The sequence below is a fragment of the Streptomyces sp. NPDC045022 genome (genome assembly GCF_056432605.1).
Window position 1 is genome coordinate 1 of sequence record NZ_JBWKIR010000014.1, and the last position, 115,343, is coordinate 115,343.

The 115,343-nt window shown below is 71.7% G+C and carries 97 protein-coding genes and 2 tRNA genes (1 of these 99 running past the window's edge); 56 read left to right on the forward strand and 43 right to left on the reverse strand.

From position 1 onward, the window contains the following. Positions 1–955: alpha/beta fold hydrolase (locus AC07C1_RS24215; protein WP_478942105.1), on the forward strand; the 955-nt coding region annotated here is incomplete at its 5' end. Positions 956–1,033: 78 nt separating this feature from the next. On the opposite strand, the gene AC07C1_RS24220 is transcribed toward AC07C1_RS24215, so the two are convergent. Beyond that, positions 1,034–3,004: an IclR family transcriptional regulator domain-containing protein gene (locus tag AC07C1_RS24220; protein ID WP_478942107.1), complete on the reverse strand. Its 1,971-nt coding sequence runs from the start codon at positions 3,002–3,004 to the stop codon at positions 1,034–1,036. Between the two features lie 74 nt (positions 3,005–3,078). Beyond that, positions 3,079–4,428, reverse strand: a complete 1,350-nt coding sequence (locus tag AC07C1_RS24225; RefSeq protein ID WP_478942109.1) for a M6 family metalloprotease domain-containing protein — start codon at positions 4,426–4,428, stop codon at positions 3,079–3,081. A gap of 277 nt (positions 4,429–4,705) precedes the next feature. Between AC07C1_RS24225 and AC07C1_RS24230 the strand changes: the two genes are divergently transcribed. Continuing rightward, positions 4,706–5,353, forward strand: coding sequence for a TetR/AcrR family transcriptional regulator (locus AC07C1_RS24230; protein WP_478942111.1), 648 nt, complete (start codon positions 4,706–4,708; stop codon positions 5,351–5,353). A gap of 452 nt (positions 5,354–5,805) precedes the next feature. Continuing rightward, the gene (locus AC07C1_RS24235) at positions 5,806–7,347 is read left to right on the forward strand and encodes an MFS transporter (protein ID WP_478942112.1); all 1,542 of its coding nucleotides are present in this window, start codon (positions 5,806–5,808) and stop codon (positions 7,345–7,347) included. Positions 7,348–7,357: 10 nt separating this feature from the next. Here the strand turns inward: AC07C1_RS24235 and AC07C1_RS24240 are convergent, their stop codons facing one another. Further along, on the reverse strand, positions 7,358–7,867 hold the full coding sequence (locus AC07C1_RS24240; RefSeq protein WP_478942114.1) for a MarR family winged helix-turn-helix transcriptional regulator: 510 nt from the start codon (positions 7,865–7,867) through the stop codon (positions 7,358–7,360). 104 nt (positions 7,868–7,971) lie between these two features. Here AC07C1_RS24240 and AC07C1_RS24245 point away from each other — a divergent pair, with 104 nt between their 5' ends. Next, the gene (locus AC07C1_RS24245; RefSeq protein WP_478942116.1) at positions 7,972–8,787 is read left to right on the forward strand and encodes a dioxygenase family protein; all 816 of its coding nucleotides are present in this window, start codon (positions 7,972–7,974) and stop codon (positions 8,785–8,787) included. Between the two features lie 65 nt (positions 8,788–8,852). Here the strand turns inward: AC07C1_RS24245 and AC07C1_RS24250 are convergent, their stop codons facing one another. Next, the gene (locus AC07C1_RS24250; RefSeq protein WP_478942118.1) at positions 8,853–9,380 is read right to left on the reverse strand and encodes an N-acetyltransferase family protein; all 528 of its coding nucleotides are present in this window, start codon (positions 9,378–9,380) and stop codon (positions 8,853–8,855) included. A 192-nt stretch (positions 9,381–9,572) separates the two neighbouring features. Here AC07C1_RS24250 and AC07C1_RS24255 point away from each other — a divergent pair, with 192 nt between their 5' ends. Both AC07C1_RS24255 and AC07C1_RS24260 read left to right on the forward strand, forming a co-directional pair. Beyond that, complete coding sequence (locus tag AC07C1_RS24255) at positions 9,573–10,571, forward strand: sigma-70 family RNA polymerase sigma factor (protein WP_478942120.1); 999 nt, start codon at positions 9,573–9,575, stop codon at positions 10,569–10,571. Positions 10,572–11,240: 669 nt separating this feature from the next. After that, the gene (locus AC07C1_RS24260; RefSeq protein WP_478942394.1) at positions 11,241–11,978 is read left to right on the forward strand and encodes a TetR/AcrR family transcriptional regulator; all 738 of its coding nucleotides are present in this window, start codon (positions 11,241–11,243) and stop codon (positions 11,976–11,978) included. A 413-nt stretch (positions 11,979–12,391) separates the two neighbouring features. Here AC07C1_RS24260 and AC07C1_RS24265 read toward each other — a convergent pair whose 3' ends face one another. Beyond that, positions 12,392–13,369 carry a helix-turn-helix transcriptional regulator gene (locus tag AC07C1_RS24265; RefSeq protein ID WP_478942122.1) on the reverse strand — a complete coding sequence of 326 codons (978 nt, stop codon included), beginning with the start codon at positions 13,367–13,369 and terminating at the stop codon, positions 12,392–12,394. Positions 13,370–13,431: 62 nt separating this feature from the next. On the opposite strand from AC07C1_RS24265, the gene AC07C1_RS24270 reads away from it, so the two are divergent. From AC07C1_RS24270 to AC07C1_RS24290, 5 genes are all read left to right on the forward strand, one after another. Beyond that, on the forward strand, positions 13,432–14,976 hold the full coding sequence (locus AC07C1_RS24270) for an MFS transporter (protein ID WP_478942123.1): 1,545 nt from the start codon (positions 13,432–13,434) through the stop codon (positions 14,974–14,976). A 265-nt stretch (positions 14,977–15,241) separates the two neighbouring features. Beyond that, positions 15,242–16,003, forward strand: coding sequence for a DeoR/GlpR family DNA-binding transcription regulator (locus tag AC07C1_RS24275; RefSeq protein WP_478942125.1), 762 nt, complete (start codon positions 15,242–15,244; stop codon positions 16,001–16,003). Continuing rightward, entirely contained in the window at positions 16,000–16,947 is a 948-nt protein-coding gene (pfkB, locus tag AC07C1_RS24280) for a 1-phosphofructokinase (protein WP_478942126.1), read from the forward strand. The genes AC07C1_RS24275 and pfkB overlap by 4 nt, the downstream gene beginning before the upstream one ends. Before the next feature lie 160 nt (positions 16,948–17,107). After that, a complete protein-coding gene (locus AC07C1_RS24285; protein ID WP_478942128.1) occupies positions 17,108–19,366 on the forward strand; it encodes a PTS fructose transporter subunit IIABC in 2,259 nt (752 codons plus the stop codon). 119 nt (positions 19,367–19,485) lie between these two features. Next, on the forward strand, positions 19,486–19,737 hold the full coding sequence (locus AC07C1_RS24290) for a hypothetical protein (protein ID WP_478942130.1): 252 nt from the start codon (positions 19,486–19,488) through the stop codon (positions 19,735–19,737). Positions 19,738–19,858: 121 nt separating this feature from the next. Here the strand turns inward: AC07C1_RS24290 and AC07C1_RS24295 are convergent, their stop codons facing one another. The 3 genes from AC07C1_RS24295 to AC07C1_RS24305 all read right to left on the reverse strand — a co-directional run bounded on the left by AC07C1_RS24295 (position 19,859) and on the right by AC07C1_RS24305 (position 23,232). Then, positions 19,859–20,605 carry a DUF6227 family protein gene (locus AC07C1_RS24295; RefSeq protein WP_478942132.1) on the reverse strand — a complete coding sequence of 249 codons (747 nt, stop codon included), beginning with the start codon at positions 20,603–20,605 and terminating at the stop codon, positions 19,859–19,861. Between the two features lie 156 nt (positions 20,606–20,761). Further along, positions 20,762–21,973: a L,D-transpeptidase gene (locus AC07C1_RS24300; RefSeq protein ID WP_478942134.1), complete on the reverse strand. Its 1,212-nt coding sequence runs from the start codon at positions 21,971–21,973 to the stop codon at positions 20,762–20,764. A gap of 233 nt (positions 21,974–22,206) precedes the next feature. Beyond that, entirely contained in the window at positions 22,207–23,232 is a 1,026-nt protein-coding gene (locus tag AC07C1_RS24305; protein WP_478942136.1) for a P1 family peptidase, read from the reverse strand. 108 nt (positions 23,233–23,340) lie between these two features. On the opposite strand from AC07C1_RS24305, the gene AC07C1_RS24310 reads away from it, so the two are divergent. After that, on the forward strand, positions 23,341–23,517 hold the full coding sequence (locus tag AC07C1_RS24310; RefSeq protein WP_478942137.1) for a hypothetical protein: 177 nt from the start codon (positions 23,341–23,343) through the stop codon (positions 23,515–23,517). Positions 23,518–23,536: 19 nt separating this feature from the next. Here the strand turns inward: AC07C1_RS24310 and mscL are convergent, their stop codons facing one another. The 6 genes from mscL to AC07C1_RS24340 all read right to left on the reverse strand — a co-directional run bounded on the left by mscL (position 23,537) and on the right by AC07C1_RS24340 (position 29,328). Continuing rightward, a complete protein-coding gene (gene mscL / locus AC07C1_RS24315; protein WP_478942139.1) occupies positions 23,537–24,013 on the reverse strand; it encodes a large conductance mechanosensitive channel protein MscL in 477 nt (158 codons plus the stop codon). Between the two features lie 138 nt (positions 24,014–24,151). Continuing rightward, the gene (locus tag AC07C1_RS24320; RefSeq protein ID WP_478942141.1) at positions 24,152–24,745 is read right to left on the reverse strand and encodes a hypothetical protein; all 594 of its coding nucleotides are present in this window, start codon (positions 24,743–24,745) and stop codon (positions 24,152–24,154) included. 158 nt (positions 24,746–24,903) lie between these two features. Further along, entirely contained in the window at positions 24,904–25,737 is an 834-nt protein-coding gene (locus AC07C1_RS24325; protein WP_478942143.1) for an S-methyl-5'-thioadenosine phosphorylase, read from the reverse strand. 99 nt (positions 25,738–25,836) lie between these two features. After that, positions 25,837–26,169 (reverse strand): FmdB family zinc ribbon protein, encoded by a 333-nt coding sequence (locus tag AC07C1_RS24330; RefSeq protein ID WP_478942145.1) that lies wholly within the window; start codon positions 26,167–26,169, stop codon positions 25,837–25,839. Between the two features lie 67 nt (positions 26,170–26,236). After that, the gene (locus tag AC07C1_RS24335) at positions 26,237–27,532 is read right to left on the reverse strand and encodes an MFS transporter (RefSeq protein WP_478942147.1); all 1,296 of its coding nucleotides are present in this window, start codon (positions 27,530–27,532) and stop codon (positions 26,237–26,239) included. Between the two features lie 269 nt (positions 27,533–27,801). Next, the gene (locus AC07C1_RS24340; RefSeq protein WP_478942396.1) at positions 27,802–29,328 is read right to left on the reverse strand and encodes a potassium/proton antiporter; all 1,527 of its coding nucleotides are present in this window, start codon (positions 29,326–29,328) and stop codon (positions 27,802–27,804) included. A 192-nt stretch (positions 29,329–29,520) separates the two neighbouring features. Here AC07C1_RS24340 and AC07C1_RS24345 point away from each other — a divergent pair, with 192 nt between their 5' ends. Further along, the gene (locus tag AC07C1_RS24345) at positions 29,521–32,340 is read left to right on the forward strand and encodes a penicillin acylase family protein (protein WP_478942149.1); all 2,820 of its coding nucleotides are present in this window, start codon (positions 29,521–29,523) and stop codon (positions 32,338–32,340) included. A 108-nt stretch (positions 32,341–32,448) separates the two neighbouring features. Here the strand turns inward: AC07C1_RS24345 and AC07C1_RS24350 are convergent, their stop codons facing one another. Further along, positions 32,449–33,030 (reverse strand): 5-formyltetrahydrofolate cyclo-ligase, encoded by a 582-nt coding sequence (locus AC07C1_RS24350; RefSeq protein WP_478942151.1) that lies wholly within the window; start codon positions 33,028–33,030, stop codon positions 32,449–32,451. 135 nt (positions 33,031–33,165) lie between these two features. On the opposite strand from AC07C1_RS24350, the gene galU reads away from it, so the two are divergent. From galU to AC07C1_RS24385, 7 genes are all read left to right on the forward strand, one after another. After that, positions 33,166–34,077 carry a UTP--glucose-1-phosphate uridylyltransferase GalU gene (gene galU, locus AC07C1_RS24355; RefSeq protein ID WP_478942153.1) on the forward strand — a complete coding sequence of 304 codons (912 nt, stop codon included), beginning with the start codon at positions 33,166–33,168 and terminating at the stop codon, positions 34,075–34,077. Further along, positions 34,074–35,396 (forward strand): molybdotransferase-like divisome protein Glp, encoded by a 1,323-nt coding sequence (gene glp / locus AC07C1_RS24360; RefSeq protein ID WP_478942155.1) that lies wholly within the window; start codon positions 34,074–34,076, stop codon positions 35,394–35,396. The genes galU and glp overlap by 4 nt, the downstream gene beginning before the upstream one ends. 125 nt (positions 35,397–35,521) lie before the next feature. After that, complete coding sequence (moaC, locus tag AC07C1_RS24365) at positions 35,522–36,034, forward strand: cyclic pyranopterin monophosphate synthase MoaC (protein ID WP_478942157.1); 513 nt, start codon at positions 35,522–35,524, stop codon at positions 36,032–36,034. Beyond that, positions 36,031–36,531 (forward strand): MogA/MoaB family molybdenum cofactor biosynthesis protein, encoded by a 501-nt coding sequence (locus AC07C1_RS24370; protein ID WP_478942159.1) that lies wholly within the window; start codon positions 36,031–36,033, stop codon positions 36,529–36,531. Before moaC ends, AC07C1_RS24370 begins: the two co-directional genes overlap by 4 nt. A 20-nt stretch (positions 36,532–36,551) precedes the next feature. Continuing rightward, on the forward strand, positions 36,552–37,181 hold the full coding sequence (locus tag AC07C1_RS24375; RefSeq protein ID WP_478942161.1) for a GNAT family N-acetyltransferase: 630 nt from the start codon (positions 36,552–36,554) through the stop codon (positions 37,179–37,181). Between the two features lie 185 nt (positions 37,182–37,366). Continuing rightward, positions 37,367–38,599 (forward strand): divisome protein SepX/GlpR, encoded by a 1,233-nt coding sequence (gene sepX, locus AC07C1_RS24380; RefSeq protein ID WP_478942162.1) that lies wholly within the window; start codon positions 37,367–37,369, stop codon positions 38,597–38,599. 93 nt (positions 38,600–38,692) lie between these two features. Further along, a tRNA-Ala gene (locus AC07C1_RS24385) sits at positions 38,693–38,766 on the forward strand. Between the two features lie 49 nt (positions 38,767–38,815). Here the strand turns inward: AC07C1_RS24385 and AC07C1_RS24390 are convergent. After that, a complete protein-coding gene (locus AC07C1_RS24390; RefSeq protein WP_478942164.1) occupies positions 38,816–39,292 on the reverse strand; it encodes a GNAT family N-acetyltransferase in 477 nt (158 codons plus the stop codon). Positions 39,293–39,370: 78 nt separating this feature from the next. Here AC07C1_RS24390 and AC07C1_RS24395 point away from each other — a divergent pair, with 78 nt between their 5' ends. Further along, entirely contained in the window at positions 39,371–40,174 is an 804-nt protein-coding gene (locus AC07C1_RS24395; RefSeq protein ID WP_478942166.1) for an exodeoxyribonuclease III, read from the forward strand. Positions 40,175–40,187: 13 nt separating this feature from the next. Here AC07C1_RS24395 and AC07C1_RS24400 read toward each other — a convergent pair whose 3' ends face one another. Continuing rightward, positions 40,188–40,814 carry a MerR family transcriptional regulator gene (locus AC07C1_RS24400; RefSeq protein ID WP_478942398.1) on the reverse strand — a complete coding sequence of 209 codons (627 nt, stop codon included), beginning with the start codon at positions 40,812–40,814 and terminating at the stop codon, positions 40,188–40,190. A gap of 200 nt (positions 40,815–41,014) precedes the next feature. Here AC07C1_RS24400 and AC07C1_RS24405 point away from each other — a divergent pair, with 200 nt between their 5' ends. From AC07C1_RS24405 to AC07C1_RS24420, 4 genes are all read left to right on the forward strand, one after another. Further along, on the forward strand, positions 41,015–42,640 hold the full coding sequence (locus AC07C1_RS24405; RefSeq protein WP_478942168.1) for a flavin-containing monooxygenase: 1,626 nt from the start codon (positions 41,015–41,017) through the stop codon (positions 42,638–42,640). Next, a complete protein-coding gene (locus AC07C1_RS24410; protein WP_478942170.1) occupies positions 42,637–43,590 on the forward strand; it encodes an alpha/beta fold hydrolase in 954 nt (317 codons plus the stop codon). Before AC07C1_RS24405 ends, AC07C1_RS24410 begins: the two co-directional genes overlap by 4 nt. Next, complete coding sequence (locus AC07C1_RS24415) at positions 43,587–44,471, forward strand: SDR family oxidoreductase (RefSeq protein ID WP_478942172.1); 885 nt, start codon at positions 43,587–43,589, stop codon at positions 44,469–44,471. Before AC07C1_RS24410 ends, AC07C1_RS24415 begins: the two co-directional genes overlap by 4 nt. Positions 44,472–44,565: 94 nt before the next feature. Beyond that, positions 44,566–44,874, forward strand: coding sequence for a hypothetical protein (locus tag AC07C1_RS24420; RefSeq protein WP_478942174.1), 309 nt, complete (start codon positions 44,566–44,568; stop codon positions 44,872–44,874). Between the two features lie 76 nt (positions 44,875–44,950). Here the strand turns inward: AC07C1_RS24420 and AC07C1_RS24425 are convergent, their stop codons facing one another. Continuing rightward, a complete protein-coding gene (locus AC07C1_RS24425) occupies positions 44,951–48,793 on the reverse strand; it encodes a S41 family peptidase (RefSeq protein ID WP_478942176.1) in 3,843 nt (1,280 codons plus the stop codon). A gap of 197 nt (positions 48,794–48,990) precedes the next feature. On the opposite strand from AC07C1_RS24425, the gene AC07C1_RS24430 reads away from it, so the two are divergent. The 6 genes from AC07C1_RS24430 to AC07C1_RS24455 all read left to right on the forward strand — a co-directional run bounded on the left by AC07C1_RS24430 (position 48,991) and on the right by AC07C1_RS24455 (position 54,867). Beyond that, positions 48,991–49,593 carry a TetR/AcrR family transcriptional regulator gene (locus tag AC07C1_RS24430; RefSeq protein ID WP_478942178.1) on the forward strand — a complete coding sequence of 201 codons (603 nt, stop codon included), beginning with the start codon at positions 48,991–48,993 and terminating at the stop codon, positions 49,591–49,593. 168 nt (positions 49,594–49,761) lie between these two features. Beyond that, positions 49,762–51,981 carry an MMPL family transporter gene (locus tag AC07C1_RS24435; protein WP_478942180.1) on the forward strand — a complete coding sequence of 740 codons (2,220 nt, stop codon included), beginning with the start codon at positions 49,762–49,764 and terminating at the stop codon, positions 51,979–51,981. 162 nt (positions 51,982–52,143) lie between these two features. Continuing rightward, positions 52,144–52,659: a YbaK/EbsC family protein gene (locus AC07C1_RS24440; protein ID WP_478942182.1), complete on the forward strand. Its 516-nt coding sequence runs from the start codon at positions 52,144–52,146 to the stop codon at positions 52,657–52,659. Beyond that, a complete protein-coding gene (locus AC07C1_RS24445) occupies positions 52,656–53,501 on the forward strand; it encodes an EamA family transporter (protein WP_478942184.1) in 846 nt (281 codons plus the stop codon). Before AC07C1_RS24440 ends, AC07C1_RS24445 begins: the two co-directional genes overlap by 4 nt. A 95-nt stretch (positions 53,502–53,596) precedes the next feature. After that, positions 53,597–54,487: an NAD(P)-dependent oxidoreductase gene (locus AC07C1_RS24450; RefSeq protein WP_478942186.1), complete on the forward strand. Its 891-nt coding sequence runs from the start codon at positions 53,597–53,599 to the stop codon at positions 54,485–54,487. A 104-nt stretch (positions 54,488–54,591) separates the two neighbouring features. Beyond that, positions 54,592–54,867 (forward strand): DUF1876 domain-containing protein, encoded by a 276-nt coding sequence (locus AC07C1_RS24455; protein WP_478942188.1) that lies wholly within the window; start codon positions 54,592–54,594, stop codon positions 54,865–54,867. A 13-nt stretch (positions 54,868–54,880) separates the two neighbouring features. On the opposite strand, the gene AC07C1_RS24460 is transcribed toward AC07C1_RS24455, so the two are convergent. The 4 genes from AC07C1_RS24460 to AC07C1_RS24475 form a co-directional block, all read right to left on the reverse strand. Beyond that, entirely contained in the window at positions 54,881–56,041 is a 1,161-nt protein-coding gene (locus AC07C1_RS24460; protein ID WP_478942190.1) for a serine hydrolase domain-containing protein, read from the reverse strand. Positions 56,042–56,181: 140 nt separating this feature from the next. Then, positions 56,182–56,946 (reverse strand): energy-coupling factor ABC transporter ATP-binding protein, encoded by a 765-nt coding sequence (locus AC07C1_RS24465; RefSeq protein WP_478942192.1) that lies wholly within the window; start codon positions 56,944–56,946, stop codon positions 56,182–56,184. Then, positions 56,934–57,695, reverse strand: coding sequence for a cobalt ECF transporter T component CbiQ (gene cbiQ / locus AC07C1_RS24470; protein ID WP_478942194.1), 762 nt, complete (start codon positions 57,693–57,695; stop codon positions 56,934–56,936). The genes AC07C1_RS24465 and cbiQ overlap by 13 nt, the downstream gene beginning before the upstream one ends. A 1-nt stretch (position 57,696) precedes the next feature. Further along, positions 57,697–58,749 carry an energy-coupling factor ABC transporter permease gene (locus AC07C1_RS24475; RefSeq protein ID WP_478942196.1) on the reverse strand — a complete coding sequence of 351 codons (1,053 nt, stop codon included), beginning with the start codon at positions 58,747–58,749 and terminating at the stop codon, positions 57,697–57,699. A 148-nt stretch (positions 58,750–58,897) separates the two neighbouring features. Here AC07C1_RS24475 and AC07C1_RS24480 point away from each other — a divergent pair, with 148 nt between their 5' ends. After that, entirely contained in the window at positions 58,898–59,236 is a 339-nt protein-coding gene (locus AC07C1_RS24480; protein WP_478942198.1) for an SsgA family sporulation/cell division regulator, read from the forward strand. On the opposite strand, the gene AC07C1_RS24485 is transcribed toward AC07C1_RS24480, so the two are convergent. From AC07C1_RS24485 to AC07C1_RS24495, 3 genes are all read right to left on the reverse strand, one after another. Beyond that, entirely contained in the window at positions 59,237–60,904 is a 1,668-nt protein-coding gene (locus AC07C1_RS24485) for a penicillin-binding transpeptidase domain-containing protein (protein ID WP_478942200.1), read from the reverse strand. Between the two features lie 87 nt (positions 60,905–60,991). Further along, on the reverse strand, positions 60,992–62,623 hold the full coding sequence (locus tag AC07C1_RS24490; RefSeq protein ID WP_478942201.1) for a penicillin-binding transpeptidase domain-containing protein: 1,632 nt from the start codon (positions 62,621–62,623) through the stop codon (positions 60,992–60,994). 147 nt (positions 62,624–62,770) lie between these two features. Further along, the gene (locus tag AC07C1_RS24495; RefSeq protein WP_478942203.1) at positions 62,771–64,528 is read right to left on the reverse strand and encodes a dolichyl-phosphate-mannose--protein mannosyltransferase; all 1,758 of its coding nucleotides are present in this window, start codon (positions 64,526–64,528) and stop codon (positions 62,771–62,773) included. Between the two features lie 113 nt (positions 64,529–64,641). On the opposite strand from AC07C1_RS24495, the gene rsmI reads away from it, so the two are divergent. From rsmI to AC07C1_RS24545, 10 genes are all read left to right on the forward strand, one after another. Next, a complete protein-coding gene (gene rsmI, locus AC07C1_RS24500; protein WP_478942204.1) occupies positions 64,642–65,490 on the forward strand; it encodes a 16S rRNA (cytidine(1402)-2'-O)-methyltransferase in 849 nt (282 codons plus the stop codon). A 406-nt stretch (positions 65,491–65,896) separates the two neighbouring features. Beyond that, entirely contained in the window at positions 65,897–66,301 is a 405-nt protein-coding gene (locus AC07C1_RS24505) for a hypothetical protein (RefSeq protein ID WP_478942206.1), read from the forward strand. Between the two features lie 47 nt (positions 66,302–66,348). Beyond that, positions 66,349–67,245 carry a TatD family hydrolase gene (locus tag AC07C1_RS24510; protein ID WP_478942207.1) on the forward strand — a complete coding sequence of 299 codons (897 nt, stop codon included), beginning with the start codon at positions 66,349–66,351 and terminating at the stop codon, positions 67,243–67,245. Between the two features lie 170 nt (positions 67,246–67,415). Continuing rightward, positions 67,416–68,918, forward strand: a complete 1,503-nt coding sequence (locus AC07C1_RS24515) for a ubiquitin-like domain-containing protein (RefSeq protein WP_478942209.1) — start codon at positions 67,416–67,418, stop codon at positions 68,916–68,918. Positions 68,919–69,102: 184 nt separating this feature from the next. Beyond that, entirely contained in the window at positions 69,103–69,972 is an 870-nt protein-coding gene (gene rsmA, locus AC07C1_RS24520) for a 16S rRNA (adenine(1518)-N(6)/adenine(1519)-N(6))-dimethyltransferase RsmA (RefSeq protein ID WP_478942211.1), read from the forward strand. Between the two features lie 78 nt (positions 69,973–70,050). After that, positions 70,051–70,944: a 4-(cytidine 5'-diphospho)-2-C-methyl-D-erythritol kinase gene (locus tag AC07C1_RS24525; protein ID WP_478942213.1), complete on the forward strand. Its 894-nt coding sequence runs from the start codon at positions 70,051–70,053 to the stop codon at positions 70,942–70,944. A gap of 166 nt (positions 70,945–71,110) precedes the next feature. Further along, positions 71,111–72,919 carry an ABC-F family ATP-binding cassette domain-containing protein gene (locus AC07C1_RS24530; protein WP_478942215.1) on the forward strand — a complete coding sequence of 603 codons (1,809 nt, stop codon included), beginning with the start codon at positions 71,111–71,113 and terminating at the stop codon, positions 72,917–72,919. A gap of 234 nt (positions 72,920–73,153) precedes the next feature. After that, the gene (locus AC07C1_RS24535) at positions 73,154–74,962 is read left to right on the forward strand and encodes an outer membrane protein assembly factor BamB family protein (RefSeq protein ID WP_478942217.1); all 1,809 of its coding nucleotides are present in this window, start codon (positions 73,154–73,156) and stop codon (positions 74,960–74,962) included. 89 nt (positions 74,963–75,051) lie between these two features. Next, on the forward strand, positions 75,052–76,989 hold the full coding sequence (locus AC07C1_RS24540) for an outer membrane protein assembly factor BamB family protein (RefSeq protein ID WP_478942219.1): 1,938 nt from the start codon (positions 75,052–75,054) through the stop codon (positions 76,987–76,989). A gap of 226 nt (positions 76,990–77,215) precedes the next feature. Then, on the forward strand, positions 77,216–77,908 hold the full coding sequence (locus AC07C1_RS24545) for a helix-turn-helix transcriptional regulator (RefSeq protein WP_478942221.1): 693 nt from the start codon (positions 77,216–77,218) through the stop codon (positions 77,906–77,908). Between the two features lie 102 nt (positions 77,909–78,010). Here AC07C1_RS24545 and AC07C1_RS24550 read toward each other — a convergent pair whose 3' ends face one another. Both AC07C1_RS24550 and AC07C1_RS24555 read right to left on the reverse strand, forming a co-directional pair. Beyond that, positions 78,011–78,349 (reverse strand): hypothetical protein, encoded by a 339-nt coding sequence (locus tag AC07C1_RS24550; protein ID WP_478942223.1) that lies wholly within the window; start codon positions 78,347–78,349, stop codon positions 78,011–78,013. Positions 78,350–78,370: 21 nt separating this feature from the next. Next, positions 78,371–80,062, reverse strand: coding sequence for a sodium:solute symporter family protein (locus AC07C1_RS24555; protein WP_478942224.1), 1,692 nt, complete (start codon positions 80,060–80,062; stop codon positions 78,371–78,373). A gap of 208 nt (positions 80,063–80,270) precedes the next feature. Here AC07C1_RS24555 and galT point away from each other — a divergent pair, with 208 nt between their 5' ends. The 4 genes from galT to AC07C1_RS24575 all read left to right on the forward strand — a co-directional run bounded on the left by galT (position 80,271) and on the right by AC07C1_RS24575 (position 84,214). Beyond that, positions 80,271–81,332, forward strand: coding sequence for a galactose-1-phosphate uridylyltransferase (galT, locus tag AC07C1_RS24560; protein WP_478942226.1), 1,062 nt, complete (start codon positions 80,271–80,273; stop codon positions 81,330–81,332). Beyond that, positions 81,329–82,291, forward strand: a complete 963-nt coding sequence (gene galE, locus AC07C1_RS24565) for a UDP-glucose 4-epimerase GalE (RefSeq protein WP_478942228.1) — start codon at positions 81,329–81,331, stop codon at positions 82,289–82,291. The genes galT and galE overlap by 4 nt, the downstream gene beginning before the upstream one ends. Next, a complete protein-coding gene (gene galK, locus AC07C1_RS24570) occupies positions 82,291–83,445 on the forward strand; it encodes a galactokinase (RefSeq protein WP_478942230.1) in 1,155 nt (384 codons plus the stop codon). The genes galE and galK overlap by 1 nt, the downstream gene beginning before the upstream one ends. Before the next feature lie 154 nt (positions 83,446–83,599). Then, on the forward strand, positions 83,600–84,214 hold the full coding sequence (locus AC07C1_RS24575) for a hypothetical protein (RefSeq protein ID WP_478942232.1): 615 nt from the start codon (positions 83,600–83,602) through the stop codon (positions 84,212–84,214). Positions 84,215–84,643: 429 nt separating this feature from the next. Here the strand turns inward: AC07C1_RS24575 and AC07C1_RS24580 are convergent, their stop codons facing one another. Continuing rightward, positions 84,644–85,099, reverse strand: coding sequence for a GNAT family N-acetyltransferase (locus AC07C1_RS24580; RefSeq protein WP_478942234.1), 456 nt, complete (start codon positions 85,097–85,099; stop codon positions 84,644–84,646). Positions 85,100–85,407: 308 nt separating this feature from the next. Between AC07C1_RS24580 and AC07C1_RS24585 the strand changes: the two genes are divergently transcribed. Beyond that, positions 85,408–86,175 (forward strand): LuxR C-terminal-related transcriptional regulator, encoded by a 768-nt coding sequence (locus AC07C1_RS24585; RefSeq protein WP_478942235.1) that lies wholly within the window; start codon positions 85,408–85,410, stop codon positions 86,173–86,175. Here the strand turns inward: AC07C1_RS24585 and tamR are convergent. Continuing rightward, positions 86,134–86,631, reverse strand: coding sequence for a MarR family transcriptional regulator TamR (tamR, locus tag AC07C1_RS24590; RefSeq protein WP_478942237.1), 498 nt, complete (start codon positions 86,629–86,631; stop codon positions 86,134–86,136). The genes AC07C1_RS24585 and tamR overlap by 42 nt on opposite strands. Positions 86,632–86,720: 89 nt before the next feature. Here tamR and AC07C1_RS24595 point away from each other — a divergent pair, with 89 nt between their 5' ends. Continuing rightward, positions 86,721–87,545 carry a trans-aconitate 2-methyltransferase gene (locus tag AC07C1_RS24595; protein WP_478942238.1) on the forward strand — a complete coding sequence of 275 codons (825 nt, stop codon included), beginning with the start codon at positions 86,721–86,723 and terminating at the stop codon, positions 87,543–87,545. A 28-nt stretch (positions 87,546–87,573) separates the two neighbouring features. Here AC07C1_RS24595 and AC07C1_RS24600 read toward each other — a convergent pair whose 3' ends face one another. After that, a complete protein-coding gene (locus tag AC07C1_RS24600; RefSeq protein WP_356937543.1) occupies positions 87,574–88,251 on the reverse strand; it encodes a TetR/AcrR family transcriptional regulator in 678 nt (225 codons plus the stop codon). Next, positions 88,248–89,255 (reverse strand): acyl-CoA desaturase, encoded by a 1,008-nt coding sequence (locus AC07C1_RS24605; protein ID WP_478942240.1) that lies wholly within the window; start codon positions 89,253–89,255, stop codon positions 88,248–88,250. The genes AC07C1_RS24600 and AC07C1_RS24605 overlap by 4 nt, the downstream gene beginning before the upstream one ends. 305 nt (positions 89,256–89,560) lie before the next feature. On the opposite strand from AC07C1_RS24605, the gene ppc reads away from it, so the two are divergent. Further along, the gene (gene ppc, locus AC07C1_RS24610; RefSeq protein ID WP_478942242.1) at positions 89,561–92,293 is read left to right on the forward strand and encodes a phosphoenolpyruvate carboxylase; all 2,733 of its coding nucleotides are present in this window, start codon (positions 89,561–89,563) and stop codon (positions 92,291–92,293) included. A gap of 70 nt (positions 92,294–92,363) precedes the next feature. Here the strand turns inward: ppc and AC07C1_RS24615 are convergent, their stop codons facing one another. The 7 genes from AC07C1_RS24615 to AC07C1_RS24645 all read right to left on the reverse strand — a co-directional run bounded on the left by AC07C1_RS24615 (position 92,364) and on the right by AC07C1_RS24645 (position 98,016). After that, the gene (locus AC07C1_RS24615) at positions 92,364–93,074 is read right to left on the reverse strand and encodes an LPXTG cell wall anchor domain-containing protein (protein WP_478942244.1); all 711 of its coding nucleotides are present in this window, start codon (positions 93,072–93,074) and stop codon (positions 92,364–92,366) included. Positions 93,075–93,209: 135 nt separating this feature from the next. Beyond that, on the reverse strand, positions 93,210–93,713 hold the full coding sequence (locus AC07C1_RS24620; RefSeq protein ID WP_478942246.1) for a hypothetical protein: 504 nt from the start codon (positions 93,711–93,713) through the stop codon (positions 93,210–93,212). Between the two features lie 51 nt (positions 93,714–93,764). Next, complete coding sequence (gene pth / locus AC07C1_RS24625) at positions 93,765–94,367, reverse strand: aminoacyl-tRNA hydrolase (RefSeq protein ID WP_478942247.1); 603 nt, start codon at positions 94,365–94,367, stop codon at positions 93,765–93,767. 73 nt (positions 94,368–94,440) lie between these two features. Beyond that, complete coding sequence (locus AC07C1_RS24630) at positions 94,441–95,037, reverse strand: 50S ribosomal protein L25/general stress protein Ctc (protein WP_478942249.1); 597 nt, start codon at positions 95,035–95,037, stop codon at positions 94,441–94,443. Positions 95,038–95,246: 209 nt separating this feature from the next. Beyond that, complete coding sequence (locus tag AC07C1_RS24635) at positions 95,247–96,227, reverse strand: ribose-phosphate diphosphokinase (protein WP_478942251.1); 981 nt, start codon at positions 96,225–96,227, stop codon at positions 95,247–95,249. 153 nt (positions 96,228–96,380) lie between these two features. Beyond that, positions 96,381–97,829: a bifunctional UDP-N-acetylglucosamine diphosphorylase/glucosamine-1-phosphate N-acetyltransferase GlmU gene (gene glmU / locus AC07C1_RS24640; RefSeq protein ID WP_478942253.1), complete on the reverse strand. Its 1,449-nt coding sequence runs from the start codon at positions 97,827–97,829 to the stop codon at positions 96,381–96,383. 114 nt (positions 97,830–97,943) lie between these two features. Then, positions 97,944–98,016 (reverse strand) — tRNA-Gln (locus tag AC07C1_RS24645). Positions 98,017–98,210: 194 nt separating this feature from the next. Between AC07C1_RS24645 and AC07C1_RS24650 the strand changes: the two genes are divergently transcribed. Then, the gene (locus AC07C1_RS24650) at positions 98,211–99,524 is read left to right on the forward strand and encodes a sensor histidine kinase (RefSeq protein WP_478942254.1); all 1,314 of its coding nucleotides are present in this window, start codon (positions 98,211–98,213) and stop codon (positions 99,522–99,524) included. Between the two features lie 14 nt (positions 99,525–99,538). On the opposite strand, the gene AC07C1_RS24655 is transcribed toward AC07C1_RS24650, so the two are convergent. Continuing rightward, positions 99,539–100,072 (reverse strand): SUKH-3 domain-containing protein, encoded by a 534-nt coding sequence (locus AC07C1_RS24655; RefSeq protein WP_478942256.1) that lies wholly within the window; start codon positions 100,070–100,072, stop codon positions 99,539–99,541. Positions 100,073–100,129: 57 nt separating this feature from the next. Next, positions 100,130–100,648 (reverse strand): YwqJ-related putative deaminase, encoded by a 519-nt coding sequence (locus AC07C1_RS24660; RefSeq protein ID WP_478942258.1) that lies wholly within the window; start codon positions 100,646–100,648, stop codon positions 100,130–100,132. Between the two features lie 262 nt (positions 100,649–100,910). Here AC07C1_RS24660 and AC07C1_RS24665 point away from each other — a divergent pair, with 262 nt between their 5' ends. The 3 genes from AC07C1_RS24665 (at position 100,911) to AC07C1_RS24675 (ending at position 106,440) form a co-directional block, all read left to right on the forward strand. Beyond that, positions 100,911–101,921 (forward strand): SMI1/KNR4 family protein, encoded by a 1,011-nt coding sequence (locus AC07C1_RS24665; RefSeq protein WP_478942260.1) that lies wholly within the window; start codon positions 100,911–100,913, stop codon positions 101,919–101,921. 10 nt (positions 101,922–101,931) lie between these two features. Then, positions 101,932–105,333 (forward strand): SUKH-4 family immunity protein, encoded by a 3,402-nt coding sequence (locus tag AC07C1_RS24670; RefSeq protein WP_478942262.1) that lies wholly within the window; start codon positions 101,932–101,934, stop codon positions 105,331–105,333. 234 nt (positions 105,334–105,567) lie between these two features. Next, entirely contained in the window at positions 105,568–106,440 is an 873-nt protein-coding gene (locus AC07C1_RS24675) for a cellulose-binding protein (protein ID WP_478942400.1), read from the forward strand. Positions 106,441–106,512: 72 nt separating this feature from the next. Here the strand turns inward: AC07C1_RS24675 and AC07C1_RS24680 are convergent, their stop codons facing one another. The 3 genes from AC07C1_RS24680 to AC07C1_RS24690 all read right to left on the reverse strand — a co-directional run bounded on the left by AC07C1_RS24680 (position 106,513) and on the right by AC07C1_RS24690 (position 110,345). Further along, complete coding sequence (locus AC07C1_RS24680; protein WP_478942264.1) at positions 106,513–108,153, reverse strand: sodium/solute symporter; 1,641 nt, start codon at positions 108,151–108,153, stop codon at positions 106,513–106,515. Beyond that, entirely contained in the window at positions 108,150–108,551 is a 402-nt protein-coding gene (locus AC07C1_RS24685; RefSeq protein WP_478942265.1) for a DUF485 domain-containing protein, read from the reverse strand. The genes AC07C1_RS24680 and AC07C1_RS24685 overlap by 4 nt, the downstream gene beginning before the upstream one ends. A gap of 300 nt (positions 108,552–108,851) precedes the next feature. Beyond that, a complete protein-coding gene (locus tag AC07C1_RS24690) occupies positions 108,852–110,345 on the reverse strand; it encodes an MFS transporter (RefSeq protein ID WP_478942267.1) in 1,494 nt (497 codons plus the stop codon). 408 nt (positions 110,346–110,753) lie between these two features. On the opposite strand from AC07C1_RS24690, the gene AC07C1_RS24695 reads away from it, so the two are divergent. The 3 genes from AC07C1_RS24695 to mfd form a co-directional block, all read left to right on the forward strand. Continuing rightward, entirely contained in the window at positions 110,754–111,542 is a 789-nt protein-coding gene (locus tag AC07C1_RS24695; protein ID WP_478942269.1) for an ABC transporter ATP-binding protein, read from the forward strand. Continuing rightward, positions 111,539–114,121 (forward strand): ABC transporter permease, encoded by a 2,583-nt coding sequence (locus AC07C1_RS24700; RefSeq protein ID WP_478942271.1) that lies wholly within the window; start codon positions 111,539–111,541, stop codon positions 114,119–114,121. Before AC07C1_RS24695 ends, AC07C1_RS24700 begins: the two co-directional genes overlap by 4 nt. 268 nt (positions 114,122–114,389) lie before the next feature. Next, positions 114,390–115,343: the 5' end (the start) of a transcription-repair coupling factor gene (mfd, locus tag AC07C1_RS24705; RefSeq protein ID WP_478942273.1), read on the forward strand. The gene runs 2,580 nt beyond the window's last position; only the first 954 of its 3,534 coding nucleotides appear in the window; its start codon is at positions 114,390–114,392; the stop codon falls past the right edge of the window.

Below are 115,343 nucleotides of genomic sequence, written 5' to 3' on the forward strand. Positions count from 1 at the left end.
GGAGATCCTGTGCGGTCTGTTCGCCGAGATCCTGGGCGTGGAGCGGGTCGGTGTCGACGACAGCTTCTTCGACCTCGGCGGCCACTCCCTCCTCGCCACGATGCTGCTGCGCCGCATCCAGCAGACCCTGGACACCAGGATCGGAGTCCAGGATCTGTTCCGCTCGCCGAGTCCGGCGGCGCTGGCCGAGATGATCGACACCACCTCGGGGTCGGACGACTTCAGCACGCTGTTCCCGATCCGTACCAGCGGTACCCGCGCCCCGATCTTCTGCATTCACCCCTCCGGCGGACTGAGCTGGTCCTATTACGCGGTGAGCAGGGAGCTCGGCGCCGACCACCCTGTGTACGGGCTGCAGGCACGCGGCGTCGGTGAACACGAAGAGCCGGCCGCCACGCTTGAGGAGATGGCCGAGGAGTACATCACCCTGATCCGCTCCGTGCAGGACAGCGGTCCGTACCACCTGCTCGGCTGGTCCTTCGGCGGTCTCGTCGCGCACGCCATGGCCGTACGGCTGCGGCAGCAGGGCGAGAACGTGTCCTTCCTCGGTCTGCTGGACGTCGTACCGCTGCCCCCGGAGCAGGCCGCGGAAGCCAGGTGGCGGCCGACGCGGGAGGAGGCCGCGCGGGCGGTACGACAGGAGACCGGTGGCGGGGCCCACTTCGAGCCCGCGGTCGAGGAGCGCCTCGTCGACGTCTACCTCAACCACGTCCGTCTGATCACCGAATGCGAACCGGGTGTCTTCGACGGAGACGCGACGCTCTTCGACGCCACCGAAAACGTGCTGCAGGGCATCGACAAGGCCCAGGCCTGGGCCCCGTACATCGGCGGAGAAGTGGTCCGTCACCCCCTGGCGTCCGACCACAACGGCGTGTTCCGGCCGGAGCCGGTACGGGCCCTCTGTGAGGTGATCAAGGCGGCCTACGACAGCGAGAGCGGGCACGCCGACCACTGACCACCCCACCGGCGGGGGGCCAGGCTTCCAGCCTGGCCTCTCGCCCGGGGCCCTGTGACGAACAGACCCCGTGGACTCTCACAGGAGGCGTACCGGTGTGAACCGTGAGGCGGTGTGCAGGTCGGCCTGGATTCCGTCGGCGGCCGTGCGCAGTTCGGGGAGCAGGGCGTGCACGCAGTCCTCCACGGTGCGCCGGGCCGCGTGGGTGGCCACGTTCACCGCGGCGACCGCCCGGCCCGTCCGGTCCCGTACCGGTACGGCGATCGACCGCAGCCCGGACTCCAGCTCCGCGTCGGCGAGCGCGTACCCCCGTGTGCGGACCTCGGCGAGCGCCGGGGACGGTGGTTCGGTGGTGTCGGCCAGCAGGACGCGGCCGAGCGCGGTCGCGGTGGCCGGCAGCCGGGCGCCCACGGTGATGTGCACGGTCAGGACCCGGCTCGCGCTCGCCCCCGCCGTGTACTGGATCTCCGTGCCGTCGCCCGTCAGGACCGCCAGCGCCGTCGGCTCGTGCAACCGGTCCGCGAGCGCCCGCAGATGGGGCTCGGCCAGCCGGGGCAGCGTGCTGCGCGACAGCGGCGGGAAACCCAGGTCGAGCACGCGCGGGGTGAGGGTGAAGGTGCGGTCGGGGCGTGCGGCCACCAGGCCCAGGTGCCCGTAGGTGATCAGGGCCCGGCGGGCGGTGGCGCGGGACAGGCCGGTCGCCCGCGCCACCTCGGTCAGGGACAGCGCCGGGCGGCCCTCGCCGAACACGGTCAGCACGGTCAGGCCCCGGGCCAGGGACTCCACGAAGTCCCGGCCCAGTTCGTGCTTGGAGGCGCTGGTCCACGCGGCCAGGCCCGTGGGCGGCGGCCCGGGCTCGGGCGGCGGTGCCGTGCGCAGCTCCGCCTCCATCGCCGCCACCGCCGTACGCAACCGGGAGAGCAGCGTGGTGCGCAGGCCGGCCGCCGAGTGCCGGCTGGTGTGACTGACCACGCTCGCCACGCAGGCGACGCGGCCGGTGTCCGGTTCGCGTACCGGTACGGACACGGCGACCAGACCCGGCTCGATCAGCTGGTCGTCCACCGCCCAGCCGTCCCGCCCGGCCCGGTCGACCCGGCCCGCGAAGTCGTCGGGGGCGGCCGGGGAACGGGGCGATACGGCGGGGAAGGACGCGTCCGCCGGGTCCTGAAGCCGCCGGGGACGCCACCGCTTCCAGTCCGCCCGCGCCCACTCGGCCGCGAACAACGCCCCGGGCGCGGTGCGTTCGGCCGGGAGCAGGTCGCCGATGCGGAAACTCACCGACATCGCCCGGCGGCGGGTGGCCTGGTGGATGAAGCGGATGCCGTCGCCGTCGGCGACCGCGAGCGACACCGACTCGTCCAGCTCGTCGGCGAGGGCGTCGGCGTGCGCGCCGAGCAGCGCGGGCAGGCGCAGGGCGGCCAGGTAGGCGTTGCCCAGCTCCATCACGCGCGGGGTGAGGACGACGTCCCGGCCGTCGAGGCGGACGTGGCCCATGCGGGCCAGGGTCGCGGTGATCCGGTCGACCGTGGACCTGGCCAGCCCGGTGGCCCGCTCCAGCGCGCTCGGGCTCAGTGTGCCGCCCGCCTCGGTCAGCCGCCGCAGCACCCCGACCCCGCGCAGCAGCGGCCCCACCGCCTCGGCGGGCGGTTCACCGATGGCGTCGGAGGTGGGTCCGATGGTGTCGCCGCCCGGACCTGGGGTGTCGGCCCCCGGCGCGGGTGACTCGGCCGTCTGGGCGGCGGGTCTCACGGTCGCGGCCGTCTCGGCGGCCGGTCCTATGGTCGCGGCGGTTTCGGCGGGCGGCTCGGCCGTCTCGGCGGCGGGTCCCACGGTGCCGGCGGTCTGCGCAAGTGGCTCTGCCGTCTCGGCGAGTGTGCCGACCGTCTCGGCAAGTGGCTCGGCGGTCCGCGCAGGTGGCTCTGCCGTCTCGGCCGGTGATTCGGCCGTCTCGGCAAGTGGCTCGGCCGTCTCGGCGCGTGCCTCGACCGCCTCGGCGCGTGGCCCCTTCCCGGCAGGGTCGCCGGGATCATGGGCGGTCTTCGCGGGCATCGGTCTCTCCGGTACGGCATACGGGCTTGCCTACGGTAAACCCGGGCCGGCGCCCGCCCGCCCCGCCGGAACGGCTACCCCCGCGTCACCCGTACCCGATAGTTCCCGTCCCCGTCCGTCCCCGTCACCTGGACCGTGATGGCATGGCGCGGGTCCTTGAAGGTCTCCCCGACGGAGAACGGGGCGTCGGAGAGTTCCGCGTGGACGTTGGGGCTGCGGGTGCAGCCGCCGCTGCCCCGGTGGCTGTCGTAGACCGTGACCGGACCGCGTCCGGTGTCGACCGTGGCGTCGATCTTGTAGATCAGGATGCCAGGACGGCACACCGCCTCGTCGTTGCCGCCCTGTGTGCGCAACTCCAGGGCGTAGGCGCTCCGCGCGTCCACGGGTACGAGGATCAGCTTTCCGCCGCCCGGCTTGTACAGCGGCGTCAGCAGGTACTCCGCGCTGCCCGGCGTCGCCGCGCAGCCGACCTGCCCGCTGTCCAGCCAGCCCAGCTTCCACTTGTGCCAGCCGAGCAGATCGTTGTTGGCGCCCCAGTCCTCGCTCATGATGTCCCAGTGCCCTACGGTGCCCCCGCCCTCCTGCGTGTACAGGTCGGGCAGACCGAAGGTGTGGCCGTTCTCGTGCGGTAGCACCCGGTAGCCGGTGCGGGCGTAGGAGCCGGAGCCGTCGTCCTGGCGGGAGTAGACGAAGGAGGCGTTGGCGATGGGCATGCCGTCGGCGACCGGGGCGTCCTCGTTGCCGGCGAAGGTGACGGACAGCACGGTGTCCAGGGCGGAGGGTCCGGCGTTCGGGGTGACCAGCACGTTCAGCAGGTCGTACGAGCGGAAGTCCACCGTCGGGTCGGCCTCGGCCACGATGTCCTGCACCAGCTGCCGGTAGCCGGGGTCGAAGGGCGCGCCGCGCTCTATGCCGTACGCCCTGAAGCTCTTCGGCATCCGCAACCAGGTCGGGATGGGTGTCTCGGGCCGGTAGTCGAGCCGACCGTACGACGCGTTGCGGAACCACTCCTGGGTCTGCGGGAAGAACTCGCTGAAGCGGTCCATGGCGCTGCCTTTGCCGGGCGCGTCGGAGAAGTCGACCATCAGGGTCAGGGCGTGGACCGTGCCCGTGGAGCGGGAGTAGCCGGGGGGGGTGGGGAGGCCCTCGGTCATCTGCACGTCCAGGCCGCCGTGGAGCAGGCAGGGGGAGAGGGCGGAGGAGCGGATCAGGCCGATGGGCCCGGCGGTGGTGGGCGCCGCCAGATGTCCGGTCCCGGCCGAGGTACTGACCGCGAGGGTCAGCGCGGTCACTGCGGCGAGGGCGGCCACGCGGCGCGGGCATATGCGGTGCGGGCATATGCGGTGCGGGCGTATGCGGTGCGGGCGTATGCGGCGACGTGTGCGGTGCGGGCGTATGCGGCGGCGGGGCGACTGCGGCGGCATGCGTGGACCCTTCGCTCCAGGGCAGCCGCCGGTCTCCGGCTGCACCCTTGCGATCACCCTGAGCCGAAGGGGTGGAGGACGCGCGCTGGGGAAGCCGACCGTGGGAATGCCGGTGCGCAGGGGAGTGAAAGCCGGCGGCTGGTGAGTGTGGCTCAGCTCACACGCCTTCATTTCCGCGGCGGGAAATAACCGGGGACCGCCTCCCCGTTTAGCTCTGTGTCCGAGCGAAACGGGGACCGCTTCCCCGGATCGCCCCCAACGCCTCAAGGAGTACGCCGTGCCGACCGCGACCTCCCCCGCACCGCGCAAGGTGCCCCGGCCCCGTGCCGACGCCGTGCGCAACCGGGAGCGGATCGTCACCGCCGCCCGGGAGATGTTCGTCGAACACGGCCCGGACGTGCCGCTCGACGAGATCGCCCGCCGGGCGGCCGTGGGCAACGCCACGGTGTACCGCAACTTCCCCGACCGCGAGGCCCTCGTCCGCGAGGTCGTCTGCTCCGTCATGGACCGGACGGCCGAGGCGGCCGAAGCGGCCCTCGCCGAGAACGGGAACGCCTTCGCGGCCCTGGAGCGCTTTGTGCACGCCGCCGCGGACGAGCGGATCAGCGCGCTGTGCCCGATGATGTCCGGCACCTTCGACCAGCACCACCCCGACCTGGAAGCCTCCCGGGAGCGTGTCGAGCAGCTCATCGAGAAGGTCATGGGCCGGGCCAAGGCGGCCGGGCAGCTCCGGCCCGATGTCGGCGTCGGTGACCTGCTGATCATCGTGGCCCAGCTGAGCCGGCCCCCGGCCGGTACGGACTGCCTGCGCGGCGACCGGTTCGTCCACCGCCACCTTCAGCTGTTCCTCGACGGCCTCCGGGCCCCCGCCCGCTCCGTCCTGCCGGGTACGGCCGTCACGATCAAGGAGCTGCGCCCGTCCTGAACGACCAGCGACCAACCAGCGACCAACCAACCAGCGACCAACCAGCCGGCGACCGACCGGATCAGCCGGCGACCGACCGGACCACCGACCGACCGGACCACCGACCGACCGGACCACCGACCGACCGGACCACCGACCGACCGGACCACCGAGCGGTCGACCAGCGACCAACGGACCAACCAGCGACCGGCCAGGACAGGCGCGCACTGACCGGCGCGCACTGGCCGATTCAGACTGCCTGACCGATCAGACGCCCTGACCGTCGTCCCGACCACAGATCAAGACTCCGGCCGCTCGGCTGTCCCGCACCGATGAGTCCGGGCCCCGACCACAGTCCACCAACGACACGGCAGCCTCTTCCGGTCGCCGATTGCCTGCCCTGTCAGCTCCAGCCCTTTCAGCTCTGTTTTCTCACCATTTTTCCGTCACGAAGTCCCGGAGTGGGTATCCCCATGTCAGAAACAGCCCTCAAGGCTCCCGGCCTCGCCGCCTCGCGCGGTGACGCCAACCGCTGGAAGGCGCTCGTCTTCATCGCGCTCGCCCAGCTGATGGTCGTCCTGGACGCCACCATCGTGAACATCGCCCTGCCCTCCGCCCAGCAGGACCTCGGCATATCCGAGGGCAACAAGCAGTGGGTCGTCACGGCGTACGCCCTCGCCTTCGGCGGTCTGCTGCTCTTCGGTGGCCGCATCGCCGACCTGTGGGGCCGTAAGCGCGCCTTCGTGCTGGGTCTCGTCGGTTTCGCCGCCGCCTCCGCGCTCGGCGGTGCCGCCACCACCGGCGCGATGATGTTCGGCGCCCGCGCCCTCCAGGGTGCTTTCGGCGCGCTGCTCGCCCCGGCCGCGCTGTCCCTGCTGGCGGTGATGTTCACCGACGCCAAGGAGCGCGCCAAGGCGTTCGGCATCTACGGCGCCATCGCGGGCGGTGGCGGTGCCGTCGGTCTGATCCTGGGCGGTTTCCTCACCGAGTACCTGGACTGGCGCTGGACCTTCTTCGTGAACGTCCCGTTCGCCGTCGTGGCCGCGGCCGGCGCCTACTTCGTCATCCGGGAGCCGGAGGGCGGCCGCAACCGCTCCCCGCTCGACATCCCCGGCGTGGTCCTCTCCACGCTCGGCCTGGTCTCCCTGGTGTACGGCTTCACCCGCGCCGCGTCCGACGGCTGGGGTGACAGCGTGACCGTCTCCATGTTCGTCGCGTCCGCGGTGCTGCTGGTGACGTTCGTGATCGTCGAGGCCCGGGTCAAGGCCCCGCTGCTGCCGCTGCGTGTGGTGACCGACCGCAACCGCGGTGGCATCTACCTCTCCCTCGGCCTCGCGATCATCGGCATGTTCGGCCTGTTCCTCTTCCTGACCTACTACCTCCAGATCGTGAAGGGCTACTCGCCGGTCAAGACCGGCTTCGCGTTCCTGCCGATGGTCGCCGGCATGATCGCCGGCTCCACCCAGATCGGCACCCGGCTGATGACCCGCGTCCCGGCCCGCCTGCTGATGGGCCCGGGCTTCCTGGTCGCCGGTCTCGGCATGCTGCTGCTGACCCAGCTGGAGATCGGCTCCTCGTACGCCGGCCTGCTGCTGCCCGCGATCATGCTGCTCGGTCTCGGCATGGGTACGGCGTTCATGCCGGCGATGTCCCTGGCCACCCAGGGCGTCGAGCCCCGGGACGCCGGTGTCGCCTCCGCGATGGTCAACACCTCGCAGCAGGTCGGCGGCGCGATCGGCACCGCCCTGCTGAACACGATCGCCGCCTCGGCGACCACCTCGTACATCAGGGACCACATCGCCGGCGTCTCCGCCAAGCCGCAGCAGGACCTGGTGAAGCTCCAGGGCATGGTGCACGGATACAGCACCGCGATCTGGTTCGCCGTCGGCATCCTGGGCCTCGCGTCCCTGATCGCCTTCACCTTCGTCAACGCCGGCCGTCCGGGCAGCAGCACCCCGGTGGCCTCCGGCGAGGGCGTCGAGGACGAGCTGCCGATACCGGTGGTGGCCCACTGACGGTGAGCCGTTAGCGGAGCCAGGGCAGGTCCGCACCCGCTTCGTTGGGCTGGAGGCCCTCGGTGACGATCTCCATGATCTCGCCGAGGGCCCTCTGCTGTTCGGGGGTGAGCCGGTCGAACAGCGCCTGCCGTACGGCGTCCACATGGCCGGGCGCGGTGCGCCGCAGCACCTCCACGCCCTCGTCGGTGAGCACCGCGAACTGACCGCGCTTGTCGGAGGGGCAGTCCTCGCGGCGGACCCAGCCGTTCTTCTCCAGCCGGGCGATCGCGTGGGACAGCCGGGAGCGGGTGATCTTCGCCTGCATCGCCAGTTCGGTCATCCGCAACCGGCGGCGCGGCGCCTCGGCGAGGCCGACGAGGAGGCCGTAGTAGATGTGCGGCATGCCCGCGTCACGCTGCAGCTGCCGGTCGAGGTGGTCCTCCAGCAGGGTGGTGGCGTGCAGATAGGCGCGCCAGACGCGCTGTTCCTCGTCGGTGAGCCAGCGGTGCCCCGCGGTGGAGTCCGGTGCCGTAGTCATGCGTTCCACTGTACGAGGCATCTCCTTGAAACTTGAACAAGTCGGACGTACGCTTCGAGCGAGAGCTTGAGAGTTAAAGCATCTGCCGATCAGGAGCCGCGACCATGTCCGCCACTGCCCAGGACGTCACTCAGGGTGCCACCCGGGAGCGCATGCCCGCCCTGTACCTCAGCCATGGCGCCCCGCCGCTCGCCGACGACCCGGTCTGGCCCGGCCAGCTCGCCGCGTGGTCCGCCGGCCTGCCCCGGCCCAAGGCCATCCTCATGGTCTCCGCCCACTGGGAGGAGGCCCCGCTCGCGCTCGGCGCCGTGGAGACCGTCCCGCTCGTCTACGACTTCTGGGGCTTCCCCGAGCACTACTACCGGGTCCAGTACGCCGCCCCCGGCGCCCCCGAGCTGGCCGAGTCGGTCCGCAAGCTGCTGCGCGGCCCCGGCATCCCCGTCCAGGACATCCCCGACCGCGGCCTCGACCACGGCGCCTACGTCCCCCTCGTCGAGATGTTCCCGGCCGCCGACATCCCCGCCCTGCAGATCTCCATGCCCACCCTCGACCCGGTCCGCCTGATGGACATCGGCCGCAGGCTCGCCCCCCTGCGCGACGAGGGCGTGCTGATCGTCGGCTCCGGTTTCTTCACCCACAACCTCGCCGCACTCCGGTACACCGGCGGCGGTGTCCCCAGCTGGTCCTCCGAGTTCGACGACTGGGGCAGGCGGGCCCTTCAGGACCGCGACTGGGACGCGCTGCTCGACTTCCTGGACAAGGCCCCGGCCGGCCGCTACGCCCACCCGCGTACCGAGCACTTCGCCCCGCTCTTCGTGACCATGGGGGCAGCGGAGGCGGGCGGCGAGCTCGACGCGCAGAAGTCGGTGATCGACGGGTTCTGGATGGGAATGGCGAAGCGGTCGGTGCAGTTCGGCTGAGAGCCGGGTGCGCCTGAGGGCCGGGTACGCCTGAGGGCCGGGTACGGCAGCGGACTGGGTGCGACTCAGGGTCGGTGCAGCTCTTTCTCGTACCAGGCGACGTCCCAGTAGCGGCCGAACTTGCGGCCCACCTCGCGGTGGGTGCCGACATACCGGAAGCCGAAGCGGGCGTGCAGCCGCTCGGAGGCCTCGTTGGGCTGGGCGATGCCCGCGTAGGCGCGGTGCACGTCCTCGTCGGCCAGCGCCTTGAAGAGGGTGTCGTAGAGCAGGCCGCCGATCCCGCGCCGGCCCGCGTCCGGGGCGACGTACACCGACGACTCCACGGACGTGGCGTACGCGGGCTTCGGCCGGTAAGGGCTGGATGTGGCGTACCCCAGAATCTCCTGTGACCGCGCGTCCGTGGCAACCATCAGCCGGTGCGGGCCGTCTTCCGGGTGGGAGAGCAGCCAATGGCGGCGCTCTTCCGCAGTGAAGACCGCCGTATCGAATGTGATGGCCGTCTCACGTACGTAGTGGTTGTAGAGGGCCGTGAGGGATTCCAGATCTCCCTCGACTCCGGGCCTGACCTGCACCTCTGTATGTGCCGACGTCATCCTGCCTCCCCGGGTGGCGGACAGGGTACTGCATGATCAGAAAAATCGGGGGGTGGGTTGGGAATTCTGTCCGGATTCCAGTCGTTGTTTCCCACGGATGCAGGGCACTCGAGGAGAGTCCCAGAGACAGTCCCTGGAGTGCCTAGCGTTCGTCAGGACCACCCGCCAGCCCACCATCGCAAGGGAGCACGCATGGCAACCCGCGCCGTCGCCCGTCGTCAGTCCGCCGCCGGCGAGACGGTCGACTCGGCAAGCAGTGTTCGCGCTCATGGCGGCGAGATCGCCGACCGCGACCTGGTCGGCATGTACCTCGACGAGATCGCGCGCACGCCGCTGCTCGACGCCGCAAAGGAGGTCGAGCTGTCCCAGACCATCGAGGCGGGTGTGTTCGCGCAGCAGGTCCTCGACGGGTGCGAGGAGAGCAAGGCGGACGCCACCCGCGAGGAGCTGGAGGCGCTGGTCGCCGAGGGTGAGCGGGCCAAGGACGTCTTCATCCGTTCCAACCTCCGCCTGGTCGTCGCGGTGGCCCGGCGCTATCCGCGCAGCGGCCTGCCCCTGCTCGACCTGATCCAGGAGGGCAACGCCGGCCTGGTGCGCGCCGTCGAGAAGTTCGACTACCGCAAGGGCTTCAAGTTCTCGACGTACGCCACCTGGTGGATCCGCCAGGCCATCACCCGCTCCATCGCCGACCAGTCCCGCACGATCCGGCTGCCCGTCCACCTGGTGGAGGAGCTGGGCCGCATCCGCCGAGTGCAGCGCGAGTTCAACCGCGAGAACGGCCGTGACCCGGAGCCGGCGGAGATCGCCAAGGAGCTGGGCTCGACGCCGGAGCGTGTCATCGACGTCCTGGACTGGGCCCGTGACCCGGTCTCGCTGAACATGGCGGTGGACGACGAGGGCGAGACCCAGTTCGGCGACCTGCTGGAGGACACCTCGGCGGTCTCCCCGGAGCAGTCCGTCCTGACGCTGCTGCGCAGCGAGGAACTGGACGACCTGATCGGCCGCCTGGACCAGCGCACGGCCTCCATCATCAAGATGCGCTACGGCATCGACGACGGCCGCGAGCGCACCCTGACCGAGGTCGGCAAGGAGCACGGCCTGACGCGCGAGCGTATCCGGCAGATCGAGAAGCACGCCCTCCTCGAACTGAAGAAGCTGGCCCGCGACACCGGCTTCGACGCGGCGGCGTAAGAGGTGTAAGGGGTCTGAGGTGTAGAGGTTGGGGTGCAGGGGTGTGGGGCGCAGGAGTCTGCGCGGTGCGCACGCCCGTGGCGAAAGACGGCGCAAACATGGCGCGGTACCGTCGCTTCAAGTCCCGGGACCCGGGGAAAAACCCTTGCGGGCCCAGGAGCGCTGGCCCCGGGAACCGTACTCACCGCACTCCCCACCTCACCGCACCACTCACCACCCGAACGACCGGCGGTCCGCAATCGCACCATCGACCGACGCCGTTGCCGCCCCACGCGACATCGCACGCACCGGCCGACCCCACGTGAGCCACGTCCCGACGCAATCCCCCCCCGGCGCCGGGACCTTCCAGAGTCGGGCTTCGGCGCCTACCCCCCCAGGCGCCGGGGCCCGGCTCCTTTTCATAACGGCAGACGGGACGGGTGATCGCCCCAGGAGGCGGGGGGTGGTCGCTGGGGGGAACGACGGCGCGTCGGGGTGGCCCACAGGAGCGGCGGCCCATTGGAACGGCGGCCCACCCCGTACCTGAACCCCGGGGTGGACCGCCGGATGGCAGATTCTGCCACATGGGCATAGCCTGCCGAGATGAGCACCACCCGTAACACCGCCCACCAGCCGTTTTCCGCCTCCGCGCCGGTCTCCCTCACCGAACGCCGGAAAGCCGAGACCCGGATGGAGATCGCCCGGGCGGCGGCCGGCCTGTTCGTCCAGCAGGGCCTGCGGGCCACCCGCGCCGAGGACATCGCCCAGGCCGCGGGCATCGCACCGCGCACGTTCTACCGCTACTTCGCCACCAAGGAGGAGGCGGTCGCTCCCCTCTACGCGGCGGGCGCCCAACGCTGGGCGGAAGCGGTCCGCGCGGCCCCGGCCCGGCTCACCGTCCCGGAGGCACTGGAACACGCCGTCCGGCACACCTTCACCCCAGGAGCCGGCGTCTCCGCCGCCTCCTGGGAATGGGTCCGCACCCTGATCCGCCTGGCCGACACCAGCCCCGCCCTGCGCAAGGTCTGGGCGGAGGTGTGCCAGACCTCGGAAGGGATGCTGGGCGAGATCCTCGCCGCCCGTCTGTCCTCTACGGGGAGAGAGGGAGACGCGGAGCGAGCGGAGAACGCCGGAGCCGAGGGGGTGGCGGGTGGAGGGGGCGGAGCCCGAGTCGAGGGGGCGGGTGAGGTGGGCGGAGTCACGGCCGGGGACAACGCCGACAACGTTGCCTCACCGCCGCTCCCGGCCCCCGCTCGAGTCACCCCGGTCCTTCGCTTCGCCGCGGCCGTGGCCGGCGCCGCCGTCCGCGTGGCCGTGGAGTCCTGGGCCGCCACGACATCCCCGCCCACCGGCCCGGACGGCCCGGCGGCCCTGGCGCTGCGGAACCTGCGCGCACTGCGGGACTTCGGCTGGGACGCGCAAGGCTGAGCCGTACCAGCGGGCGTGGCGCCGAGGCCGACGGCGGCCTCGCGGCAGCCGCACCACCTGTGCATCAACGGCTGGGGCGAGGGCGCGGCACGTTCAGCCTGGAACGGCGAGGGCGGCACGTTCAGCCTGGGACGGCGAGGGCGCGGCACGTTCAGCCTGGGACGGCGAGGGCGCGGCGCACTCAGCCTCCCGCCCGGCTCAGCCCCGCCCGTCCCCTTCGGCTCGACCGCCCGGCTCAGCCTTCCGTCCCCTCCGGCCCAGCCTCCCGCCCGGCCCAGCCTCCCGCCCGGCTCAGCCCCTCACCCAGCTAAGCCCTCCGTCCGCTCCGCCTCAGCTTCGCGGCTCGTCGGGTTCGACCACCCGGCTCAGCCCCCGCCCGCCTCAGCCCCCGCCCTCCTCAGCCCCCGCCCTCCTCAGCCCCCGCCCGCCTCACCCCCAGCCCGACTCAGCCTCCCGCCCAACTCCCTCACATAAGCCGCCAGTTCCGTCGGCTCGCGTGCCGTGAACTCGCACCCCACCATCACCAGCCGCACCGCCAGCCACTCCACGGGATCGCCGGTGGTGCCGCGCAGGACACAGCCGCCCCGCCCGTCGTCCTCGGGCGCCCCCACCCACGGCGGCAGCCGCGTGGCGACCTGCTCCGCCGGCGCGGCGAACCACACCTCGAACTCGTACGTCTCCTGCCGCCGGTGAATGGACTGCCGCAGATACTCGGCGGCGCTCCCCGCCGGCAACTCCCTCGGGGTGAACCGGACTCCGGTCGCGAACGGCGCGCTCACCCGGTCCACCCGGAAGGTGCGCCAGTCCGCGCGGTCGAGGTCGTAGGCGACCAGGTACCACCGCAGTCCGGTCGACACCAGCCGGTACGGTTCCGTCAGCCGCCGCGACTCGCTGCCGTCCTTGTCGCGGTAGGCGAACCGCAGCCGTTCCCGTCCCGCCACCGTCGAGGCCATCACGGTCAGCGTCTCCGGAGCGATGCTCGGCCCGTCCCCGCTGGTCAGCGGCGTGGTCGCGGCCTGCAGCGTGGCCACCCGGTGCCGCAGCCGGGCCGGCAGCACCTGCTCCAGCTTGGCCAGGGCCCGGACCGACGCCTCGTCCACACCCTCCAGGGCGTGCCCGGCACCGGCGCGCAGCCCGACCGCGATCGCGACCGCCTCCTCGTCGTCCAGCACCAGCGGCGGCATCGCCTTGCCCGCGACCAGCCGGTACCCGCCGTCAGCACCCTTGGTGGCCTGCACCGGATAGCCCAGCTCTCGCAGCCGGTCGATGTCCCGCCGGACGGTACGGCGGGACACCCCGAGCCGGCCGGCCAGCTCACCGCCGGGCCACTCGCGCGGGGTCTGAAGGAGGGAGAGGAGCTGGAGCAGCCGGGCCGGGGTGTCCGTCGTCATGGGTACGAGGATGCCGCAGAAGTAGGACACGATCTGACCTAATGGGGTCCTAGCGTGAACGCATGACCTCCACGGAACAGACGCACTCCGCTCGACCCGCCGCTGGTGACGGCGGTTCCCCGGGCGCCCCGGCCGACCGCCGCCGCTGGTTCGCCCTCGCGATCGTGATGACGGCGGCCTTCATGGACCTGGTCGACGTCACGATCGTCAACATCGCCATCCCCTCGATCCAGCGGACCGCTCACGCCTCCGTCAGCCAGATCCAGTGGATAACGGCCGGTTACGCCCTCGCCTTCGCCGCCGGCCTGATCACCGGTGGCCGTCTCGGCGACATCCACGGCCGCAGGCGGCTGTTCCTGCTCGGCATCGCCGGCTTCACGCTCGCCTCCGCGCTGTGCGGCTTCGCCGTGAACCCGGAGATGCTGGTCGCCTCGCGCATCCTGCAGGGCGGTATGGCGGCGCTGATGGTGCCGCAGGTGCTGTCGATCGTGCACGCCACCTTCCCCGCCCACGAACGCGGCAAGGTCTTCGGGCTGTTCGGCGCGATCGTCGGTCTGGGCGCGGTCTCGGGGCCGCTGCTCGGCGCACTGCTGACGGAGTGGAACCTGTTCGGGCTGGAATGGCGGCCCATCTTCCTCATCAACCTGCCGGTCGGCATCGCCGCGTGGCTGCTCGGCCGCCGTTTCATCACCGAGTCCCGCGCCCCGAAGGCGCTCAAGCTGGACCTGGTCGGCGTCGGCCTGGTCTCACTGGGCCTGCTGATGCTGCTCTACCCGCTCACCCGCGGCCGTGAGCTGGGCTGGCCGCTGTGGGGCAACGTCTCGATGGCCGGCGCGTTCGGTGTCTTCGCTGCGCTGGTGGCGTACGAGCGGCGCAAGGCGGCCCGGGACGGCTCCCCGCTGATCGAGCTGTCCCTCTTCCGCGTGAAGAGCTTCGCCGCCGGCATCGCCGTACAGACCGTCTTCGGGGTCGCGCTCGGCATCTTCTTCCTGGTCTGGACGCTGTACATGCAGATCGGCCTCGGCTGGAGCCCGCTGCGGGCCGGGCTGACCGGCGTGCCGTTCTCGCTCGCGGTGTCGACGGCGGCCGGGATGTCGGTGCAGAAGCTGGTCCCGCGGTTCGGCCGCAAGGTGCTCCAGGCGGGCGCGCTGCTCATGGGCCTGGGTGTGCTGCTGTACCTGGGGGCGGCCCACCGCTACGGCCTGTCCATCGCCCCCTGGCAGATGGCCCTCCCGTTGGTCGTGATGGGCGTCGGCATGGGGCTGATCGTGGCCCCGCTGACCGACGCGGTGCTCTCGGAGGTGCCCCGCGAGCACGCCGGTTCCGCGTCTGGGCTGATCAACACCGTGCAGCAGATGGGCAACGCGCTCGGGCTCGGGCTCGTGTCGGTGGTCTTCTTCGGGGAGATCGGCGACCGGCTGGCCCTGGCCCAGGTGGGCCCGGCGTTCGTGCACGCCTTCCAGCACGCGCTGTGGTGGGTCGCCGGGATCATGGGCGTGATCTTCCTGCTGATGTCCGCCCTGCCGAAGCGGCCGGTCCAGCATGTGGAGGGAGCCACCGGCACGGAGCTTCCGGCGGCGGAGACGGAGCGCGAACTCGTGGCTTGACAGGCGCGGAGTCTGACGAGGCGTGGAGGTCATGGACCAGCCGCGGCGGACCGGTCACGCATGCCGGTCATGCCCAGGCACGGGGTCCTGACCAGGTGCGATGAGGGGCCCGGTATCGATCAGGTACCGGGCCCTTCTGCTGTCCGGACAGAACCGGAAGCCCGTTTATGCCCGATCGCAGTCCGAACCTGTTTACTTCCCCCTCGTGCGAGCGTAGCCTCCCAGTGGAACCACACATTCGGGCATGAGGTGGAGGCGAACGGACATGTACGCAACGGAGCGGCAGCAGGAGATCCTCCGGCTCGCCCGCGACGGCGGCCGGGTGGACGTGCTGTCGCTGGCCGAGGAGTTCCAGGTGACGGCGGAGACGATCCGCCGCGATCTGAAAGCCCTCGACCGTGCCGGCCTGGTCCGCCGGGTGCACGGTGGCGCCATCCCGGTCGGCCGCCTCGACTTCGAGCCGGACCTCACCGAGCGCGAGGCCACCGCCGCCGACGAGAAGGACCGCATCGCCAAGGCCGCCCTCGCCGAACTGCCGACCGAGGGCACGATGATCCTCGACGCCGGTACGACGGTCGCCCGGGTCGCCGCGGCGCTCCCGCTGGAGGCCTCGCTCACCGTCGTCACGCACAGCCTGCCCATCGCCGCCCGCCTCGCCGACCACCCGGGCATCCAGCTCCACCTGGTCGGAGGGCGCGTACGGCACCGCACGCGCGCCGCCGTGGACGCCTGGGCGCTCCGCGCGTACGGCGAGATCCGCGCCGACGTGCTGTTCGTGGCCGCCAACGGCTTCTCCGCCGAGCAGGGTCTGACCACCCCGGACCTCGCCGAGGCCGCGGTCAAGCGGGCCGCGGTGGCCGCCGCCCGCCGTGTCGTCCTCCTCGCCGACTGCGCCAAACACGGCCAGGAGCACTTCGCCCGCTTCGGCGGCCTGAACGACGTGGACCTGTTGATCACCGACAGCGGGCTGAGCCCCGAAGACGCCGCCGCCATCGAGCGCGGCGGCACGGAAGTAGTGCGCGCATGATCCTCACCGTCACCCCCAACCCGTCCCTCGACCGCACCTACGAGGTCCAGGCCCTGAAGCGCGGCGAGGTCATCCGCGCCGAGACCGAGCGCACGGACCCCGGCGGCAAGGGCGTGAACGTCTCGCGCGCCGTCGCGGCCGCCGGACGGCGCACGGTCGCCGTCCTGCCCCTGGGCGGTGCGCCGGGGGCGCTCGTCGCCGACCTGCTCGACGCACAGGGCATCGAGGTCGCGCCGGTGCCGATCGCCGGAGCCACCCGCTCCAACATCGCGCTCGCGGAGTCCGACGGCGTGCTCACGAAGATCAACGCGCCGGGGCCCGTGCTGTCGACGGCGGAGCAGGAACTCCTCCTGGACGCGGTACGCGCGCAGTCGCCCGACGCCGACTGGATCGCGTGCTGCGGCAGTCTGCCCGGGGGGCTCGCGCCCTCCTGGTACGCCGACGTCGTCACGCGGGCGCACGCTGGAGGCGCGCGCATCGCTCTGGACACCTCCGGGCGAGCGCTCCTGGAGGCGCTGCGCGCCCGGCCCGACGTGGTGAAGCCCAACGCCGGGGAACTCGCGCAAGCCGTCGGGCGCCCCCTGACGACCGTGGGCGACGCGCTCAAGGCGGCCGAGGAACTGCGCGGGATGGGAGCGCGCGCCGTACTCGCCAGCCTGGGCGCTGACGGGCAGCTCCTCGTCGAGGACACCGGCGCCTGGTTCGGCAGCGCGCGCGTGGACACCGTCCGCAGCAACGTCGGCGCCGGCGACTCCTCCCTGGCCGGCTTCCTCGTCGCCGGTGGCAGCGGCCCGGACGCCCTCGCCTCCGCCGTCGCCCACGGTGCCGCCGCCGTCCAGCTCCCCGGCAGCGTCATGCCGACCCCCGCCGACCTGCACCCGGCCGCGGTGACCGTCACGGCCGAGATCCCGCTGGAGCGCGAACTGACGGAGCCGGTGACATGAACGCCCTGATCCGATGCCGTACGACCGCTCCGTACCGGCCCTGGCGAGGCTCCCCGGCACTCGCCACGGACCCCACACCCACCGCATCCCCCCACAGCACCCCCGTCCCCTCCTGCGCCCACACCTCCCCCCGGGCGATACGCGTGCATTGGAGCCCGCGATGAGCGACATGATCACCGCTGACCTGGTCGATCTCGACCTGTCCGCCGACACCAAGGAAGCGGCGGCGCGCGCCCTCGCCGAGCGCATGGTCGCCCAGGGCCGGGTGACCGACCTGGCGGGCTTCCTCGCCGACGTGGCCGCCCGCGAGGCCCAGATGCCGACCGGCCTCGACGGCGGCATCGGCATCCCGCACTGCCGCAGCGCCCACGTGACCGAGCCGACCCTCGCCTTCGGCCGCAGCGCCGCCGGTATCGACTTCGGCGCCGCGGACGGCCCGGCCGACCTGATCTTCCTGATCGCGGCACCCGCCGGCGCCGACGACGCCCACCTGACGATCCTGTCCTCGCTGGCCCGCCAGCTGATGAACGCCGAATTCACCTCCGCGCTGCGGTCGGTGGGCGACGCGGACACGGCTGCGGCGCTGATCCGGGGGGACGAGGTGCCGTCGGGGGAGAGCGCGCGGGAGGCTGCCGCGAGCGCCGGTGGTGAACCGGCCGCGGGGGACGCGAACGGCACGGCGAGTGCGGAAAGCGTGACTGCGGGAGCGGGCGCCGACGCCGATGGCGCTCAGGCCGCTCAGGGCGTTTCGAGCGTCGCTCAGGGCGCCGTGAGCGCCTCCGAGGACACCGCCGCGGCGCCGGTGGCGGCCTCCGCCGGCGCCGCGGCGGGCAGTACCGCGTCCACCGAGGGCCCCTCCGCCCCGGCGCAGACGACCCCCGCGGGTGCCGGCTCGGGCACGGACTCCGGCGAACGCCCGTTCCGTGTCGTCGCCGTCACCTCCTGCCCGACCGGCATCGCCCACACCTACATGGCGGCCGAGTCCCTGGAGAACGCGGGCCGGGAGGCCGGCGTCGAGGTGGTCGTCGAGACGCAGGGCTCGGCCGGCTTCACCCGGCTGGACCCGGCCGTGATCGCGGCGGCGGACGGCGTGATCTTCGCCCACGACGTCCCCGTACGTGACAAGGACCGCTTCGCGGGCAAGCCGACCGTCGACGTCGGAGTGAAGGCGGGCATCAACCGCCCGGCCGAACTCCTCACGGACGTCCGCGAGAAGGCGGCGCGCGGCGAGGCGAGCGCTCCGGCGGCCACGTCGGGCGGCACACCGGTCGAGCGCTCGGGGGACTCCACCGAGGGCTACGGCACCAAGCTCCGCAAGTGGCTGATGTCCGGTGTCAGCTACATGGTTCCGTTCGTCGCCGCGGGCGGCCTGCTCATCGCCCTCGGCTTCGCGATCGGCGGCTGGCAGGTCAACAAGGCACCGTCGGTCATGGACCACTTCGTGTGGGCGCAGACCGACAGCTGGGGCGCGCTGCTCTTCCAGATCGGCGGCGTGGCCTTCAAGTTCCTCGTCCCGGTACTGGCCGGCTACATCGCCTACGGCATGGCCGACCGGCCGGGTCTCGTGCCTGGCTTCGTCGGCGGCGCGATCGCGTTGGACATCAACGCGGGCTTCCTCGGCGGTCTGGCAGCCGGTCTCATCGCCGGTGGCGTCGTCATGGGCATCCAGAAGGTGAGGATCCCGGCGGCCCTGCGCGGCATCATGCCGGTGGTGGCGATCCCGCTGATCTCCTCGGCCATCGTCGGATTCCTGATGTTCGTCGTGATCGGGAAACCCATCGCCTCCGCCCAGAAGGGCATGACCGACTGGCTGAACGGCCTCACCGGCACCAACGCCATCCTGCTCGGTGCCCTGCTCGGCCTGATGATGTGCTTCGACCTCGGCGGCCCGGTCAACAAGGTCGCCTACACCTTCGCCACGGCCGGCATCGCGGTCTCCAATCCCGGCGACTCGGCCATGAAGATCATGGCCGCGGTGATGGCGGCCGGCATGGTCCCGCCGCTGGCGATGGCCCTGGCGACCACCGTGCGCGGCAGGCTGTTCACCCCGACCGAGCGCGAGAACGGCAAGGCCGCCTGGGTCCTCGGCGCCTCCTTCATCACCGAGGGCGCGATCCCCTTCGCGGCGGCGGACCCGCTGCGGGTCATCCCGTCCTCCATGGTGGGCGGCGCGCTCACCGGCGCCCTGTCCATGACCTTCGCCGCCACCCTGCGCGCCCCGCACGGCGGCATCTTCGTGGTCCCGCTGATCGGCAACCCGTTCCTGTACCTGGTCGCCATCGCGGCCGGCGTGTGCGCCACCACGGCCCTGGTGGTCCTCCTCAAGGGGATGCGCAAGCAGCTCCCGGAGACCACCACCGGCCCCGCAGCCGATGCGGCCACCCCCCAGAAGGAGACGAAGCAGCCGGTGGCGGCCTGACCGCCGCCCAACCCCCTTGCCTTCCTGTCCTTTTGGTTCGCTGTGAGTTGTTCACGGCACCTGCGAGATACGTCACGGTCCGGGATCAAAGTCCCGGACCGTGGTGTGTACTGGGACGCATGCCTGAGCACGTCGCGACTCTCCAGCTGATCGGCGTGGCCGTCCTCGCTGTGGCGGCCGTCGCCTGGGCTGTCGTCCTGTGGCGCCTGCTGCGTCGCACCGGCTCCCGGGCCCCCGCCGGCCGCCCCGCCGCGCCCCTGCCGGCCCTGCCGCGCCAGCACCAGGTCGGCCCCCCGCTGGAGTCCGTCGAACTGACCCCCGCTGAACAGGACGCGTTCGCGGGCCTCGTACGGCACCTGGCCAACGGCTGACGGCTGGCGGCCAACGACTGAAGGCAGACGGTGGCGACAGGGCTGACGGCCCCCGCGGTGCCCGCAGCCGCCGACGACGCCCGCAGCGCCTCTCGAGCCGGGGCGCGCAGTACGCCCTGTGCTACCCCCGCCGTGCCGCGCGCCGCTCCATGGCCTCCCGGGCCGCCTCCTCGGACATGTACACCTCGCACATGTGCCGCCCGTCGGGCGTCGCCGTGTGCTCGACCTCCCACAAGGAGGTCTCGCTGCCGTCCGGCAGCAGGAACGCGTGCTCGTACAGTGCGTAGCTCAGCCCCGCGCGTCCGGCCCGTCCCGGCCGCCCGAACGCCTGCGTTATCTGGTGCGCGGTCGCCGTCGCCAGCAGTGCCGCCGTCTTCGCGCCGGGCCGGTCGGGGTTCTCCGCACGACGCAGGAGCCGGCGCGCGTGGTCCGCGGAGTCGTCCGAGGCGAACACATGCCGGGGCTCGGGAATCGCCCACAGCCGCATCAGCGCGGGCATCTCGAAGTCCGGCGTCTCCGGAGGCAGCCCGAGCCGCGCCGTGGCAGCCTGCAACTCCTCCTCGTCGACGTACACCTCGTGCTCCGGGACGCCGCCCGGTGTCGGGTTGTGCACCAGCTCCCACAGCGTGACCGCCGAACCGTCGGCGAGCAGCCAGGTGTGCCGGTAGGTCTCACGGTGCAGCCCCGCGCTGTGGTGCGCGGAGTGCAGCGAACTGTCGTGCGCCAGCGCGCCGTCGAGTCGCCGTATCACTTCGTCCGGCAGCTCGAAGGAGTTCAGGGCACGGCCGAGGAGTCGCTCGAGATGCTCCTCCGGAGACTCGGGCGACTCGGCTGGTTCGTACGCTGCGGTCTCGTACGGAACGCTCAAGACATCTCCCGGCGTTGCTGCATGTCACCTTGTGGGTGCATACCGTAGCCCCTCGGTCGGACATCATGTCCGGGAACCGAGAAAACGTACGCCGAAAAACGCGCGGGCCGCGCGAAAAATTCCCGCGTGGCCCGTCGTCCGGTCAAAAGCCGCCGCTCAGACGGCGCTTCCCGCGGTCCAGGCACTCCACGACATGTTCCAGCCGTTGAGGCCGTTGTCCGGTGCCACCGTCGTGTCGGGGGAGTTCTTCACGACCACGACGTCCCCGGCGAGCGAGTTGTCGAAGAACCACTTGGCCGACGTTGCGCCCTGCGCGCCCTGCACGTCCGCGAGGCCGACACACCCGTGGCTGGTGCCCTCACGCCCGAAGGGCGGGTTGCCCTTGTCGTACCAGTAGTTGCCGTGGATGAACGTCCCCGACGACGTCAGCCGCATCGCGTGCGGCACGTCCGGGATGTCGTACTCCCCGCCGAATCCGACCGTCGAGCCGTTCATCCGGGTCTGCGTGAACTTCTCGGCGATCACCATCTGCCCGTTGTACGTGGTGTGCTCCGGGCTGCCCGCGGAGATCGGCACCGACTTGATCGTCCTGCCGTCCCGCACCACCGTCATCGTCTGTGTGGCGACGTCGACCGTCGAGACCTGCGACCGCCCGACGGTGAAGGAGACGGTCTTCTTCTGCACCCCGTAGACGCCCTTCGCGCCCTGCACCCCGTCCAGGTCGATCTTCATCGTGACCTTGGCGCCGGCCTTCCAGTACTCCTGCGGCCGGAAGTCCAGCCGCCGGTCCCCGAACCAGTGCCCGACCACCTGCTGACCACTGCTGGAGTCGACCGCGATGTGTGACTGCACGGCCTTCTTGTCGGTGATCGACTTGTCGAAGGTGAACGACACCGGCATGCCCGCCCCAACCGTGGTGCCGTTGTCCGGCGTGTAGGTGCCGATGAAGCTGTTGGCCGTGGTGACGGTGGTGAAGATGGAGTTGGCCGCCGCGGTGCGCCCGCCGGTGTCCTTGGCGGTCGCGTCTATCTCGTACTTCGTCCCGCGCTCGAGCCGCTGCTTCGGCTTCCAGTTGCTGCCGTCCGCCGATATCGCACCCGGCACGGCCTGCCCCGACCCCGCCACGGTCATCTTCACGTCGGTCAGCTTGCCGCCGCTGACCTTCACCCCGGTCGCGTTGACGGACGCGTCCGTTGAACCGTCCCTGGCCGAGATCGCGATCTTCGCCGTCGACGTCCTGGGGGAGTCCTTGCCGCCCCTGCTGTCGGCGTTGGCGCTGCCGCCGCAAGCGGTCAGGGTGAGGGCGCCGACCATCAGGGCGGCACAGGCCCCCAGTGCGCGCCGCGCTGCAATGTCCGGCGATGTCACGGGCTGCTCCCAGTTCGTGTGATGTACGTGATCCGTTCCAGTGCGTGAGGAAAGAGGGCACTGGCGCCCGGCAGGGTTCCCTCCGCCGCCCGTTGACGCCATCCGGTGACACAACCGCGACAATCCACAGCCGTGAGCGCAACACCCCTCAGCCAACCGGGCGTCGTTCGCGAGTTGTTGGAGACGGCGCGCGAAGGGGGACGGACGCGATCCGACCCCGCCCGCACCACCGCCTACCCCTTGCCGTACAACTCCCCGTACGACAGCCACACGCCCGCCGGTCCTTCGATCGACTCGGCGGCGCGTACGGCGCGTACGATCGCGCGCGTCACGAGATCCGCGCCGGCGGCGAGGATGTCGTTGAGCGCCAAGGGATGCGGGTCGAGCGGGTGGGTGCCGGTCGCCAGCGCGAACACCGTGTCCCCGTCGTGCAGGAGGTGCACGGGCCGTACGGCGCGTGCGATCCCGTCGTGCGCCGTGCCCGCCAGCTTCTGCGCCTGCGCCTTGGAGAGGCCCGCGTCGGTCGCGACCACTGCCAGCGTCGTGTTGAGCGGTTGCGGCGCGTTGTCCGCGGCGACCTCGGCGAGCCGGCGACGCGCGGCCTCGTGCACGCGCTCCTCCGGATACCGCACCCGGCCGTGGAACAGCTCCCCGTACAGCGCCCCGGTTTCCGGATCCACCACCGACCCCGCGGCGTTCACGACCACCAGCGCGGCCACGGTGATCCCCGAGTCGAGCACCGTGCTCGCGGTGCCCACCCCACCCTTGAGCCCGCCCGCCACGGCGCCCGTGCCGGCGCCCACGCCTCCCTCGGGCACCCGGCTGCCCGGCGCCGTCGCCGCCGCGGCCTCCACCGCCGCGCGCCCCATCGCGGCATCCGGCCGTGCGTGGAAGTTCCCGCCGCGCCCCAGATCGAAGACGCACGCGGCGGGCACGACCGGCACGACGTGCGCCGGGTCCGCCCCCACCGGCACACCCCGCCCCCGCTCTTCCAGCCACGCCATCACGCCGGACGCGGCGTCGAGCCCGTACGCGCTGCCGCCGGTCAGCACGACGGCGTCGACCGTCCGCACCACATTGCGCGGGTCGAGCGCGTCGGTCTCCTTGGTGCCCGGCCCGCCGCCGCGCACGTCCACGGCAGCGACGGCACCCCCCTCGGGAGCGAGGACGACCGTGGTACCGGTGAGCCAGCCGTCCCCGCTGCGGGTGGCGTGCCCCACCCGCAGCCCGGCGACGTCCGTCAGTGCGTCAACTGTCATGCGCGCCAGTCTGTCCCAGTGCGGGACGCCTCCCGTGGTCCAGCCGGCCGGCACGGGGCGTTCGCCTCGCGTTCCGGCCGTCCCGGCGCGGCGCCGTACCCTTGGGGTATGAGTACCGCCCCGGAATCCGAGCCGCGCGACCCGAAACCCGCGCTGGTCTTCGACGACCCGCTGGACCAGCAGTCCTCGGACGACACCGACCGCGGATGGGGCGAGCGCCCGGGCGGCGACAGCGCCGCCGACCTGAAGCGCTTCCTCGACGAGAAGCCGCCCCACCACCTCTGAGCCGCTCGCGAAAGCGTCGCTAGCGCTGGTCGTGCCCTGATCCGCGCTGTGCGACCAGTGCGTCGCGGATCTCCTTGAGCACCTCCAGCTCGGTCACGTCGATGACCTCCTTCGTGCCCTCTCGCGCCGCCTTGCGGGCCGACTGCCGGGCCAGGTACTTGGACATCGGCAGGACCATCAGGAAGTACACCACCGCCGCGGTGATCACGAACGTGAGCGTCGCACCGAGGACGGAGCCCCACAGGATCTGCACTCCGCTCTTGACCGAGCCGTCCGCGCCCACCTGGCACGGGTCCTTCAGGCAGGAGCTGTAGTTGTCCAGGTTCTGCGTGCCGATCGCGCCGACCAGCGGGTTGATGATCCCCTTCACGAGCGCGTTGACGATGTTCGTGAAGGCCGCGCCGATGACCACCGCGACTGCCAGATCGACGACGTTGCCGCGCATGAGAAAGGCCTTGAAGCCCTGCCAGACGCTCGCTTCCTTCTTCGCGCTCACCTCGGGGACTCTCCTCGCATGCACAGGGTGTGGAACGAAACGCTCCGCAACCTACGGCACGGTGTGGCCCTTGTGTCCAGTCCCGTCGCTCGATCGAAATGCTTGACGGCAGGCTGCCGGGAAAACCTGGGCGCCGGTTCAGCACAGCGTCACCGCCAGTCGCGCCGTGGCGCTCGCACCGACCAGCCGTGCCGCCGTGGCCCGGGGCACCGTCAGCACGACCAACGCCCCGCTCTCGCCGGCGCCCTCCAGGGGCTCCGGCACCTTCGTCACCCGCACCCCGCGCGCGAGTACTCGCGCACCACCCCCGGTCGAGGGGTCCTCGGCGGCGATGACGTCGACGCGGTCGCCGGCCCGTAGGAGCCGGACCGTGGCGGCGTCCGCGATCCGCACCGGCGCCGTCACCACGTCCACCGCGGGGTGCGGGCGTGCGGGGCCCGTGGCCGGGTGCCCGCGGGCCCGCTCCGCCCGGTGCGGTTCCGACGCCGTTCGCGGTCCGGCGGCCACCAGCGCTGCGGCCGTCACCGCGAGGCCGGCCGCGAGGGCCCGCCTGCGATGCCGTACGAGCCGCTGCAGCTGATACCGCCCCCCGCGCACCCGCACCGGAGCGAACTGCGGTACCTCACATGTCGCGGGGGCGTCCGTGCCCAGCGGGCGAGGGAGACGGAGGGGAGGCGGGAAAGGCGAAGGGGTGGGCGGGTGAGAAAGGGGGGACGAGGAGGGCGAAGGCATGGGAATCACCGCCTGCGACGAGGAATTCGGCTTGCGATGCCACGATGAGGCCTCGCGCCGAATCCCGTCGGAGCCGGTGGACCAGGGATGGATTGTGGACAACTCGCCCACCCGAACGGGGAATTCCGGTCGGTTTCCCCAGGCGGACCCCGGGTGGACTACGGCAGCTCGAAGCCCGGGTCCATGCCGCCCAGCGCGTTCACGCACAGGCAGTCCCGCGCCCCCGTCTCCGGCAGTGCCGCCACCGCGTCGAACAGCACCCCGCGCATCCGGTCCACGTTGGCCGCGAACACGCGCAGCACCTCCTCGTGGGAGACGCCCTCGCCGGTCTCGGCGCCCGCGTCCAGGTCGGTCACCAGGGTCAGCGACGTGTAGCACAGCTCCAGTTCCCGGGCGAGCGCCGCTTCCGGGTGACCGGTCATGCCCACGACCGACCAGCCCTGCGCCTGGTGCCACAACGATTCGGCACGGGTCGAGAAGCGCGGCCCTTCGACGACGACCAGCGTGCCGCCGTCCACCGGCTCCCAGTCCCGCCCGCGCGCCGCCTTCAGCGCGGCGGACCGCCCGGCCGGGCAGTAGGGGTCGGCCACGGACACGTGCACGACGTTCGGGACGGTCCCGTCGGGCAGCGGCAGCCCGTCGAAGTACGTCTGCGCCCTGGACTTCGTACGGTCGACCAGCTGGTCGGGCACCAGCAGCGTGCCGGGGCCGTACTCGGGGCGCAGCCCGCCGACCGCGCACGGACCGAGGACCTGGCGGACCCCGACCGAGCGCAGGGCCCACAGGTTGGCCCGGTAGTTGATGCGGTGCGGCGGCAGATGGTGCCCGCGGCCGTGCCGGGGCAGGAAGGCGACCCGCCGGCCGGCGATCTCGCCGAGGAAGAGGGAGTCGCTGGGCGGCCCGTAGGGGGTGTCCACCCCGACCTCGGTCACGTCGTCGAGGAACGAGTAGAAGCCCGAGCCGCCGATTACGCCGATCTCTGCGTTCGCCATGACCAGCACATTAGCTGGCCGCGAGAGCGCGGGGGAGCCGGTGCCGGAGAGACCGAAGACCCCGCCGTCGTACGACGGCAGGGCCCGGGGTGAGAGATGTCAGGCGGCGGAGCTGCTGGCGGAGCTCGACGAGGACGAAGACGTCGACGAGGACGAGGACGTCGACGAGGACGACTTCGAGTCGGACGACGAACTCGGCTTCGAGTCGGACGACGACGGGTTCGACTTCGAGGCAGGGCTGCTGCTCGACGTGGAACCGCGCGAGTCGTTGCGGTAGAAGCCGGAGCCCTTGAAGACAATGCCCACCGCGGAGAACACCTTCTTCAGGCGGCCACTGCAGTCGGGGCACTCGGTCAGGGCGTCATCGGTGAACTTCTGCACCGCCTCGAGGCCCTCGCCGCACTCGGTGCACTGGTACTGGTAGGTCGGCACTGTCTTCCTCCTGGCACTCTCACTCAATGAGTGCTAACGACGGTCCATAGTGACGTATTCCCGGGGATCAGTCCACCGTCACCGGCACGCGGTGACCGACGCCACGTGCGACGGTGTGGTTCCGGTGCTGGGTGACGAGCACGGAGCGCAGCGCCATGAGGGTCACCAGCGCGAGCACTGTGCCCGCCATGGGTACCAGGAATCCCGCGCCGTCCCACAGCCGGTCCTCCAGCTGTCCGGCGACGGTGACGGCGGCTGCCTGGCCGAGCGCGACGGCGCCGGTCAGCCAGGTGAAGGCCTCGGTGCGGGCGCCGGCCGGAACCAGGCTCTCGACCAGTGTGTAGCCGGTGATCAGCGCCGGTGCGATGCACATGCCGACCAGCAGGCCGAGACCGGCGAGCAGCAGCACCGAATGCGCCGTCCACAGGGCGGACGCGGTCAGGGCGAGCGCCGTGTAGCCGATGACCAGGCGCCGCTGGGGGGCCACCTTCCAGGCGATGGCGCCGCAGGCCAGGCCCGAGATCATGTTGCCGGCGGCGAAGACGCCGTACAGGACGCCGTTCAGGCCGGGCTCGCCGATCGACTCGGTGAACGCCGCCAGTGACACCTGCATGCCGCCGAAGACGGACCCGATGCCCAGGAACGTCACGACCAGGACCCGCACGCCCGGGATCCGCAGGGCGGAGGCGTGCTTCACGCGCGCGTGCCCGCTCTCGGCGCCCACCGGCGGCTGCGTGCCCTTCTGCGCGGCGAACAGCAGGCCGCCGACGAGGGTCAGCGCGGCCTCCGTGAACAGGCCCGCGGCCGGCGTCACGGCGGTGCACAGCGCGGTCGCCAGCAGCGGGCCGAAGACGAAGGTCAGCTCGTCCGTGACCGACTCGAACGCCGCCGCGGTGGTCATCAGGGGCGAGCCCTGCAGCTTCACGCCCCAGCGAGCCCGCACCATCGGGCCGACCTGCGGCACCGACGCGCCGGTCGGGACGGCAGCCAGGAACAGTGCCCACAGCGGTGCGTGCGCCAGCGCGAGCGCCGTCAGGGACAGGCCCGCCAGCGCGTGCACCAGGACGCCGGGAACCAGCACGGTGCGCTGGCCGTAGCGGTCGGCGAGGCGGCCGCTGTACGGGGCGAACAGCGCCATGGAGACACCGGTGGCGGCCGCGGCGGCGCCCGCGGCGCCGTACGAACCGGTGGTGTGCTGCACGAGCAGCACGATGGAGATCGTGAGCATCGCGAACGGCTGGCGCGCCGCGAAACCGGGGAGCAGGAACGTCCAGGCGCCGCGGGTGCGCAGCAGCTGTCCGTATCCCGGGCGGGACTTCACCGGCGGGTTCTCCGCCGGACCGGTGGTGACCGTGGATCCCACGGCCCGTGCCTTTCTACCGCCTGGTAGCGCGCCCGTGCGGGGGCGCCGAGAGCTGTCCTCTTGCGCGGAACTGCGGTAGATACCGGTGCCACTGCCAAGGGCGTCCCGGCCGCCATACGGTCGCGCCAGCTCTGCGTCAGGCAGAGTTGGTTCGATCAGGGTGCGCCTTCATCGTACAGGGATCACCGACTCGTACGGCTGTGAAAACGAGCACCACGGGTCTGGGCACCTGGGTTTTCGGGGGGTGGGCGAACCGTACGAACGGTTCCTCAGCGAGAGCTGCCCGACCCGTTGGTGCCCAGCCATCCCGCCAGCTTGCCGCCGTGGGCCACCGCGCGCAGGCGCCGTTCCGCCGCGTCGCGGACCGGGTCGGTGGCGACGACCAGCAGTTCGTCCCCCCGCCGCAGCACTGTCGTAGGCAGCGGAACGAACGATTTTTCTTGGCGCACGACGAGGGTGACGGCGGCTCCTGGCGGCAGCCGCAGCTCGTTGACCTCCACGCCGTGCATCCGGGAGCCCTCGGGGACAGAGATGGACAGCAGATGCCCGCGCAGCCGCTCCAGGGGCGCCGACTCGATGCCGAGGTCGGAGGCCTCGCCCTGCTCGCCCAGGCGCAGCTTGCGCGCCAGCCAGGGCAGCGTCGGCCCCTGGACCAGGGTGTAGACGACGACCAGCACGAAGACGATGTTGAAGATGCGGCGGCTGCCGGCGACGCCGTTCACCATCGGGATGGTCGCCAGGATGATGGGCACGGCGCCGCGCAGGCCCGCCCACGACATCAGGGTCTGTTCCTGCCATGGCACCCGGAACGGCGCCAGGCTGAGGACCACGCTCAGCGGCCGGGCCACCATGGTCAGGACCAGTCCGATGAGCAGGGCGGGCCAGACGTCGTCGCCCAGCTCGTGCGGGGTGACCAGCAGGCCGAGCACGACGAACATGCCGATCTGGGCGATCCAGCCGAGCCCCTCGGCGAAGCCGCGGGTGGCGGGCCAGTGGGGCAGCTTGGCGTTGCCGAGCGTCATCGACGCCAGGTAGACGGCCAGGAAGCCGCTGCCGTGCGCCAGCGCACCGGCGGCGTACGCGGTGACGGCGATGGCCATTACGGCGATGGGGTAGAGGCCGGAGGCGGGCAGGGCCACGTGCTTGAGCCCCCAGGACCCGAGCCAGCCCACCGCGAACCCGATGACCGCGCCGATGGCCAGCTCCAGGGCGATCTCGCCCAGCAGGACGTACCAGTGCTCGACCGGACCGGCCGTGGAGAAGGAGACGACCAGGATGACCACCGGGGCGTCGTTGAAGCCGGACTCCGCCTCCAGCATGCCCGTCACGCGCGCGGGGAGGGGAATTCTCCGGAGCACCGAGAAGACCGCCGCCGCGTCCGTGGACGACACCACCGCGCCGATGATGAGCGCCTGCCGCCACTCCAGCCCGACCAGGTAGTGCGCGCCCGCCGCGGTGACACCCACGCTGACGGCGACTCCGGCTGTCGCCAGGACGGAGGCGGACGCCAGGACCGGCCGGATCTCCTTCCACTTCGTGCCCAGGCCGCCCTCGGCGAGGATCACGACCAGGGCGGCGTATCCCATGACCTGGGTCACTTCGGCGCTGTTGAAGTGGATGTCGCCGAGGCCGTCCTGGCCCATGAGGACGCCGATTCCCAGGTAGACGAGCAGGCTGGGGAGCCCGCTGCGGGAGGAGATCCGGACGGCCGCGACGGCGACCAGCAGGACGGCGGAGCAGACGAGCAGGAGCTGGTTGAGGTGGTGAACAGTCAGGGGGCGTTCCTCCTCCGAGATCTCCGGTTACTTCGTTAGCTTACCTAACTCTTGACGCTTTCTTGACGCTTGCCGAGGCAAGATCGAACGCTCGTGCGCGCTGGTTCCCGACTCCGCGTCAAGCGGGGCAGGGCCCTGCGCCTATGGTTGCTCCAGCGCTCATTCAAAGTCACAGCCCGACCTGCCGCTCGCGTTAGGACAGCAAGGACAGCGATGCCCCCCAACACCACCGCCACAACGGGTGACACCGCCACCACGGGTGCCACGTCCGTCAAGTCCGGCAGGAAGAAGGGGCGCAAAGCCCGATTGGTCGTGCTGGTCCTGGTTCTGGCCATCATCGGAGGCATCGCCTACGGGGCGTACTGGTCGATCAGCACCGTCCGCGCCTCCTTCCCGCAGACCCAGGGTTCGATCACGCTCAAGGGCCTGTCCGGGCCGGTCGACGTGAAGCGGGACGGTTATGGCATCCCGCAGATCTACGCCTCCTCCGACCAGGACCTGTTCATGGCGCAGGGCTTCGTCCAGGCGCAGGACCGGTTCTACGAGATGGACGTGCGCCGGCACATGACCTCCGGACGCCTGTCGGAGATGTTCGGCAAGGACCAGGTCAAGAACGACGAGTTCCTGCGCACCCTCGGCTGGGACCGGATCGCCAAGGAGGAGTACGACACCAAGCTGTCGGCCTCCACGAAGACGTACCTCCAGGCATACGCCAAGGGGGTCAACGCCTACCTCCAGGGCAAGGACGGCGGGGACATCTCCCTGGAGTACGCCGCCCTGGGCTTCACCAACGACTACAAGCCGCAGGCGTGGACCCCGGTCGACTCCGTCGCCTGGCTGAAGGCCATGGCCTGGGACCTGCGCGGCAACATGCAGGACGAGATCGACCGCGCCCTGATGACCAGCCGTCTCGGTCCGCAGCAGATCCAGGACCTGTATCCGCAGTACCCCTACAGCCGCAACAAGCCGATCGTGCAGGAAGGCCGGTACAGCGAGCTGGCGAGGACCTTCCAGCAGAACGGCGGCACAGGCGGCTCCCAGGGCGCGACGGGGACCACGGGTACGACCGGTACGACCGGCTCCACGGGCACGACGGGCACGACCGGCTCCTCCACCTCGGGCACGACCGGATCGGCCCTCACCGGCCAGCTGGCGGGGCTCTACAAGGTCCTCGACGACGTCCCCACGGCCGTCGGCGTGAACGGCCAGGGCATCGGCTCCAACTCCTGGGTCGTCGCCGGGAAGTACACCATCACCAAGAAGCCCCTCCTCGCCAACGATCCGCACCTGTCGGCGTCCCTGCCGTCCGTCTGGTACCAGATGGGCCTGCACTGCCGGACCGTCTCCAGCAAGTGCCAGTACGACGTCACCGGCTACACCTTCGCCGGCATGCCCGGTGTGATCATCGGCCACAACGCGAAGATCGCCTGGGGCATGACCAACTCCGGCGTCGACGTCACGGACCTGTACCTGGAGAAGGTGACCGGGAACGGCTACCTGTACGACGGCAAGGTCCGGCCGTTCAAGACGCGCGAGGAGACCATCAAGGTCGCCGGCGGCACGTCCAAGCCCATCGTGGTCCGCCAGACCCAGGACGGGATGCCGCTGCTGTCGGACCGCGACGACGAACTCGTCCAGGTCGGCAAGAAGGCCACCGTCAACACCGCCGCACCCGACCGTGGTGACGGCTACGGCATCGCCCTGAGGTGGACCGCCCTCGACCCGGGCAACTCCATGGACGCCGTGTTCGCCATCGACAAGGCGGCGGACTGGAGCGGCTTCCGTGCGGCGGCCGCCCAGTTCGCCGTGCCCTCGCAGAACCTCGTCTACGCCGACGCCGAGCACATCGGCTACACCCTGCCCGGCAGGATCCCCACGCGCTCCTCCGCGGACGACGGCTCCATCCCGGCGCCGGGCTGGGACTCGAAGTACAAGTGGACCGGCTTCATCAAGCAGGACGAGCTGCCGTACGAGTTCGACCCCGAGCGCGGCTACATCGTCACCGCGAACCAGGCCGTGGTCGACAAGGACAAGTACCCGTACGCGCTCACCACCGACTGGGGCTACGGCACCCGCAGCCAGCGCATCACCGACCTGATCGAGTCCAAGATCAAGGACGGCGGCAGGATCTCCACCGACGACATGCGGCAGATGCAGCTGGACAACAGCAGCGAGATCGCCAAGCTGCTGGTGCCCAAGCTGCTGAAGATCAACCTTGCCGACGGGGACGTCCGGGAGGCGCAGAAGCTGCTGGAGGGCTGGGACTACACCCAGGAAGCCGACTCCGCTGCCGCCGCCTACTTCAACGCCGTCTGGCGCAACGTCCTCAAGCTCGCCTTCGGCAACAAGCTCCCCAAGGAGCTGCGCGTCAAGGGGCAGTGCCTGTGGGTCGACAAGATCGACAGCACCGGTCCGCTGGACGACGACACCAAGGTCCGCGAGTGCGGCCAGCGTGATGCCGACCAGGCGCAGCCGGACGGCGGCGACCGCTGGTTCGAGGTCGTGCGCACCCTGATGGACAAGCCGGACAGCGAGTGGTGGAAGACGCCCAAGTCGGGCACCCGTCCGGCCGCGAACAACCGCGACCAGCTGTTCGCCCGCGCCATGATCGACGCCCGCTGGGAGCTGACCGCCAAGCTCGGCAAGGACATCGACACCTGGAGCTGGGGGCGGCTGCACCGCCTGTTCCTGAAGAACCAGACGCTCGGCACCGAGGGCCCCAAGTTCCTGCAGTACGTGCTGAACCGCGGCCCCTGGAAGCTCAGCGGCGGCGAGGCCAGCGTGAACGCGAGCGGCTGGAACGCCGCCGGCGGCTACAACGTCCTCTGGGTGCCGTCCATGCGGATGGTCGTCAACCTCGCCGACCTCGACAAGTCCAGGTGGATCAACCTCACCGGCGCCTCCGGACACGCCTACAGCGCGCACTACACGGACCAGACGGGCAAGTGGGTCAAGGGCGAGCTGCTGCCCTGGTCTTTCTCGGACAAGGCGGTCGACAAGAGCACGAGCGACACGCTCGTCCTCGAGCCGTGAGCCGCTGAGCCACGCCACCGAAACGGCCCTCCACGCGTGCGTGGAGGGCCGTTTCGCGTGGAGGCGGCAGGTGCTGCGCCGGTGCGGGAGGGGGTGTGCCGGAGCCGGTCAGTCGCTCACGAACCGGCGCGTGCCGGAGGGCGTCACCACCGCGTGCACCGGCTTGTCGTGCGCCTCCACCGGGACGTGCGCGACGACCTCCGTGTCGTACAGCAGCACCACGAGGCGGGGGCGTGCGCCCGCGCGCTCCAGACGTGCCAGCACGCGGTCGTACGAGCCTCCGCCGCGCCCCAGGCGCATCCCGCGTGTGTCCACCGCGAGCCCGGGCAGCAGGACCACGTCCGCGTCCGTCACGGAATCCGGTCCGAGACGCTCGCCGGAGGGCTCGAACAGCGCCATCCTCCCCCCGTGTCGGACCCGCGCGAGGGAGTCCGGGCCGGCGTACTCGCCCCAGTCCAGGTCGTTGTCGGGCAGGAGCGCGGGGAGCAGGACGCGTACGCCCCGCGCGCGCAGCGCGTCCAGCAGCGCGAGCGTGCCGGGCTCGCCTCCCACGGAGACGTAGGCCGCCACCGTGTGCGCACGCGCCAGCTCGGGCAGCTCCAGGGCGCGCCGCGCCAGCGCGTGGCCCGCCTCACGGACGTCATCGTCCGTCAACCTGTTCCTCGCCGCGAGGAACTCCTGCCGCAACATTCGCTTGTCAGGCTGGCCTGTACGTCCGACGTGTTCCACCGGTCGTTCTCGCCCCTTTTCTCAATGCAGCCATATAAGGGTCAACCAACCGGGAGCCACGGATTCCCCTCCAAGGCACCGGATAAGGTTGCGGGCATGACTCAGTCGCACCCCAGGATCAGCAAGGCTGTCATCCCAGCAGCAGGCCTCGGCACCCGGTTCCTGCCGGCCACCAAGGCCACTCCCAAGGAGATGCTGCCGGTCGTTGACAAGCCGGCGATCCAGTACGTGGTCGAGGAGGCCGTGTCGGCGGGGCTCGACGACGTGCTCATGATCACCGGGCGTAACAAGCGCCCCCTCGAGGACCACTTCGACCGCAACTACGAGCTGGAATCGGCGCTTCAGAAGAAGGGCGACGCCGATCGGCTCGCGAAGGTGCAGGAGTCCAGCGACCTGGCGACCATGCACTACGTACGCCAGGGCGACCCAAGGGGTCTCGGCCATGCCGTGCTGTGCGCCGCCCCGCACGTCGGCCACGAGCCCTTCGCCGTCCTCCTCGGTGACGACCTGATCGACCCGCGGGACCCACTGCTCAGGCGCATGATCGAGGTCCAGGAGCAGCACGGCGGCAGCGTGGTCGCGCTCATGGAGGTCGCGCCCGAGCAGATCCACCTCTACGGCTGCGCGGCAGTGGAGGCCACCGCCGACGGTGACGTCGTGAAGGTGACCGGCCTGGTCGAGAAGCCGGACCCGGCGGACGCTCCGTCGAGCTACGCGATCATCGGCCGCTATGTCCTCGACCCGCACGTCTTCGACATACTGCGCAAGACCGAGCCCGGCCGCGGCGGCGAGATCCAGCTCACCGACGCCCTCCAGCAGCTGGCCCAGGACGAGAAGGTCGGCGGCCCGGTGCACGGCGTCGTCTTCAAGGGCCGCCGCTATGACACCGGGGACCGTGGCGACTATCTGCGTGCCATTGTCAGGCTCGCGTGCGAACGTGAAGACCTGGGCCCGGACTTCCGGACCTGGCTTCGCAGTTACGTAGCCGAGGAGATGCAGCAGTCTTGAGCAGCGCCGCGCCCCGCCCCGCCGACCCGGACCACCTGTGGTCGGTGGACGAGCACCTGGAGGACATCCTCTCGACCGTCCGCCCCCTCGAACCCATCGAGCTGCAACTGCTCGACGCCCAGGGCTGTGTCCTGGTCGAGGACGTCATGGTGCCGGTGTCGCTGCCGCCGTTCGACAACAGCTCGATGGACGGGTACGCGGTGCGGGTCGCGGACGTCGCGGGCGCCGGCGAGGAGTTCCCGGCCGTCCTGGAGGTCGTCGGGGACGTCGCGGCGGGCGCGGCGGACCTGGTGCGGGTCGGCCCGGGCCAGGCCGCCCGCATCATGACCGGCGCCCCGCTGCCGCCGGGCGCGGAGGCCGTCGTGCCCGTCGAGTGGACCGACGGCGGGCTCGGCGAGGGTCCGGTGAGCGGCATGCGGGCACGCAGCCTGGCCCCCGAGGGCGCGGAGGGGCACGTGCGGGTGCACCGCTCGGCCGAGGCGCGCGCGCACGTGCGCGCCAAGGGCAGCGACGTGCGGGCCGGCGACCGCGCCCTGGAGGCCGGGACGATCCTCGGACCGCCGCAGATCGCCCTGCTCGCCGCGATCGGCCGTGGCACGGTACGCGTGCGCCCGCGCCCGCGTGTGGTCGTCCTGTCCACCGGCAGCGAACTCGTCCAGCCCGGCGAGGAGCTGGCCACCGGCCAGATCTACGACTCCAACAGCTTCGCCCTCACCGCCGCCGCGCGCGACGCCGGAGCCATCGCCTACCGGGTGGGCGCCGTCGCCGACGACGTCGAGACCCTCCGTACCACCATCGAGGACCAGCTCATCCGTGCCGACCTGCTGGTGACCACGGGCGGGGTGAGCGTCGGCGCGTACGACGTCGTCAAGGAGGCGCTGTCATACGTCGGCGACGAGGACGAGGCGGGCGGCGGCATCGAGTTCCGCAAGCTCGCCATGCAGCCCGGCAAGCCCCAGGGCTTCGGTTCCATCGGCCCCGAGCACACGCCGCTGCTGGCCCTGCCCGGCAACCCGGTGTCGTCGTACGTCTCCTTCGAGCTGTTCGTCCGCCCCGCCATCCGCGCCCTGATGGGCCTCACGGACATCCACCGCCCGCTCGTGCGGGCCGCTCTGAAGGCGGACAAGGCGCTCCGCTCGCCCGAGGGGCGGCGCCAGTTCCTGCGCGGCGCGTACACCGACGGCGAGGTGACCCCCGTCGGCGGCGCGGGCTCCCACCTGATCGCGGCGCTGGCGCACGCCGACGCGCTGATCGTCGTCCCCGAGGACGTGGAATCCGTGGAGCCCGGCGCCGAGGTGGAGGTCCTGCTGCTCGGCTGACGCGCGCGTGCCCGTCCGCAGGGCGGTCCTGGTCCGGTGCGCGCGCGGGCTTGGCGGTACCGTGTCGCGCACAGCAGGCCCGTGCACCGCACTGCGACGGGCCCGGACCGGGAGCGCCACACACCATGACTGTGCCTTCCCGGGGGGAGACCCCCGGACGCCCTGTGCAGGACCGACTGACGCACATCGACGAGGCGGGCGCGGCCCGCATGGTCGACGTGTCCGGGAAGGACGTGACCGCGCGCACCGCCCGCGCCAGCGGCCGCGTCCTCGTCTCACCCCGCGTGGTCGAGCTGCTGCGCGGAGAGGGGGTCCCGAAGGGTGACGCCCTCGCCACCGCGCGTATCGCGGGCATCATGGGCGCCAAGCGAACCCCGGACCTCATCCCGCTGTGCCACCCGTTGTCGGTGTCCGGTGTGAAACTGGATCTGTCGGTCGCGGACGACGCCGTGGAGATCCAGGCCACCGTGCGGACGACGGACCGCACGGGCGTCGAGATGGAGGCCCTCACCGCCGTGACGGTCGCCGCGCTCACCGTGATCGACATGGTCAAGGCGGTCGACAAGGGAGCGGTCATCACGGACGTACGGGTGGAGGAGAAGACGGGCGGCAAGTCGGGCGACTGGAGCAGGGCATGACCTACCGCGCTCTGGTGGTCACCGCATCGAACAGGGCGGCCACGGGTGTCTACGAGGACAAGGGCGGTCCGCTGATCGCCGACGGCCTGAAAGGCTTCGGGTTCGCCGTCGACGGACCTCGGGTCGTCCCCGACGGGGACCCCGTGGAAGCGGCGCTGCGCGCGGGAGTCGAGGCCGGATACGACGCCATCGTCACCACCGGTGGCACCGGCCTCTCGCCCACCGACCGCACGCCCGAGGCGACCCGCGCGGTGATCGATCACGAGGTGCCGGGCATCGCCGAGGCCATCCGGGCGTTCGGGCGGGAGAAGGTGCCCACCGCCGCGCTGTCCCGCGGCCTGGCCGGTGTGGCGGGGCGGACCCTGATCGTCAACCTGCCGGGCTCCACGGGCGGGGTGAAGGACGGCCTGGCCGTGCTGGAGCCGCTGCTGGTCCACGCGGTCGACCAGATCCGCGGCGGCGACCACCCCAGACCCGGTAGTGGGGGTGCGAGCTGAACACCCCTTCCTGGCCCGTCGTGCTGGCGGACGGTGATGTCGTCCTCCGGCCGATAAAGCTGCGCGACCAGCGGATCTGGCGCGAGGTGAACCGGCGCAACCGGGACTGGCTGCGCCCCTGGGAGGCGACCATCCCGCCGCCCACGCCGAGCGGTCCGATCGCGCACCGGCCGACCTACCGGCAGATGGTGCGGCATCTGCGCGCCGAGGCCGGCGCGGGCCGGATGCTGCCGTTCGTCATCGAGTATCAGGGGCGTCTCGTCGGGCAGTTGACGGTCGCCGGGATCACCTGGGGGTCGATGTGCTCGGGGCATATCGGCTACTGGGTGGACGAGGGGGTGGCCGGTCGCGGGGTGATGCCGACGGCCGTCGCGCTCGTGGTGGACCACTGTTTCCGCACCGTCGGGCTGCACCGCATCGAGGTCTGCATTCGCCCCGAGAACCGGCCGAGCCGCCGGGTCGTGGAGAAACTCGGATTCCGCGAGGAGGGGCTCCGGCCGCGTTATCTGCACATCGACGGAGCCTGGCGCGACCATCTGGTCTATGCACTCACCGCGGAGGAGGCGCCCGACGGATTGCTCGCGCGCTGGCGGCGGGCACGCTCCCGGGAGGGGCAGCGTCCGCAGAACACGCCCCGGAATCCGTCCTAGTCCCCGGAATTGAATATGTGTTCGAAATTGATCGGCTACTGACCGTCTCGGGTCGTTGAATTCTCGGCTAGGGCGGTCCTCTGATCGCATCGGTCGCAAAAAAAGCTGGAAATATCAGCCAGATCGTGCGACACACCGGCCCAATTGGCAGATGGCCTCATGCAAACCCCTCTACGGTGTGAGGCGTGAGCAGCAGCGGCCTCATCTACGCAGTCATCGTCGGGGCCTGGGCCGCCTACTTGGTGCCGATGTGGCTCCGTAGGCAGGACGAGCTGAACGAGGCCCGTCCGACGGAACGCTTCAGCACCGCCATCCGGCTGCTGTCCGGACGGGCGGGCATGGAGCGCCGATACGCCAAGGACCTGCGGGCGCGCTCCGCCCAGGAGGGGGAGCCGGACGCCGGTGATCCGGACGCCGTCACCGACTCGGTGGACGTCCGGGCCTTCGCCATGCCTCCGACCCGCCGTCAGGTCCGTGCGGACACCGGCCCCGAGGCGCCCTCGAGCGCGGAACCGGCGCTCGACGAGGACGCCGCACCGGCGCCCCCGTCCGCCCCCGTGCCCGACTTCTCCGGCGCACCCGCGCACGCGTCCGGGCCCGCGCCCGCGCAGCAGCGCGTTCCCGCCGCGCGGCGTACGCCCTCGGCACAGGCGGCCGCAGCGCGCGCCCAGCGCTCGAAGGTGCTCGCGCGCCGCCGACGCACCACGGTGATGCTCTTCGTCGCCTTCACCCTCGGCGCGATCGTCGCCGCCATCGGCGGCCTCGCCTTCCTGTGGGCACCCGGCGTGCCCGCCGTGCTGCTCAGCGTCTACATCGCCTACCTGCGCTCCCAGGAACACCGCCGCTTCGCCTACCAGATGGACCGCCGGCGCGCCGAGGCCGCGGCCCAGCGACTGCGCGAACGGGAACGTCAGCCGCGTCGGCGCGCGCCCCTCGACCCGGGTCCCGGCGCGGACGAACCGGAGGAGGGACCGCAAACCGACACGGACACCGGTCTGTCCGCGCTCGCCGCGGACCGGCGCGCCCTCGTCGAGCAGACCGACCACGCCGAATGGGTCGACCAGCAGCGCGAGCGGCAGCGGCGGCCCGGTCATGGAGACAGCTGGGACCCGGTGCCGGTGCCGCTGCCCACGTACGTGACCGCGCCGGTCGCGCCGCGTGCCACCTCCGACGTGGATCTGGGGGCCCCCGACACGTGGAGTTCGGCGCGTTCCAGCTCCGTCTCGCCGGAGCACGAGGCGGGTCACGGGGCGGAGGCGGAGCCGGACGAGGAAGCGCCCGCGTCGGGTGACAAGCCGGCGGACGGCCGCAGCGACGCCCGCCGCGCGGCCTCCGCCCGCCGGGCACGCGAGCGCGGTCGCACCCCCCTCTTCGACCAGTACGAGGACGGCGACCGCCCGCGCGCGGCCAACGAGTGACGGCTGTCACCCAGCTGGAAGTCCGCCTCTGACCAGTCCGGGAACGGATTTCCAAGCACCCGGACGGGGATGCTAGAGTTTCACTCGTTGCAAGGGCCTGTGGCGCAGTCCGGTAGCGCACCTCGTTCGCATCGAGGGGGCCAGGGGTTCAAATCCCCTCAGGTCCACGCATCATGAAGCCCCGATCGGCAGCAGCCGACCGGGGCTTCATCGCGTCTACAGTCGCTTGGCGAAGCAGCGGCTCTCCTCGTGGTGGCGGTAGTAGCCGAACTTGGTGCACGGCTCGTATCCGCTGGAGGTGTACAGGGCGATGGCCTCCGGCTGCTTGCTGCCCGTCTCCAGGACCATGCGGACGCGGCCGGCCATGCGGGCGTCCTCCTCCAGGGCCGCGAGCATGCGGCGCGCGAGGCCCTGGCCCCGCATCTCCTCGATCACGTACATGCGCTTGAGTTCGGCGTCGCCGTCCTCGTTGCCCTCGTCGTTGTGCTCCTGGCTGCGCCAGCCGCCGGTGGCGACCGGGCGGTCGTACTCGTCGTACGCGATCAGGTACACACCCTGGGGCGGGGCGAAGTCCGCGGGGTCGAGCGCCGTGGCGTCGCCACCGTCGCCGTAACGCAGGTGGTACTCGGCCTGGACCTCGTCGTTGAGTTTGACGGCGTCCGGATGATCGAAGGGAACCGGGCGTATATTCATGCTGGGTATCGTACTTCTATGCAGGTGATGGGTCTCGGGCTTTGAGGGCCTCGACCAGTGTGCCGGTATCGTGCCCTGGTGCTGACTGTGACCTCGGTGAACGTGAACGGGCTTCGGGCCGCCGCCAGGAAGGGCTTCGTGGAGTGGCTCGCCCTGACCTCCGCGGACGTCGTCTGCCTGCAGGAGGTGCGCGCCGAGCCGCACCAGCTGCCCGCGGAGGTCCGGCAGCCCGACGGCTGGCACGTCGTACACGCCCCGGCCGCCGCCAAGGGGCGCGCGGGCGTCTCCCTCTACATGCGCCGCGAGCCGGACCGGGTCCGGGTCGGGTTCGGCTCTGCCGAGTTCGACAGCAGTGGGCGCTACGTGGAGGCCGACCTGCCCGGCGTCACCGTCGCCTCCCTCTATCTGCCCTCCGGTGAGGTCGGCACCGAGCGGCAGGACGAGAAGGTCCGCTTCATGGGCGAGTTCCTCGCCCACCTGAAGGAGCTGCGCGAGCGGGCCGCCGCCGACGGGCGCGAGGTGGTCGTCTGCGGCGACTGGAACATCGCCCACCAGCAGGCCGACCTCAAGAACTGGCGCGGCAACACCAAGAACTCCGGCTTCCTGCCCGAGGAGCGGGACTGGCTGGGCCGGGTGTTCGCCGCCGAGGAGGGCGGCTACGTCGACGTCGTCCGTGCCCTGCACCCGGAGACCGAGGGGCCGTACACATGGTGGTCTTACCGCGGGCGGGCTTTCGATAACGACAGCGGATGGCGCATCGACTACCACGCCGCCACCCCCGGCCTGGCCGCCAAGGCCGTCAAGGGCTTCGTCGAGCGGGCGGCCACGCACGCCGAGCGCTGGTCCGACCACGCGCCGGTGACCGTCGTCTACGACCGGTAGGCGTACGGCGTCCTCAGGCGCCCCGGTCCTTGCTGATCCGGCGGTCCAGGGCCAGGGAGAGTTCCGCCTCCACCACGCTGCGCGCGAGTGGACGCAGGCGGTGGAGGTCCTCCTCGGGGGCGTGGCGCAGGATCAGGTCGGCGAAGAGTTCGGCGAGGGCGTCGGCGTGTTCGCGGACCCGGGCGCCGGCTGTGAGGACGTCGGCGAGCGGGATGCCCTCGCGGACCAGCGCGGAGGAAACGTCCAGCAGGCGGCTGCTGATGTGGACGATCTCGTCGCCGTCGGTGCCGAGGTAGCCGAGGTCCAGGGCGGCGGCGAGGTTCTCGGGGGTGACCTCGCCCTCGAAGCGGGCGGCGAGCTCCTCGGGGGTGAGGCGGACCGGTTCCTCCTCGGTCGGGGCGCCGACGCCGAGGAGGTCGGCGACGTCGCGGCCGTGGTCGAAGGCCTCGGCCAGTTCCGCGATGCCGTTCAGCGTGTGGCCGCGCTCCAGCAGGGCGGCGATGGTGCGCAGGCGGGCCAGGTGGTGGTCGTCGTACCAGGCGATGCGGCCTTCGCGGCGCGGCGGCGGGAGCAGCTTGCGCTCGCGGTAGAAACGCAGCGTGCGCACGGTGATGCCGGCCAGGCGGGCCAGCTCCTCCATGCGGTACTCGCGCCCGGCTTCCGGGTGTTCTGCGTGCTCTGCCACGCCCGCAGCCTATGCCGGACGGCCGGTACCCGCGGCGGAGCCGCTGTTGTGAAGCTTCTTCGCCCGACCCCTACCGCTCGGTACGGAGCTGCTCTACAGTCCCATTGCGCCAGTGTTCACTGGCAGAGTCGAAGGCGATGCGTGGAGGCTTCGGGATGGCCGAGCACGAGCATGTGCGGGTGGCGGTGATCGGGTCCGGGTTCGGCGGGCTGGGGGCCGCCGTGCGGCTGCGCCGCGAGGGGATCACCGATTTCGTCGTCCTGGAGCGGGCCGACAGCGTCGGCGGCACCTGGCGTGACAACAGTTACCCGGGGTGCGCCTGTGACGTCCCCTCCCACCTCTACTCCTTCTCCTTCGCGCCCAACCCCGAGTGGCCGCGCACCTTCTCCGGACAGCGGCACATCCGCGCCTACCTGGAGCACGTCACCGACCTCTTCGGGCTGCGTCCGCACATCCGCTTCGACTCCGAGGTCAAGTTGATGACCTGGGACGCCGAGACCCTGCGCTGGCACATCGAGACCGCGCGCGGGTCCCTGACCGCCGACGTCGTCGTCTCCGCCACGGGGCCGCTGTCCGACCCGAAGATCCCCGAGATCCCGGGGCTCGAGTCCTTCCCCGGCAAGGTGTTCCACTCCGCGCGCTGGGACCACGACTACGACCTGCGCGGCAAGCGCGTCGCCATGGTGGGCACCGGCGCCTCCGCCATCCAGATCGTGCCCGCCATCCAGCCGCAGGCCGGCCGCCTCACCCTCTTCCAGCGCACCCCGCCGTGGGTGATGCCCCGCGTCGACCGCGCCATCAGCGGCGCCGAGCGGTGGCTGCACCGGTCGGTTCCCCTCACCACCCAGTTGCGGCGCGGACTGCTGTGGGGCATCCGGGAACTGCAGGTGCAGGCGTTCACCAAGCGGCCCGAGCAGCTCGGCCTCGTCGAACAGCTCGCCAAGCGCAACATGGCCCGTGCGATCAAGGACCCGGCCCTGCGCGCCAAGCTGACCCCCGACTACCGGATCGGCTGCAAGCGGATCCTGCTGTCCAGCGAGTACTACCCGGCGCTCGCCCAGCCCAACGTGGACGTCGTGGCGAGCGGGCTCAGCGAGATCCGCGGGTCCACGCTCGTCGCGGCCGACGGCACCGAGACCGAGGCCGACGCGATCATCTTCGGGACGGGCTTCCACGTCACGGACATGCCCATCGCCGAGCGCGTGGTCGGCGCGGACGGCAGCACGCTCGCGGAGTCCTGGAAGAACGGCATGCGGGCGCTGCGCGGAGCCGCGGCCGCCGGTTTCCCGAACTGGATGACGATCATCGGGCCCAACACCGGGCTCGGGAACTCCTCCATGATCCTGATGATCGAGTCCCAGCTGAACTACATGGCCGACTACCTGCGCCAGCTCGACGTCCTGGGGGTCCCCCCAGGCCCCCAAGGCACCGGGGGAGGCCGTACCGCCCTCGACGCCCGCCCCGCCGCCGTCGAGGCCTGGAACCACAAGGTGCAGGAACGCATGAAGCGCACCGTGTGGAACACCGGCGGCTGCACCAGCTGGTACCTGGACGCGAGCGGCCGCAACACCACCATCTGGCCCGGTACGACGACCGAGTTCCGGCGCGCGACCCGGCGGGTGGACCTGGGGGAGTACCAGGTCATCCGGAAGCCCGCGGAGAAGCAGGGGGGTGCGGCCGGGCAGGGGGCCGCGGCTGCCGAGAGGCGGACAGAGGCCGCGGTCGCCGGGGAACAGAAGAAGGCGGCTGTTGCCGAGAAGCAGAGCGAGGGTGCCGCATGAGCCGGCTCGCCGCCGTGGCCTGCGGCCCGTACGCCCCGCCCGTTCCGTCCCGCGAACTCACCGTCGTCTCCGCCGACGGCGCGCGGTTGCACGTCGAGGTGCACGGGCCCGAGAACGCGCCTCCCGTCGTCCTCTCCCACGGCTGGACGTGCTCGACCGCCTTCTGGGCGGCGCAGATTCGGGATCTGGCGACCGACCACCGGGTGATCACCTATGACCAGCGGGGGCACGGGCGCAGTCCCGCGAGCCCGGCGTGCACCACCGACGCGCTGGCGGACGACCTGGAAGCGGTGCTGGCGCAGACGCTCGGGCCCGGCGAGAAGGCCCTGATCGTCGGCCACTCCATGGGCGGCATGACCGTCATGGCCGCCGCCGGCCGCCCCCGCTTCCGCGCGCACGCCGCCGCCGTCCTGCTGTGCAGCACCGGCAGTTCGCGGCTGGTCGCGGAGGCGCGCGTGATGCCATGGCGTGCCGGAAGGCTGCGCACCTGGATGACCGCACGCGTTCTCGGCTCGCGCGCCCCCCTCGGGCCGGTCACGCCGGTAGCGAAGAGCATCCTCAAGTACGCCACCATGGGGGCCGGTTCCGCCCCGCACATGGTGGAGGCGTGCGCGCGGATCGTGCACGCCTGCCCGCGCGCCGTGCGCCACGCCTGGGCCGCCGTACTCGAGGCGCTCGATCTCGACCACGGCGTCCGGGAGTTGCACGCGCCCACCGCGGTGGTGCACGGCACGTCCGACCGGCTCACACCCCCGGTGCACGCCCGTGCGCTGGTCGCCGCGCTGCCGAACTGCGTCGGCCTCACCGAGCTGCCCGGCATCGGTCACATGACCCCGATCGAGGCTCCCGAGCTGGTGATCCGCAGGATCCGGGAACTGCTCGCCGCCTACGTCACGGGGGCCTCCCCCGAGCAAGGTTCCACCCCCGCGCAGATCAAGGAGGGCACATGAGCAGGGTCAGCCTCGAAGGGCAGGTCGCGGTCGTCACCGGAGCCGCGCGCGGTGTCGGAGAGCTGCTGGCGCGCAAGCTCTCCGCGCGCGGCGCGAAGGTGGCACTGGTCGGGCTGGAGGAGGAGGCGCTCAAGGAGGTCTCCGGGCGGCTGCACAGCGAGAGCGCGTACTGGTACGCCGACGTCACCGACCACGAGGCCATGGGCCGGGTGGCGCAGGAGGTGAAGGCGCGGTTCGGGAAGGTCGACATCGTGGTCGCCAACGCCGGTGTGGCGACGGGCGGTCCGTTCGCCGACTCCGATCCGCAGGCCTGGCGGCGCGTGATCGAGGTGAACCTGATCGGTTCGGCGGTGACCGCACGCGCGTTCCTGCCGGTGCTCGTCGAGAGCCGCGGTTATCTGCTCCAGATCGCCTCGCTCGCCGCCATCACGCCCGCGCCGATGATGACGGCGTACTGCGCGTCCAAGTCCGGCGTGGAGGCGTACGCGCACAGTCTGCGCGCGGAGGTCGGCTACCAGGGCGTGCGCGTCGGTGTCGGGTACCTGTCCTGGACCGACACCGACATGGTGCGCGGCGCCGACCAGGACGACGTCATGCGCGAACTGCGGCAACGGCTGCCGTGGCCGTCGAACAAGACGTACCCGCTGGGTCCTGCGGTGGACCGGCTCGTCGCCGGGATCGAGCGGCGCTCGGCGCACGTGTACGGGCAGTGGTGGCTGCGCGGCATGCAGGGTGTGCGCGGGTATCTCCCGGCGCTCATCGGGACGGTCGGCCAGCGCGAGATGAAGCGGTTCGCGCCCCGCCTGCAGGGGATGCGTTCGGGACTCGTCGGCGCAGGTGGGGCGGCCGATGAAGCGGCAAGGGCTACGCACCGTAACTGATCCACATGCGCTGCGTGTTCCCTCGTGTGAATCTGGTCGAGGCCCCACCAAGGGGTCAACCCCACAGCCTCACTCACCACAGGAGTGAACCCACATGGGTATGAAGGACCAGTTCCAGGACAAGGCCAACGAGGTGCAGGACCAGGCCAAGGACAAGATCGGCCAGGCGCGTGAGCGGGCCGGCCAGCGTGGCCAGCAGCAGCCGCAGCGTGGTCAGCAGCCCCAGCGTGGTCAGCAGCCCCAGCGCGGTGAGCAGCCCCAGCGTGGTGGGCAGCCGCAGCGTGGTGGGCAGCCGCAGCGTGGTGGGCAGCCGCAGTCCGAGCGTGGTCGCGAGAACATGCGCGACATCGAGGACACGGAGCGGGAGATGGACGACCGCTTCGACCGGGACTACGACGCTTAGTCGTCGCGCTCGGCTCTGGCCGGATCGACGCAGGGTGCCCTTCTTCCGGAGGGTGCCCTGCGTTCTTTGTGGTCAGTCACCGCCTTGGCGGCAGCTCGGGGCGGGAGTGGTCGGGGACGCCGCTGTAGTCGGGGGGAACCGCCGCCGGGTTGGTTTCCAGCAGATCCAGGGCGAGTCGGACGGCGTCGTCGAGCTGGGCGTGGCGGCCCTCCGCCCAGTCGAGAGGGGTGCGCAGGACCTCCAGGTCGGGGGCGACGCCGTGGTTCTCCACGGACCAGCCGTAGGCGTCGAACCAGGCCGCGTTCATGGGCACCGTGATGACCGTGCCGTCGCCGAGGCGGTGGCGGCCGGTCATGCCGACCACGCCGCCCCAGGTGCGCTGGCCGACGACCGGGCCGAGCTTCAGCAGCTTGAAGGCCGCGGTGATCATGTCGCCGTCCGAGGAGGTCGCTTCGTCGGCGAGGGCGACCACCGGGCCCCGCGGCGCGTTCGAGGTGTACGACACCGGTTGCGCGTCCCTGGTCAGGTCCCAGCCCACGATCGTGCGGGTCAGTTTCTCGATGACGAGTTCGCTGATGTGCCCGCCCGCGTTGCCGCGCACGTCCACGATCAGGGCGGGCCGGGACACCTCCATGCGCAGATCCCGGTTGAACTGGGCCCAGCCGGAGCCGCCCATGTCGGGGATGTGCAGATAGCCGCACTTGCCGTCGCTCAACTCCCGGACGACCTCCCGGCGTTTGGCCACCCAGTCCTGGTAGCGCAGGGGGCGTTCGTCGATGAGCGGGACGACGGCGACCCGCCGGGCGCGCCCGGCCTCACCCTCCGCCGGGGTGAACGTCAGCTCCACGGTCGTACCGCCCGAGCCGGCGAGCAGGGGATAGGGGCCGGTGACCGGGTCCACCGGGCGGCCGTCCACGTGGGTCAGTACGGCGCCGTCACGGATGCCGGTGCCGGCCAGTGGCGAGCGGGCCTTGGAGTCGGAGGACTCGCCGGGCAGGATGCGCTTGACCATCCAGCCGCCGTCACGGTGGACGAAGTTGGCGCCGAGGTGGCCCTGCCGACGCTGGTAGTGGGGCGGGCCCTCGTTGCGGCGGGCGGCGGTGACGTAGGCGTGGGAGGTGCCCAGTTCGCCCAGGACTTCACGGAGCAGGTCGGCGAACTCGTCCGGGGAGGCCACCCGTTCGACCAGCGGCCGGTACTGGGCGAGCACCGCGTCCCAGTCGATGCCGCACATGCCCGGCTCCCAGAAGTAGGCGCGGGTGAGGCGGCCGGCCTCCTCGTAGGCCTGGCGCCACTCGGCGGGCGGATCGACCACGTGCAGGATGCGGCGCAGGTCGATCCAGACGGTCGAGTCGAGGTCACCGGTCTCGGTCGAGGGCACGGCCCGCAGGTCGCCCTCGTCGACGACGACCAGCCGGGTGCCGTCGCCGCTGACCGCGAACCAGTCGAGGTGGCCGACGAGTTCGGACTTCTTGGCCTTGCCGATGTTGAAGTACTCGAGGGTCGGGCGGCCGGTGGTGTCGTCCGGGCTGGCGAAGGTCTCGCCGAGCGCGCCGGAGATGGGCCAGCGCAGCCAGACCAGGCCGCCGCCCGCGACCGGGTACAGCGCCGAGTACTTGGAGGCGATGACCGGGAACGGGGTGACCCTGCTCTCCAGGCCCTCCACCTCGACGGTCACCGTGCCGGCCTCACCGGTCTCCTCGTCCTCGAGCGGATCGAGTCCCCCGGCGGCGGGCCGGCCCTCGGGGTTCAGGGCGAAGGGGGAGGGGGTCGCCGAGGAGAGAGGGACGAGGTAGGGGCGGCAGCCGAGCGGGAAGGACAGGTCGCCGGTGTGGACGTCGTACACCGGGTCGAAGCCGCGCCAGGAGAGGAACGCCAGGTAGCGGCCGTCGCGGGTGAAGACGGGGCTCTCGTCCTCGAAGCGGCCGTTCGTCACGTCGATGATCAGCCGGTCCTTGATGCGGGCCAGCTTGATCTGGCGCAGCGAGCGGCCGATGCCCGGGTGGGACCAGGTGAGCCAGGAGCCGTCGGGGGAGAAGGCGAGGTCGCGGACGGGACCGTTGAGGGAGCGGATCAACTCGGTCACAACCCCACCCGAACCGGCCGAGCCGTCGGAACCCGCCGAGCCGTCGGAGGCGGGGCTGCCGGAGCCCGCCGAGGCGTCGGAGCCCGAGCCACCAGGGGCCGCCGAGTCGTTACCCAAGCCTGCCGAGGCGTTGGAGCCCGAGCCGCCAGGGGCCGACGAGTCGTTACCGAAGCTTGCCGAGGCGTTGGAGCCCGAGCCACCAGAGCCTGCCGAGGCGTTGGAGCCCGGGCCGTCGGAGCCCGCCGAGGCGTCGGAGCCCGAGCCACCAGGGGCCGCCGAGTCGTTACCCAAGCTTGCCGAGGCGTTGGAGCCCGAGCCGCCAGGGGCCGACGAGTCGTTACCGAAGCTTGCCGAGGCGTTGGAGCCCGAGCCGCCAGAGCCTGCCGAGGCGTTGGAGCCCGGGCCGTCGGAGCCCGCCGAGGCGTCGGAGCCCGAGCCACCAGGGGCCGCCGAGTCGTTACCGAAGCCCGCCGAGGCGTTGGAGCCCGAGCCACCCGAGCCGTCGGCCACCTCGGTGTCCCCGGAGCCCTCGCCGACATCCCCAGCGTCCCCGATGCCCCCGGCGTCCCCCCTACCCAGACCACCCCCGACGCCCCCCGCGTCCTCGTTCTCGCCCTCGGAGGTCTCCGTCGCGTCGATCAGCAGCAGTCGTCCGTCGTGCGAGGCGATGGCGAGGCGTTCGCCGAGCGGGTCGGAGACCATCTCCAGGATCCGGCCCAGATCGCCGGAGGCCGGCCTGCGCGGGGCGCGGTCGCCGGTCGCGCGGGGCAGCTGGGCGATCTCGACGGCGTCCTCGCCCTCGGCGTCCGTCACGTACGCGACCTGCCCGGTCGAACCCAGCATCTCCGGCAGCCGCACCCGGACGCCGGGCGTGTCGGTGATGGTACGGGCCGGCCCGTCGCGGTGGGTGAGCCAGTACAGGCTGCCGCGTACGACGACGGCGCTGGCCCGGCCCGTCTCGTCCACGGAGATGCCGTCCACGTTCTGCGCGGCCGGCACCTGGTACCTGCGGCGGCCGGTGGCCGGTCCGCCGAGCCGGATGTCGAGCCTGCGGGGTACGCCGGCCGGCGAGAGGTCGTCCACCAGCCACAGGTCGCCCGCGCTCTGGTAGACGACGCGGGTGCCGTCGGTGGAGGCGTGCCGGGCGTAGAAGGCGTCGTGGTCGGTGTGGCGGCGCAGGTCGGTGCCGTCGTGGGCGCAGGAGTAGAGGTTGCCGACGCCCTCGTGGTCGGAGAGGAAGACGATCCGTTCGCCGACGAACATCGGGCAGGCCAGATGGCCGTCGATGTCCGGCAGCAGGCGCTGCCCGTGCAGCCAGAGCCGGCCCATGGCGCCGCCCCGGTAGCGCTTCCAGGCGGCCGGTTCGTGCGGCGGGGTGCCGGTGAGCAGCAGCGTCCTGTGCTCGCCGTCGAGGTCGGCGACCTGGATGTCGGCGACCGGGCCCCAGGGCAGGCGGCCGCCCGGGTCGCCGTCGGTGGCGACCTTGTAGGCCCAGGTGAAGTAGGAGAAGGGCTGCCCGTGGGAGGCCACGGCCAGGATGTCGCTCTCCGGGGTCCACCCGCACACCTGCGTGTCGGTGCTGCCCCAGTACGTCAGCTGCCGCGCGGGCCCGCCGTCGACGCCGACGAGGTGGATCTCGGGGACGAGGCTGCGCCAGGTGGTGTAGGCGATCCGGCGGCCGTCGGGTGAGAAGCGGGGGTGACCGGCTTTCGTACGGTCCGCCGTGAGCCGCCAGGCGCGGCCCGGGGCGTCCAGGGGGGCCAGCCAGAGGTCGTCCTCGGCGACGAAGCACAGCAGGTCGCCGTTGAGGTGGGGAAGGCGCAGATAGCTCACCCTCCCCATGCTTTTCCGGGCGAAGGGCCCCAGCAACTCGTGGGCGGACGGGCCGTACCCACGCGATCCGGCCGCTCGCTTATGAAAACCCGACAGGCGTGACCCAAAGCACGTACGAAACGGTTTCGTTTCGCATGCGGGCAGAGTATCTTCGGTATATACGAAGCAGGAAGCTACGGAGCGGGAAGGTGACCGGCATGACCGAGGTCGTCGCAACGGCGCGTCGCAGTCGGATCACGCCCGAGCGCGAGGCCGAGTTGTACGAGGCCGTGCTCGACCTGCTCCGGGAAGTCGGCTACGACGCCCTCACCATGGACGCCGTGGCCGCTCGCACCCGGTCCAGCAAGGCCACGCTCTACCGCCAGTGGGGCGGCAAGGCCGAGTTGGTGGCGAAGGCGGTGCGGCACAACAAACCGGGCACCTCTGCCGACGAGATCGACACCGGGTCGCTGAGGGGCGACGTGCACGCGCTCACGATGCGTGCGGACGACTGCGAGATGGAACAGAACTCCGCGCTGATGCGGGGCCTGGCCATGGCGACCCACTCCAACCCGGACCTCCTGCGGGCGTTCCGGGACCACCTCGTCGAACCGGAGATGGCGGAGTTCCGCCGTGTGCTGCAACGGGCGATCGACCGGGGTGAGGTCCGTGCGGACAACCCGGCGATCGAATTCATGACGCACATGATGATCGGTGGGTTCGCCGCCCGCACGATGCTCGACGAGCGGCCGCCGACGCAGGCCTTCCTCCTTTCGTACATCGACGCCGTGGTCCTCCCCGCCCTCGGCGTTCGCGTCTGAATCCATCCGATCCCCCGATCGCCGGGCCGGTCACGCCTGATCGGCCTCGCCTGATCGTGTACTGATCCCTCTCCCCAGCAAACCCACCACCTGACGTCACCGCTCACGTCGTCGGGCTGATCGCCCCTGCCCAGCTGAACCCCACGACCTGACCGGGAGTACGCCTCCGTGGCCACGTTCCTCTACAAACTCGGCCGGCTCGCCTTCCGGCGACGCCACTTCTTCGCCCTCATATGGGTCGCGCTCCTCACCCTCGCCGGGGTGGGCGCCGCCTCCGCGCCGGCCGCCGGCAACACGTCCTTCTCCGTCCCCGGAACGGAGGCCCAGAAGGCCTTCGACCTGCTGGAACAGCGCTTCCCCGGTATGAGCGCCGACGGCGCCACCGCGCGGGTCGTCTTCAAGGCGCCCGGCGGCGAGAAGATGACGGACGCCGGAAACAAGGCGACCGTCCGGAAGACCGTCAAGGAACTCGGGAGCGGCTCCGAGGTCGCCTCCGTCGCCGACCCCTACACCGGGCACGCCGTCAGCAAGAACGGCACGATCGCCTACGCCTCGGTGAAGTACAAGGTCTCCGGCATGGAGCTGGAGGACTCCTCCCGCGACGCGCTGAAGCAGGCCGCGCAGGAGGCGCGGGACGCGGGCCTCACCGTCGAGGTCGGCGGTGACGCGCTGAACGCGACCCCCGAGACCGGTTCCAGCGAGATCATCGGCATCGCGATCGCCGCGGTCGTCCTCGTCATCACCTTCGGCTCGCTGCTCGCGGCGGGATTCCCGCTGCTGACCGCGATCATCGGCGTCGGCATCGGCATCTCCACCATCACCGCGCTCGCCAGCACCCTGGACCTGGGCACCACCACCTCCACCCTGGCATCGATGATCGGCCTCGCCGTCGGCATCGACTACGCCCTCTTCATCGTCTCCCGCTACCGCGCCGAACTCGCCGAGGGCCGCGAACGCGAGGAGGCGGCCGGACGTGCCGTCGGTACGGCGGGCTCGGCGGTGGTCTTCGCGGGCCTGACCGTGGTCATCGCCCTGGTCGGCCTGTCCGTGGTCAACATCCCGATGCTGACCAAGATGGGCGTGGCCGCCGCGGGCACGGTCGCCATCGCGGTCCTCATCGCCCTCACCCTCATCCCGGCACTGCTCGGCTACGCGGGCCGCAGGATCAAGCCGGCCGGCGAGAAGAGCAAGCTGCTCGGCGGCGGCCGTACGCCCAAGGAGCCGGGCCGGCCGAACATGGGCACCCGCTGGGCGAGCTTCGTCGTCCGGCGCCCCGTCGCCGTCCTCCTGCTCGGCGTGCTCGGCCTCGGTGCGGCGGCGGTTCCGGCCGCCTCCCTCGAACTCGGCCTCCCCGACGACGGTTCCCAGCCGGTCTCGACCACCCAGCGCCGTGCCTACGACCTCCTCTCGGAGGGCTTCGGACCGGGCTTCAACGGCCCGCTCATGGTCGTGGTCGACGCCAAGGGCAGCGACGACCCGAAGGCGGCCTTCACCAAGGTCGGCGACGAGATCAAGGGCCTGGGGAACGTCGTCACGGTCACCCCGGCCGCCCCCAACAAGGCCGGTGACACCGCGACGATCACCGTCGTCCCGAAGTCCAAGCCGTCGTCGACGACGACCGAGGACCTCGTGCACGCCATCCGTGGCAAGGGCACGGGCATCACCGCCGAGACCGGCTCCAAGGTCCTGGTCACCGGTTCGACGGCGATGAACATCGACGTCTCGCAGAAGCTGAACGATGCCCTGCTGCCCTACCTCGCCCTGGTCGTCGGCCTGGCCTTCCTCCTGCTGATCGTGGTCTTCCGGTCGGTCCTCGTCCCGCTGAAGGCGGCCCTCGGCTTCCTGCTCAGCGTGCTGGCGGCCCTCGGCGCCGTGGTCGCGGTCTTCCAGTGGGGCTGGCTGTCCGGCCTGATGAACGTCGAGCAGACCGGCCCGGTCATGTCGATGATGCCGATCTTCATGGTGGGCGTCGTCTTCGGCCTCGCGATGGACTACGAGGTCTTCCTCGTGACCCGGATGCGGGAGGCGTACGTCCACGGCGAGAAGGCCGGCCAGGCGGTGGTGACGGGCTTCCGGCACGGCGCCCGGGTCGTGACGGCAGCCGCCGTCATCATGATCGCCGTCTTCTCCGGCTTCATGGGCTCCAGCGAGCCGATGGTCAAGATGATCGGCTTCGGCCTCGCGATCGCCGTGTTCTTCGACGCGTTCATCGTCCGCATGGCCGTCGTGCCGGCGGTGCTCGCCCTGCTCGGCAAGCGGGCCTGGTGGCTGCCCAGGTGGCTGGACCGCGCGCTGCCCAACGTCGACGTCGAGGGCGAGGGCCTGCGCACCGCCGCGGACCGCAGGGACACCGACCCCGACGGGGAGCGGGAGCTGGTACGCGTCTGACGTACCGCTCGTGAGAAACGGCCGGTGGGGGGTGCCCGTGGGGACGGGGCTGCACCCTCACCGGCTTTCCACGTCCCGCGTGACCGCCCCGTTGCCGGAGGGGTGGAGCGGGAGGCGAAATCCTCGTGAGCGCGGCTCGGGAGATGCCGTAGCGTGCCCTTCATGACGACGACAGCCGCCACTGACGCCGAGGAGTTCGGGGCCCATCCCCGGTTCGCCGAAGCGCTGCGGGTGCTCGGGCTGGACGAGGTGCTCTCGCGCACCCGGCGGTTCCCCGAGGCCACCCGGACCGCTGCCGAGGCCGCCGCCGCGATCGGCTGCGCACCGAGCCGGATCTGCAAGTCGCTGATCTTCGCCGCCGACGGTGTGCCGGTGCTGGTCCTGATGGACGGCGCCTCGCGCGTGGACGTGGAACGGGTGCGGCGGGAGCTGGGCGCCGGAAAGGTCACCCGGGCCGACGCCGGCGTCGTCCGCGAGACCACCGGGTACGCCATCGGCGGCGTGCCGCCCTTCGGGCACCGCACGCGCACGCGTGTCCTCGCCGACCGTGCGCTGCTCGCCCACGACCTGGTGTGGGCGGCGGCCGGCACGCCGTACACCGTCTTCCCGATCGAACCGACGGCACTCGTCGCCCACGCGGGCGCCACACTGGTGGACGTGCGCGAGCGGAGCGCGTGACGCCGCTCGTCGCGGCGGCCGTCCTGCTCGCCGCCGTCACCCACGCCGGCTGGAACGCCATCGCGCACCGCATCACCGACAAGCTGGTCGGCTTCACCCTCATCTCCGGCGGCGGGATGCTGATCGCGCTCGCGGCGGCGCCGTTCGTGGTGTTCCCCGCCGGGCCCGCCTGGCCGTTCCTGCTGGCCTCGGCGGCCGTGCACATCGCCTACTACGCCCTGCTGATGACCTCTTTCCGGCTGGGCGACTTCGGACAGGTGTACCCCCTCGCGCGCGGGAGCGCGCCGCTCGTCGTCACCGTGCTCGCCGCCGTCTTCGCGCACGAGGTCCCCGGTGGCTGGGCGATGGCCGGCATCGCCGTGTCCTGCCTCGGCCTCACCGGCGTCAGCCTGTGGGGGCTGCGCGGGAACCGGCCCGACTGGGCGGCGATCGCGGCGGCTCTGGCGACCGGGCTGACGATCGCCGCGTACACGGTGGTCGACGGCCTGGGCGTACGTGCCGCGCACTCGCCGCTCGGGTACATCGCCTGGCTCATGGCCGTCCAAGGGACCGTCATCCCCGCCTGCATGTACGCACGCGCGCGTGGCGACACCGTCCGGCTGCTCCGGCCGTACGCCGCCCTCGGCCTCCTCGGTGCCGCCCTGTCCGTCGCCGCGTACGCCCTGGTCCTGTGGGCGCAGACACGCGCCGAACTCGCTCCTGTCGCCGCCCTGCGCGAGTCGTCCGTCATCGTCGGCGCGGCCATCGGCGCACTGCTCTTCAAGGAGCGCTTCGGAGCACCGCGGATCGCGGCGGCGGGCTTGCTGGTCGTGGGGATCGGGCTGATGCTGCACGCCGGGTAGCGCGGCGGTGCGTGTCTCCAGGCGCCGTCCGGACCTCATCCGTACGAAGATGACGTCGGACCACGAGACAGCAACCGGACGACAGGGAGCCGTCAATGACCGACCAGCCGACCGTCAGCGTGCTGGGCACCGGCATCATGGGGGCCGCGATGGCCCGTAACCTGAGCCGCGCCGGACTCGGCGTCCGCGCCTGGAACCGCACCCGCGAGAAGGCCGAGCCACTGGCCGCCGACGGCGCCCGGGTCACCGACACCCCCGCCCAGGCCGTCGAGGGCACCGACGTCGTCCTGACCATGCTCTACGACGGCAACACCGTCCTGGACGTCATGCGCGAGGCCGCCCCGGCGCTGCGTCCCGGCACGGTGTGGGCGCAGTGCACCACCGCCGGGATCGGCCTGATCACCGACCTGGCGGCATTCGCCCGCGAGCACGGGCTCGTCTTCTACGACGCCCCCGTCCTCGGCACCCGCCGGCCCGCCGAGGACGGTCAGCTGACCGTGCTGGCCGCCGGGCCGGAGGAGGGCCGGGAAACGGTCGCGCCGGTGTTCGCCGCGGTGGGCGCCAAGACTGTGTGGACCGGGAACGACGGGGGCGCGGGCAGCGCCAGCCGGCTCAAGCTGGTCGCCAACAGCTGGGTCCTCGCGGCCACCGCCGCGGCCGGCGAGGTGCTGGCCCTGTCGAAGGCCCTCGGCGTCGACCCGCAGAACTTCTTCGACCTCATCGAGGGCGGACCGCTCGACATGGGTTACCTGCGCGCCAAGGCCGCACTGGTACTGGAGGGCAAGCTCTCCCCGGCGTCGTTCGCGGTGGCCACCGCCGAGAAGGACGCCCGGCTCATCGTCGAGGCGGGCGAACGGGAGGGCGTACGGCTCGACGTCGCGAGCGCGACCGCCGAACGGCTCGCCCGCGCAGCCGCCCAGGGCCACGCGGACGAGGACATGGCCGCCGCGTACTTCGCCAGCTTCGAGCCGGAGCCGGGTGACTGAGGCCGGAGCCGGGCGGCCGCTCCGGGACGGCGGCCGCGCGCCGACATGACGGGCCGGGGTGCCCGGGCGCACCCTGGAAGCAGCGGTTTACGGAGGTGGTCGACATGATGCACACCGCTGTGGGATGGCACATCGAGCTGGAGTTCAAGGAGGACGATCAGCACACGCGCGCGGTGGCCATGGTGCGTCTGCCCGACGGCACCGAGGTACGGGCGCACGGCCGCGCCAGCCGGCACCGCGTCGACTCCAACCAGCCCCGGGTCGGCGAGGAGATCGCCGGCGCCCGCGCCCTCAACGAACTGGCCATGCAACTCCTGACCAAGGCCCACGAAGAGATCGACGCGGACTCCGGCCGGACCTCGCACCCGATCAACGTGTGACCGGTCCCGGCCCCTACGCGAGAGCCGTGCGCAGCGCCCGTACCAGCGCCTGTGCCCTCGGGTCCGCCGTCACGCTCTTCCGGAAGCCGTTCGTGACGTAACCGAAGGCGATGCCCGTCTCCGGGTCGGCGAACGCGAGGGCGCCGCCCCGGCCCGGATGGCCGAAGGAGCCGGGGGAGAGCAGCGGGGACGCGCTGCCGTGCAGCATGTGGCCGAGGCCGAAGCGGGTGTCGACGACGAGGACCCGGTCCGGTCCTGCGGACTGCTCGGTGCGGGCCAGTGCGGTCGTCTCCGGGGCGAACAGGCGGGTGCCGCCGTCCACCTCGCCGATGAGCGAGGCGTAGAAGCGGGCCAGTCCGTCGGCGGTGGCGATGCCGTTGGAGGCGGGCAGGGCGGCGGCGCGGTAGGCGGGGGCGTTCTCGTCCGGCAGCGGGGTGATCGCGGCGAACGCGCGGCGGGTCAGCGAGCCCGGGTCGGCGTAGGCCTCCGCGACCGCGCGCTTGGGCCGGGTCTTCAGGCCGCCCGCCGCCTCAGGTGCATCGAGGGGGCCGACGCGCCCCACGCGCGCGTGCCGCGACTGCGGCAGGCCGAGCCACAGGTCCGCGCCGACGGGCCCGGCGATCTCGTCCGCGATCCACTCGCCTGCCGGGCGGCCGGTGACGCGCCGGATCAGTTCGCCGGTGAGCCAGCTGTAGGTCTGGGCGTGGTAGCCGTGGTCCGTTCCCGGCTCCCACACCGGCGCCTGCGCGGCGACCGCCGCCGCACCGAGGTCGGGGTCGGCGGCCTCCTCGGGGGTCAGCGGGCGGTCCAGCACGGGCACGCCCGCGCGGTGCGCGAGCAGGTGCCGTACGCGCGTGTGCTCCTTGCCGGCCGCCTTGTACTCCGGCCAGTACGTGCCGACCGGGGCGTCCAGGTCCAGCTCGCCGCGCTGGTGCAGGAGCAGCAGCGCGGCGGCGGCGACACCCTTGGTCGCGGAGCGCACGATCTGCGCGGTCCCGGGCTCCCAGGGGGCATCGCCGTCCACGTCCCTGGTGCCGGCCCACAGGTTCACGACCTGGTGTCCGGCGCGGTACACGGCGACGGCCGCGCCGCGCTCCCCGAGCAGCGCGAAGTTCGCTGCGAACGCCTCCCTGACCGGCTCGAAGCCCTCGGCCACAGTGCCGTTCACGTCCACGCCCGCCGTCCCTTCCGATCGCCTGCGACAGTGGGTGCAACAGCGGCCGCGCGCCTGCGATTCCTCGGTGGGAAGAGGCTGCGCGTGAGGTGTCTCTCAGTGCTGCGGCCATTGGCCATCGGCGGCGGGATCCTCGTCGGTCACGTGCCCATGGTCACGGACCTCGGGTCGAACCCGAACGGCAGCTCCAGGCGGTGCGCCCGCATCAGCTCCTCGTCGGAGAGCAGCTCCCCGGTCGGACCGTCCGCCGCGATCACACCGTCGCTGAGGATCAGGGAGCGTGGGCACAGCTCCAGGGCGTACGGCAGGTCGTGCGTGACCATGAGGACCGTCACGTCCAGGGAGCGCAGGATGTCGGCGAGTTCGCGGCGGGAGGCGGGGTCGAGGTTGGAGGACGGTTCGTCCAGGACCAGGATCTCCGGCTCCATGGCGAGCACGGTGGCCACTGCGACGCGCCGGCGCTGGCCGAAGGACAGATGGTGCGGGGGGCGGTCGGCGAAGTCCCGCATGCCGACCAGCTCCAGGGCGTGCCGTACCCGCTCCTCCAGCGCGGCGCCCTTGACCCCGGCGGCGGCCGGCCCGAACGCCACGTCCTCCCGCACGGTCGGCATGAACAGCTGATCGTCCGGGTCCTGGAAGACGATGCCGACCTTCTGCCGGATCGCGGCCATGTGCTGCCTGCCGACGGGCAGCCCGGCGACGGTCACCGTGCCGGTGCCACCGCCCAGGATGCCGTTCAGGTGCAGCACGAGGGTCGTCTTGCCGGCACCGTTCGGGCCGAGCAGCGCGACCCGCTCGCCGCGCGCGATGGTGAAGTCGACGCCGAACAGGGCCTGGTGGCCGTCCGGGTAGGCGAAGGCGAGGCCGGAGACCTCCAGGGAGGCAGGTGTAGTCACAGGACCCATCCCAGCAGACAGACGGCGAGGGCGGCGAAGGGGAGCGTGAGGGCGTACGACCACTGCGCCCGGGACGCGGTCACCTCGTCGATGACCGGCATCGAGCCGGCATACCCCCGGCTGACCATGGCCAGGTGCACGCGTTCCCCGCGTTCGTAGGAGCGGATGAACAGCGCGCCGGCGGACTTGGCGAGCACGCCCCAGTGGCGCACGCCCTTGGCCTCGAAGCCGCGCGACTCGCGGGCGATCCGCATCCGGCGCATCTCGTCGGTGATGACGTCGCCGTAACGGATCATGAAGGAGGCGATCTGCACGAGCAGCGGCGGCAGTCTCAGCCGCTGGAGTCCGAGCAGCAGTTCGCGCAGTTCGGTGGTGGCGGCGAGCAGCACGGAGGCGGCGACGCCGAGCGTGCCCTTGGCGAGCACGTTCCAGGCGCCCCACAGTCCGTTGACGCTCAGCGACAGACCGAGCACCGGCACCCGCTCGCCCTCCGCCACGAACGGCATGAGCACGGCGAACGCGACGAACGGCACCTCGATCAGCAGCCGCCTGAGCAGGAAACCGGCGGGCACGCGCGCGTGGTACGCGACGAACGCGAGCAGCACGGCGTACACCCCGAACGCCCACATCGCCTCGCGCGGGGTCGACACCACGACGACCACGAACAGGAAGGCGGCCGCCAGTTTGGTGTGCGGCGGCAGGGCGTGCACGGCGGAGTGCCCGTGCCGGTAGAGCCGGTGCGCGTGTCCCGCTCCCACGTCAGACGCCCGTGCCCGCGGTCGAGACGGGCGAGACGTCCGCGCCGCGGCGCCGGCGCACCGCCCAGAACACCGCGCTGCCCGCCACGACCGTGACGCCGACGCCGATCACGCCCGCGAGGCCCCCGGACAGACGGGCGTCGGAGACGTTCCTGACGCCGTAGTCGGCGAGCGGGGAGTCGGCTGACGCGTGCTTCTCCGCCTTCTTGTCGATCCCCTTGTCGTGCGCGACCTTCTCCAGGCCGTCGGGGTTGGCGGAGGCGTAGAAGCTGACGAATCCGGCGAGGACGAGGGAGGTGACGAGGCCGGTCACCCACAGCTTGCGCCGGGAGGCGCGCGCCGCGACGGGCGCCGTGGGCGCCGGAGCGTCCACCAGCGCGCCGTTCACCCGCAACCGGAGCCGCTGCCGCAGGCCGCGCGCGCCGTGCACGAGGTCCGGGCGTACGGCGATGACGGCGCCGACGGTGAGCGCGGTGATGACCGCCTCGCCGATGCCGATCAGCACATGCACGCCGATCATCGCGGTCGCGACCTTGCCGAGGGCGATGTCGGTGGTGCCGCCGATCGCGTAGATCAGCGTGAAGGCGACGGCGGCGGCCGGCACGGACACCAGCGCGGCGACGAAGGAGGCGACGGTCACCGAGCGGCGCTTGCGGGGCAGTACGGCGAGCAGCCCGCGGAAGACGGCGTAGGACACGACCGTGGTGACGATCGCCATGTCGGTGATGTTCACGCCGAGCGCGGTCAGCCCGCCGTCCGCGAAGAGCACGCCCTGCATGAGCAGCACGACCGACACGCACAGCACGCCGGTGCAGGGGCCGACGAGGATGGCGGCCAGCGCTCCACCGAGGAGATGGCCGCTTGTTCCGGCCGCGACCGGGAAGTTGAGCATCTGTACAGCGAAGATGAACGCCGCCACCAAGCCGGCCAGCGGGGCCGTCCGCTCGTCGAGTTCGCGGCGGGCGCCGCGCAGGCTCACCGCGAGGGCGCCGGCGGCGACGACTCCGGTGACCGCCGAGGTGGGGGCGTCGATGAATCCGTCAGGTACATGCACCAGATGATTTTAGGCCCTTGTTGCGAACCTATTGCAAGAGAGACGGATTCTCGTCTCTCACCGGGGCGCGAACCGGAAAATGTGCGACTCTGGATGAAAGCGGATGCAGGGCTTTCGCATAGGTCACAGTGCGTGAGAGGGCGGTCCGATGTCGGTAGTCGAACAGTACGCGCGCGCTCATATCGTCACGGACGAGGAAGACCCGGGGGCCGTACCCGTCGTGCTGCGGTACGACCCCGACAGCGACCCCCGGTCGGTTCGGTTCGGCCTCCCGGGACCGCACGAGTGGACGTTCGCACGCGCGCTCCTCGAACAGGGGCTGCGGACGCCGGCCGAGAGCGGTGACGTCAGGGTGTGGCCGTGCGGGCGCGTCCAGGCCGTCGTGGAGTTCCACACCGACCACGGCGTCGAAGTGGTGCAGTTCGAGTCGAAGACACTGGTCCGATTCCTGCGCCGGACCTACATCGCCGAGCCCGTACGGAGCTGATCAGCCGCCCATCCGCAGCAGTGTCGCCACGATCGGGCCGGCCGTGTCGCCGCCGTGGCCGCCCGCCTGGACCACGCCCGCGGCGGCGAGGTCGCCCCGGTAGGCGGTGAACCAGCCGTTCGGCTTCTTCTGTCCGTCGACCTCCGCCGAGCCGGTCTTCGCGCCGTAGTCCGGACCGAGCCCGGACATGGCCTCGGCGGCGGTGCCGTAGGCCGCCGTGTACCGCATCAGCTCGCGCAGCTGGGACAGGGTCTTGGCCGACATCGCGCGCGACGCGGTGGCCAGCGTGCGGTGGTCGACGGACGGGGACACCAGGTACGGCTGGTGGAAGGTGCCCGACTTCACCGTCGCCGCCACGGAGGCCATGTTCAGCGGGTTCATGCGCACCGCACCCTGTCCGATCAGCGAGGCCGCCATCTGCGCGGCCGACTGGACCGGCACGGAGCCGTCGAAGGTGGGCACGCCGATCGCCCAGTTGTTCATGGACAGGCCGAAGACCTGCTGCGCCTGCTTCGTCAGGTCGTCGTTCTCCAGCTTCTTCGCCTGGCTGATGAAGGCGGTGTTGCAGGAGCGGGCGAAGCTCGCCTTGAAGGTGCCGCCCTTGATCTCGAAGTCGTCGTCGTTGTGGAACTTCCAGCCGCCGTAGGTGAACGTCTTGGGGCAGGGATGCTCCTTGTCCGCCGCCGCCAGGCCCTTGTCGATCAGCAGCGACGAGGTGATGACCTTCATCGTGGAACCGGGCGCGAGGGAGCCCTGGAACGCGGTGTTGAAACCGTGTCCGCTGTTGGCGACCGCGAGGATCTCGCCGGTCGAGGGCCGCAGGACGACCACGGAGGCGCGGGCCCGCTTGTCGACCTGCCGCTCGGCCGCCGACTGCAGGGTCGGGCTCAGCGTCGTCCGTACCGTGCCCGGCGTGCCCTTGCTCAGCTCCACGAGCGTCTTGTCGGACAGCTTGGCCGCCTTGGCCGCCTTGCCGCGCACCACGCGCAGCTCGACGCCCGCCTTGCCGCCCGCCGTCTTGCCGTACTTCTCCCGCAGCCCGTCCAGCACCGTGCCCAGGGAGGGGTACGCGGTGGCCGTCAGCTCGCCGCCGTCGCGGTCCAGCGCCGTGACGGGCGGGGTACCGGACGCGCCGGTGACGAGCGTGTCGCCGTCCTTCAGGTCGGGGTGCACGACGGAGGAGTGCCAGTCGACCAGCGGCTTGCCGTCGCTCTCGCGCCGGACGACGGTGAGCGAACTGTCGTAGGCGAGCGGCTCGGCGAGGCTCTGGTACGACACGGTCGCCTTGACGGAGAACGGCACCTTGGCGCCCGTCGCCGTCCCGGCGGTGAGCGTGAGGCCCTTCAGGTGGGCGTCCTTGGCGGAGCGGGTGAGCAGCGCGCCCGCGGCGGACGGGTCGTCGGTGGCGGCCGCCGCCTCGGCGACCTTGCCGTGCCGCCAGGCGGTGAGGAAGCGCGCCGAGGCCGTACGGACCTCGGCCGCGGTGAGCGGACCTGTCCTGACGGCCTTGTGGTCGGCCGTGGCGGACGTCCGCTCGTCGGCCGCGGCGCCCCCGCCGTACAGCGCGTAGACGCCGAACCCGGCGCCGCCGACGACCACGGCGATCATCCCGCCGAGCACGGCGGGACTGGTCTTCCGTCGCTCGGCGACGTGCCTTCTCTTGCCCACTGCCTCAGTTCCTCCGCGACTTCCACAGGCTCCCCACACTGCCCAACGACGCCCCTCACCTTAAGGTCCCCGCCTCGGAGGGTGATCTCAGCCGGCGTTCCGTAGCACGCTTGCGACAATCGGCCCGGCCGCGTCGATGCCGTGACCGCCGTCCTGGACCATCGCGGCCGCCGCCACGTCATCGCGGTAACCGGCGAACCAGCTGTCGGACCTGGCGTTCCCGTCGACCTCCGCCGAGCCGGTCTTCGCGCCGATGTCCCCGCCCATCCCGGCCATCACACCGGCCGCGGTGCCGCTGTGGGCGGTGCGGTTCATCATGCCGCGCAGCTGTGCGGCCGTGCTCGACGGTAGCCCACGCGCGTGTGCGGGTGCGCGGCCGTCCAGTCCGAGCGGCACGAGCACCGGCTGCCGGAAGGTGCCGGTCATCGCGGTCGCCGTCACGGACGCCATGTTGAGGGGGCTCATCTGGACCTGGCCCTGGCCGATCAGGGCGGCCGCCTTGTCGGAGCCGCCGGCGGCGGGCACCCGGCCGTCGAAGGACGGCACGCCGATCTGCCAGTCGTTCCGCCCGAGCCCGAACCGCTCCTCGGCCTCCTTGGTGAGGGTGTCCTCGTCCACCTCGTCCGCGTACTTCACGAACGCCGTGTTGCAGGAGCGGGCGAAGCTGTCGGAGAGCGTGGCGTGGTCGTCCGGCTTCAGGTCCTTGAGGTTGTGGAAGGTCTGGCTCATCGAGATGGCGTACGGCGGGCAGGGGGCCGGGCCGTTCGCGGTGGTCTTGCCGGTGTCGATGAGGGCCGCCGCGCTGATGATCTTCATGGTGGAGCCGGGGGCGCGTTCGCCGAGCAGGGCCGCGTCGAAGCCGTCGTCGCGGTGGTTGGCGACGGCCAGGATCTCGCCGGTGCTCGGCTTGACGGCCACGACGGACGCGTTGGCGTACTTGCGTACGGCCGTCTCGGCCGCCGCCTGCGCGCTGGCGCTCAGCGTCGTACGGAGCTTGCCCGGCTTGCCCTTGGCGAGGGTGAGGAGGGGGGTGTCGGCCTGGCCGGTGCCGTCCGTGCCCTCGTGGCGGATGGCCAGCTCCACACCGGCCTCGCCGCCCGCCTTGGCGCCGTACCGCTTGCGCAGCTCGTCCAGCACCGGACCGAGGGACGGGTACTTCTCCGGCGTCAGGACGGTGTCGTCGCGGTCCACGGCCTCGATCGGCGGGGCCGCCGACTCGCCGGTGACGAGTGTGTCCCCCTTGCGCAGCCGTGGGTGGACGACGGACGGCTGCCAGTCGACCAGTGGGCGGTGCGAGGTCTCACCGCGCACCACGGTCACGCTGCTCTTGTAGGCGAGCGGCCGGGACGTGCCGTCGTACGACACCGTCGCCCTGACCGTGAAGGGCACGGTGGTGCCGGTGGCCGCCCCGGGCGTGATGTGCACCTCGGTGACGTGCGCGTCGTCGCCGTAGGCGGTCAGCGACCGCCGGGCCGCCTCCGGGTAGTTCGTGTACGACGCCGCGGTCGGCGCGTCACCCTTCTGCCAGGCGGCGAAGAACTTCCCCGTGGCGTCCTTCACCTCGTCGTTGCCGGGCGGCCCGGACTTCACGGTCGCGGTGCCGCCGGATCCCCCGTCGCCGTTCAGCGCCGACAGGATGTTGTACGCCCCGTAACCGGCACCGCCCAGCACCGCCGCACACACGCCGCCTATGACCGCGCCCTTGACCCCGCTGCGCATCGCGCGCACCCCTCCCCGTTCTCCCCGTCGGACACCTGCCGCGCCCCAGTATCCTGAACGCGTTCAAAAACAGGTGGAGGCAGCACTGTAGGCGCTTACCGGGCCGCCGGCGCCGGGTTTTCGGAAATCTGTCCTACACCGGCCCGGCTAGACCCACGTGTCCAGCCACATCCGAGACCGCCACGAGTCGATCGGGATCGCCGTGCCCGTGTACAGGGGCCAGAAGTAGACGAAGTTCCAGGCGATCAGCAGGACCAGCACGCCGGCCGCCGACGCCCCGATCACCCGGCGGGTGTCGCTGGAACCCGGTGGCCCGACGATCGCGCCGATCATCATCGCCACCGCCAGGCACAGGAACGGCAGGAACACCACCGCGTAGAAGAGGAAGATCGTCCGCTCCTGGTACATGAACCAGGGCAGATAACCCGCGGCGATGCCGCAGGCGATGGCACCGGCCCGCCAGTCACGGCGGAACGCCCAGCGCCACAGCACGTACAGGATCGCGAAGCAGGCCGCCCACCACAGCAGCGGTGTGCCGATCGCCAGCACCTCCCGGGCGCACTTCTGGCCGGCGTCCGCGGGACAGCCGTCGGCGCCGGGGGAGGGGGACTCGTAGAAGTACGACACCGGGCGCCCCAGCACGATCCAGCTCCACGGGTTGGACTGGTACGTGTGCGGCGACGACAGGTGGACGTGGAAGTTGTAGACCTCGTGCTCGTAGTGCCACAGGCTGCGCAGCCAGTCCGGCAGGAACGCCCAGGTGCCGCCCTTGCCGTCGCTGGCCGCCCAGTTGCGGTAGTAGCCGCCGCTGCCGTCGGCCGGGGAGAGGATCCAGCCGGTCCAGGAGGCCAGGTAGACGACGAGCGCCACCGGGACCGTCGCCAGGAAGGTGAGGCCGGTGTCGTACTTGAGGGCGGCGGCGTACGGGTGACGGGCGCCCGCCACCCTGCGGGCGCCGACGTCCCACAGCACCGTCATCACACAGAACGCGGCCAGGACGTACAGTCCGTTCCACTTCGTGCCGATGGCCAGGCCCAGCATCACCCCGGCGCCCCAGCGCCAGGGGCGCAGGCCGAAGCGGAAGGTGTCACCGATGTGCGCGTCGGGGCGGACCCGGCCGTCCGGGCCGGCCGGCAGCGCGGCGGCCAGCCTCTCCCGTGACCGGTCCCGGTCGACGACCAGGCAGCCGAACGCGGCCAGCACGAAGAACATCAGCACGCCGTCGAGCAGCGAGGTCCGGCTCATCACGAAGTGCAGGCCGTCCACCGCCATCAGCGCGCCCGCCAGACAGCCGAGGAACGTGGAGCGGAACATCCGGCGCGCGATCCGGCACAGCAGCAGCACGCTCAGCGTCCCCAGCAGCGCCGTCATGAACCGCCAGCCGAACGGGTCGAACCCGAAGAGCAGCTCACCGAGGCCGATGACGTACTTGCCCACCGGAGGGTGCACGACATACGCCGGGTCCGTCGGGACCGCCAGGTGTCCGTGCGTCTGCAGGACGAGGTCGTTGGCGTTCTTGCCGTACTTGTCCCAGTTGACCTCGAAACCGTGGTGGACGAGCGCCCAGGCGTCCTTGGCGTAGTACGTCTCGTCGAATATCACCGCGCGCGGGCTGCCCAGGTTCCAGAACCGCATCAGGCCCGCCATCAGCGTCACCAGCAGCGGACCGCCCCAGCCCGACCAGCGCGTGATCCGCTCGGCGAGGACCGGTGACATGCCGAGCGCCCGCCACAGCCGGGGGCTGGGCTCGGTGTACGGGGGCACCAGCCGGTCGCGTACGTCGCCCTCGGGCGCGTCCTTCGCCGGGGCGTACCCGAATCGGCGCAGCCGCTGCTGCCACGACGGCCGCTGGTCGTGCGGCGCCTGGCCCTGCCGGAGGTCCATGGAGGACGCGGTACTGGTCACCGCGCCATCGTAGGGAACCGTTCTGTGGGAGTCCCGCGCATGTGCGGTACCGGTCGGGACGGTGCGGCTTTCCCGTGACCCGGGGGACGGTCTCCGCCTGGGAGGATGGGGGTGTGACTGGAACCCTTGTCCTCGCAGGTACCCCCATCGGCGACACCGCGGACGCGCCGCCCCGGCTGGCCGAGGAGCTGGCCGGCGCCGACGTGGTCGCCGCCGAGGACACCCGGCGGCTGCGCCGGCTCACCCAGGCGCTGGGCGTGACGCCCAAGGGCCGCGTGCTGTCGTACTTCGAGGGCAACGAGTCCGCCCGCACACCGGAACTGGTCGAGCTGCTCCTCGGCGGCGCGCGCGTGCTGCTCGTGACCGACGCCGGGATGCCGTCCGTCTCCGACCCGGGGTACCGGCTGGTCGCGGCCGCCGTGGAGAAGGACATCCGGGTCACCGCCGTGCCCGGGCCGTCCGCCGTGCTCACCGCACTCGCCCTGTCCGGGCTGCCCGTCGACCGGTTCTGCTTCGAGGGCTTCCTGCCGCGCAAGGCGGGCGAGCGGCTGTCCCGGCTGCGGGAGGTCGCGGACGAGCGGCGGACGCTCGTCTACTTCGAGGCCCCGCACCGGCTCGACGACACCCTCGCCGCCATGGCCGAGGTCTTCGGCGCCGAGCGGCGGGCCGCCGTCTGCCGCGAGCTGACCAAGACGTACGAGGAGGTACGGCGCGGCCCGCTGGCCGAGCTGGCGCGGTGGGCCGCGGAGGGCGTCCGCGGGGAGATCACCGTCGTGGTCGAGGGTGCCCCCGCGCCCGGGCCCGGGGAACTCGACGCGGGGGAGCTGGTCCGGCGGGTACGGGTGCGCGAGGAGGCCGGCGAGCGCCGCAAGGAGGCGATCGCCGCCGTGGCGGTGGAGGCGGGGGTGCCGAAGAGGGTGGTGTTCGATGCCGTGGTCGCGGCCAAGAGTGCCGGTGGGTGAGGCGGGGCCGCGGCCAAGAGTGCCGGTGGGTGAGGCGGGGCCGCGGCCAAGAGTGCCGGTGGGTGAGGCGGGGTCGCGGCCAAGAGTGCCGGTGGGTGAGGCGGGGCCGCGCCCCTTCCGGGCTTGCTGTGGCCGGTGTGAACACGCCCTCTGAGCAGGGGCGTTCACGGTTGAGCGGACGCCCCATGGGAGGGCAAAAGGCTGTCGCCGAAAGCAAAGCCCGGTGGGCCGGACGAGGGTGGTTTCTGCAAGGAACCCTCAAATCGCCTCCAACACTCGACAGCCCTGCTGCGTTCGCGTCGGCGGGAGAGTCCACTGGTCGAAGGGACGCACCCGTCCCTCACCCCAGTGGGTTCGGGGGAATCCCCGCGCCCGGGTGCTTGTCCAGCGGACAAGAGGAGCCGGCATGAGTGAGATCGCAGGGCGGACGGGCCTCCACGGTACGGCCACAGCCGTCGTTCACGAGTCGTATTCGTTCGCCTGCATGCGCTGCGGGCACGGCTGGGAGCAGTCGTACGAGATAGAGCACCACACCGACGCCGACGGGCAGGAGTTCGTGCGGTACGTGGCCGACGGCCGGATCGTGCCGTCGCCGCTGAGCCGGCCCGGCTGCCAGAACTGCGACGGCCACGTCGTGCGGATCATGCGCGCGGGGCAGGTGTCGTCGGTGCGCGGCGCCGCGGAGCGGCACCGGCACCGCGTACCGCAGGCGGGCCCGGTCGAGGTGCCTGAGGCGCCCGCGCAGCCCAGGGAGCCGCACCACTGGCACCTGTCCGATCTCCTGCACCCGTTCCAGCGCAGGGCGAGCTGAGCGGATCGCCGGCCGTCGAGGGCATGCCCCTTTCGTAGGATCGGGGCATGCCTTCGAACGCCGGCCGGAACGCCAAGGACGACAAGAACGCGGCGCCGCCGCTCCCGGCACCCCTCCAGGTGCCCGTCGCCGACTCCCACACCCACCTCGACATGCAGTCCGGCCCGATCGAAGAAGGCCTGGCCAAGGCCGCGTCGGTGGGCGTGACGACGGTCGTCCAGGTCGGCTGCGACATCAAGGGCTCGCGGTGGGCCGCCGAGACGGCCGCCGCGTACGAGAACGTCCACGCGACCGTCGCCCTGCACCCCAACGAGGCCCCGCGCATCGTCCACGGGGACCCGGACGGCTGGTCGCGGCAGGGCGCCCGCGAGCCGGGCGGGGACGCGGCGCTCGACGCGGCCCTCGCCGAGATCGACCGGCTGGCCGCGCTGCCCCAGGTGAAGGGCGTCGGCGAGACGGGGCTGGACCACTTCCGCACCGGCCCCGAGGGCAAGGCGGCGCAGGAGCGCTCCTTCCGCGCCCACATCGAGATCGCCAAGCGGCACGGCAAGGCGCTCGTCATCCACGACCGTGACGCCCACGCCGACGTCCTGCGCGTCCTGAAGGAGGAGGGCGCCCCCGAGCGCACCGTCTTCCACTGCTACTCCGGCGACGCCGAGATGGCCGGGATCTGTGCCCGCGAGGGCTACTTCATGTCCTTCGCCGGCAACGTCACCTTCAAGAACGCCCAGAATCTGCGGGACGCGCTCGCCGTCGCCCCGCTGGAACTGGTCCTCGTGGAGACCGACGCGCCGTTCCTGACCCCGGCACCGTACCGCGGACGGCCCAACGCGCCGTATCTCGTTCCGGTCACGGTGCGCGCGATGGCCGCCGTGCGCGGCATCGACGAAGACGCGCTGGCGACGGCGCTGGGCGCGAACACCGCCCGCGCCTTCGGCTACTGACCGCGCGCCGGGCGTAACCAGCCGATGACGCCGCCGGGCCCGGGCCCGATGTCGAGCACCACCTGTCGAGCACCACCGAGCGTAGTCGTGCCGCTTTGGAGAGTGACCGGCGCTCCGCTAGGTTCTGGGGGCCCGATCCGGACCCCTCTGGCCTTCTGGAGCGTGTCGGCGTGAGCAAGTCGCAGTACGAGACCTATGAGGCGTACGGCCCCTACACCGTGCCGCCCGGCCCGCCCGGCGGCACGTGTCCCGGCATGCACGACGCGCAGACGCTGGCGTACGGAGTGGCGTACGAGGACACGTACCGGCCCGCGTACGAGGACACGTACCGGCCCGCGTACGAGGCGACGCAGCCGGTGTTGCCGCGACAGAGCGTGAGCGTGCCGGCCGACGCGACCCGCGAACTCGATGTGCGCGCCGGTGGCGCGGGTGAGGACGGCGGGCACGCCGGGGATGTGCGCGGCGATGGTGCGCACACGGCGCAGGCGCACGAGCATGTCGCGTCCGCCGTCACCACGGCGGCGGCCGAACTCGGTGGGCGCGCCTTGCGCCGGCGCAGGGCGCGCTACGCCGAGCGCCCGGAGTCCGCCGTGCGCCGCCTGCTGCCGCAGGCCCTGGTCGTGGCCTTCCTGGCCGGCGGTACCACCGCGTTCGTCGCCCAGGACAAGGCGATCGAACTGAGCGTCGACGGCAGGCAGCGCACCCTGCACACCTTCGCCGACGACGTGGGTGAACTGCTCGCCGAGGAGGGCGTACCCGTGGGCGCGCACGACGTGATCGCGCCTACCCGCGGCACGGCGCTCGCCAGCGGTGACGAGGTCGCCGTGCGTTACGGGCGCCCCGTACGGCTCACGCTGGACGGCCGGCGGCGCGAGGTCTGGACGACGGCGCACACGGTGGAAGGGGCGCTGGACGAGCTGGGCGTGCGCGCGGAAGGCGCGTACCTGTCCGTCTCGCGGTCCCGGAGCATCGGACGCGCCGGGCTCGCGCTGGACGTGCGTACCGAGCGCGCCGTGACGATCATGGCGGACGGCCGGACCCGCACCGTCCGCACCAACGCGGCCACCGTCCGCGAGGTGGTCCAGGAGGCCGGGATCACCCTGCGCGGCCAGGACACCATCTCCGTCCCGCCCGACAGCTTCCCGCGCGACGGACAGACGGTGACCGTGCTGCGGGTGAGCGGCATCCGGGAGATCCACGAGGAGCAGATCCCGTACGAGACCGAGTGGATGGCGGACCCCGCCCTCTTCAAAGGCACCGAGGTCGTCACCGAGCCCGGCCGGCCCGGACTGCGGCGGACCATCTACCTCGTGCGCACCGTCAACGGGGTCCGGCAGAAGCCGCGCCGCGAGAGGACCGAGCTGGTGCGCCGGCCGCGCAACCAGGTGGTGAAGGTGGGCACCAAGCCGCTGCCGCTCTCGGTGCAGGGCGCCGACCACCTGAACTGGCGCGGCCTCGCCGCCTGCGAGTCCGGCGGCCGCCCGCACGCGGTCGACTCCTCGGGGACGTACGGCGGGCTCTACCAGTTCGACACGCGCACCTGGCACAGCCTCGGCGGCAGCGGACGTCCGCAGGACGCCCCCGCAGCCGAGCAGACCCTCCGTGCGAAGAAGCTGTACCAGAGCCGGGGGGCGGCCCCCTGGCCGCACTGCGGGGCGCGCTTGCACGGCTAGGGCCTTTCCCCCGGTGCCTCACAGGGCCCGGGATCTCCGGGCGACGAGGGCCCGCAGGAACCACGGGCGGCACGGATGGCCGCGGCGCAGCTCACCGGGGCGGGAGAGCGGAAGCCGCCCAGCGCCCGGCCGCGGCGGCGGGGACCTGGCGAACCGGCCGGTCCCACCCCCGTACCCTTGTCCCGTGAGCAGCCCCCACCCCGACGCCCTCCTCGGTCCGGCCGACATCCGCGAACTCGCGGCCGCGCTCGGTGTCCGTCCCACCAAGCAGCGCGGCCAGAACTTCGTGATCGACGCCAACACCGTCCGCCGCATCGTCCGGACCGCCGAGGTCCGTCCCGACGACGTGGTCGTCGAGATCGGCCCCGGGCTCGGCTCCCTCACCCTCGGGCTGCTGGAGGTCGCCGACCGGGTCACCGCCGTCGAGATCGACGACGTGCTGGCCGCCGCGCTGCCCGCGACCATCACGGCGCGCATGCCGGAGCGCGCCGACCGGTTCACGCTGGTCCACACCGACGCCATGCACGTCACCGAGCTGCCCGGTCCCGGACCGACCGCCCTGGTGGCGAACCTGCCGTACAACGTCGCCGTGCCGGTGCTGCTGCACATGCTCGACACCTTCCCGGGCATCGAGCGGACGCTGGTGATGGTGCAGGCCGAGGTCGCCGACCGGCTCGCGGCCCCGCCCGGCTCCAAGGTGTACGGCGTGCCGTCGGTCAAGGCCAACTGGTACGCCGACGTCAAGCGGGCCGGCGCCATCGGCCGCAACGTCTTCTGGCCCGCGCCGAACGTCGACAGCGGGCTGGTCTCCCTCGTCCGGCGGGCCGAGCCGATCAAGACGACGGCCTCCAGGAAACAGGTCTTCGCGGTGATCGACGCGGCCTTCGCACAGCGCCGCAAGACCCTGCGGGCGGCGCTCGCCGGCTGGGCCGGGTCCGCCGCGGCCGCCGAGGCGGCCCTGGTCGCCGCCGGAATCTCACCGCAGGCGCGCGGCGAGTCGCTGACGGTCGAGGAGTTCGCCCGCATTACCGAGAACGCCCGGCACGCCGAGTAGCGCCGGACGGTGCCGGACAGCGCCCGGCGCCGCCGAGCACCGTCGACAACGCCCGCACACCAAGGAGCCCGGTCAGCAGTGAGCGTCACGGTCCGCGTCCCCGCCAAGGTCAATGTCCAGCTCGCGGTCGGCGCCGCCCGCCCCGACGGCTTCCACGACCTCGCCAACGTCTTCCTCGCCGTCGGCCTCCACGACGAGGTCACCGTCACCCCGGCCGGCGAACTGCGTGTCACCTGTGAGGGTCCGGACGCCGGCCAGGTCCCCCTGGACCGCACCAACCTCGCCGCGCGCGCGGCGATCGCGCTCGCCGCGCGGCGGGGCATCGAACCGGCCGTGCACATCCACATCGCCAAGGACATCCCGGTCGCCGGCGGCATGGCGGGCGGCAGCGCGGACGGCGCGGGCGCACTGCTCGCCTGCGACACGCTGTGGGGCACCGGCGCCTCCCGCGCCGAACTCCTCGCCATCTGCGCCGAGCTGGGCAGCGACGTCCCGTTCAGCCTGGTGGGTGGGGCGGCCCTCGGCGTCGGGCGCGGCGAGCGGCTGACCGCCCTCGAGGTCGGCGGCACCTTCCACTGGGTGTTCGCGATGGCGGGACGGGGCCTTTCCACCCCGGCGGTCTTCCGCGAGTTCGACCGGCTCGCCGAGGGGCGTGACATCCCCGAGCCGATCGCCTCCGAGGAGCTGCTGCGGGCGCTCGCCAAGGGCGATCCGGACGCATTGGCGGCGTCCGTCACCAACGACCTGCAGCCGGCCGCCCTGTCCCTCTTCCCGGAGCTGGCCGACACGCTGGCCGCGGGGCGGACGGCGGGCGCGCTGACCGCTCTGGTGTCCGGTTCCGGGCCGACGACGGCCTTCCTCGCGCGCGAGGCAGAGTCGGCGCAGAAGGTGGCGCGGGCACTGCGGGAGTCGGGCACCTGCCGGTCGGTCCGGACGGCGGCGGGCCCGGTACCGGGGGCGACGGTGGTCTGAGGGCCCTGGAGGATGTCGCCGGCCCGAGGAGCGATGACGGTCCGGTGCGTCTCACAGAGAGTGACCACCCCCGCGCGCTCCGCCGCCTGCCCGCGAGGCCCTAGGCTAGAAGGCTGACCCACGCGGCGGAGCCGCACATCGATACAGCCCCGCGCACAGGAGTGAAATGGCCGTCAACCTGGTCAATGTCGAGAACGTCACCAAGGTGTACGGCACCCGTGCCCTGCTGGACGGCGTCTCGCTCGGTGTGTCGGAAGGGGACCGGATCGGGGTCGTCGGACGCAACGGCGACGGCAAGACCACCCTCATCCGGATGCTCGCCAAGCTGGAGGAGGCCGACACCGGGCGGGTCACCCACTCCGGCGGGCTGCGCCTGGGCGTGCTGACCCAGCACGACTCCCTCGACCCCACCGCCACCGTCCGGCACGAGGTCATCGGCGACATGGCCGACCACGAGTGGGCCGGCAACGCCAAGGTCAGGGACGTACTGACCGGGCTGTTCGGCGGGCTGGACCTGCCCGGCTTCCCGAAGGGGCTCGACACCGTCATCGGGCCGCTGTCCGGCGGTGAGCGGCGCCGGATCGCGCTCGCCAAGCTGCTCATCGAGGAACAGGACCTGGTCGTCCTCGACGAGCCCACCAACCACCTCGACGTCGAGGGCATCGCCTGGCTCGCGGAACACCTGCGCAACCGGCGCTCGGCGCTGGTCTGCGTGACGCACGACCGGTGGTTCCTCGACCAGGTCTGCACCCGCATGTGGGACGTGCAGCGCGGCGACGTCTACGAGTACGAGGGCGGCTACTCCGACTACGTCTTCGCGCGGGCCGAGCGTGAGCGGATCGCCGCCACCGAGGAGACCAAGCGGCAGAACCTGGTCCGCAAGGAACTGGCCTGGCTGCGGCGCGGCGCCCCCGCCCGTACGTCCAAGCCGCGCTTCCGGGTCGAGGCCGCCAACGAGCTGATCGCGGACGTGCCGCCGCCCCGGGACAGCAGCGAGCTGATGAAGTTCGCCTCCTCGCGCCTCGGCAGGACCGTGTTCGACCTCGAGGACATCACCGTCCAGGCCGGTCCGAAGGTGCTCCTCAAGCACGTCACCTGGCAGCTCGGTCCCGGTGACCGCGTCGGTCTGGTGGGCGTCAACGGCGCCGGCAAGACCTCGCTGCTGCGGGCCATGGCCGATGCGGCGCGCACCGAGGGGGAGGCGCAGCCGGCCGGTGGGCGCATCGCCGTCGGCAGGACGGTCAAACTGGCCTACCTCTCCCAGGAGGTCGCCGAACTCGACCCCACCTGGCGGGTCCTGCAGGCCGTGCAGCAGGTCCGCGAGCGCGTCGACCTGGGCAAGGGGCGCGAGATGACCGCGGGACAGCTGTGCGAGACGTTCGGCTTCAACAAGGAGAAGCAGTGGACGCCGGTGGGGGATCTCTCCGGCGGTGAGCGGCGCCGGCTCCAGCTGCTGCGCCTCCTCATGGACGAGCCCAACGTCCTCTTCCTCGACGAGCCCACCAACGACCTCGACATCGAGACCCTCACCCAGCTCGAGGACGTCCTCGACGGCTGGCCCGGCTCGATGATCGTCATCTCCCACGACCGGTTCTTCGTCGAGCGCACCACGGACCGGGTCTTCGCCCTGCTCGGCGACGGCACGCTCCGGATGCTGCCGCGCGGTATCGACGAGTACCTGGAGCGGCGCCGGCGTATGGAGGAGACGGTCGCCGCGCAGGCCGCCGCCGCGACGCCCAAGCCGGTCTCCCAGGAGAAGAGCGCCGCCGACCAGCGCGCCGCCAAGAAGGAACTCCAGAAGATCGAGCGGCAGTTGGACAAGGTCTCCGAGAAGGAGTCCAAGCTGCACGGCCGGATCGCCGAGAACGCCACCGACTTCGCCAAGGTGGCCGAACTGGACGCCCAGTTGCGGGACCTCGCCGGGGAGCGCGAGGAACTGGAGCTGCGCTGGCTGGAACTGGCGGAGGACGCCTGACCGTTCATCCGGCTCAGGCAGGGGGCGCGTGCGCCGCGTGAAGGGGGCGTGAAGGCGCGTAACGGCGGTATCACGGGCCGGTTCTCCGTTGGGAACAGCGGCGGACGCGGAACCGTGCGCTGTCAGCACCGGGTGATAGAAAGAGCCGTCTGAGAACTGTCTGAGTACGACCTTGGGTCCGTCACGAACCTCAGGGCGTGGCTAAAAATCAGTGAACGAGGGGGAAGAGCGCTGATGACTCAGCCGCCCAACCAGCCGCCGCAGGGCGGCTTCGGAGCGCCGCAGGGCCAACCGCCGCAGGGCCAACCGCCGCAGGACCAGCCGCCGCAGGGCGGTGGATTCGGCGCCCCGCAGACGCCCCCGGCGCAGGGCGGTTTCGGCGCGCCCGCCACGCCCCCGCCGCCCGCCGGCCCCCCGCAGCCCCAGCCCGGCTACGGCTACCCCCAGCAGCCGGGCCCGTACGGTGCTCCCGCCGCGCCCGGCACCCCGGGCCCCTACGGCTATCCGCAGCAGCAGCCGCAGCAGCCGGGCCCCTACGGGGCGGCACCGCAGCCCGGTTACGGATACGCGCAGCAGCCGCCGTACCCGGGCGCGCCCGGCGCGCCCCTCGAGGGCAAGTCGGCCTCCAAGGCGAAGCCGGCGCTGATCATCGGTGCCGCGGTGGCCGCGCTGCTCGTCATCGGCGGCACCGTGTACGCGGTGACCAGCGGCGACGACGGCGGCAAGAAGAAGCCCGTCGCCCAGCAGAGCGACGACGGCAAGCACTCCGCCTCCCCGACGCCGACCACATCGGGGGGCGGCACCGGCGGCGACGACCCCGAGAACCTCAACGAGGGCCGGCAGGCCGGTGAGGCGAAGGTGCTCTGGTACAAGCCGGCCCCGGACGCCCCGGGCTCCGGTGCCGACGCGCCCGGCATGTGGATCACCGGCAAGACCGCCGTGAAGGCGGCGTACAAGCAGGTCTTCGCCTTCGGCGTCGCCGACGGCGAGACCGCCTGGGGCCCGATCGACTTCCCGCAGAAGATCTGCGCGTCCACCTCGCGGCAGTCGGCCGACGGCAAGATCGTCGTGGCGTACATGAGCGGCGCCGGCGACCGTGCCAAGTGCAACCAGCTCCAGCAGATCGACCTGGAGACGGGCGAGAAGGGCTGGAGCGGCGAGGTGGCCGACGGCGGGCTGTTCGACAGCGCGCTCAACGTCGAACTCACCGTGAGCGGCAAGACGCTGATGGTGAGTCGTTCGCAGTCGGGCACGGCGTACGACATCGACAGCGGCAAGAAGCTGTACGACAAGAAGAAGTACGGCGCGGCCTGCTTCCCGACCGCGTACGCGGGCGGCACCGGCCGGCTGATCCAGGTGGCCTCCTGCGCGGCCGGCACGGACAAGGAGCACGACGAGATCCAGGAACTCGTTCCGGGCACCGGCAAGGTGAGGTGGACCCAGCCGGTCACGAAGGGCTGGCGGGTCGCCCGGACGTACTCCGTCGACCCGCTCGTGGTCTACCTGACCAACCAGGACAAGAAGGCCTGGAACATCTCCACGTTCACCAAGGACGGCAGGCGCCGTTCCGAGGTCAAGGTCAACGAGAAGTTCGCCCCCCGCTGCGGCTGGGCGATCCTCGAACGCGACCTGCAGGGCTGCCAGGGGGTGGCGGTCGACGCCGACACGCTCTACCTGCCCACGGACGCCCTCAGCAGCGCCAACGAGATCGTCGCGATCAGCCTCGCCGACGGCAAGGCGAAGTGGCGGGCCAAGTCCCCGGTGGACGAACCGATGGCCCCGGTGAAGGTCGAGGGCGGCAAGCTCATCGCGTATGTGCAGCCGTCGTACGACGCGGGCGGGCAGGTGGTCTCGATCCCGGTCACCGGCTCCTCCCACAAGAGCACCCGGCTGCTGCAGAACCCGCAGGGCACCGCCGACATCGAGGGCACCTTCTACGACGGTGCCGTCGACTGGGTCGACGGGCGGTTCTACATCTCCGCCGGCCGGCTGTCCGGCAGAGACGACTCCAAGGAGAAGCTGATGATGGCCTTCGGCAACTGAGCCCGGCGCACGCCCCTTCGCACAGAGTCCCGAGTCCCGAGTCCCGTCCGCCGTACGGCCTTCAGAGTTTCGCCGAGGTATCCGCTCCCATGACCCAGCCGCCCCCTCCGCCACCGAACCAGCCCCCGCAGCAGGGTGGCTTCGGCCCCCCGAGCCCGCAGAACCCGCAGGACCAGCCGCCGACACCCCCGGCCGCCCCGCCCGTGCCCCCGGCCGCGCAGGCGCCACAGCCCGGATACGGCTACCCGCAGGCCGCCCCCGCTCCGCAGCCGCCGCAGCCCCAGCCCGGATACGGCTACCCGCAGGCCGCCCCCGCTCCCCAGCCGCCGCAGCCCCAGCCCGGCTACGGCTACCCGGGGGCGCAGCAGAACCCGTACGCCACGCAGCCCCCGGCCGCCGCCCAGCCCCCGGCCTACGGCCAGCAGCCTCCCGGCTACGGCGCCCCGCAGAACCCCTACGCCCAGCCGACCCAGCCCGTGCAGCCCGTGCAGCCGGGCTACGGCTACCCGGGCCAGCCGCCGACCGTGCCGATGCAGCCCCAGCCGGGGCAGAGCGGCGGCGGGCGGAACAACACCGTGCTGTTCATCGTCGTCGCGGCCGTCGTCGCCATCGCGCTGATCGCCGGCGGCGGCTTCTGGTACGCCAAGTCCTCCGGGGACGACGGCAAGAAGCACGACACGGCCTCCTCCAGCGGCGGTACGGGCGGCAAGAACGGCACCGGTGGCTCCGGCGGTTCGGGCGGCTCCGGCGGCACGTCGACCGGCGGCAAGGAGAAGGTGCCGGCCGACCCCGCCTCCCATGTGCTGCTCCAGGTCCCGCTGCCCAAGACGGACGACACGGTCGTCACCTCGGGCTCGTGGCTCACGGACAAGGTGTACGCCAAGAGCGGCATCGCCGAGATCGTCGGCTACGACCCCGTCAAGGGCACCAAGCTGTGGACGCTCAAGCTGCCCGGCCCGGTGTGCGTGGCCAGCGGCCACGTCACCTCGGACAACAAGACGGCGATCGTCTTCCAGCCGAAGATGCCCGCGAAGAACTCCTCCGCGGGCTGCAGCGAGATCGCCGCGATCGACCTCGACGCGGGCAAGAGGCTCTGGACGAAGACGGTCGAGTCCGGTGACTACGCGCTCACCTTCCAGAATGTGACGGTCGCTCAGCACACCGTCGCGGTGGGCAGCAGCAGCGGCGGTGCCGCGTTCGACATCGACTCCGGCGCGTCGCTGTGGCAGCCGAAGCCGGACGACACCTGCTACGACGCCGGCTACGGCGGCGGCACCAAGCTGGTCGCGGTGCGCAAGTGCGGCTCCTACGACAACCGGCAGCTGCACATCCAGAACGTCGACCCCAAGACCGGGAAGGTGATCTCCGAGTACAAGATGCCGGCGGGCGTCGAGTACGCCGCCATCGTCTCCACCGACCCGCTGGTGGTGGCGGCCGACGTCGGCGACAGCGCGGGCGACGGCAGCGGCGTCTCGGACTACTTCTCCATCGACAGCAAGACCGGCAAGCTGCTCACCCGCATCTCGGCGCCCGGTGACACCTACGCGGGCCGCTGCGACGGCATCACCCGTATCGAGGGCTGCAAGCAGATCGTCGCCGGCAACGGCAGGCTGTACCTGCCGACCGAGGAGCACGACGGCAAGGGCGCGTCGTACAGCAAGACCAACGAGATCATCGCCTTCGATCTCAGCACCGGCAAGCAGACCGGCCAGCGCGCCGAGGCCGGTGACGGCTACGAGCTGTCCCCGCTGCGCATGGACGGCGGCAACCTGCTCGCCTACAAGCGTCCGCCGTACGACAAGGGCGGCCAGGTCGTCAGCATCGACGGCGGCAGCTTCAAGGAGACCAAGCTGCTGGAGAACCCGTCCACGCGGAGCGTCCGGGACGGGGAGACCGGCCTGCTGCCGGAGTACGCGGAGATCCTCTACGCGCAGGGCCGCCTCTACATGTCGGCGGTGTTCGCCCACAAGACGGACTCCACGTACGGCAAGGAGTACCTGGTGATGGCGTTCGGCACGGACGGCTGACGGACCGCCGGCGGCGCCGCCCGCCTCGCCCGAATGGGTGACTTACCGAGAAGTGCCCCGGATTTCATCGATCCGGGGCACTTCTCACACATAGGGGCAGCGCGACGTCGAACAAGCGTGTAGCTTCCGGGGGCATGAAGGGCGAGGTGCCGGGGGGCCCTCTGTCCTTGCGGACCGGTGGGCGTCCATAGTGGGGCATCCATGGGGGGGACTGGGGGGTTGCTCGATGGGAGTGCGGCTCATGGTCGTCGACGACCATCGCCTGCTCGCGGAGGCGCTGGCGTCGGCGTTGAAGCTGCGCGGGCACCGGGTGCTCGCGGCGGCGGCGCCGGCCGCGGGCGCGGCGGACCTGGTGATCGCGCGGGCGCCGGAGGTGTGCCTGCTGGGTACGGCGGCGCCGGCCGAGCCGGGGGTCTTCGACCCGGTGGTGAAGATCAAACGGGAGCGGCCGCAGGTGGCGGTGCTGGTGCTGGGCCCGGTGCCGTCCCCGCGGGGCATCGCGGCGGCCTTCGCGGCGGGCGCGGCGGGGTACGTGCGGCACGACGAGCGGATCGAGGGCGTCGAGCGGGCCATCATGAAGGCCCGGGCGGGGGAGGCGGCGGTGGCGCCGCAGTTGCTGCAGGGAGCGTTCGGCGAGCTACTCAATCCGGCCGCGCAGCCCGATGACGAGGCGCAGCGGCTGCTGGAGATGCTCACACCGCGGGAAGTGGAAGTGCTGGTGCGAGTGGCCGACGGGGAGGACACGCGGCTGATCGCGGCCGGGATGGGAATCGCGTCGAGCACCGCCCGTACGCATGTGCAGCGGGTGCTGATGAAGCTGGGGGTGGGGTCGCGGCTGGAGGCGGCGGCGCTGGCCGCGCGGACGGGGTTGCTGGACCGGGCCGGTTCCCTGCGCAGCGGTCCGGGACCGGAGTCGTAACGGACCCCGGCCCCGGACCGGCGCCCGCCGCGAGCGCCCCGAAAGGGCGTGCGGACTGAGCGATCGGCCCCCACGCGCCCGCGCCCGGAAGGCGGCCGGCGGTTACTCCTTCTCCTCCGGCAAGCTCGCCGGGGGAAGCGGCGGCGGGGTGGGCCGGAGCTTCAGCCAGGCCAGGAAGAAGATGCCCAGCAGCAGCATGCCGATCCCGGTCCAGAGGTTGATGTTGACGCCCTGCGCCTTGTCGATGGCGGACTGGGAGTCGGTGATGCCGGTGATCGTGACGATGATGCCGTAGACCACGAACAGGCCGCCGATGATGCGGCGCAGGTCGAAGATCCGCGCCGCGGTCGCGGACTTGCCCTCCAGCTCGGTGACCTCCCGCTGGACGTCGTCCTCGGAGTAGTGGAAGCGCTCGTGGTGGCGGTCGGAGTGCTCGGTCATGGTTTCCTCATCCTCCCGCGGTCAGAGCGAGAACGGGATGTAGCAGGCGGCGGCCAGGATGATCGCGCCCCAGCCCAGCAGGGCGGGCTTGCGGTACCAGGCGTCGTCGCCCTTGGCGGGCGGTTCGGACATGCCGGGGGAGCGGGTGCCGTACACCAGTCCCCGCAGCTCCTCCTCCGGCTTCGGCTTGGTGAACAGGGACACGGCGAACATGACGACCGCGCCGGCGACGAAGCCGGCGATGGCGGAGACGAAGTTGGCGCCCTGGTCGGACGGGATGCCGATGATGCCCTTCTTGTAGAGCACGAAGTAGTTGACCATCGCCGTCACGGTGCCCGCGAGCAGGCCCCAGAAGCCGGACTTGGCGGACGCGCGCTTCCAGAACATGCCGACGATGAAGACCACGAACATCGGCACGTTGAAGAAGGAGAACAGCGTCTGCAGGTAGCTCATGATGTTCGAGAACGAGGACGCCAGGAACGCCGTGCCGACGGAGGCGGCCACGCCGACCGCGGTGATCAGGCGGCCGAAGCGGACGTAGTACGTGTCCTCGCGGCCACGGACCACGTACTTGGCCCAGATGTCGTTGGTGAACACCGTGTTGAAGGACGACACGTTCGCCGCCATGCCCGCCATGAAGGCCGCCAGCAGACCGGTGACCGCGATGCCGAGCACGCCGTTGGGCAGCAGCTCCTGCATCAGCAAGGGGATGGCGTCGTTGTACTGGTAGCCGGAGCCGGCGGTGCCGAACTTCGGGATGAGCGCGGCGGCGACCAGGCCCGGGATCATCACCAGGAAGACGATGAAGATCTTCGGGTAGGCGGCGATCAGCGGGGTGCGCTGTCCGGCGGAGAGGTTCTTCGCGGACAGGGCGCGCTGCACCTCGGCGAAGTTGGTGGTCCAGTAACCGAAGGACAGCACGAAGCCGAGGCCCAGGACGATGGTCAGCCAGTTGGCGCCGAGAGGGTTGACGCTGCCGATGCCGGTGCCGCCCCAGGCGGTGGTGAAGTTGGCGCCGTGGGTGGCGGTGAGCTTGTCGGTCAGGCCGCCCCAGCCGCCGACCTTCTTCAGGCCGAGCACGGTGATCGGGATGAGGGCGGCGAGGATGACGAAGAACTGCAGCACCTCGTTGTAGATCGCCGAGGACAGACCGCCGAGCGTGATGTACGCGAGCACGAAGGCGCCGGCGACCAGGATGGCGACCCACTGCGGCCAGCCGAGGAGGGCCTCGACGACGATCGCGAGGGCGTAGAGGTTGACGCCCGCGATCAGGATGGCGGCGAAGGCGAACAGGATCGAACTGAGCAGGTGGGCGCCCCGGTCGAAGCGCAGCAGCAGGAACTCGGGGACCGAGCGGACCTTGCTGCCGTAGTAGAAGGGCATCATCACCAGGCCCAGGAAGACCATGGCGGGGATGGCGCCGATCCAGTACCAGTGCACGGTGTAGGCGCCGTACTGGGCGCTGTTCGCGGCCATGCCGAGGATCTCGGTGGCGGCCAGGTTCGCGGAGATGAAGGCAAGGCCGGTGATCCAGGCGGGCAGCGAGCGTCCGGAGAGGAAGAAGTCGAGGCTGGTCTTCACCGAGCGGCGGGCCGCGAAGCCGATGCCGAGGACGACGACGAAGTAGATCACCAGGATCGTGTAGTCCAGCCAGTTGGTGGGGAGCCGTAGCTCCGCCGCCAAGAAGGTGGGGGCGTATGTGGGGGTTTGCATGAGAACTCGCTTCGTTGCGCGAACTGATCCAGAGCGGAACCTACGCCGCCGTGTTCAGTATTTGAACACTTCAGCTGGTGTTCTTTGTTTGATTGTGATCGACCGAGGTGTTGTCGAGTTGTGATCTGTTATGTTTGATTGTGTTGAGCGATTGGGTGCGGACAAGTCCCTCGGGATGACCCTCGGGGTGTCGAGCAAGGAGTCCGGCGTGAAGAAGACCCCGACCCGGCTGGCCGACGGTCGTGAGCTGATCTACTACGACCTTCGGGACGACACCGTGCGGGACGCCGCCGACCGCCGCCCGCTGGACCGCACGGTCACCACGTCCGAGGTCCGCCGGGACCCGCTGCTCGGCGACTCGGTCGCCATCGCCTCGCACCGCCAGGGCCGCATCTACCACCCGCCGGCCGACGAGTGCCCCCTGTGCCCCACCCGGGGTGAGCGGCTGAGCGAGATCCCCGACTCCTCGTACGACGTCGTGGTCTTCGAGAACCGGTTCCCGTCCCTCGCCGGCGACTCCGGCCGCTGCGAGGTCGTCTGCTTCACCTCCGACCACGATGCCTCCTTCGCCGACCTCACCGACGAGCAGGCCCGGCTGGTGCTGGACGCCTGGACGGACCGCACATCGGAGCTGTCGCATCTGCCCTCCGTCGAGCAGGTGTTCTGTTTCGAGAACCGCGGTGCCGAGATCGGTGTGACCCTGGGCCACCCGCACGGACAGATCTACGCCTACCCCTTCACCACGCCCCGCACCGCGCTGATGCTCCGCTCGCTCGCCGCCCACAAGGAGGCCACCGGCGGGGAGAACCTGTTCGACGCGGTGCTGGAGCGGGAACTCGCCGGGGAGCGGGTCGTCCTTGAGGGTGAACATTGGGCGGCCTTCGTGCCGTACGCGGCGCACTGGCCGTACGAGATCCACCTGTACCCGAAGCGCCGTGTCCCGGATCTGCTCGCGCTCGACGAGGCGGCACGCACAGAATTCCCCCAGATCTATCTGGAACTCTTGAGGCGCTTGGACCGGATCTTCGGCCAGGGTGAGCCTCCGACGCCGTACATCGCGGCCTGGCATCAGGCCCCGTTCGGCACGCTGGAGGAGTTCGACGGTGTCACGCGGGACGACTTCGCGCTCCACCTCGAGCTTTTCACCATCCGCCGCACTTCCGGCAAGCTGAAGTTTCTCGCGGGTTCCGAGTCCGGCATGAGCGTGTTCATCAACGACGTGCCGCCGGAGCGCGCGGCCGAGCGACTGCGAGAGGTAGCGAGTTCATGAAGTACCTGGTGACGGGTGGCGCGGGTTATGTCGGCAGTGTCGTGGCCCAGCACCTGCTGGAGGCCGGCCACGAGGTCACCGTCCTCGACAACCTCTCCACCGGCTTCCGCGCGGGAGTGCCCGCCGGGGCGGCCTTCATCGAGGGCGACATCCGCGACGCCGCGAAGTGGCTCGACTCCTCCTACGACGGCGTGCTGCACTTCGCCGCGTTCTCGCAGGTCGGCGAGTCGGTGGTGAAGCCGGAGAAGTACTGGGACAACAACGTGGCCGGCAGCCTGGCCCTGCTCGGCGCGATGCGTGAGGCGGGCGTCCGCAAGCTCGCCTTCTCCTCCACGGCGGCCACGTACGGCGAGCCCGAGCAGGTCCCGATCGTGGAGACCGCCCGGACACAGCCGACCAGCCCCTACGGCGCCTCCAAGCTCGCCGTCGACCACATGATCACGGGCGAGGCGAACGCCCACGGACTGGCCGCGGTGTCGCTGCGCTACTTCAACGTGGCCGGCGCGTACGGCACCTGCGGCGAGCGCCACGACCCCGAGTCGCACCTCATCCCGCTCGTCCTCCAGGTCGCCCAGGGCCGCCGCGAGGCGATCTCGGTCTACGGCGACGACTACGCGACCCCCGACGGCACCTGCGTCCGTGACTACATCCACGTCGCCGACCTCGCCGAGGCCCACCTGCTGGCCCTGCGGGCGGCCCGGCCGGGCGAGCACCTGATCTGCAACCTCGGCAACGGCAGCGGCTTCTCCGTCCGCGAGGTCATCGAGACCGTCCGCGAGGTCACCGGCCACCCGGTTCCCGAGGTGATCGCCCCGCGCCGGGGCGGAGACCCCGCGGTCCTGGTCGCCTCCGCGGACACCGCCCGCGAGAAACTGGGGTGGAACCCGTCCCGCGCGGACCTCACGGGGATCGTCGCGGACGCGTGGGAGTTCGCGCAGCACATCACAAGGGAGCACTAGTGGGGGCACAGCAGGTCGCGGAGCGCTTCACCGAGCTGTACGGGACCGCGCCGGAGGGCGTGTGGGCGGCGCCGGGCCGGGTCAACCTGATCGGCGAGCACACCGACTACAACGACGGCTTCGTCATGCCGTTCGCGCTGCCGCACCAGACGACGGCGGCCGTCTCCCGCCGCGCGGACGGCGTGCTGCGCCTGCACTCGGCAGACATCGAGGGCGGTGTCGTGGAGCTGCGGCTGGACGACCTCGCACCCGGGAGCGACGACGCCTGGACGGCATACCCGGCGGGCGTCGTCTGGGCGCTGCGCGAGGCGGGCCACGGGGTGACCGGGGCCGACGTCCACCTGTCCTCGACGGTCCCCACCGGCGCCGGCCTGTCCTCCTCCGCGGCTCTGGAGGTGGTGATCGCGCTGGCCCTCAACGACCTGTACGACCTCGGCCTGCAGCGCTGGAAGCTGGCCCGCCTGTGCCAGCGCGCCGAGAACGTCTACGTCGGCGCCCCGACCGGCATCATGGACCAGACGGCGTCGGCCTGCTGCTCATCCGGGCACGCCCTCTTCCTCGACACCCGTGACCTGTCCCAGCGGCAGATCCCCTTCGACCTCGCGGCCGAGGGCCTGCGGCTGCTGGTCGTGGACACCCAGGTCAAGCACGCCCACAGCGGCGGCGAGTACGGCAAGCGCCGGGCCGGCTGCGAGAAGGGCGCGGCCCTGCTCGGCGTCGACGCCCTGCGGGACGTCCCCCACGCCGACCTGGACGCGGCCCTGGCCCGCCTGGGGGACGACGAGGAGGTCATCCGCCTGGTCCGGCACGTGGTGACGGAGGACGAGCGGGTCGAGCGCGTCGTGGACCTGCTCCGCGCCGGCGACACCCGCGGGATCGGCCCCGTCCTCACCGAGGGCCACGCCTCCCTCCGCGACGACTTCCGTATCTCCTGCCCCGAGCTGGACCTGGTCGTCGGCACCGCCCTCGCCACCGGCGCCCTCGGCGCTCGCATGACCGGCGGCGGCTTCGGCGGCTCGGCGATCGTCCTGACCCAGGCGACGGAGGTGGACACCCTCACGAAGGCCGTCGAGGAGGCCTTCGCGGCAGCGGGCTACAAGACCCCTCGGCTCTTCGAGGCGGTCCCGTCCCCGGGCGCCCACCGCCTCCACTGACCCCCACCCCGCCCTCGACCGGCCCCGTACACACCCTGTGTACGGGGCCGACGCATGAACCACCGTCTGCGACCGACCAGTTGGCCCGGCCGGGTAGTGTTCATGCCCGTCACCACGGTGCCGACTAGGCACCGGCAGGCACGGGGAAGGCCACATGGCGTGGCAGGAGTGGGAGCAGCTGAAGGCCCGGGCGGCCGATCGGCACTCCACACGGATGCAGCTCGTGAAAGGGCTGGACCTGCTCCCGGGCAAGGTGTGCGAGTCGTCCGTGCAGCGGGATATCGTCATCCGCACTCTGCCGCGGGCGCGAGCGGCGGACGAATGGGCGGACCACAAGGGTGCCGGACGTGACTTCTCCTTGGACTGCCGTGTGTCCACCAGCAGTGACTCGATTCTGTCAGCACGGGTCAATCTGCGGGAGTCGTCGAAAGCCGCGTGGGAGGACGGCTACGGCAACCTTTCGGGCACCGAGGTCGTGCAGGTTTCGGCGGGCTGCGTGGCAGCCCTGGCACAAGTCGACCCCGACGACGGCTTCGCTTCCGTGTATGTGCCCTGCGAACCGAAGGACGCGGGGGAAGGCGGTACCTCCGGGCCCCGCGCGCTGGTGGCGGAGGCCAGTGTGATCGGGAAGAGCAGGGTTTCAGGAGCGGCTCTGGGCCAGGCCCTGACCGACTTCGCCTATCAGCTCACCGAGCACGCCTACAAACTGGCCGAGTGCAGGAATCCCCGGAATTTTCCCGAGGAACTGCCCCGCTACGGGAAAGGCTGATGAAGGACGACGAGATCCGGTCCCGCTTCGACGGGCGGGGGCGGGTCGAGATACGGCTCGGGACGTCGGCGAGGCGCCGGGCAGAGGAGATCGCTCACGCGCTCGGCTACGACTTGCTGTCGAGCCACGCGGTCCGGCGGGGGCTGCTCCTCGTCGTTTTCCGGCGCGACGACGACCCCCGGGCTCGCCGACGGGCCGAGCAGACCATCGAGCGGCTGCGGGCGGGCGGACCGGTGCCGGCGGACGGCGAGTCGCCTTCGCCCCCGCCGCCACCTCCGGCTCCGGCCCCGCCCCTCACCCATCGACCGCCGGCGCCCCGCCCCCGGCGGTCGATGGAGCCCCAGCCGCCGCCACCGGTGGGGCCGCCCAGGCCCCGGATCCCTCCTCGTCCGCCCTACCCGCCGCCGCCCCCGGCGGAGTGAGCCCCCGTCAGCTCAGGCCCTTCGTCAGCGTGTACTCCGTGATCCCCGGGGGGTAGTCCGGGATCACGCACATCACCTCGTAGCCCTGCTTCTTGTAGAACTCCGGTGCCTGGAAGTCCCAGGTCTCCAGGCGGGACGCCGTGCAGTCGCGGTCGGTGCGGGCGATGCGTTCGGCCCGGGCGAGGAGGCGGGAGCCTAGGCCCGTGCCGCGGTGGCGGGTGTCGACCCACAGGTAGGTGATGTGCAGCCAGGTCGTCCAGGTGTGGCCGACCAGGCCGCCGGCCAGGTCGCCGGTCGCGTCCAGTGCCCATACGTGGAGGGGGACTTCGCGTTCACCGGGTGTGCCGCGCAGGGCCGCCAGCACCGGGGAGGCCGCCGCGTTGGTGTCCCGCAGCCGCGAACGGAGGAGATCGCATCGGTCCTTGTCGACTTCCGCCTCAATACGAAACATGCGGCACACCATAAACGCACCGGACGGCCAGTTCTGCGAATCACCTTCCGCTGCCCGCTGCCACCCGTACTCTGAGGAACAGCACCGGTGGGGGCCGGTGCTGATCAGGGGGCGAGACAGGCGGGTACGGCGCCCGCGGTGGGGGTAACAGTTTCCGCGACGGCGGCGGCCGCGCGGCGGGCTTTCCTCCCACCGGGTGTCGTACCCGCGCGAGTCGTCGTTCTCCGGGCCTTTTCCGGGCTCTTCCGGACCGGTGATCGCCGGGCTCTCCGGACCTTGGGTATCCCCTGCTCCACGCGGAGCCTGGGGAAGGGGGTTTCGTGGTTCGTATCCGAGTCCTGGTCGTGGACGACCACCGCATCTTCGCCGAGTCGCTCGCCGCCGCGCTGGCCGCCGAGCCCGACGTCGACGTCTCCGCCGCCGGCAGTGGCCCGGCCGCGCTGCGCTGTATGGAGCGCGCGGCCGCCGAGGGCCGCCGCTACGACGTCCTCCTGGTCGACGCCGACCTGGGCGGCAAGCTGCCCGGCGCGCGGCCGGCCGTGCCTGTGCAGGCGGGCGACGAGGAGGGTCTGGTCGACGGTATCTCGCTCGTCACCGGGGTCCGGGCCGCCCAGCCCGCGGTGCGGATCGTCGTCCTCGCCGAGAAGGACGACCCGCGCCGCGCGGCGCTCGCCCTGCAGGCCGGTGCCTCCGGCTGGGTCGCCAAGGACTGCTCACTGTCGCGGCTGCTGGCCGTGATACGCGGAGTGCTGCGCGACGAGACCCACCTGCCACCCGCACTGCTCACCGGGGTGCTCAAGGAGCTGACGGCCGCGCGCAAGCACCGCAGCGAGAGCGAACGGCTGGTGGAGTCCCTCACCCCCCGCGAGCGGGAGGTGCTGCGCTGCATGGTCGCCGGGCTCGGCCGGAAAGCGGTCGCCGAGCGGCTCTTCCTCTCCCCGCACACCGTGCGCACCCACATGCAGAACGTCCTCGGCAAGCTGGGTGTCCACTCCACCCTGGCCGCCGTGGCCCTCGCCCGGCGGGCCGGGGTCGGGCCGGTCGACCTAGCCGGGGATGTTGTCGAACGGGGCGGTCAACTGGCGTAGCAGCGCGGCCAGTTCCGCGCGCTGGGCACGGGACAGTTCGGCGAGGATCGCCCGCTCCTGGTCCAGCAGGCCCGCCAGCGCCTGGTCCGCGCGGTCCCGGCCCGTCCCGGTCAGCCGGACCAGCACGCCGCGCCGGTCGCTCGGGTCGGGCAACCGCTCCACCAAGCCCTTCTTCGCGAGCCGGTCGATCCGGTTGGTCATCGTGCCCGAGGTGACCAGAGTCTGGGTCAGTAGCTGGCCGGGGGAGAGCTGATACGGCGTGCCCGCGCGCCGGAGCGCGGTCAGCACATCGAACTCCCAGGGCTCCAGCTGATGCTCGGCGAAGGCGAGCCGGCGCGCGCGGTCCAGGTGCCGGGCGAGTCGGCTCACCCGGCTGAGTACTTCCAGCGGCTCCACGTCGAGGTCCGGGCGCTCCCGGCGCCACGCTGCGACCAGCCGATCGACCTCGTCCTCCATGGAGATCAGTGTAGTGGTTGTGTCGACATGAAGTCTCTTGACGTCGAGCCTCTTGACTTCGAGAGAAATCCCCGGAGAGGGTGAGGGGCATGACGAACCCCACATGGGACCCCGCCCAGTACCTCCGGTACGCCGGTCACCGGGCCCGTCCCTTCGCCGATCTCCTCGCCCGCGTCCCCGCCCTCCCGACGGAGCCGCCCGCAGGGCACCCGCGCATCGCCGATCTCGGCTGCGGCCCCGGCAACGTCACCACCGTGCTCACCGAACGCTGGCCCACCGCCCACGTCACCGGCTACGACAACTCGCCCGAGATGCTCGACAAGGCCCACGTCGACCACGAGGGGCCCACGCCGGGCGGGGGCCGTCTGGACTTCACCCTCGCCGACGCCCGCACCTGGACGCCCGAGGAGCCGTACGACCTGATCGTCTCCAACGCCACGCTCCAGTGGGTACCGGGCCACGCCGACCGCTTCGCCGACTGGATCGCCGCCCTGAAACCCGGCGGCGCCTTCGCCTTCCAGGTCCCCGACAACGTCGACGCCCCGCTGCACGCCCTGATGCGCGACCTCGCCGCCACCCCCCGCTGGAAGGCCCGCCTCAGCGACGTCCTGCGCCGCCCGGACTCCGTGCACGCCCCCGGCGCCTATCTGGACCGCCTGGCCCGCCTCGGCTGCGCGACCGACGTGTGGCAGACGACCTACCTCCACGTGCTGCAAGGACAGGACCCGGTCCTGGACTGGGTGAAGGGCACGGGACTGCGGCCCGCCCTGACCGCCCTGGCCGACGACCCCGAGGCCCGGGACGCGTTCGTCACCGAGTACCGGGACCTGCTCCGGGAGGCGTACCCGAGCGCCCCCTATGGCACGGTGCTGCCGTTCCGCCGGCTGTTCGCGGTGGCCGTGCGGGGCGCGTGAGCAACCCGGACGTCGACGTCGAAAGGTCCTAGCTCTTCCGGTGACCGATCAACCGCGGCTTCGCCTCCAGCCCGTCGAGGCCGTGCCACGCCAGGTTCACCAGATGCGCCGCCACCTCCGCCTTCTTCGGGCGGCGTACGTCCAGCCACCACTGCCCGGTCAGCGCGACCATGCCGACCAGCGCCTGGGCATAGAGGGGAGCCAGCTTGGGATCGAAGCCGCGGGACTTGAACTCGCGGCCCAGGATGTCCTCCACCTGGGTGGCGATGTCGGAGATCAGCGAGGCGAAGGAACCGGTGGACTGGGGGATGGGCGAGTCACGGACCAGGATGCGGAAGCCGTCCGTGTACTCCTCGATGTAGTCCAGCAGCGCGAAGGCGGCCTGCTCGCACAGCTCCCGGGGGTGGCCGGCCGTCAGCGAGCTTGTCACCATGTCCAGCAGGCGCCGCATCTCACGGTCGACCACCACCGCGTACAGCCCCTCCTTGCCGCCGAAGTGCTCGTACACCACCGGTTTGGACACCCCGGCCTTCGCCGCGATCTCCTCCACCGAGGTGCCCTCGAATCCCTTCGCCGCGAAGAGGGTGCGACCGATCTCCAGCAGCTGCTGGCGGCGCTCGGCACCGGTCATACGGGTCCGGCGGGTCCGCCGCTGCTTGTCATTGCCGGGATTGCTGCTGGAATCGGTCGCCACGGCGTCAATCATGCCGCCTCGGCCGTCTCCTTCCGGCGCCTGGAGCCGCCCTGGTCGGTGTTACGCCGCGAATCGATACGCGAGCGTGACGGCCACCGCACGTCGTACGCCCAGCCGAGCAGTTCGAACCAGCGGATGAAACGCGCGGAGGAGTCGATCTGGCCGCGCATCACACCGTGCCGGGCCGACGTCGGGTCGGCGTGGTGCAGGTTGTGCCAGGACTCGCCGCAGGACAGGACGGCCAGCCACCACACGTTGCCCGAGCGGTCCCGCGACTTGAACGGCCGCTTGCCGACCGCGTGACAGATCGAGTTGATCGACCACGTCACATGGTGCAGCAGCGCCACCCGGACGAGTGAACCCCAGAAGAACCCGGTGAAGGCGCCCCACCAGGACATCGTCACAAGGCCGCCGATCAGCGGGGGCAGTCCCAGGGAGACGATCGTCCACAGGACGAACTGGCGGGAGATCACCCGGATGGCCTTGTCCTTGATCAGGTCCGGGGCGTACTTGTCCTGCGGGGTCTGCTCCTCGTCGAACAGCCAGCCGATGTGGGCCCACCACAGGCCCTTCATGAGTGCCGGGACCGACTCCCCGAACCGCCACGGCGAGTGCGGGTCGCCCTCGGCGTCGGAGAACTTGTGGTGCCTGCGGTGATCGGCCACCCAGCGCACCAGGGGGCCCTCCACGGCCATCGAGCCCATGATCGCCAGCGCGATTCTGAGCGGTCGTTTGGCCTTGAAGGAACCGTGGGTGAAGTACCGGTGGAAGCCGATGGTGATGCCGTGGCATCCGAGGTAGTAGAAGAAGACCAGCAGGCCCAGATCGAGCCAGCTCACCCCCCAGCCCCAGGCCAGCGGCACGGCCGCCACGAGTGCCACGAACGGCACGACGATGAACAGGAGCAGCATGATCTGTTCGATCGAACGCTTCTGCTCGCCGCCCAGCGTGGCGGAGGGAGGGGAGGTGTCGGTGGCCTTACGGGCTTCTTCGATCACATCGGAACTTGAGGTCATGCGCGTCCCCTGTGGGGTCGAGGGTCAAGACAGGTGCGGGCCGCCGCCGGGACCGAGCGGGACTCGACGGTGCTTCCCTACGGTTCCGTAACCTACGGCGACGTAAGTATGGCAGCGTGTCGTGCGGCGGCAAGAGCCCCAGGGCCTGAGCGTCCGAACGGGGCACCTATCCTTGGAGTCGGTCGGACAGCGCGGTCCGCTGAAGTTTCTTCCCGGACGCTCCGGCCCGTAAGCGGCGCCCGCCGCGTGGCACGACGGCCGGGTTCCCTCCCAGACGAGCTTCAACACTGCAAGGAGCCGCACCTGTGAGCAGTGCCGACGACCAGACCACCACGACCGGCAGCGAGCTGCGCGCCGACATCCGCCGACTGGGTGACCTCCTGGGAGAGACCCTCGTCCGGCAGGAAGGCCCCGAACTCCTCGAACTGGTCGAGAAGGTCCGCCGCCTCACCCGCGAGGACGGCGAGGCCGCCGCCGAGCTGCTGCGCGGCACGGAACTGGAGACCGCGGCCAAGCTGGTCCGCGCCTTCTCCACCTACTTCCACCTGGCCAACGTCACCGAGCAGGTGCACCGCGGCCGCGAACTGCGCGCCAGGCGCGCCGCCGAGGGCGGCCTGCTCGCCCGCACGGCCGACCGCCTGAAGGACGCCGACCCCGAGCACCTGCGCCAGACCGTGGAGCACCTGAACGTCCGCCCGGTGTTCACCGCACACCCCACCGAGGCCGCGCGCCGTTCGGTCCTGAACAAGCTCCGGCGCGTCGCCGCGCTCCTGGACACCCCCGTCCTCGACTCCGACCGCCGCCGGCACGACGTCCGCCTCGCCGAGAACATCGACCTCGTCTGGCAGACCGACGAGCTCCGCGTCGTGCGTCCCGAGCCGGCCGACGAGGCCCGCAACGCCATCTACTACCTCGACGAGCTGCACGCCGGCGCCGTCGGCGACGTCCTCGAGGACCTCACCGCCGAACTGGAGCGGGTTGGCGTCAAGCTCCCCGACGAGACCCGCCCCCTCACCTTCGGCACCTGGATCGGCGGCGACCGCGACGGCAACCCCAACGTCACCCCCCAGGTGACGTGGGACGTCCTCATCCTCCAGCACGAGCACGGCATCAACGACGCCCTGGAGATGATCGACGAGCTGCGCGGCCTGCTCTCCAACTCCATCCGCTACACCGGCGCCACCGAGGAACTCCTGGAGTCCCTCCAGGCCGACCTCGACCGGCTGCCCGAGATCAGCCCGCGGTACAAGCGCCTCAACGCCGAGGAGCCCTACCGGCTCAAGGCCACCTGCATCCGGCAGAAGCTCGAGAACACCAAGCAGCGCCTCGCCAAGGGCATCCCGCACGAGCCCGGCCGCGACTACCTCGGCACCAGCGAGCTGCTCAGCGACCTGCGGATCATCCAGGCCTCCCTGCGCGAGCACCGCGGCGGCCTCTTCGCCGACGGCCGCCTCGGCCGCACCATCCGCACCCTGGCCGCCTTCGGCCTGCAGCTGGCCACCCTGGACGTACGCGAACATGCCGACGCCCACCACCACGCCCTGGGTCAGCTCTTCGACCGTCTCGGCGAGGAGTCCTGGCGCTACGCCGACATGCCCCGCGAGTACCGGGCCAAGCTCCTCGCCAAGGAGCTGCGGTCCAGGCGGCCGCTGGCCCCGACCCCGGCGCCCGTGGACGAGGCCGGCGCGAAGACGCTCGGCGTCTTCGGGACCGTCAGGAAGGCCCTGGAGGTCTTCGGGCCCGAGGTCATCGAGTCGTACATCATCTCCATGTGCCAGGGCGCCGACGACGTCTTCGCCGCCGCCGTCCTCGCCCGCGAGGCCGGCCTGCTCGACCTGCACGCCGGCTGGGCCAAGATCGGCATCGTCCCCCTCCTGGAGACCACCGACGAGCTGCGCGCCGCCGACACCATCCTCGAGGACATGCTCTCCGACCCGTCCTACCGGCGCCTGGTCGCGCTGCGCGGCGACGTCCAGGAGGTCATGCTCGGCTACTCCGACTCCTCCAAGTTCGGCGGCATCACCACCAGCCAGTGGGAGATCCACCGCGCCCAGCGCCGCCTGCGCGACGTCGCCCACCGTTACGGTGTCCGGCTGCGCCTCTTCCACGGCCGTGGCGGCACCGTCGGCCGCGGCGGCGGCCCCTCGCACGACGCGATCCTCGCCCAGCCCTGGGGCACCCTCGAGGGCGAGATCAAGGTCACCGAGCAGGGCGAGGTCATCTCCGACAAGTACCTGATCCCGTCCCTGGCCCGGGAGAACCTGGAACTGACGGTCGCGGCCACCCTGCAGGCCTCCGCCCTGCACACCGCCCCCCGGCAGTCCGACGAGGCCCTCGCCCGCTGGGACGCCGCCATGGACGTCGTCTCCGACGCCGCCCACTCGGCCTACCGCCGCCTGGTGGAGGACCCCGACCTGCCGGCGTACTTCTTCGCCTCCACCCCGGTCGACCAGCTCGCCGACCTGCACCTCGGCTCCCGGCCCTCCCGCCGGCCCGACTCGGGCGCCGGACTCGACGGCCTGCGCGCCATCCCCTGGGTGTTCGGCTGGACCCAGTCCCGGCAGATCGTCCCCGGCTGGTTCGGCGTCGGCTCCGGCCTGAAGGCCCTGCGCGAGGCGGGCCTCGACACCGTGCTCGAGGAGATGCGCGGGCAGTGGCACTTCTTCCGCAACTTCATCTCCAACGTCGAGATGACCCTCGCGAAGACGGACCTGCGGATCGCCCAGCACTACGTCGACACCCTCGTCCCGGACGAGCTCAAGCACGTCTTCGACACCATCAAGGCCGAGCACGAGCTGACCGTCCGCGAGGTGCTGCGCGTCACCGGCGAGGACGAACTCCTCGACGCCGAGCCGGTCCTGAAGCAGACCTTCGCCATCCGCGACGCCTACCTGGACCCGATCTCCTACCTCCAGGTCACCCTGCTCAGGCGCCAGCGAGACGCGGCCGCCGCCGGCGCCCCGGCCGACCCGCTGCTCGCGCGCGCCCTGCTCCTCACCGTCAACGGTGTGGCCGCGGGCCTGCGCAACACCGGCTGACAGCCCGGCACGACGAGGGTGCCCCCGAGGTCGCACGACCTCGGGGGCACCTTTGCGTACGGGGGCTGCCTCAGCCCTGCCGGGCCTTGCGGCGCCGGGCCACCAGATAGCCGCCCGCGCCGACCAGCGCCGCGGCGGCACCCGACAGCAGGCCCACCGGGGCACTGTTGCCGGTCTCGGCCAGATCGCCGCCACCGCCCTGCGCGGACGGGGAGGAAGACGGGGCGGACGAGGCGGCCGCGGAGGAGGGCGATCCGGACGGGGACGCGCTCGGGGCCGTACCGGACGACGAGGCCGGCGAAGCCGACGAGGACGCAGCCGACGACGACGGCGACGCCGAACCGGACGGCTTGCCTCCGCCCCCTTCCGAGCCCTTGCAGTCGGTCCAGAACACCTTGTGCTTGGCCGACCCCTTCTCGCCCGCGAAGTTCCAGAACAGCTTGTAGTGCCCGTCGGGCAGCGACAGGTTCTCGGTACGGCCGTGACCGTCGGCGCCCAGCGTGAGCGCACCGGACTTCACGGTCTCGCCCTTCGTGGCCGCCGTCGGCGCCCAGGCCTCGATGTGCCAGTCGACCCGCTGACCGTCGTCGAAGCCGAAGGCGTCCAGGTAGAACGTGCACACATGCGGCTCGTTGCGACGCAGCTCCTCGCCGGTCGTGGCGTCATGGATCTTGACAGTGCCGTTGTCACCGGGGGCGGTGGCATGTGCGGCGGAAGGGGCGACCAGGAAGGCCGCCGAGGCGAGGGCGGTCAGCGCGCCGACGCGCGTGAGGCTGGGCATAGGGCAGTCCATCTTCGAGATGCGAAAGGGAAGATGTGGAGGGGGCGGTTCAGCTTCCAGTCCCGCCGGGCGGCCGGTCAATCACGAACAGGCAACACATGGGCCCCCCACAGACGTGAAGAACGCCCCAATCCCTCAGAGGGTCACGAAGGCCACCGTGAGCAGCGCGGTTCCCGTCCCCGCCAGCAGCCACGCCAACCGGGTCAGCCGCATCCCGCCGGCCACCACCACTGACGCCAGCAGCAGCGCCCCGCCGAACGGCACCCAGGCATAGAGGATCCCCGCCGGCCCGGAGCGCACCACCTCGTCCGTCCCCGGCTTCACCACCACGTCGTACGACAGCCCCTTGCGCACCGCGACCGACTCGTCGATCACCACGCGCGGCCGGCCGCCCGTCCCCGTCGACGCCGGTGTGAACGGACCCGTGCACGAACGCCCGTCGCACCGGGTCACCTTGATCGTGCCGCGCTCACGCCCCTTGGTCAGCATCACGTGCTGCGCGGTCCCCCAGGAACCCCACACCCCGGCGAAGAGAATCAGCGCGGCGAGCGCGCCCATCGCCGTGAGCCGCCCGAACCGCAGCGCGGTCACGGAGGCCTGGCGAGCGGTGGCGGCGGTGGCGGGCATGGCCGGGATCATTGGCCATATTCCTACGGCCGGTCAACTCCCGTGGGGCCATGACGGGACAAGTCAGGAGTTGTACGCGCCCTGCGCCCGCTCCAGCCCCTCCGTCACCAGCGACTCCACCGCGTCCGCCGCACGGTCGACGAAGTAGCCCAGCTCCTTGCGCTCCGCGGACGAGAAGTCCTTCAGCACGAAGTCCGCGACCTGCATCCGCCCCGGCGGCCGCCCGATCCCGAACCGCACCCGGTGATAGTCCGGCCCCATCGCCTTCGTCATCGACTTGAGCCCGTTGTGCCCGTTGTCGCCGCCGCCCAGCTTCAGCCGCAGCGTGCCGTAGTCGATGTCCAGCTCGTCATGGACCGCGACGATGTTCGCCACCGGCACCTTGTAGAAGTCCTTCAGCGCGTTCACCGGGCCGCCGGACAGGTTCATGTACGACATCGGCTTGGCCAGGATCACCCGGCGGTTCGCGGGCCCCGCCGGGCCGATCCGCCCCTCCAGCACCTGCGCCTGCGCCTTGCCCGCCCGCTTGAACTTCCCCCCGATCCGCTCCGCGAGCAGGTCGGCCACCATGAAACCGACGTTGTGCCGGTTCATGGCGTAGTCCGGCCCCGGATTACCGAGGCCCACGATGAGCCAGGGGGCAGTGGCGGGGGTGGTCACGTCCATCTCTCCTTGATACGCGCCAGCCGCTGCTCCCGGCGAGGGAAGCAGCGGCTGAACGGATGGTGATCGGCGAGGATCAGGCCTCGGCGGCCTCTTCGCCACCGGCGGCCTCTTCACCCGCGGTCTCCTCGGCCTGCGCGGCCAGGACCTGCAGGACGACCGTGTCCTCCTCGACGGCCAGCGTGGTGCCGGACGGGAGCGGGATGTCCTTGGCGAGGATGGAGGCGCCGGCCTCCAGGCCCTCGACGGAGACGGTGACCGACTCGGGGATGTGCGTGGCCTCGGTCTCGACCGGCAGCGCGTTCAGCACGTGCTCGAGCAGGTTGCCGCCCGGCGCCAGCTCGCCCTCGGTGTGCACGAAGATCTCGACCGTGACCTTCTCGCCGCGCTTGACCAGCTGCAGGTCGACGTGCTCCAGGAAGCCCTTCAGCGGGTCGCGCTGCACTGCCTTCGGGATCGCCAGCTCGTTGGTCTTGCCGTCGATGTCCAGGGAGATCAGGACGTTCGGCGTACGCAGCGCCAGCAGCAGCTCGTGGCCCGGCAGGGACAGGTGCAGCGGGTCGGAACCGTGGCCGTACAGCACACCCGGAACCTTGTTGTCACGGCGGATGCGGCGCGCGGCACCCTTGCCGAACTCGGTGCGGGTCTCGGCGGTGAGCTTTACCTCGGACATGTTGATCACTCCTCGTAGGAACTCGGAACGGACGTGGTCACCCGGCCACGAACGGCCTGCTACGAAGAGCGCGTCGATAACGGACCGCCGTCCCCCGTCTTCCAACGGAGTACGGCCTCCCTCGCCGAGCAACTGCGACAGTCTACTCGGCAGGGGAGGCCGTAACAAAAGGATCTTCAGCTAGCTCGCCCGGCGAGCCGGCAGAAACCTCACTGCTCGTCGAAGAGGCTGGTCACCGACCCGTCCTCGAACACCTCACGCACCGCACTCGCGATCGTCGGAGCGATCGACAGCACCGTGATCTTGTCCAGATCCCGGCCCAGCTCCCCCGGCGTCGGCAGGGTGTTCGTGAACACGAACTCGCTCACGCGAGAGTTCTTCAGCCGGTCCGCGGCCGGGCCGGAGAGCACACCGTGCGTGGCCGTCACGATGACATCCTCCGCACCGTGCGCGAACAGCGCGTCGGCAGCGGCGCAGATGGTGCCACCCGTGTCGATCATGTCGTCCACCAGGACACAGACACGACCCTTGACCTCACCCACGACCTCGTGGACGGTCACCTGGTTCGCCACGTCCTTGTCCCGCCGCTTGTGCACGATCGCCAGCGGCGCACCGAGCCGGTCGCACCACCGGTCCGCCACCCGCACGCGACCCGCGTCCGGCGACACGACCGTCAGCTTGTCCCGGTCCACCTTGGTGCCCACGTAGTCCGCCAGCAGCGGCAGCGCGAACAGGTGGTCCACCGGCCCGTCGAAGAAACCCTGGATCTGGTCGGTGTGCAGATCGACGGTCAGGATGCGATCCGCACCCGTCGTCTTCATCAGATCCGCGATCATGCGCGCCGAAATCGGTTCACGACCCCGGTGCTTCTTGTCCTGCCGCGCGTAACCGTAGAACGGCACGATCACCGTGATGGAACGAGCCGACGCACGCTTCAGCGCGTCGATCATGATCAGCTGCTCCATGATCCACTTGTTGATCGGAGCCGTGTGGCTCTGGATCAGGAAGCAGTCCGCACCACGAGCCGACTCCTGGTAACGGACGTAGATCTCACCGTTCGCGAAGTCGAAGGCCTTCGTCGGGACGACCCCGACACCCAGCTGCTGGGCGACCTCCTCGGCAAGCTCGGGGTGGGCGCGGCCGGAGAAGAACATCAACTTCTTCTCGCCGGTCGTCTTGATCCCGGTCACAGCACAGTCTCCTCAGAGGTTGTCTCAGCCAGCCGGCTGCTCGGCGACCTCTCGGCTGGGCGTGAGAGGCCGTATCAGCAGGTAAGGGTGCGGGTGCACGCGTGCGGATGTGCACTTATCACGGTACGCCGTGTTTCACGCACCCGTTCCCCGTCAGTCCTCGCTCTCGCCCCGCCGGGACGCCACCTCGGCCGCCTTCGCCGCCGCGCTCCCCGGACGCTTCCGCGCCACCCAGCCCTCGATATTCCGCTGCTGACCGCGGGCCACGGCCAGCGAGCCGGGCGGTACGTCCTTCGTGATCACGGATCCGGCAGCGGTGTACGCGCCGTCCCCGACCGTGACAGGAGCCACAAACATGTTGTCCGAACCGGTCTTGCAGTGCGACCCGACGGTCGTGTGGTGCTTGCTCTCCCCGTCGTAGTTCACGAACACACTCGCGGCACCGATGTTCGAGAAATCGCCGATCGTCGCATCACCGACGTACGACAGGTGGGGAACCTTCGTCCCCTCACCGATGGAGGCGTTCTTCGTCTCCACGTACGTACCGATCTTGCCCTTGGCGCCCAGCCGCGTACCAGGCCGCAGATACGCGTACGGCCCCACCGACGCCTGCTCACCGATCCGCGCACCGTCCGACACCGTGTTGTCCACCCGTGCCCCTGCGCCCACCCGGGTGTCCTTCAGCCGGCTGTTCGGCCCGACCTCGGCACCCGTACCGATGTGCGTGGAGCCGGTCAGCTGCGTACCCGGGTGCACGACGGCGTCCTGCTCGAACGTCACGGTCACATCAACCCAGGTGGTCGCCGGGTCGACGACCGTCACGCCGTCCAGCATCGCCCGGGTCAGCAGCCGGTCGTTGAGGATCCGGCGGGCCTCGGCGAGCTGCACCCGGTTGTTGATCCCGGCGATCTCCCGGTGGTCGGCGGCGACGGACGCTCCGACCCGGTGCCCGGCCTCCCGCAGAATCCCGAGCACGTCGGTGAGGTACTCCTCGCCCTGGCTGTTGTCCGTCCGCACCTTCTTCAGCGCGTCCGCCAGCAACTGCCCGTCGAACGCGAAGACCCCGCTGTTGATCTCCCGGATCGCCCGCTGGACGTCGGTCGCGTCCTTGTGCTCCACGATCGCGGTCACGGCACCGGTCGCGTCGTCCCGCACGATCCGGCCGTACCCGGTCGCGTCCGGCACCTCGGCCGTGAGCACGGTCACGGCGTTGCCGTCCGCGTGGTGTGTCCCGGCGAGCCGCTCGAGCGTGTCGGCGGTGAGGAGCGGCGTGTCCCCGCAGACGACCACGACGGTCCCGCCCACGGCCCCGCCCAGTTCCTCGAGCCCCATGCGGACCGCGTGCCCGGTCCCCTTCTGCTCCGCCTGCACGGCCGTGCGCACGGCCGGGTCGGTCTCGGTCAGGTGCGCGGTGACCTGCTCACGGGCGTGGCCCACGACGACGACCAGGTTCTGCGGGTCCAACTCGCGGGCGGCGGCCAGTACATGGCCGACCAGGGAGCGGCCGCAGATCTGGTGGAGGACCTTGGGTGTGGCCGACTTCATACGGGTGCCCTCACCCGCTGCGAGAACGACGACGGCTGCCGGGCGGATGGCGCTCACGGGGTTGCCCTTCGGCTCTGGATGGGTGGGGGTGACAGCCGCAGGATACCGGGGTGGGTCATGGGGGGAATGAGTGCGGGCCCCGACGATGAGGTCAGGGCCCGGACCGAGCGGCTCCGCCAGCTGGATTCGAACCAGCACTACAGGGCTTCAAAGGCCCGCGGGCTACCAGTTACCCCATGGCGGATGGCTGGGTCAGACCTTACCCGAGGAGAGTGGTGCCGTGATCCCGGAGACCGCATCCCTCGCCCTTCGCGTTCGGGTGCTTCCTCCACTCGGGAGGAGGTTCCCCCCGCGAGGTCGTTCGGTCACCCGGTGTGGTCGGCTCCGGCGGGCGAAAGTCACCGGAAAAGCCGCGCCCCTCGCCCGTAGGCTGGGTGTATGACCACGACGGGGGAAGATCACGCCAGAGGCCTGACCGGCCCCTGGTGGTGGGGGAGGTGGCGCAGTGCGGTGCTCGACGGGAGTCTCGCGCTGGTGTCCGCTGTGGAGTGCGGCGCGGAGGGGGTTCCGTTCGCCCGGGACGCGGGTGTCCCGGTGTCGGTGGGGATCGTCTTCGGGCTGATCGCCGGTTCGGTGCTGCTGGTGCGCAGGAAGTGGCCGATCGCCGTCGTGCTGGTGGCGATCGCGATCACGCCTGCCCAGATGGGTTTCCTGATGGGCATCGTCGGCCTGTACACGCTGGCGGCCTGCGAGCTGCCGCGGCGGATCATCGGCGCGCTGACGGGCATGTCGTTACTGGGCACGATGGTCGTGACGTTCGTGCGGGTGCGGCAGGACATGGCGCGGGGCGATCTGACGCTCGGTGACTGGTTCGTGCCGTTCGCGGCGGTGGCGACGTCGTTGGGGCTGACGGCTCCACCCGTGCTGCTGGGCCTGTACGTGGGTGCGCGGCGGCGGCTGATGGAGAGCTTGCGGGAGCGGGCGGACTCCTTGGAGCGGGAGCTCCAGTTGCTCGCGGAGCGGGCGGAGGAGCGGGCCGAGTGGGCGCGTAACGAGGAGCGGACGCGGATCGCCCGGGAGATGCACGATGTGGTCGCGCACCGGGTGAGTCTGATGGTGGTGCATGCGGCGGCGTTGCAGGCGGTCGCGCGGAAGGATCCCGAGAAGGCGGTGCGGAATGCCGCGCTCGTGGGCGACATGGGCCGGCAGGCGCTGACCGAGTTGCGGGAGATGCTCGGGGTGCTGCGGGCGGGGGAGGACGTGGACCGGCGTGCCGCCTCCGTGCCGTTGGTGGCGGTGGGGGAGGCCGCTGCCGCGGCGGCTTCCCGGGTGGCCGAGGTGGAGGGCGCGGCCGAGGGGCCGTGTCTGTCGGAGCTGGAGGAGCTGATCGGGCAGTCGGCGGCCGCGGGGATGGCCGTGGATCTGTCGGTGGAGGGGGAGGCGCGGCCGTATGCGGCGGAGATCGAGCAGACGGCGTACCGGGTGGTGCAGGAGGCGTTGACGAACGTCCACAAGCACGCGGCGGGTGCGAAGACGCACGTGCGGTTGGCGCATCGGATGTCGGAGATCGCGATGCAGGTGGAGAACGAGCCGCCGCCGGAGCCCGCGTCGGCGGCGGCGGCGCGGTTGCCGTCGGGCGGGAACGGCCTGGTGGGCATGCGGGAGCGGGTTCTGGCGCTGGGGGGTGTGTTCGTGTCGGGGCCCACGGACGCGGGGGGTTTCCGGGTGTCGGCGGTGATACCCGCGGTGTAGCGGGGCCCCGGGGGTCAGCCCGCGGTGAGGCGGACGGGTTCGATGCCGGTGATGAGGGTGGACAGGGCGTGGTCCAGGTCGGGGCCGGCGTACCAGTCGCCGGTGTGGTCGAGGGTGTAGACGCGGCCTTCGGCGTCGATGGCGAGGAGGGCCGCGGTGTCGGTCTCCTGGCCGAGGGGGCTGAGTTCGGTGCCGAGGGCACGGCCGAGGTCGCCGAGGGTGCGGGCGTGGTGGAGGCCGTGCAGGGGGTCGAGGTGGAGGGTGGCGGGGGCGATCTGGCGGCCGGGGCCGCCGGGGGTGATGCTCAGGCCGCCGAATTCGGCCCAGGCCTCGACGGCCGCGGGGAAGACGGTGTGCCGGTGCCCGGCCGGTGAGGTGTGCTCGCGCAGGGTGTCCGCCCAGATCTCGGCCTGCTTTATGTCCCAGCGTCCGGGTTGCCAGCCGGCGGCGCGCAGGGCGGCGTCCACGGGCGCGGGGAAGCGCGAGGGGGATCCCCCCTGCCCGGGCGGGGTCGCGTGCTGGGGGGAGGAGGCGCGGTCGGGGTGCATCTGCCCTTCGTTCGTCGTGCCGGCGGGGTGTTGCGGGTGTGGGCGGGGGTGACGGGGTTATCGGTCGACGGTTGCCGTGGGGTCGACGATGCGCACGCCGAAGTGGGCGCTGAGGGCGGTGCAGGCGCGGCAGGGGGTGGCGAAGCTGCCGTGCAGGGGGTCGCCGTCCTCGCGTATGCGGCGGGCGGTGAGTTTGGCTTGCTTGAGCGCTTTACGCGCTTCGCCGTTGCTCATGGGTCTGCGGGCGGCGCGTTTGCTGCGGGCGGCGTCGGCGGCGGTGATGTGCCGGGAGATGAGAATGGTTTCGGCGCAGCGGCCGGTGAAGCGGTCGCGTTGGGCGCTGGTGAGGGTGTCGAGGAAGTCCTGGACCAGGGGGTGCAGGGCTGGGGGTTCCTCGCCGCGGGCGGCGGTGCCGGTGAGGGTGGCGCCGCGGACGGAGAGGGCCGCGGCGACGGTGGGCAGGATGCCGTCGCGACGGTGGCGGAGGGTCGGGGCGGGGGGTGTGCCGTGGCCGCTCCAGCCGATGCGAGGATCGCCGGCCCGCACGTCCGTACCACCGGTCTGCAAGGCGTTCATCGTCGTTCTCCCCTTCGCGGGCGTCCCCCGAAGGACACAGGGTGCCAAATGCCGTGGCTGGTGTGGAAGCTGGGGCGCCGCGACACGCCAGGACCGGGGCGGGTGGTGACGTTGGGGTGACGACTGGTCACACAAGCGGAGGGGTGGTGTCCGCGGGGAGGTGATGGGCCGGTGACCGGGGTTCGTGTACCGCATAGGCTGTCGCCATCCGCGATCGACACCGCCGTTCAGGCCAGAGAGAACGCCGCAGGGGGCAACCGCCATGACGACAGGTCGGCTCGGGCAGCAAGCCGCGCCGCCGAACGCGGCCTACGCCGGGCAGGTCGTGCACTTCCCGGATCCGGTCCGGGCGGCACGTCACCCGAGAGGGGTACGGGTCGATGAGCATGGTTACCCGGATTTCTCGCCGTACGCGCGCGTGGCGGTGGAGATCGCCGAGCCGCCGGAGGGTTTCGGTGTCGACGAGTTGCGGCTGACGGACTTCGTGTCGGCGAACGCGGCGTTGGCGGCGGACGGGCACGAGTTGTGGGACACGGTGCCGGATGTGGCCACGCCGCACGGCTGGACGTGGCATCACGTGGCGGGCACGCGGCGGCTGGAGCTGGTGCCGGTCGAGGTGAAGGCGTTGCTGCGGCACCACGGTGGGGTGGCGTCGGCGCGGGTGGATCACGCCAAGCGGGGGACGCGGCCGTTGCAGGAGACGCGTCCGGCGCATTTCGGGCTGCCGAAGTCGGGTGTGGCGGTGACGGAGACGCAGGTGCAGGGTGTCGAGGAGGACCTCGGCTACCGGCTTCCCGGTGCCTACCGTTCGTTCCTGAAGGCGGCGGGCGGCTGCGCGCCGGTCGGTACGGCGCTGGACGCCGAGCTGGGGTTGCTGGTGGACCAGCCGTTCTTCACGGTGCGGGACGAGGCCGCGGTCAATGATCTGGTGTACGTCAACAAGTGTCTGCGCGACCATCTGACGAAGGACTACCTGGGCGTCACGTTCGTGCAGGGTGGTCTGCTCGCGGTGAAGGTGAAGGGCGAGCGGGTCGGTTCGGTGTGGTTCTGCGCGTACGACGATGTGCGGGACGTGGATCCGTCGTGGTCGCCGGCGGAGCGGGTGGAGCGTCTGCTGCTGCCGTGCGGTGACGATTTCGATGTCTTCCTGTCCCGGCTGGCCGGCAGTCCGCCGGAGTTGGAGACGGTGGCCAATCTGATGGTGGACGGCGGTTTCGCCCGTGTCGTCCCGGTGTCTTCCGGCTCGGTGTCTTCCGGCCCGGTGGGGGAGTGAGCTGCAGGCGATGGTGACCTACGCGCAGGCGCAGGAGCGCGCCGAGGAGTGGATCAACGGCGACGTCCCCGCGTACCAGCACCGTGAGGTGCGGGTGCGGGAGTTCGAGCTGGGTTTCGTGGTGTGGGGCGAGGACCGTGCGGAGGGCCCGCGTTCGGACGCGGGCGGGCAGCGGCTGGTTCTCGCCCGGGACAGCGGGGAGGCCACGCTGTGGCCCGCGCTGCCGGTGGGTGAGGTGATCCGCCGGTACGAGGAGGAGTACGGCCGGGCCGAGGAGCCTCGGGACGCGGTGCCGGCGGCTGCCGCGGCTCGGGTCGATCTGAACCAGACGTCGTTCCTGCTGTCTCCGCCGGAGTGGCTGCAGGAGGCGGCGGACAAGCTGGGCATCGAGGACCGGCGGCGCGGCGGTGAGGGTGGTGCCGGCGCTCCGGAGGGGGTTGCTTCCACCGCGGGCGTGGGGTCCGGTGCGGGCGCTGGTGTTGGTGCCGGGGGCCTGAACGCCGGTGCCGGGGACGGGGCTTCTGTCGGTGGTGCCGGGCTGGCGGAGACGCAGGCCGGGGTGCCGGGGGAGGCCCGGGGGGTTTCCGGGGTGCCCGGGGCGTCCGGGGCTGCCGCGGTCTCCGCGGCATCCGGGGCGTTCGGTGGGGTGCAGGGTGGGGGTGGCGCGCCTGGCGCTTCCGGCGTGCCCGGGGCTGCTGCCGGTGCCGGTGCCGGTGCGCCGGGTTCCGGTGGTCCCGGTGTGCCTGGTGGCCCGGGGGTGCCCGGGGTCGCTCCGGCTCCGGTGGATGCGCCTCCTGGGGCCACGCCCTGGGCCGGTACGGACACGAACGCGGACGCCGGTGAGGACGACCGTTCCGTGCCGTTGCCGGCGACGGTGTTCGCGCCGCCGTTGAGCGACTCGGCCGACGACGTTCCGCGGCCACGGGCGGCGGAGCCGGATGCCAAGACGGCGTTGATGTCGAGGGGCAGTCAGCTGCCGCCGACGGCGGTGGCGCCGGTGCTCGATGCCTCGAACCCTCCGGGAGGCCAGGACTTTTCGCCCGGCACGCAAGCCGGTCCGACCGCTCCTTGGGGTGCTGCGCCGGGGGCGCATTCTGGCCCTGGTGGTGCGCCGGGGGTGCCCGATGCCGCGTATGCGCCGGGCGCGCCCGCAGCACCCGGGGCGCCTGTCGGCCCCGGGGCACCGGGCGCTCCGCAGGGCGGCACGCCGCCGTACGGCTACCCGCAGGCGCCGGCCGCCCCCGGTACGACCCCGCCGGGCGTACCCGCCTATCCGTCGGCGCACGGCACACCGCCCGCGTCCCCCGCTGCTCCCGGCACGCCGGGCGTTCCGCAGGGCAGCACGCCCCCGCCGCCCCCGGGCGCCGCGTCGTACGGCTACCCGCAAGGTGCTCCGGGGTACGGCTACCCGCAGGCGCCGGGTGGTGCGCCGAACGAGCCGCGGCCTCCCGCGGGACCGGATGCGTCCGCGCGGCATCTCGCGCCGAACGCCGGTGACATCGCGGACGCCGCGACGAGCAAGGCGGCCCCGCCGCCGAAGAAGGCACGCGGTGGGGTGGGCGCGCCGCCTCCACCGCCGGGTGTCCCTGGTACGCCGGGCGCGCGCCCCGGGAGCGCGGCGGCTTCGCCCGCGCCGGGTGCGTCCGCGGGTGGGTATGTGCCGACGCAGCTCGTGTCGGCGCTCGGCCCCGAGGGGCCCGGGCCTCAGGGGCCGGTCGGTGCCGGTGCGCCGGCTGGTCCGGGGGGTGCCGGCGGGGCGCAGGTGCCGGGGGCTCCCAACCCGCCCGCCGCGCCTTCGGGTGCTCCGGGCGGCACGCCTCGGGGCAACGTGCACCACGCGGCCACGGTGCTGGCCGACCCCAGCCAGTTGGGCGGCGGCGCGCCAAAGCCTCCGGGCGCCCCGGGTGTTCCGGGTCCGTCCGGGATGCAGGGCGGCCCGGGCGCTCCGGGCATGCCGAACCCGCCTGGTGCTCCCGGGGTCCCGAACGCTCCCGGCATGCCGAACCAGCCCGGTGCTCCGGGGGTCCCGAACGCCCCGGGGGTCCCGAACGCCCCGGGGGTGCCGCAGGCACCGGGTGCTCATGGGGCCGTCGGTGTGCCCGGTGCGCCGCAGGTTCCAGGCGCCCCGGGTATGCCGAGCCCGCCCGGTGCTCCCGGGGTCCCGAACGCCCCGGGCGGGCCTGGTGTGCCCGGCGTCCCGGGTGCTCCCGGTGGTGCGCGCGGTGCCGTGCACCACGCCGAGACAGTGCTGTCCGCGCCCCCCGTCGCCGGCCCGGGCGCACCCCCGCCGCCCGCCCCCGGCGCACTCGGTGTGCCGGGCGCTCCGGGAGGCCCGGGCCATCCGGGCGCCCCGCAGCAGATGCCGTCGGGCGCGGTGCCGCCGCCGGGCGCGCCGGTGCCGGGACAGCCACCGGCGTACGGGTATCCGCAGCAGGCGCAGCCGACGGTCGGCCCCGGTTATCAGGCGGTGCTGCGCTATCGCGCGCAGGACGGTTCGGAGCAGCAGCTGATCCGGCGTTCGGCGCCGGGCACGCCGCACCCGGAGTGGCAGATCTTCCACGAGCTGCGCGCGATGAACGTGCCGCCGGACCAGGTACTGGAGCTGCACACCGAACTGGAGTCGTGCGAGCTGCCGGGCGCCTACTGCGCGCGGATGATCCGAGAGCAGTGGCCGCAGGCGCGGATCGCGAGCATCGCACCGTACGGCACGGACCACGCGAGCCGCCAGCAGGGCATGCAGCAGTTGCTGGCGCACCAGGGTGAGCTGCACCAGGTGGCGGACGGCCCCGCGCGGCCGGCGCCGGTGCGGGCGCCGCTACCGCCGGTGCAGGCCGCGCCGGCGATCCCGCCGGAGGGCATCGCGCAGGAGCTGGCGGCGGCGTTCGGGCCGGGGATCTTCCGGTTCGAACAGCAGGCGGTGTCCCGGCAGGGTGTGCCGCCGATCGTGGCGCACATGCTGGTCGTGGCCGGGTTGCCGCTGGACATGGGCCCGTTCTTCTGGGCGCAGGCACAGCCGGGCCGTCCGGTGCCGACGCTGGCGGAGCTGGCTGCCGAGCGTGGGGTGCAGCCGGCGGCGGACGCGGGGTCGTACCTCGTCATGGGCACCGACTTCGGCAAGGCGATCTGTGTGCAGTACGGCACGGCGAACATCGTGGCCGTGCCGGTGGAGGCGGGGCCGGGCGGTGCTCCGGTGCCGCCGCAGTTCGTGAACAGCGGGCTGCCGGAGTTCGCGCGCTGCCTGGCGCTGCTGGGCCGGATGTGGCGCCTGCGGTATGGGCTGAACCAGGAGCAGGCGGGCCGCTGGACCGTCGACTTCCAGGCGCAGCTGGCCGCCCTGGACCCGGCGGCGCTCGGCTCTCCGGAGAGCTGGTGGTCGGTGCTGCTGGAGCAGATGTGGGACGGGTTGCTGTAGCGCAAGCAGGCCGGGTGTGAGCGGATCATGCCCTTCACGCGCGCGTGGAGGGCATGACCGGCCGGTGCACGATCAGCCACCCTCCCCACCGATCGCGAAGTGCGGCATCTGGACCGTGACGTGACTGCGGAGTGTCGCGTTATGAACACTCACGTCCGATCCATCAGGATATGCGCGGAATCATCCCGTCGTGTATGTCCGGTGGAGAGGGGTTGCCAGGTGAGCAGCGCATCGATGTCGCCGCACGACTTCGTGATGGTCCGGGGGCGCGGCTACCGCCCCGAGCAGGTTGACGCGTACCTGGCGGCGCTGTGGCAGGACCGGGACGCCGCGTGGGAGCGCGCCGCGCGCCTGACCGTGCTCGCCAAGGACATGGACGCGGAGGCGGCGCGGATGCGCGAGGTCGTCTCCCGGCTCGTGCCGCAGACGTACGAGGCACTCGGTGAGGGCGCGCGGCGCCTGTTCCAGCAGGTGCTGGACGAGGCGGCGGACCTCAGCGAGCGCACCCGGCGTGAAGCGCACGAGCACGTCACGCAGGCGCAGGCGCGCGCCGAGGACGTGCGCCGGGAAGCGCAGGAAGCGGCGGAAGCGCTGCGTGAGGAAGCCGACGAGCGCGCCCGCCAGTGGCTCCTCGCCGCCCACGCCGAGGCCGACGAAATCCGCATCGGCGCCCGGCGTGCGGTGAAGGAACAGCGCGGAGAGGCCCTTGCCGCGTTGCGCGAGGCACGGCAGCGGACCACCGGCATGCTCGCCGAGCAGTCCCGGGAGCACGCCGAGCGCTGGGCGGCGGCGGAGCGCGAGGAGGCCGAGACGGCGGCCGCGCTCGAGGCCCGGCTCGCCGAGCGGGTCGGTCGGGCCGAGCACGCGCTGTCCGAGGCCGAGCGGGCGTTCGGTGAGGTCGAGGAGTCCACGGGCCGCTGCCAGGAGGAGGCACACGCGCGTGCCGCCGAAATCATCGCCGAAGCGCGCATGTGCGAGGAGCGCATCGCCCGGGAGACGGAACGGGTGCTGCGCGAACACGGCGAGACCTGGGACGACGTACAGGCGCACATGGACAGCGTGCGCAGCAGCCTGATCTCGCTGACGGGCCGGGCCGCCCTGGAGTAGCGGCCGCCACAGACCCCGCGCGGGGGCCGGGCGGCCGGCCGTGCCGGTGCCCCCCCCGCCCCCGCCGACGCGTCACTTGCGCACCGCTCCCGCCAGGATCCGCCCCTCCACCGCCTCGTACTGGCGCCGTTGCTGCTCCGCCTTCGCGCGGCCCGACACCACCGTGCCCAGCCAGCCGAAGAAGAAGCCGGCCGGGATGGAGACGATGCCGGTCGTGGTGAACGGGAACCAGTTGAAGTCGGCGTGCGGAAAGGCCGAGACCGGCGAGCCGGAGACGAGTTTGGTGCCCGGCATGAGCAGCAGCACGGTCAGCGAGCCCCCGATCAGCGTGCTCAGCAGCCCGCCGCGGGTGTAGCGGCGCCAGAACAGGCCGTAGACCAGGGCCGGGGCGAGGGCGGAGGCGCCCAGGCAGAAGGAGAGCGTCACCAGGGGCTGCAGGCTGTACTGCTGCACCAGGGTGGCCAGCAGGATGGTCGGGACGCCTATGGCGAGCGCCGAGAAGCGGGCCAGGGCCATCTCACGGCGGGCCGGCATCTCCTGCACGCGGGCCGAGAAGACGTCGTGGGCCAGGGAGTTGGCGCAGGCCAGGATCATCCCGGCCACCGAGGCGAGCAGGGTCAGGAAGATCGCGGTGGTGACCATGGTGAACAGGAAGGTGTCCGCCGTCGACACGTCGGCACCGAACGCCGCCCGTGAGCCCAGCAGGTACGCCGTGTTGCCCTGCGGATCGGCCGCGGCGATCACCGCGGGCCCCACCAGCGCCGTGGCGCCGACGCCCACCACCGTGATGACCAGGACGAACAGGGCGACGATCGACACCGCCCAGGACATCGAGCGGCGCACCTGGCGGGCGCTGGAGGCGGTGTACATGCGCATGGTGATGTGCGGCAGACAGGCGCCGCCGAGCACCACGGTCAGCTCCGAGGCGATCATGTCGAGGCGGGAGCCGGCTCCGGTGCCGAACTCCAGCCCGGAACGCAGGAAGGCCGGCCCGGCCCCGCTCCGCCGTGACGCCGCGGCGAACAGCGCGCCCGGGTCCCAGTCGAAGCGGCGCAGGATCAGCAGGGCGACGACGGCGCCCGAACCGACCAGCATCACGATCTTCAGGATCTGGATGAGCGCGGTGCCCTTCATACCGCCGATCGCCGCGTAGGCGATCATCAGGGCGCCGACTCCCATGACGCATCCGGTCTCCAGCGACTCGTTGGAGAAGCCCAGGATGAATGCCATCAGCTGCCCGGTGCCGGCCAGTTGGACCAGCATCAGCGGCAGTAGCGCGGCGATCGTCACCGCGCACACCGTGATGCGCACACAACGCCCCGGCAGCCGGCGGGCCAGCGCGTCGCCCATGGTGAACCGGCCCGCGTTGCGCAGCGGTTCGGCCAGCAGGAACATCAGCAGCATCAGCGACAGCGCCGTGCTGAGGGCGAGGACGACCCCGTCGTACCCGCACAGGGCGATCACTCCGCCGGTGCCGAGGACGGTGGCAGCGGAGATGTAGTCGCCCGCGATGGCGAGGCCGTTGCGCAGCGGGGACAGGGAGCCGTAGCCGGTGTAGAACTCGTCGAGGTCGTCGCGGTCGGGGCCGGTCATGACGCACAGCAGCAGGGTCACCGTGGCGACGGTGGAGAAGGCGACCAGGGACATGGCCTGGGCGGAGTCGCTGAAACCGGTGAAGCCCGGGACGGCGGGACTGCCCGCGGCGCCGGTCATCGCGTCGCTCCTCGCCGGGCGTCCAGTTCGGTCTGTTTGCGGATGCGGTCCGCGAGCGGATCGACGTGCCGGCGCGCGGTGTGCTCGTACAGGGCGATCGCGAGCCAGGTGACGGGGAGCTGGAGGAGGGCGAGCAGCAGGCCGGCGGGGATGCCGTCGGTGACCGTGTTCGTCATGACGCCGGGCGCGCACGCGGACAGGACCAGGAACAGCGTGAAGTAGCCGAGCGCGGTGAGCGTGGCGGTGCGCCGCTGCCAGCGGTAGGCGCTGCGCAGCACGCGCAGGTCGCTGTGGTGGCCGAGGGGTTCGCGGGGCGGCCGGTGGGACGGGCGGGGCGGTTCGGGCGGGGCGGGCTGCCAGGGGTAGGTGTACGACGGTTGCGCCGGGTCGTAGGACATCCCGGGGCTCCTTGCGTGGCTCGGGTCCGTGGCGGCGGACCGCAGGGAGGTGGGGGAGCGGAGCCACGCACGCTACTCGCGGAGTCCGGGCCGCGCGGCGTTTTCACCAAACTGGCCAGTCGGTATGCGCTTACTACACGTAAACGCCTCCGGAGGGGGGTACCCGCGTCAACCAGCGGATATCCGCCCGGAGTCGCATGGTTTCCGGGCGTGTTCTCCGCGCAGCGTTCCGGAGCGATCACGCGCCGGTACGCGACCGTGGTCTCGGACCGGCACCTCTGCGAACGCCCGTGGAAACGCTTACTCCTTGAGCACCGGGAACCTACGCGGCGCCACCAGCAGCAGCACCAGGAACGCCAGCGCCGCCGCCGCGGCCGCGCCGAGGTACACCGCGTGCACCGCCTCGGCAATCGCCCGCCGGGTCGCCTCCGGGGCCGTACCGGCGTCCAACGCGCGCGTGACGGAGTCCAGGTCGCCGGCCCCGCCCAGTCGCGCGGCCAGCACCCCGTTGGCGACGGCGCCGAACAGGGACGCGCCCAGGGTCTGCCCGGTCTGCCGGCAGAAGAGGACGGACGCGGTCGTGGTGCCCCGCTCCGACCAGCCCACCGTCGACTGCACCCCGACGATCAGCGGCAGCTGGAACAGCCCCAGCGCCCCGCCCAGCAGCAGCATCAGCAGCGTCGGCTGCCACCACGCCCCGGGATACGGCAGGAACGGGAACGCGCACAGGATCAGCGCCGCCGTCCCGATGCCGAGCAGCGCGGTGTCCCGGAAGCCGATGCGCCGGTAGACGTGCTGGCTGAGCGCCGCCGACAGCGGCCAGCTGAGCGTCCACACCGACAACACGAAACCCGCGGCCACGGGCGCGAGTCCGAGCACCGACTGCGCGTACGTCGGCAGGAACACCGCCGGCGCCACCATCAGCAGCCCCAGTGCGCCGAGCGCCAGATTCACGGCCGCGATCGTCCGGCGCCGCCACACCCAGCCCGGGATGATCGGCTGGGCGGCCCGCCGCTCCACAACCACCACGACGGCGGCCAGCGCCAGCCCCGTACCGAACAGCGCCAGCGACGGCGCGGACCGCCACGGCCACGCGACCCCGCCCTGCACCAGCGCGGTCAGCAGCACCCCGCCGCACGCGAACACCGCGAGCGCACCGGGCCAGTCCACGCGCGCGCGGGCGGCGGCCTCCCGCTCCGGCTCGTGCAGATGACGGACGATCAGCCACAGCGCGGCCGTGCCGATCGGCAGGTTGACCAGGAAGATCCAGCGCCAGTCCGCGTACGCGGCGAGTACCCCGCCGAGCCCCGGTCCGGCGACCGCCGACACCGCCCACACCGTGGACAGCCTGGACTGGATCTTCGGGCGCTCCGCCAGCGGGTACAGATCGGCGGCGAGCGTCTGCACGGTGCCCTGCAACGCCCCGCCGCCCAGCCCCTGCACGATCCGGAACGCGATCAGCGCCCCCATGTTCCAGGCCGCCGCGCACAGCAGCGAGCCCAGCAGGAACACCGCCGCACCGGCCACCAGCACCGGCTTGCGGCCGAAGGTGTCGGACAGCTTGCCGTACACCGGGAGCGTGACGGTGACGGCCAGCAGATAGCCGGAGAACAGCCAGGAGAAGACGGAGAATCCGCCGAGGCCGCTGACGATCTGGGGTACGGCCGTGGAGACGATGGTGGAGTCGAGCGCGGCCAGCGCCATGGCGAGCATCAGCGCGGCGACCACCGCGCCCCGCCGCCGGGTGCTCCGCTCCTGATCGGTGCCGCGTATCGCGGGTGTCGTACCCCCCACCGGATCCCCTCCCCATGGCCCTTGCACCTATCTCCGGTACGACAGCTTCCCACTTGACCCCGACGCGACGGGAGGGTGGAGCCTGACTGGGCCGGAGGGTGGAGGCCACCCCGAGAAGGACTCCACCCGGCGGTGGACGGCCCCTAGGGGTATCTCCGCACTACGGCTCGGGGGAGGTTCGTACCGCCGGAGGAGGAGAAGGGCCCGGTGCCGTCCTTAACCTGGCTTTACGCCGCTGGGGGGCGGCTGACCGAACCGGCGGGGGTGGGGTTTTCCCCCGCACAAGAGGGGGCTTCGCACCAGCGCGCGGCACCCCCGCCGGCCGCGAGACTCATCGACGTACCCAGGACGAACGCTTCGGCACACCGGAGCACCGGCACACCTGCCGACCGATAGAGGAGACATACCGTGACATCGGCTGTGACCATTCCCAGGCACGGGGGCACTGGAGGGCGTACGGCCGTTGCCGCACGGGCGCGGCAGGTCGTGAAGGCGTACGGGTCCGGCGAGACCCGTGTCGTGGCCCTGGACCACGTCGACGTGGACATCGCGCGCGGCCAGTTCACCGCGATCATGGGCCCCTCGGGGTCCGGCAAGTCCACGCTGATGCACTGCCTCGCCGGGCTCGACACGGTGACCTCCGGCCAGATCCACCTGGACGACACCGAGATCACCGGCCTGAAGGACAAGAAGCTCACCCAGCTGCGCCGGGACCGGATCGGCTTCATCTTCCAGGCGTTCAACCTGCTGCCGACGCTGAACGCCATCGAGAACATCACGCTGCCCATGGACATCGCCGGCCGCAAGCCGGACCGGGATTGGCTGGACCGGGTCGTGGAGACCGTCGGGCTCGCCGGACGCCTCAAGCACCGGCCGACCCAGCTCTCCGGTGGCCAGCAGCAGCGCGTCGCCGTGGCCCGGGCCCTCGCCGCCCGCCCGGAGATCATCTTCGGGGACGAGCCGACCGGAAACCTCGACTCGCGCGCGGGAGCGGAGATTCTGGGCTTCCTGCGCCGCTCGGTGGACGAACTCGGCCAGACCATCGTGATGGTCACCCACGACCCCGTGGCCGCCTCCTACGCCGACCGGGTGCTGTACCTCGCCGACGGCCGGATCGTCGACGAGATGTACCAGCCGACGGCCGATCAGGTCCTGGACCGCATGAAGGACTTCGACGCCCGGGGGCGTACGTCATGACCGTGTTGAAGACCTCGATGCGCAACTTCTTCGCGCACAAGGGCCGCATGGCGCTGTCGGCGGTCGCGGTGCTGCTGTCGGTGGCGTTCGTGTGCGGCACCCTGGTGTTCACCGACACGATGAACACCACGTTCGACAAGCTGTTCCAGGCGACGGCGTCGGACGTGACGGTCAGCGCCAAGGGCTCCTCCGACACCGGCGAGACCACCTCCCGCACCGGCAGGCCGCCGGTCGTGCCGGCCTCCGTGACCGGGGAGGTCCGCAAGGCCGAGGGCGTGCGGTCCGCCGAGGGCACGGTGTTCTCCACCTCGGCGACCGTCGTCGACGCCGACAAGGACAAGCTGTCGCCCAGCAGCGGCGCGCCCACCATCGTCGGCAGCTGGAACGGCAACGACGCCCGCACCATGAGGATCACCTCCGGTACGGCGCCCAAGGGTCCCGACCAGGTGATGGTCGACGCCGACACGGCCGACAAGCACCACCTGAAGCTCGGCGACGACATCGGCGTGATCACGGTGCTGGGTACACATCACGCGCGCGTGTCCGGCATCGCCGCCTTCAAGGTCACCAACCCCGGCGCGGCGATCTTCTACCTGGACACCAGGACCGCCCAGCAGACCCTCGTCGGCCGAACCGGCGTCTACACCAACATCAACGTCACCGCCGCCAAGGGCGTGACCGACGCGCAGCTGAAGAAGAACGTCACCGCCGCCCTCGGCCACGACTACAAGGTGCAGACCGCCAAGGAGGTCGCCGACGCCAACCAGAAGGATCTCCAGGGCTTCCTGAACGTCATGAAGTACGCGATGCTCGGCTTCGCCGGGATCGCCTTCCTCGTCGGCATCTTCCTGATCATCAACACCTTCTCCATGCTGGTCGCCCAGCGCACCCGGGAGATCGGCCTGATGCGCGCCATCGGCTCCTCCCGCAAGCAGGTCAACCGGTCCGTGCTCGTCGAGGCCCTGCTGCTCGGCGTGCTCGGCTCCGTACTCGGCGTCGGCGCCGGCGTCGGCATCGCCGTCGGTCTGATGAAACTCATGGGCACCATGGGCATGCACCTGTCCACCGACGACCTGACCGTCGCCTGGACCACCCCTGCGATCGGCCTCCTGCTCGGTGTGCTCGTCACCGTCCTCGCCGCCTATCTGCCCGCCCGGCGCGCCGGCAAGGTCTCCCCGATGGCCGCCCTGCGCGAGACGGGCGCCCCCGCCGACGCCAAGGCGGGTGCCATCCGGGCCGTGATCGGCCTGGTCCTCACCGGCGCGGGCGGCTGGAGCCTGTACGTCGCCGCCACCGCCGACAAGGCCACGACCGGCTCGGGCTGGCTGGGCCTGGGCGTGGTGCTCACCCTGATCGGCTTCGTCGTCATCGGCCCGCTGCTCGCCGGCGGCCTGGTCCGCGTCCTGAGCGCGGTCATGCTGCGGATGTTCGGACCCGTGGGCCGGATGGCCGAGCGCAACGCGCTGCGCAACCCGCGCCGCACCGGCGCCACCGGCGCCGCCCTGATGATCGGCCTCGCCCTGGTCGCCTGCCTGTCGGTGGTCGGCTCCTCCATGGTGGCCTCCGCCACCGACCAGCTGGACAAGACCGTCGGTACGGACTTCATCATCCAGGGCGACAACGAGCAGGACCTGGTCCCGCCGAAGGCGGTGCAGGCCGTGAAGAGCACGCCGGGTCTGGAGCGGGTCACCGAGTACAAGCTCCTGGACGCGACGCTGACCACCCCGGACGGCCAGGTCTCCAGGAAACAGACCATCAACGCGGCCGACCCGACCTACGCGCGGGACCTGCGCACCAAGACGGTCACCGGCCGCCTCGCCGACGCCTACCAGCCCGGCTCGATGTCCGTCTTCGAGGGCTTCGCTAAGAAGCACGGCCTCAAGCTCGGCTCCACCGTCGCGGTCGGCTTCGAGGGCGGTGCGACGGCCAAGCTGACGGTCCGCGCGATCACCAGCGACGACGTCGTCATCGACAAGGGCGCGATGTACGCCTCCATCGCCACGGCCGCCAGGTACGTGCCCGCCGACCGGATGCCGCTCGACCAGCTGGTCTTCGCCTCCGCCGAGGACGGGCAGCAGGCGGCCGCCTACAAGGCGCTCAAGTCCACGCTGCACGACTACCCGGAACTGACCGTGCGCGACCAGACCGACTACAAGAAGGCGCTGAAGGACCAGATCGGCCAGCTGCTGAACATGATCTACGGCCTGCTGGCCCTCGCGATCATCGTCGCGGTCCTCGGTGTGGTGAACACCCTGGCGCTGTCGGTGGTCGAGCGGACCCGGGAGATCGGCCTCATGCGAGCCATCGGCCTCTCCCGCCGCCAGCTGCGCCGCATGATCCGCCTGGAGTCCGTGGTGATCGCCGTCTTCGGCGCCCTGCTCGGTCTCGGTCTCGGCATGGGCTGGGGCGCCACCGCCCAGAAGCTCCTCGCGCTGGAGGGCCTGAAGGTCCTGGACATCCCCTGGCCGACGATCACCGGGGTCTTCATCGGCTCGGCCTTCGTGGGCCTGTTCGCCGCGCTGATTCCGGCGTTCCGGGCGGGCCGGATGAACGTACTGAACGCCATCGCGACGGACTAGTCACGCAGACCCGGCCGGCGACCACCGCACAGCGGGCGCACGGCCGACGACCACCGCATACGGGGGTTGCGGGGGGAAAACCCGGTGCCGGGGAGTCGACGACTTCCCGGCACCGGCCTTTCTCGCTGTCTTTCGGCGCCCGCCGTCATCCGGGGTTGTCCACAGCCCCCCGCGCCGTCGAGCCCGGCGTCGTACGCTGGAGACCCCCGGCCCCGTTCACGAGTCGGGTTGTTCGCGTTGCCCACACCCCGGACGGAAAGCCTCCTCCATGAGCCTGCACGGTCTGCTCGACGCCGTCGTCAAGGACCCCGCCCTCGCGGAAGCGATCACGGCGGCCGCGGACGGCAACCGCATGCACGTCGACCTCGTCGGCCCCCCGGCGGCCCGTCCCTTCGCGGTCGCCGCCCTGGCCCGCGAGGCCGGCCGCCCGGTGCTGGCGGTGACGGCGACCGGCCGTGAGGCCGAGGACCTGGCGACGGCCCTGCGCTCGCTGCTGCCCCCGCAGGGCGTCGTGGAGTACCCCTCCTGGGAGACCCTCCCGCACGAGCGGCTCAGTCCCCGCAGCGACACCGTCGGCCGCCGCCTCGCCGTCCTGCGGCGCCTCGCCCACCCCAGCTCCGACGACCCCGAGACCGGCCCGGTCTCCGTCGTCGTCGCGCCCGTGCGCTCCGTGCTGCAGCCCCAGGTCAAGGGCCTCGGCGACCTGGAGCCGGTGTCCCTGCGGACCGGCCGCACCGCCGACCTGAACGCGGTCGTGGAAGCTCTCGCGGCCGCCGCCTACGCGCGCGTGGAGCTGGTCGAGAAGCGCGGCGAGTTCGCCGTGCGCGGCGGCATCCTGGACGTGTTCCCGCCCACCGAGGAACACCCCCTGCGCATCGAGTTCTGGGGCGACGACGTCGAGGAGATCCGTTACTTCAAGGTCGCCGACCAGCGCTCCCTCGAAGTCGCCGAGCACGGCCTGTGGGCGCCGCCGTGCCGCGAGCTGCTGCTCACCGACGACGTGCGGGCCCGCGCGCGTGCCCTCGCCGAGGAACACCCCGAGCTGGGCGAACTGCTCGGCAGGATCGCCGAGGGCATCGCCGTGGAGGGCATGGAGTCCCTCGCGCCGGTCCTGGTGGACGACATGGAGCTGCTGCTCGACGTGCTGCCCAAGGGCGCCATGGCCGTCGTCTGCGACCCGGAGCGGGTCCGCACGCGCGCCGCCGACCTCGTGGCCACCTCC

Coding starts and splice junctions, on each gene's coding strand:
- AC07C1_RS24220 (WP_478942107.1), bottom strand. CDS start 3,004: ATGCCCGCGAAGACCGCCCATGATCCCGGCGACCCTGCCGGGAAGGGG.
- AC07C1_RS24225 (WP_478942109.1), bottom strand. CDS start 4,428: ATGCCGCCGCAGTCGCCCCGCCGCCGCATACGCCCGCACCGCACACGT.
- AC07C1_RS24235 (WP_478942112.1), top strand. CDS start 5,806: ATGTCAGAAACAGCCCTCAAGGCTCCCGGCCTCGCCGCCTCGCGCGGT.
- AC07C1_RS24240 (WP_478942114.1), bottom strand. CDS start 7,867: ATGACTACGGCACCGGACTCCACCGCGGGGCACCGCTGGCTCACCGAC.
- AC07C1_RS24245 (WP_478942116.1), top strand. CDS start 7,972: ATGTCCGCCACTGCCCAGGACGTCACTCAGGGTGCCACCCGGGAGCGC.
- AC07C1_RS24250 (WP_478942118.1), bottom strand. CDS start 9,380: ATGACGTCGGCACATACAGAGGTGCAGGTCAGGCCCGGAGTCGAGGGA.
- AC07C1_RS24255 (WP_478942120.1), top strand. CDS start 9,573: ATGGCAACCCGCGCCGTCGCCCGTCGTCAGTCCGCCGCCGGCGAGACG.
- AC07C1_RS24260 (WP_478942394.1), top strand. CDS start 11,241: ATGGAGATCGCCCGGGCGGCGGCCGGCCTGTTCGTCCAGCAGGGCCTG.
- AC07C1_RS24265 (WP_478942122.1), bottom strand. CDS start 13,369: ATGACGACGGACACCCCGGCCCGGCTGCTCCAGCTCCTCTCCCTCCTT.
- AC07C1_RS24270 (WP_478942123.1), top strand. CDS start 13,432: ATGACCTCCACGGAACAGACGCACTCCGCTCGACCCGCCGCTGGTGAC.
- AC07C1_RS24275 (WP_478942125.1), top strand. CDS start 15,242: ATGTACGCAACGGAGCGGCAGCAGGAGATCCTCCGGCTCGCCCGCGAC.
- pfkB (WP_478942126.1), top strand. CDS start 16,000: ATGATCCTCACCGTCACCCCCAACCCGTCCCTCGACCGCACCTACGAG.
- AC07C1_RS24285 (WP_478942128.1), top strand. CDS start 17,108: ATGAGCGACATGATCACCGCTGACCTGGTCGATCTCGACCTGTCCGCC.
- AC07C1_RS24290 (WP_478942130.1), top strand. CDS start 19,486: ATGCCTGAGCACGTCGCGACTCTCCAGCTGATCGGCGTGGCCGTCCTC.
- AC07C1_RS24305 (WP_478942136.1), bottom strand. CDS start 23,232: ATGACAGTTGACGCACTGACGGACGTCGCCGGGCTGCGGGTGGGGCAC.
- AC07C1_RS24310 (WP_478942137.1), top strand. CDS start 23,341: ATGAGTACCGCCCCGGAATCCGAGCCGCGCGACCCGAAACCCGCGCTG.
- AC07C1_RS24320 (WP_478942141.1), bottom strand. CDS start 24,745: ATGCCTTCGCCCTCCTCGTCCCCCCTTTCTCACCCGCCCACCCCTTCG.
- AC07C1_RS24325 (WP_478942143.1), bottom strand. CDS start 25,737: ATGGCGAACGCAGAGATCGGCGTAATCGGCGGCTCGGGCTTCTACTCG.
- AC07C1_RS24345 (WP_478942149.1), top strand. CDS start 29,521: ATGCCCCCCAACACCACCGCCACAACGGGTGACACCGCCACCACGGGT.
- AC07C1_RS24350 (WP_478942151.1), bottom strand. CDS start 33,030: ATGTTGCGGCAGGAGTTCCTCGCGGCGAGGAACAGGTTGACGGACGAT.
- galU (WP_478942153.1), top strand. CDS start 33,166: ATGACTCAGTCGCACCCCAGGATCAGCAAGGCTGTCATCCCAGCAGCA.
- moaC (WP_478942157.1), top strand. CDS start 35,522: ATGACTGTGCCTTCCCGGGGGGAGACCCCCGGACGCCCTGTGCAGGAC.
- AC07C1_RS24370 (WP_478942159.1), top strand. CDS start 36,031: ATGACCTACCGCGCTCTGGTGGTCACCGCATCGAACAGGGCGGCCACG.
- AC07C1_RS24390 (WP_478942164.1), bottom strand. CDS start 39,292: ATGAATATACGCCCGGTTCCCTTCGATCATCCGGACGCCGTCAAACTC.
- AC07C1_RS24400 (WP_478942398.1), bottom strand. CDS start 40,814: ATGGAGGAGCTGGCCCGCCTGGCCGGCATCACCGTGCGCACGCTGCGT.
- AC07C1_RS24405 (WP_478942168.1), top strand. CDS start 41,015: ATGGCCGAGCACGAGCATGTGCGGGTGGCGGTGATCGGGTCCGGGTTC.
- AC07C1_RS24410 (WP_478942170.1), top strand. CDS start 42,637: ATGAGCCGGCTCGCCGCCGTGGCCTGCGGCCCGTACGCCCCGCCCGTT.
- AC07C1_RS24415 (WP_478942172.1), top strand. CDS start 43,587: ATGAGCAGGGTCAGCCTCGAAGGGCAGGTCGCGGTCGTCACCGGAGCC.
- AC07C1_RS24420 (WP_478942174.1), top strand. CDS start 44,566: ATGGGTATGAAGGACCAGTTCCAGGACAAGGCCAACGAGGTGCAGGAC.
- AC07C1_RS24430 (WP_478942178.1), top strand. CDS start 48,991: ATGACCGAGGTCGTCGCAACGGCGCGTCGCAGTCGGATCACGCCCGAG.
- AC07C1_RS24440 (WP_478942182.1), top strand. CDS start 52,144: ATGACGACGACAGCCGCCACTGACGCCGAGGAGTTCGGGGCCCATCCC.
- AC07C1_RS24450 (WP_478942186.1), top strand. CDS start 53,597: ATGACCGACCAGCCGACCGTCAGCGTGCTGGGCACCGGCATCATGGGG.
- AC07C1_RS24455 (WP_478942188.1), top strand. CDS start 54,592: ATGATGCACACCGCTGTGGGATGGCACATCGAGCTGGAGTTCAAGGAG.
- AC07C1_RS24465 (WP_478942192.1), bottom strand. CDS start 56,946: ATGGGTCCTGTGACTACACCTGCCTCCCTGGAGGTCTCCGGCCTCGCC.
- AC07C1_RS24480 (WP_478942198.1), top strand. CDS start 58,898: ATGTCGGTAGTCGAACAGTACGCGCGCGCTCATATCGTCACGGACGAG.
- AC07C1_RS24490 (WP_478942201.1), bottom strand. CDS start 62,623: ATGCGCAGCGGGGTCAAGGGCGCGGTCATAGGCGGCGTGTGTGCGGCG.
- AC07C1_RS24505 (WP_478942206.1), top strand. CDS start 65,897: ATGAGTGAGATCGCAGGGCGGACGGGCCTCCACGGTACGGCCACAGCC.
- AC07C1_RS24510 (WP_478942207.1), top strand. CDS start 66,349: ATGCCTTCGAACGCCGGCCGGAACGCCAAGGACGACAAGAACGCGGCG.
- AC07C1_RS24530 (WP_478942215.1), top strand. CDS start 71,111: ATGGCCGTCAACCTGGTCAATGTCGAGAACGTCACCAAGGTGTACGGC.
- AC07C1_RS24535 (WP_478942217.1), top strand. CDS start 73,154: ATGACTCAGCCGCCCAACCAGCCGCCGCAGGGCGGCTTCGGAGCGCCG.
- AC07C1_RS24540 (WP_478942219.1), top strand. CDS start 75,052: ATGACCCAGCCGCCCCCTCCGCCACCGAACCAGCCCCCGCAGCAGGGT.
- AC07C1_RS24545 (WP_478942221.1), top strand. CDS start 77,216: ATGGGAGTGCGGCTCATGGTCGTCGACGACCATCGCCTGCTCGCGGAG.
- AC07C1_RS24550 (WP_478942223.1), bottom strand. CDS start 78,349: ATGACCGAGCACTCCGACCGCCACCACGAGCGCTTCCACTACTCCGAG.
- AC07C1_RS24555 (WP_478942224.1), bottom strand. CDS start 80,062: ATGCAAACCCCCACATACGCCCCCACCTTCTTGGCGGCGGAGCTACGG.
- galE (WP_478942228.1), top strand. CDS start 81,329: ATGAAGTACCTGGTGACGGGTGGCGCGGGTTATGTCGGCAGTGTCGTG.
- AC07C1_RS24575 (WP_478942232.1), top strand. CDS start 83,600: ATGGCGTGGCAGGAGTGGGAGCAGCTGAAGGCCCGGGCGGCCGATCGG.
- AC07C1_RS24580 (WP_478942234.1), bottom strand. CDS start 85,099: ATGGTGTGCCGCATGTTTCGTATTGAGGCGGAAGTCGACAAGGACCGA.
- tamR (WP_478942237.1), bottom strand. CDS start 86,631: ATGGAGGACGAGGTCGATCGGCTGGTCGCAGCGTGGCGCCGGGAGCGC.
- AC07C1_RS24595 (WP_478942238.1), top strand. CDS start 86,721: ATGACGAACCCCACATGGGACCCCGCCCAGTACCTCCGGTACGCCGGT.
- AC07C1_RS24600 (WP_356937543.1), bottom strand. CDS start 88,251: ATGATTGACGCCGTGGCGACCGATTCCAGCAGCAATCCCGGCAATGAC.
- AC07C1_RS24605 (WP_478942240.1), bottom strand. CDS start 89,255: ATGACCTCAAGTTCCGATGTGATCGAAGAAGCCCGTAAGGCCACCGAC.
- AC07C1_RS24615 (WP_478942244.1), bottom strand. CDS start 93,074: ATGCCCAGCCTCACGCGCGTCGGCGCGCTGACCGCCCTCGCCTCGGCG.
- AC07C1_RS24620 (WP_478942246.1), bottom strand. CDS start 93,713: ATGATCCCGGCCATGCCCGCCACCGCCGCCACCGCTCGCCAGGCCTCC.
- pth (WP_478942247.1), bottom strand. CDS start 94,367: ATGGACGTGACCACCCCCGCCACTGCCCCCTGGCTCATCGTGGGCCTC.
- AC07C1_RS24630 (WP_478942249.1), bottom strand. CDS start 95,037: ATGTCCGAGGTAAAGCTCACCGCCGAGACCCGCACCGAGTTCGGCAAG.
- AC07C1_RS24650 (WP_478942254.1), top strand. CDS start 98,211: ATGACCACGACGGGGGAAGATCACGCCAGAGGCCTGACCGGCCCCTGG.
- AC07C1_RS24655 (WP_478942256.1), bottom strand. CDS start 100,072: ATGCACCCCGACCGCGCCTCCTCCCCCCAGCACGCGACCCCGCCCGGG.
- AC07C1_RS24660 (WP_478942258.1), bottom strand. CDS start 100,648: ATGAACGCCTTGCAGACCGGTGGTACGGACGTGCGGGCCGGCGATCCT.
- AC07C1_RS24665 (WP_478942260.1), top strand. CDS start 100,911: ATGACGACAGGTCGGCTCGGGCAGCAAGCCGCGCCGCCGAACGCGGCC.
- AC07C1_RS24670 (WP_478942262.1), top strand. CDS start 101,932: ATGGTGACCTACGCGCAGGCGCAGGAGCGCGCCGAGGAGTGGATCAAC.
- AC07C1_RS24675 (WP_478942400.1), top strand. CDS start 105,568: ATGTCGCCGCACGACTTCGTGATGGTCCGGGGGCGCGGCTACCGCCCC.
- AC07C1_RS24680 (WP_478942264.1), bottom strand. CDS start 108,153: ATGACCGGCGCCGCGGGCAGTCCCGCCGTCCCGGGCTTCACCGGTTTC.
- AC07C1_RS24685 (WP_478942265.1), bottom strand. CDS start 108,551: ATGTCCTACGACCCGGCGCAACCGTCGTACACCTACCCCTGGCAGCCC.
- AC07C1_RS24700 (WP_478942271.1), top strand. CDS start 111,539: ATGACCGTGTTGAAGACCTCGATGCGCAACTTCTTCGCGCACAAGGGC.